The following is a 115,343-nucleotide window of genomic DNA, read 5'->3' as shown; positions in this document are numbered from 1 at the left end:
AACCGGCGCTGTTCACCCCACGCAATGCCAGCGTCAGCAACGGCCACCTGAACATTGTCTTTCGCAAGGAAACCTTGCCGCAGAAGTACGTCGAGCTTGGCTTCAAGGATTACACCTCAGCCATGGTCCGTACCCGTGAACGCGGTTTCTACGGTTACTACGAAGCACGCGCCAAACCGATGAACTCCGCAGCGTCGAGCGCGTTCTGGCTGGCGTGGACGGGCTTCACGGACAACGCCACCGAAATCGATATCTTTGAAATTGGCGGTAAAACCAAAGGCGCAGCCTCGGACCGTTCTTACAATATGAATGCCCACCTATGGGCAACGCCGCAAAGTAAAGAACATATCGCCAACGGCAGCGCCTGGATCAGCCCTTGGCGCCTGGCCAGCGACTTTCATGTCTACGGCTTCGACTGGCAGCCCGACACCCTGCGCTGGTACGTCGATGGCGTGCTGGTCAGGGAATCGAAGAACCGCCACTTCTTCTTCCCGATGCAGATCGTCTTTGACAGTGAGGCCATGTGGAAATGGTTCGGCGTGGTCGATGACGCTGATCTGCCGTCCACCTTCGAGGTCGACTACATCCGCATGTGGCAACGCGGTCCATAACCGTCACACCAAGCCAGGGACAGTCGACGCCCTCCTGCTGCCATAGCTTGCGCCTTGGGTCGAATTTCACTCGGCAGAGTCGTCAGTTCTCGATCAGCGCTAACACCTCCGGAGCGCCCATACATGAACAACCGACGACTGAAGGAGCTGGATTTGCTGCGTTTCCTCGCAGCGCTCGCCGTGGTGATTTTTCACTACGCGTTTCGCGGCTATGCGCGGGGCGACATGTCGGTCATGCCCTATCCGCTGCTGGCCGAGGTGGCCAAGTACGGCTACCTGGGCGTGGAACTGTTTTTCATGATCAGCGGATTTGTCATCCTGATGACCGCTTCGAGCAACAATCTGCAGGTGTTTTTCATCTCCCGCGTGGTGCGCCTGTGCCCGGCGTTCTGGGTGTGCTGCACGCTCACGTTTCTGATCACACTGGCTTTCGGGCAACCCCGATTCAGCGCTGATCTTTATCAATACCTGATCAACATGACGTTCCTTGGCGATCTGATCGGTGTCCCGCCCATCGACGGCGTTTACTGGTCACTGTTTGTAGAGATCAAGTTCTACCTGATGATCTCGATTCTCCTGGCGTTCAAGAAAATAGACAAAATCGAACCCTGTCTCGTGCTCTGGCTGCTGGTGTCGGCCACCGCGGAAGTGCTCGCTTTTGAGAAGCTGCGCTCGATACTGATCACCGATTACGCGGCCTACTTTATCGCCGGTGCCACGTTCTACCTGATCTGGGCAAAGGGTATGACAAAACCCCGCATCGCCCTGGTGGCGGGCGCATTGGCCTTGGCCACCTTCACCGCCATTACCTGGGCCGAGTCGATCGAAAGCAAATATGCAACGCAATACGATCCCTCGATCATCGGCAGCGTGATAATCGTGTTCTTCATGACCTTCCTGTTGATCGCAACCAACAAAACAGCCGCCATCGGGCGATTGAACTGGACAACATTAGGCGCCCTGACTTACCCGCTGTACCTGCTCCATCAAATGATCGGTTTCATCATCTTCAACATGGCCTATCCGGCGGTGAATGCGCACCTGCTGCTGTGGGGCACCGTGGCTTTGATGATCGCGGCGTCCTATGTCATTCACGAAAAGATCGAAACGCCGATGGCCAGACTGATGAAAAGGTCCCTGTCATTTTCTTTCAATCGTCTCCGGGCTAATTAGCCCGTGGCGACGAAAGCTGAAGCGATTTAGCGAACCTTTCCCGCGAAAACAGCGTCCGAGTCAAGGCGTTAACGCTTACCGCTCGCTATGAGGTTTCCGTTTGAAAGCAGCCATCGTCAGAAAATACCGTTTGATCATCAAGACTCTGGGTTATGTCGGCTGGGCGTTGTTCTGGCTGCTGCTCTGGGACATCGCCGTCACCGTCGACTTCATGCTGTTCCTCAACGCCAAGCTGAATCTGCCATTGATGCCCCTGACGTTATTGGGTTCGGCATTGATCGTGCTGATCAGTTTCCGCAACAGCAGCGCTTATAACCGCTGGTGGGAAGCACGGACGCTGTGGGGTTCGATGATCAACAATTCGCGCAGCTTCGCCCGCCAGGTGCTGACGCTGCTGGATGATCCCGATGGCGAGGTCAATCCGGTCAAATCGACCCTGTTACGCCGCCACGTCGCTTATGTGAATTGCCTCGCGGCGCATCTGCAAGGCCAGCCTTGCCCTGAGGAAGTTCGGGCGTTCATTCCGGCTGACGAGTTCGCCCGCAGTGGCACGACCAATAACTTCGCCAATGACATCCTCACCGGTTCTGCGGCACTGCTGGCCCGGGAGTACAAGGCCGGGCGTCTGGACAGCATTCGCCTGGCACGGCTGGAATCGACATTGGTAGACCTCTCCAACAGCCAGGGCGGCATGGAGCGGATTGCCAATACGCCGCTGCCCTACCCTTACGTGTATTTCCCACGACTGTTTATTTCGCTGTTCTGCCTGATTGTGCCGATCGGTCTGGTCGAGTCACTGGGATGGTTCACGCCGCTGGCCTCGACCGTGGTGGGTTTTATGCTGCTGGCCATCGAGCGTATCGGCACTGATCTGCAAAGCCCGTTTCGCCACAGCGAACACCAGATTCAGATGGAAGCGTTGTGCGAAACCATCGAGAAGAACCTGCAGTCAATGCAGCGTGACTCTTTGGGTGACGTGCGCCGGATTGAAGAGAACGCTTGAAGATGTCGGGAGCCGTCAGCATTTCTGCCGGCTCCCGACGGAGTCAGAACGCCGGCACCACGTCGCCGTGATAACGCTCAAGAATGAACTGCTTCACTTGCGGTGAATTGAGCAGCGCGCCGAGTTTCTGTACCGCTGGGGCGTTGGCCTTGTCGCGACGCACGTACAGGTAATTGGCGTACGGCGACTCCGAACTTTCGATAAACAGCGCGTCTTTGTGCGGCACCAGTTTGGCTTCCAGCGCGTAGTTGGCGTTGATCAACGCCATGTCGACCTGATTCAACACCCGCGGCAACATCGCCGCTTCGAGTTCCTGAAACTTCAGATGCTTGGGGTTGCTGACAATATCCAAGCGCGTGGCCATGATGTTGTCAGGATCCTTCAGAGTAATCAGGCCTTGTTTGGCGATCAGCAGCAGCGCACGGCCGGAGTTGGTCGGGTCGTTGGGAATGGCGATCGTCGCGCCATCCTTGAGTTCGCTTATGTTTTTGATCTTCTTCGAATAGGCGCCGAACGGTTCGATGTGCACGGCCACAATCGGCACTTGATCGCTGCTCGGTCGGTCTTTTTTGTAGGCCTCGTAATACGGTTTGCTCTGGAAGTAATTGGCGTCGAGCAAGCCTTCATCAGTCTGCCGGTCGGGCTGGATGTAGTCCGAGAAGACTTTGACATCCAGCGTCACCCCTTCCTTGGCCAGTTCCGGCTTCAAGAACTCCAGAATCTCGGCATGGGGCACAGGCACCACGGCGATTTTCAGGGTTTCGGCATAGGCATTGCCCATGGCGGCGACCAGCAGTGCTACGGAGAGCGCGACGCGTTTCACGATAGTTTTCCTTCGAAGCGTTTCAGGGAGAAAGAGGTCAGATCCAGGTCGCTCGAGCCGCGCATGCACCACTGCGCAAAGGCTTCGCCGAGCGCGGCGGAATGCTTGAAGCCGTGCCCGGAGCAGGCCGAGACGAACAGGGTGTGTTGCAGCGACGGATGCTCGTCGATGATGAAATGGCGATCCGGGGTCACGGTGTAGGCACAGACGGCGGACTTGACGACTTTCGCGGTCACGCCAGCGATGCGGTTGTGCACCTGGTGCTCATACATGTCCTGCGCTTCGGCCGCTGAAACCGTACGGTCGATGGCCTGCGCTGACGTTGAGGTGTGGTACTGCGCGGTGGCGATTTTCATGCTGCTTTCGCCGGGTAACGCGGGGAAACCGTAGTTGATTTTGTCGTCGCCGCGGCCGTGGGTGAAGATGAACGTCGGTGAGTGGCCGACCAGTCCGGCGTTCTCTTCCAGTTCGAACCAGAACAGCTTTTGCCGGTAAACACTCAGCAGGTTCTCATACGGCTCACCGAGCCACTCGCCGTTCCAGTTGCCCGCGCTGATCACCAGTTTGTTGGCAAACAGCGTGCGCCGGTCCGTGGTGACCGTGACACCCTCCTCGTTCGAGCTGATCCCGGTGACGGTCTCGCCTTTGTAGAGCGTCGCACCGTGTTGCTCGGCCAGTTTGAGCTGCACATCGATGCAGCGCTCCGGGCGCACAAAGCCGCCACCCGGTTCGAAATAGCCGATGGCCGAGTCGTGCACGTTGGCGAATTGCGGGAAGCGCTGGCGAATCTGTTCGGCGGACAGGACTTCGTGCTCGATGCCGTAAGTCTGCGCCAGGCCGATGGTGCGCAAGGTGAAGTCGGATGGATCTTCAGGATCGTACTCGGCGCTCGACGTCAGCACCAACAGGCCCGATTGCTCGAACAACGACTCACCGGTGAGCGCCTCAAGTTCACGCCAGATGCGATGAGAATTGCGCACAATGGGCACATATTGCGCGCCCTCGCCGACCGACAGCCGAGTGATGCGCGTGTCGCCATGGCTGGAGCCGAGGTTGTGCGGCGGGTGATGCCGGTCGATGCCGACGACATTCACCCCCGCTTTCGCCAATTGATAAACCGTGGCCGCGCCCATGGCACCCAAGCCCAGAACCACCACCTCACATCGCTCGGACATCAATAGCTTCCTATCAAAAGGCGCCAGTTGAGCGGCAAACCCTTTAGGAATCAAAGACTAAAATTGCATATCCATATGCTCTTTTGCGTCATGACTCAGGGTGATTCTGTCGCGCTGCCGAACTTTCGGGATTATCCCAACGCCGCAAACCCCCGCCGCAAATCCTCGATCAGCGCGGCAACATCCTCCAGCCCGACATGCAACCTCAGCACCGGATTGAGCAAGCGCTCGGCTGCACCAACGCGATCTTGGGTATCCGCCACGGTAATCAGGCTTTCATACCCACCCCACGAAGCCCCTAGTCCGAACACCTGCAACGCATCAATAAAGCGCTCGACGCCGTCCACATCGGCAGCGCGCAACTCAAAGGACAACAAGCCATTACTGCCGCTGAAATCGCGTTTCCACAGTTCATGCCACGGACGTTCAGACAGCGCCGGGTGAAACACGCGCTTCACCTGCGGCTGATCCTGCAGCCAATAGGCAATCTCCAACGCCTGACGCTCGTGCACTTCCAGCCTTGGCGCCAAGGTTCGCGCACCGCGCAGCACCAGATAGGCATCGTCCGGGCTGACGGTGATGCCAAAGGTGTCGCTCATCGACGCCAACGGCTGCCAGACCTCCTGCAGTGTGCAGACGCTGCCCATGACCACATCGCTGTGCCCGCACAGATACTTGGTCAGCGCCATGATCGAGATATCTGCGCCCAGTTTCAGCGGTCGATACAGGTAGCCCGAACCCCAAGTGTTGTCGACGGCCAGCAGGATGCCTCGTGGTTTGCACAGCGCGGCGATGGCTGGCAGGTCGGCGAGTTCATAGAGCAATGAGCCGGGGACTTCGGTGTAGACCATTTTCGTCTGGGGCAGCAGTTGCGCCGCCAGGTCGCTGCCGTCGGGGGCGAAGTAGTTGACCTGGATGCCGAACGGCTCAAGCAGTTCGCGGGCCAGACGTCGCACCGGCGCGTACACCGCATCAGTGATCAGCAGGTGATCGCCGGGGCGCAGGTAGGTCAGAAAGGTTTGGGCGACAGCGGCCAGCCCGGTGCCGAACAGACGGGTGCGGTAACCGCCCTCCAGTTCGGTGACCAGATCTTCCAGAGCGAACGCCGTCGGATTGCCTCGGGCGCCGTAGCTCAGCACGCGTTCTTTGTCTCGGCGAGCACGGGCGTCGCGCATTTGCGCCAGATTGTCGAACAGCACCGTGCTCAAGCGACTGACCGGTACGTTGACACCCCGGGCACCACTGCCCTTTGCGCTTCGCCCAGATTGCACAAGGTGCGTGCGGACTCGCCAATCGGCTTGCACACGCAGGGGTTTGAGACTGGCGATTTCATCCGCGCTCATCTGCGCCAACAAGCCGATTTCCCAAGCCAGATACTGGCGGGCGGCGTCTTTGTTGCCGGAGTGCCGATCGTGGGTGAAAAACAGAAAGTCGATGCATTGCTCATCGGGCGGCGCATTGGCGTCCTCCTGCACGGCGAATCCAGCCGCGCGCCAGGCAGCGAGACCGCCCTCCAACAGGCGCACGTGCTCACGCTGTTCGTCCGTCAGCGCCTGCGCGGCGAAAGCGGCCAGGCGTGAGTCGTCGGCCACCAACACCACAGGTCGCTGCTCGCCAGCGAGGTCATTGGCGAACAGCGAGCGGATTGACCAGCGCGAGCCGGCAATATGGGCCTTGCGATAGCTCATGCTCGGGCGCAGGTCTACCAGCGCTACCGCGTCATCCTTCAGCGCATCATTCAGCGACTGCGCAGTGATGAGGGGCAACGCCGAATGAGCCGGAGTCTCATACACCGGCAACGCCAGACCACTGTTGACCCCGCCTGCCAGCACATAAGCCTCATGGCCCAGTTGTCGCAGCCAACTGGCGACAATCGGCGCGCGCACACCATCGCTATCAAGCAACACCAACCGCGCCTGACGCACGCCGATGTACAGATCCGTCGATTGAATCAACTGCCCACCCGGGGTGTGTTGCGCACCCGGCAGGCTGCCAGCGGCAAATTCCTCGGCAGTGCGCACATCACAGAGAAACAGACTGCGTGCGCCCTCCTTCGCCCATTGCCGAACCTGCGCAGCGACCACCGTTTTCACGCCGGTCTGCTCGGCCAGTCGCGTGGTGGCGAGACGTTGTTGTGGCAAGGTCTGCGCAGACACCGCATCGGCATAGCGCCGAGTGCTGCCATGCTCCAGCTGGAAGTCTTCGAGGTACCAGCCTTGCGTGCCGTTCTCCAGCGCGTAAACCGGGTTCTTGACGCCCAGATTGATCAAGGTCTGGGCGCCGATGATGCTGCGGGTCCGGCCGGCGCAATTGACCACGATCGGCGTGCTGTCGTCCGGCACCAGATCCTGTACGCGATACCCCAGCTCACCATTCGGGCAGCAGACCGAACCGGGAATGGTCATCTTGCGGTATTCGTCGAACGGCCGCCCGTCCAGCACCACCAGCGGCTCACCCCGCGACTGCCATTCAGCCAACTGCGTGGCGGTGACATGCGGCGTATGCGCGGCCTCCTCGACCAATTCGCCGAACGCCTTGGACGGCACATGCACACCGGCAAACAATTGATAACCAGCCGCCTGCCAGCCGTTGGCACCCCCGACGAGCACGTGTACGCGGCTGTAACCCAGCGTTTGCAAAAGCTGAGCGCAACGTGCCGCGACATCCCCGCCATTCTGGTCATAAATCACCAGCCGCACCTGAGGGTTAGGCGCCAGGCGCCCGACCTCCAGTTCCAATCGGCTATAGGGCAGATTGACCCCGAAAAACAAATGAGCTTCGCCATACTGGCCATGCTCGCGCACATCGAACAGGGCGATTTCCTGTCCATCGAACAGCCATTGCTGCAATTGCTCCGGGGTGACGGTCTGGCTCATGGGAGTTCCGCTAAAAAAGAAATTATTGAAGCGCCAGCGAGCGCTGATTGGCCGCGATGTCGATCATGCGTAGGCCTTGATCGACGGCGCCATTTGCGAGGCGTTGTAATTGAGAATGCGCCCGTCGGCTTCGACGCCATAACGGCCGTTCAGCGACTCCAGCGGCAAACCGTAGAGGTGGAAATGCAGGGTGGCCTGCTCGCCTTCGACACGAATGCCATGCAGGTCTTCACCGAGAAACGCGATTGATGTGCCAGGCTGCACGATCACTTCTTCTTGCAAGTGCAACGTGGTGAACCCCGGTTCGCGGCCTTCGTCATCGCGACGGTAAACGTAATTGATTTCCTCGCCTTCGACGGCGCTGATGATCGCCCAGGTTTCGTGGTTGTGGGGGATGGTGCTCTTGCCAGGCAACAACGAGTTCAGATACAGCGTCGGTGTGTCGCCATCGTCATTCAGACGGTAGCGAAACGCCGTGCTGCCCTGCCCCGGCACCGGCGCGGGAAATGCCTCGAAGTTGAACAGATCACGCCGTTCGGCAAGGTCTTCGAGCAGGACAACAATTTCTGCCAGGGCAGCGCGGTCGACGCCACGTTTATTGATCACACGGATTTTCTGCAGAAAATCCTCAACGACGGCGGCACGGTTTTCGTTACTCATGAACAGGCTCCTCGGTGTCAGACGGACAGGCTGTAGCGACCCAGATTGGTCAGCAGATAGGGGTCATTGGCGACGACAGGACGGCGCCCCGGATCGCCCAAGGCATGGCGCAAAAAGGTTTGCGTGCGCTCGCTGTCCGGGTGTTGAAAAATCTTCGCGGCGCTGCCGTGTTCGACGATCACGCCGTTTTCGGTGAAGTAGACGATGTCGCTGATTTCCTCGGCGAAACGCATCTCGTGGGTCACCAGCACGCAGGTCATGCCCTCTTCGGTCAGCTCACGAATCACCGTCAACACTTCACCAACGGTTTCCGGGTCGAGGGCCGAGGTCACTTCATCGAACAGAATCAGTTCCGGGCGCATCGCCAACGCCCGGGCGATCGCCACGCGCTGCTGCTGACCACCGGAAAGTTGCCCGGGAAAGGCATCGGCCTTGTGCTCCATACGTACTTTGGCGAGCAAGGCACGCGCCTCTTTTTCCGCCTCGATCCGGCTGCGGCCGAGGACTTTGCGCGGCGCGATCACCAGGTTCTCCAGCACCGACAAGTGCGGAAACAGGTTGTACTGCTGAAAGACAAACCCGACCCGTTTGCGCAATTCGATGCGCTGGGCCTCCTGAGCCAATGTGTGCACCTCGGTGTTGCCCACGCGGATCGTGCCGCGCTGTGGCTGCAGCAGACCGCTGATGCAGCGCAAAATGGTCGATTTGCCGGAGCCGGACGGGCCGATGATCGACACCGCCTGACCACGATGCACATCCAGGTCGATGCCCTTGAGCACCGGGTTGCTGCCGAACGACAGGTGCAGATTGCGCAGGCTGATCAGAGGCTCGGCGACGGTTTCAATAGAAGGCATAACGTCGCTCCAGGTGTTGGGTAAGACGGGAAATCGGGTAGCAATAGGCGAAGAACAACGCCAGCAGACTCAGGTAAATCACCACGGTAAAACCGGTCATGTTTACCGTGTTGCTGGCGATTTGCGCGGTATCGATCACGTCGTGCACGCCAACCAGTGAGGCCAGCGCGGTACCCATGGTGATGACGGCATACAGGTTCATCCACGGCGGCAACATGCGCTTGAAGCATTGCGGCAAGATGATCGAGCAAAAGATCTGCCCGCGGCTGAAGGCCAGCGAACGCGCGGCTTCCCACTGGGTGCTGGGGATTGAAGCAATCGCGCCGCGGAAGATTTCCGCGACGTTGGCGCTGGCCGGCAAGGCCAGGCCGATGGTCACCTTGACCCAGTCCGGGAACGACACATACGTGCTGCCGATGTGGATCTCGAACGGAAACACGTAAGTGGTGAAGTAGATCAACACCAGCCACGGTGCATTGCGGAAAATCTGCACCCAGATTCGCGCTGGCAGGCGCAGCAAGCGCAATGGCGATAAGGCCAGCGCGCCCACCAGCAACCCCAGCAGCGATCCCAGGCCGATCGCGACCAGACTGATCAGAATGTTCTGCGCAAAGCCTGCGGCCAGCGCCGGCGACCATTGCAGCAGCGCTTTGAGCACCGGACTTTGTGGAGTGAAGCAGACCAGCCAGAGCACAATGCCGGCCGCCAGCAGCAGCTTGCCGAGGTGTCGACGCGGCCAGGTCAGCGGCGCGGCAACGGATGATTCAATGGCCATAGCCGGGCATCCTCAGGCGCGCTTCGAGGTAGCGCCCCACACAATTGACGGTAAAACTCAGCAGGCCGAAAAAGCTCAGGATCAAAATCATCAGCTCCAGCACGTTGTCGCTCTGGGTCCAGATCATGATCGCCGCGTAGGTGATGTCGCCGACGGCAATCGCCGAGGCCACGGCGGTCATCTTCACCAGATCGATCAGGTTGTTGATCAGTGACGGCAAGGCAAAACGCAGAGCCAACGGCAGTTGCACGTTCCACAACAACTGGCGGCTGTTGAACGCCAGAGAGCTGGCAGCCTCCAGCGTCACCGCAGGCACAGCCTCAATGCCGGCGCGCAACGCCTCGGCATGAAAAGCGCCTTTGTGCAGTGAGATCACGATCACCACCCAGGCGAACGGCGTCAGCGGATTCGCCGCGCCGACGGCCTGGGTCAACAACATGTTCAGCACCAGGAATGCGCAATACAGTTGCACCAGCGTCGGTGTGTTGCGGGTGACTTCGACAAATACCCGCGCCGGTCTGGCCAGCCACGGTTTGCCTGAGGTCAGCATTGCCGCCAGGCCGACACCGGCAAGCAAGCTGCCAACGATGGTCAACAGGCACAGCCACACCGTGGTCAATGCGCCCTGTGCCAACGTTCCGCGCTGATAGGCGTCGAGCAGAAAGCTGTAATTGAGACCGAAACCGGCGGTCCAGTGGACGAACATTTCCAGCCAGTGATTCATGCTGCGCCCCGCAATTGTCGGCAGGCATGAGCGATGCGCCGCCCGGCTTCAGCCACGCTGTCGGTCGCGGTGGCGATTGACAGGCGAAACCACGGCGACAAGCCATAAGCACTGCCCGCCACAGCCGCGACACCCTCATCCAGTAAATACGCGACGACATCCGCGTCATTGTTCAGGCGCACTCCGTCCGGGCGATAACGCCCGAGCAGACCGGCGCAGCGGACAAACACAAAGAAGCCGCCCTGTGGCTCAAGCACTTCCAGACCGTCGATATCGCGCAAGGCGTTCACCAGCAAATCCCGCCGCCAGTGATAAGCCGCCAGCTGTTCCGGCAAGAAATCCAGGCCGCCGTCGAACGCTGCCAGTGCGGCGGCTTGCCCCACCGAGGACGCACCGGAAGTCGATTGCGACTGCACGACCGTCATGGCCTCGGTCAGCACTTGCGGGCCGGCGCCGAAACCGATGCGCCAACCGGTCATCGCGTAGGTTTTCGAGACGCCGCCGACCAGCAGACAACGCGCTTGCAGATCGGGCGCCACATTGAGCAGGCTCTGTGCCGGTTGTCCGTCAAAGCGAATGTGCTCGTAGAGTTCATCCAACAGGATCAGCACCTGCGGGTGACGGCGCAGAACGGCGGCGATCGCTTGCAGTTCAGCCACGCTGTACACCGCGCCACTCGGATTGCCGGGGCCGTTGAGGATCAGCCAGCGGGTCCGTTCGCCGATGTGCTGTTGCAGTTGTTCGGCGCTGAGCTTGCAGCCCTGCTCAAGTTCGCATTCGATAAACACCGGCTCGCCGCCGTTGAACCGCACACTGTCCGGAAACGACGGCCAATACGGCGTCGGCACCAGTACTTCATCACCGTCATCCAGGGTCGCGGCAAACGCGTTGAAGATGATCTGCTTGGCGCCGTTGGCAATCACGATGTCGGCCAGCGGATAGTCGAGACGGTTTTCTCGCTGCAGTTTGCGCTGCACCGCCAGGCGCAAGGCTTTCACGCCGGGGGTTGGCGTGTACTTGGTCGCCCCGGCAGCGATGGCCGCACAGGCGGCTTGCTTGATGTGTTCGGGGGTGTCGAAATCCGGCTCGCCGGTGGTCAGGTCGAGAATGTCGCGACCGGCCTCACGCAATTCAGTCGCGCGGGATTTGGCGGCGGCATTGGCCGACAGCGAGACGCGTTGCACACGTCGGGACAGGCGCAGGTTCATGGCGCAATCACCTCCACAACCTTACCGGGATTGAGCAGGTTTTTCGGGTCCAGCGCCTGCTTGATGCGCCGCATCAGGTTCAGCTCAACCGGGCTTTTATAGCGTTCAAGCATGTCCGGTTTGCGCTGGCCGATGCCGTGTTCGGCGCTGATCGAACCGCCGTGGGCATGGGCGCTGTCGTGGACCAGCTCGCTCAATGCGGCGTAGTTGGCCATGTGCGCCTCGACGGTCGAATCCAGCGGATGCGCCACGTTGTAATGCAGGTTGCCGTCGCCCAAATGACCGAAGGTGAAATGACGCACGCCGGGGAAATGTGTTTGCAACAACGCATCGGTGTGCGCGACGAACGCCACGATTTGCGAAATTGGCACCGAAATGTCGTGCTTCATATTGCGTCCGGAGCGCTTCTGCGCCTCGCTCATGTTTTCCCGCAGCAGCCATAGCGCTTCGCTTTGAGCGAGGCTTTCGGCGATCAATGCGTTGGCGAGCAAGCTGTTTTCGAACGCTTCGCCGAGTACCTCTTCAAACGCTTCGCGCGCGTGGCTTTCGCTGTGGTTATCCGACAGTTCGAGCAAGGCGAACCACGGCAGACTGACGCCGAGAAACGGTTGCGGGCCTTCGGGAAACTGCTCGCGCAACAACGCCAGACACTCGGCGCTGAGCAGTTCGAACGCCGTAAGGCTGGCGCCGAAACCAGCGCGTGCATGGGAAAGGAATGCCACCGCTTGAGCGAGAGAGTCGAAGGCCAGCAACGCCGTGGCGTGCGCCTTGGGTAACGGAAACAGCTTCAGCGTCGCCGCGGTGATAATGCCGAGTGTGCCTTCGCTGCCAATAAACAGATCGCGCAGGTCGTAACCGGTATTGTCCTTGCGCAAACCGCGCAGACCGTTCCAGATTTCACCCTCAGCTGTCACCACTTCCAGACCCAGGGTCAGTTCGCGGGTATTGCCGTAGCGCAACACCGCAGTGCCGCCGGCATTGGTGCCCAGATTGCCACCAATCGTGCAACTGCCTTCGGCGCCCAGACTCAGTGGGAACAAGCGTCCGGCCAGACGGGCAACGTCCTGAACGTTTTGCAAAATGCAACCGCTCTCGACGGTCAGGGTGTCGTTATCGGTGTCTACCGAGCGCACCCGATTCAGGCGATCAAGCAGCAACAGAACGGCGTGACCGCTGGCGTCCGGCGTGGCGCCGCCCATCAGACCAGTGTTACCGCCCTGCACCACGATGGGGGTGTCCCGTGCCACGCAGGCACGCACTACCGCCGCGACTTCCTCGGTACTTGCCGGGTGAACCGCGGCAATGACTTGCCCCACATAACGGCCCTGTTTGTCAGTCAGATACGCCGCCGCGTCTTCGCTGCTCTGTACATGGTTGGCGCCGAGCAGTTGCTGCAACGCTTCGAACAATGCCCCGCTCATGGTTGCGCCGCCAACGGCGCCGCATTGCGGTATTGCTCGTGCAAATCACGCAAGGCTTGCGACGGTGCCATGCCGGTGCGCTCGCCGAGCTCGATCAGCCAGCCACTGCGGTGCCAGTCACGGACGATGGCATCGAGTTTTGCCTGGGTATCGTGCTCGCCCTTGCGTAGCCAGATCACTGAGTTGGACGGAATCAGATCGCCCGGCAGCGGCGTTTCATAACCTGACCACTCGGCATCGCTTAATAATGCGTGCATGGTCGGGCTGACATGCACCGCTGCCACACAACCATTGCCGCGCAGCGACAGCAGCGACTCCGACTGACTGCGGAACGCCTTGATCTCGGCACCGTAGGTTTCCTGCAAAGGCTTGATGAAGTTGCTGCCCTGCGACACGCACACCGGTTTGCCCTTGAGATCGGCCCATTGGCTGATGCCCGCGCCCTTTCGAATCAATGCCGCGCCACCGACTTCCTCGTAAGGCGTGGGCACGTAATCGAGAATCTCGGCGCGCTCTTCGGTGAACTGCATGTTGGCAATCAGGATGTCGACCTTGCCCTGCTGCAAGAACTGCACGCGATTGGGTGCCAGCACCGAGACGGTTTTGGCTTCGACGCCCAGCGCCTTGGCAATGCCCTTGGCCAGTTCGACGTTATAGCCCAGGTGCTCGCCGGTTTTCGGCTCGATCGTACCGAACGGCGGGCCGCTGAGAATCACCCCGACGCTGATGGCGTGGCGTTGCTCGATCTTGTCCAGCGTCGCATCGGCCTGGGCGAGGCTGGCGACCATACCAGCACACCCGGCCAGGCACAGGGTGAGCAGATTTCTTGCGGAAAAATGACGGTTCATGCACGACTACCTTGCAAGGCCATCGCGCAGCACGATGGACCGTGGAAAACGTGGGCGATCAGGCGCCGTTGGCTTGAAACTGCTGTTGCAGTTCCACCAGCGCAGGTGATGCGGGGGTGATGTGGTTGCGGGTCTGGGCTTCAATCAGCCAGCCGCTGCGATGCAGGTCTTGAATGATCGGATCGAGCCTGGCCTGAGTGTCGCTTTCGCCGCGACGGGTCCAGATCACCGACGGCGCCGGGTTGAGTTCCGGACTGATCGCTCGATAGCCCTGCCATTCGGCGGAGTCAGCCAGCAGCGGATTGATCAGCGTGGCGTCATGCACCGCCGCGACGCAGTTGTTGCCACGCAGGGCGAGCAACGATTCCGACGAACTCTTGAAGGCTTTGATCTCCACGCCCAAATCGGTCAGCGGCTTGACGTAACTGCTGCCCTGCGAGGTGCAGACTGCCTGGTTTTTCAGATCTTCCCAGCGGGTGATCTTGCTGTCCTTGAGTACAGCGGCGGTGCCACCGACGCGATAGAACGGCGTCGGTACGAAGCCGAGGATCTCGCCGCGCTCGGCGGTCCACTCCATGTTGGCAATCAGCAAATCGACTTTGCCTTGCTGGAGAAACTGCACGCGGTTGGCAGGCAGCACCGGCACCAGTTGCACTTCAGCGCCGAGGCGACGGCCCAACTCCTGCGTGAGTTCAACGTTCAGGCCGCGCGGTTTCTGCGTGGTGGGATCAACCCCGCCGAACGGGCCACCGGACAGCAACACGCCGACCACCAACTGATGACGCTGCTCGATCTTGTCCAGCGTCGCATCGGCATGGGCAGTCGCAGTTCCGGCCAACGCGATCAGAGCGCCCAGTACCACGGGCAACCATTGTTTAACAGGCGTGCGCTTGAGCAACATGAACTTCCCCCAGATGGTTGATCGGCGTACCCCGATCTGTGTGAGGGCATCCTATGTAGCGCGCGGGTGTAACGGAAATTCAAATATCTAATATCGTTATAACTCGGCGTATTGCGATTTTTGGCATAAGCCTTTAAGCCTAGCGTTTACTGGGAATTCGGATCGATCAACTCAAGCCATCGACAGAAACACATCAATATCTGTAATGTTTAGCGTTGCCGTATTGATATAAAACAGCCAACAGGAATGGCCATGTCGACCTCATCTACCCTCGACCTCGAATTGCTGCGCACCTTTATTGCTGTTGTGGATCACCACAGTTTTGCCGAGGCCGGCGCACAACTGGCGCGCACGCAGTCGTCGGTCACCCAGCACATGCAGCGGCTGGAGCAACTGGTCGGCGTGAGTCTGTTCGAGAAGCGCGGGCGGCAAAAACAACTCACCGAGGCCGGATTGCAGTTGTTGCGCAATGCGCGGCAAATGCTTTTGCTCAACGACGAGGCACTCCATGGTCTGCGCGAAAGCACTCTGAGCGGTGTGTTGCGCATCGGCTCGCCTCACGACATCGCCGACACCATCCTGCCGCCGATACTCAGCCACATCGCCCGCTCGGCCCCGCGCCTGCGGCTTGAGATCGACGTCGGTCGCAGTCCGTTTCTGATGGAAGATTTGCACCGCGGCAAGATCGACATGGTCATTTCCACCCGCCAGGACGCCAGCCTCGAAGGCTTCGCCCTGCGCACTTCGCCGGTGTGGTGGATCTGCTCGGCGCAGTACATCCATAACCCCGGCGAACCCCTGCCGTTGATTCTGGTGGATGAACCGAGCATCTATCGACGTTACGCATTGGAAGCGCTGGAACGCGCGAACATCCCATGGCGTCAGGCGTATCTGGCGTCCAATCTGATCGGGATCAAAGCGGCAACACGCGCAGGTCTTGGCGTCACGGCGCGGAGTATGGAAATGCTCGGGCCGGACATGCGCGTACTGGGTGAAACCGACGGGTTGCCACGGTTGCCGGACGTGACCTATCACCTGTGGATCCGCCCCAACACCGTGAACCCGATGGTGCGCCGGGCTTATGAATTGATCAGAAGCCGCCAGGGGGCATGACTGTTCTCCGACGCTGCAAGATTTGTGGGCTAAGCTGCTTTTTAATGCCGTGCGTCGGCTGATCGCTGAGCGCTGACTGAACAAGACACTGTTGTAGAACTGTCATAACCCACATTTTCCCTGACATAAACGCGTCTTTCGCCGACATTCCATAAACCTGCTCGACCCTCTGAGTACGCCAGTTCCGGCTCAGGCGCGTTATTCAACAACGAACAACGCTTTATTACTGAATTTGTGATTTAACTAGGTAGTTACCTAACTATATAATGCGCGCCTCATTTCAACGGGACACTCAACGTGAAGCAGAGTCAACGCCTCTCGGGCATATCAAAATTCATTCTGATCGGGCTGGGCGTCGTCATCGCCCTGCTCGGCTTGGCGCTGGCTGCGGGCGGCGTGAAGTTGGTCAGCCTGGGAGGCTCGTGGTACTTCCTGCTGGGTGGCCTGGTCATGGCCGTTTCCGGTCTGTTGATCGCGCGCTTCAAGCTTGCCGGTGCGTGGTTGTTCGCCGCGTTCCTGGTGGGCACCGCGATCTGGGCAGTGATCGATGCTGGCCTGGTGTTCTGGCCGGTGTTCTCGCGCCTGTTCATGTTCAGCGTGATCGGCCTGGTCGTGGCGCTGGTCTATCCGCTGCTCAAGCGTGCCAACGGTGGCGTTGCCGGTCGCGGCGCTTACGCTGTGGCGGCGGTGCTGGCGGTCGGCGTGGTTGTCGCGGCCGGCAATATGTTCGTCGCGCACCCGACCGTTGCCGCAACCGGCACCGGCCCGGGCCTGACCCCGGTCGAGCCGGACAAGGCGCAAAAAGACTGGGCGCACTACGGTAATACCGAAGGTGGCAGCCGCTTCGCCGCGCTGGACCAGATCAACCGCAACAACGTCGACAAGCTGAAAGTCGCGTGGACCTACCACACCGGTGACGTCGCCGAGAGCGATGGCAACGGCGCCGAAGACCAGCTCACTCCGCTGCAGGTTGGCAACAAGGTGTTCATCTGCACCCCGCACAACAACCTGATCGCCCTCGATGCCGACACCGGCAAAGAGCTGTGGAAGAACGCGATCAACGCGCAGTCGAAAGTCTGGCAGCGCTGCCGTGGCATGGCCTATTTCGACGCCACCAAAGCGATTGCTCAGCCGAGCAACTCGTCGATCATCGAAGCCAAGCCTGCGCCGGCCGCCAATTGCCAGCGTCGTCTGCTGACCAACACCATCGATGCGCGCCTGATCGCGGTCGATGCAGACACCGGCGAGTTCTGCCAGGGTTTCGGCAACAACGGCCAGGTTGATCTGAAGGCCGGTCTGGGTAACGTGCCGGACAGCTACTATCAGCTGTCCTCCGCTCCGTTGATGGCCGGCACCACCGTGGTGGTTGGCGGTCGCGTAGCTGACAACGTGCAGACCGACATGCCCGGCGGCGTGATCCGTGGTTTCGACGTGATCACCGGCGCCATGCGTTGGGCCTTCGACCCGGGCAACCCGCAGGATAAAAACGCACCAGCCGAAGGCAGCACTTATGTGCGCAGCACGCCGAACAGCTGGGCACCGATGTCCTACGACCCGGCCACCAACACGGTTTTCCTGCCGATGGGCAGTTCGTCGACCGACATCTATGGTGTCGAGCGCAGCAAACTCGATCACACCTACGGTGCTTCGATCCTCGCGCTGGACGCCACCAGCGGTGACGAGCGTTGGGTATTCCAGACCGTGCACAACGATCTCTGGGACTTCGACCTGCCGATGCAGCCGAGCCTGATCGACTTCACCAAGGACGGCAAAAGCATTCCGGCGCTGGTCATCGGCACCAAGGCCGGGCAGATCTACGTGCTCGACCGCGCCACCGGCAAACCGCTGACTGACGTTAAAGAAGTCCCGGTGAAAGCGGCGAACATCCCGAACGAACCGTACTCCCCGACTCAGCCGAAATCGGTGGGCATGCCAGAAATCGGTGCTCAGCACCTGACTGAATCGGACATGTGGGGCGCCACCCCGTACGACCAATTGCTCTGCCGCATCGACTTCAAAGGCATGCGCTACGACGGCCTGTACACCGCGCCGGGCATGGACAAATCGCTGAGCTTCCCGGGTTCGCTGGGTGGCATGAACTGGGGCAGCCTCTCCACTGACCCGGTACACGGCTTCATCTTCGTCAACGACATGCGCCTGGGTCTGTGGATTCAGATGATCCCGTCGCAGAACAAAGGCCAGGCCGCTGGCGGAGGCGAAGCGCTGAACACTGGTATGGGCGCCGTTCCGCTGAAAGGCACGCCTTACGCCGTGAACAAAAACCGCTTCCTGTCGGTAGCCGGCATTCCTTGCCAGGCACCACCGTTCGGCACGCTGACGGCGATCGACATGAAGACCCAGAAAATCGCCTGGCAGGTTCCGGTCGGCACCGTTGAAGACACCGGTCCACTGGGTATCCGCATGCACTTGCCGATCAAGATTGGTCTGCCAACCCTCGGCGGCACCCTGTCGACCCAGGGTGGTTTGATCTTCATCGCCGGCACCCAGGACTTCTACCTGCGCGCCTTCAACAGCGGCAACGGTGAAGAAGTCTGGAAAGCACGTCTGCCAGTCGGCAGCCAGGGCGGGCCGATGACCTATGTTTCGCCGAAAACCGGCAAGCAATACATCGTCATCACCGCCGGTGGCGCGCGTCAGTCGACCGATCGCGGCGACTACGTGATGGCTTACGCCTTGCCGTAAACCACTGCGTCCACGTTAAGCGCGGACGCTTGCTTCGAGCGCGGCACCTTCGGGTGCCGCGCTGCTTTCCCCCTTATTGCTCATGTTTTCTGCAGGAAGATTTACATGCTATCGGCTGTTGGTTTTTCCCGTTCCGACCTGTTCAAAGGCCTGTTGCTGGGCGTCGCTTGCACCACCACCCTCCCCGCGCTGGCGGACAACGATGCCGATCTGTTGAGCCGCAGCACCCTGACCGGCGACTGGGGTGGCTTGCGTCACCAGATGGATGAACAAGGCATCAAGTTCACCGGCGATTACAGCGGCGAAACAGCCTACAACGCTGACGGTGGCCTGCATCGCTCGGCGCGCTACTCGCAGAACATCAAGCTCGGCGTGCAGTTCGATCTGAGCAAACTGTATGGCTTCGACAACGCCGGTAAAGTCCAACTGACGATCAATGACCGTCGCGGCAACAGCGCTTCGGAAGACTTGGTCGGCAACCGTTTGCCGATCCAGGAAAACTACGGCGGCTTGTACACGCGCCTGACCGAACTCAGCTACGAGCGCAGCCTGTTCACCCCGGCGCTCAACGTGAAACTCGGTTACATGGCCATGGGCAATGACCTCGGTGGCCTCGACAGCGGCATTCTGTGCAACTTCATGAACGCCGGTTTCTGCGGTCACCCGCTGAACATGTCTGGTGGCAGCGGCTGGACCAACTACCCCAACGCGCACTTGGGTGTGCGGGTGAAATACGATCTGTCGCCGTCGTGGCAATTGCGCGTGGCCGCGTTCAACGTCGATCCGGAAAGCAACGGCAACTCCAGCCGTGCCTGGCACCTGGGCCCGAAACACACCACCGGTACCGTGGTGCCGATCGAGCTGGTGTACAAGCACGCGGGCGAGCTGCCGGGTGAATATAAAGTCGGTTACTACTACGACAGCTCCGACGTGAAACGCATCGGCAGCAGTAAAGAAGTGTCCGGTCGCGGTGGTCATTATCTGTTGGTCGATCAAGCCGTGTGGCGCTCGGAGTCGTCCGAAGGCCGCAGCCTGCATGCCTTCGGCCAATACTCGGCGGCCAGCGAAGCGGCTTCGCCGTTCAGCAAGTGGTACGGCACCGGCGTGGTTTTGTACAAACCGTTCGAAGGTCGCCCGCGTGACACCGTCGCTTTGGGCTACGGTCGCGCCGTGCCGAACCCGCGCAGCCGCGATGTGCAGCAAGACGCCGCGCTGGACAATGGCGCCGCGTTCCCGAACCTGGACAGCGCCGAACAATTGATCGAGCTCGGCTACGGCTATCAAGCCACGCCATGGCTGACCCTGCGTCCGAACATGCAATACATCATCGAGCCGGGCGCGTTCTCCGGGCAGGACATCGACAATGCGTTGGTGTTTGGTCTGCAGGTGAAAGCGTCGCTGTAAACCCTCGGGTTTGCAGGCACAAAAAAACCGGCGCAATGCCGGTTTTTTTGTGTTCGAACATCAGGCCTGATCCAGAACCTCCGCCACGCCTTGATCCTCACCGAGGAACCCGCCGCTCTGATGTTGCCAGAGCCGCGCATACACGCCGTTGCGTTCCAGCAGTTCGCTGTGGGTGCCTTGTTCGATGATGCGCCCTTCGTCCATGACGATCAGGCGGTCCATCGCTGCAATCGTCGACAAGCGGTGAGCAATCGCGATCACGGTCTTGCCCTGCATCATCTCGTCGAGGCTTTCCTGAATCGCCACTTCGACTTCTGAATCCAGCGCGCTGGTGGCTTCGTCGAGCAGCAGGATCGGCGCATTCTTCAGCATCACCCGGGCAATCGCCACACGCTGACGCTGGCCACCGGACAACTTGATCCCGCGCTCACCGACTAGGGTGTCGTAGCCGGTATGGCCCTGGCGGTCGCTGAGTTGGCTGATGAACTCATCGGCCTGAGCGCTGGCTGCCGCGCTGCGAATCTGCGCGTCGGTCGCATCGGGCCGGCCATAAGCAATGTTGTCGCGAATCGAACGGTGCAGCAGCGACGTATCCTGGGTGACCATGCCGATGCAACTGCGCAGGCTGTCCTGGGTTACTTGCGCGATGTTCTGGCCGTCGATGCGAATCTCCCCGCGGTCGACGTCATAGAAGCGCAGCAGCAAGTTGATCAGCGTGGATTTACCGGCACCGGAGCGGCCCACCAGACCGATTTTTTCCCCCGGACGGATGCTCAGGTTCAGGCCATCGAGCACCTGCCGTTCGCCGTTGTAATTGAAGCTGACGTTGTCGAACGTCACCGCGCCGCCGGACGTCTTCAGTACGCCGGCATCCGGCGCGTCCTGCACCTTGGTGCCCTGGGTCAGCGTCTCCATGCCGTCGTGCAGGGTGCCGATGCTTTCGAACAGCGACGTCATCTGCCACATGATCCAGTTCGACATGCCATTGATGCGCAACGCCATGGCCGTGATGGCCGCCACCGCACCGGCGCCGACCTCGCCCTGATGCCAGAGCCACAGCGCATAACCGCCCGCCGACATGATCAACGCCACCACCAGGGCCTGATTGACGATCTCGAACAGGCTGACCAGACGCATCTGGCGAAACCCTGTCAGCTTGAAATCCTCCATCGCCGCCCGCGCAAAATGCGCTTCACGATTGGAGTGCGAGAACAGCTTCACCGTGGTGATGTTGGTGTAGGCATCGGAAATCCGCCCGGTCATCATCGACCGCGCATTGGCCTGCTCCTGCCCGACCTTGCCCAGACGCGGCACGAAGTACCACATCGCCAGCCCGAACAAAATCACCCAGGCCAGAAACGGCAACATCAGCTTCAGCGCAAAGCCGCCGGCCAGCGCAATGATCGCAATGAAATACACACCGATCCCCGGCAGGATCTCGATCAGCGTGAACAACACATCGCGCACTGCCAAAGCGGTCTGCATCACCTTGGTCGTGACCCGACCGGAAAACTCGTCGGAGAAAAACGAAAGGCTTTGCCGCAGCATCAACCGATGGAAATCCCAGCGCAGCCGCAACGGCAAGTTAATCGCCAGAATCTGGTGCTGCACCATGGTGCGCAACGCCACCAGTCCGACACTGAGCACCATGACAATGCCCATGCCCCACAACACCCGCGTCTCCTGCGCCGCCGCTTCCCCGCCGGCCTGCCAGGTCGAGAGCAAATCAACCACCTGCCCGAGGAAGGAAAACAGCCACGCCTCATAAATCGACACCGCGGCACTGAGCAGCGCCAAGGCCAGCACATAACCACGCGCGCCACGGGTACAAGCCCAGAGGAACCGCGCCAGACCGGTGGGCGGTGGCGGCACCTCGTCAGGAGGGAAAGGGTCGAGTCTTCGTTCGAATAGACGAAGCATGTGGGGTCTCCAAACCGATCAAAGGGGGATTTTGCCATTGATTGGTGCATAGGAGGTCTTTGTGAAAAAGTGTGTGTTCAACACGGCCGGTGATTGGCTCGTGTACAACCGTAAGGTATGTGAGCGCTACACAACTGTGCTCACTGACGGTCCGCTGCGGGCGACCAACGCTGACGCTTATGCCAGCCTTGTTGAACGGCTAGGCCCTCGCCGAACTTCCCGAGTTCATCGCCAGTGAATGCCTGGCGGATGGGCGTCTGGTCGCGTTGTTGCCGCGGTGGCGCACGTACGCACCCGGTGAAGCGCTGATCTATAGTCACTTCGCAAGCCATCGGCGTTGTTCAATGTTCTCGCAAGGAGCGCGTATTGATGACTCGACTGCAAACTCTCAAGCTGATCCAGATCGCCCTGGCCCTTCCCGCCTACACCGTGCCGGCCAGCACCACGTTTGTTTTTACGCTGTGGAGTGTCATCGCGTTTCTGATCACCGTGTTCACTTCAGAACCAATAACAGGCGGGTGGTGGGTTCTGTTGGTATTGATTCTCGCCCTGTACTCACAATGGGCCTGCTGGAGCATCTTCGCTGACGCACTGGAAGACGCCCCCACGGTACGGTACCTGCCACTGCTTTTGCTGGGGGTCGTGCTGTCAGTGCTGTTGGGGTTGAGTTCCTGGTTCCTTTTTCACACAGCTCTGATCTGGGTCATGTGCGGGACGCAAGGGATCGCGGCAGGGGTTTTGCTGGTGATCAATTGGGTGCGAAAAAGAGGCATGGGCAGCGACTGAGACAGGCATGCCGGGGCTATACACTCCCAATTAAGCCTTCCGGCGAAGGAAATTCTTCGCATGGCTGCGTCTGGCCGATAACAACCACTCACGATTTCACCCTACCCGTTCTCCCTCCCTCACAAATACCAGCGATACTCCCGCGCCCCAATCTCCTGCATGAACGCCAAATGATCCTGCCGTTTATTCTCGCAATACACATCCACAAACTCCCCACCCAATCCCGCCCGCAACTGCGGCTGATGCTGCATCGCGCGTACGGCTTCGAACATTTCCTTGGGGAAATCAATGCCGCTGTTGCGATCTTCGTTCAGCGGCGCAATCGGTTCCTTGCCCGCCGCCAGCCCATGCTCCAACCCCACCAGGATCGCTGCCAGGACCAAATAAGGGTTGGCATCCGCTCCCGCCAGTCGATATTCAACCCGTAGGTTCTTCTCATCCGACTCGGGAATCCGCAAGCACGCATCGCGATCCTCAAAGCCCCAACTGGCTTTGGTCGCGGTGTTCACCGTGCCGCCGAGGCGGCGCATGGCGTTCTGGTTCGGGGCGAAGATCGGCATGCTGTGTGGCAGCAGTTCCAGGCAGCCGGCGATGGCGTGGCGCAGCGCTTGTTGTTCGTTGGCCGCCAGCAAGTTGTTGCCGTCGGCATCGTACAGACTGACATGCACATGCATGCCGCTGCCGGGGTGCTGCAGATAAGGCTTGGCCATGAAACTGGCGCGGTAGCCGTGTTTCAGCGCAACGCCACGGGTGCTGCGGCAGAATAAGGCGGCCCAGTCCGCTGCGCGCAGGCCGTCGTCGAGGTGGCCGAAGTTGATTTCGAACTGACCCGGGCCAAGTTCGGCGGTGATCACCGTGGCGTCGATGCCTTGGGCGCGTGTGGCTTCGACCATTTCATCGAGCACCGGGGCGAAGCGTGACAGGCGTTCGATGTGCATGTTCGGCTGATCGTCGGCGTCGTCGCTCAGTTCATCGCGGGGGAATTGCGGCAGGCCGTCGCGCAGCTTTTTATCGAACAGGTAGAACTCCAGTTCGAACGCGACCACCGGGTGAATGCCTTTGCGCGCCAGCCGATTGAGCACTTGCGCGAGGACTTCACGGGGTTCGAATTCGATCGGTTTTTCAGTGCCGTCCGAGGTGATCAGCATCTGCCCCAGGGGCTGCGCTTCCCAGGTCACCGGTTTGAGTGTGCCCGGCACCAGACGGCGCACGGCGTCGGGGTCACCGTCGTGGAAGCAGTAATCGCCGATCTCGAACAAACCGCCCTGCACGCCCAGCAATACGCAGTTTTGCGGCAGTTTCAGGGCGCTGCCGGCGGCGACTTTTTCCAGCATGTCGACCGGGTAGCGTTTGCCGTAGAAGTGCCCGGGAATGTCCAGGGAGATCAGGTCGACATAACGCACCTCGGGGTAGCGTTGGCGAAACGCACGTACTTCAGCGAGCAAACCGGCGCAGACAGCGTCCATCGTGTTCATCCTTTTATTATTCTCAGGTGTAGACCCAGAGCACTCGGGTGAGCTGCTCGGTGAGGTTGCCGTAGCGGCAGCGGGTATGGCTGTCGAACTGGAAACTGTCGCCGGCCTTCAGGGTGACCGGGTCTTCGTCGTCGCCCAGCCACAGCGTCAGTTCGCCTTCGAGGACGTAACCGCCCTGCTCCGAGCTGTCGGTCAGATGACGCTCGCCGCTGCTCGCACCGGCTTCCAGATGACTTTCGAGCATGGAGAACGAGGCGCGGATCTGCGGCGACACCAGAATGTCGGTGATGCCGTTGGCGTAATACAGCGTGCGGCGCTCGTCCGGGCGGGTGATCCACGGCAGCTCTTTAGGTTTGGGCAAACTATAGAAATAGGTGGTTGGCACGCCGAAGGTTTCGCTGATCGCGGTCAGATCGGCGACGGTGGGCCGCGACAAGCCGCGCTCGACCTGCGAGAGGAAGCCCACCGAACGACCGATCTTGTCGGCCAGTTCTTTCAGGGTCCACTTCTTGTGCTTGCGCAGGTCGTGGATGAGGATCGCCAGCGCGGCGATTTCTTCTTGCTTGTTCATCGTCGGGTATCCAGAAATGGCCTCTTCAAATGCTGTCACGCAGGCGATACCAGGCTTTGCCGATCGCCTCCAGCGGTGCTGCGAAATGTTTGCCGCCGGGGAAACGACCATTGCTCAGGCCCTGATACAAGGCCAATTCATCTGCGTTGCCGAGAATCGCGTCGGACACTGCACGCGCAGCGGCCAGCGTCGGCAACACGCCATGACCGGAATAACCTTGCAGCCAGTAACGGTTACCCTCGCAACCGACATCTGGCGTGCGTTTAAGAGTCAGATCGATGTGCCCGCCCCAGGCGAATTCCACCTCGACGCCTTTGATCTGCGGGAATACGCGCTGAAGAAACGGCCGGGTTGCCGCGGCGATATCCTTGGGCATGCCGCCCAGATAGGTGCAGCCGCCGCCGAACAACAAGCGGTTGTCCGGTGTGCGGCGGAAGTAATCGAGAACGAATTGGTTGTCGGTGACACAGACGTTGCTCGGCAGCAGCGCGGTGGCCTGCTCCGGCGTCAGTGGCGCCGTGGCGACTTGGTAAGTACCGACTGGCAAGATGCAGCCAGACAGTTGCGGGTCGAGTTCATCGAGGTAAGCGTTGCAGGCCAGCACCAGCACATCGGCACGGACGGAACCGCGTTCAGTGACGACCCGGAAGCCAGCACCCTCCCGCGAATAACTCAAGGCTTTGCTTTGTTCGTAGATGCGCCCGCCGGCCTGTTCGATGGCGGCAGCGAGGCCCAATGCAAGTTTCAGCGGATTGAGGTGCGCACCGTGCGGGTCGTACAACCCGGCCTGATAGCGATCGCTGGCGACCCATTCGGACAATTGTTCGCGGGGGATGAACTGCAAGTCATCGTGGCCCCATTTGTGGCTGGCCTCGCGTTGCCATTCGGTCAGCAGACTGACCCGACGCGGCATCACTGACGTCCACAAGTGCCCTGGCCGATAGTCGCAATCGAAGCCATGCCGACCCGGCAACTCGCGCAGTTCTTCAGACGCCCAGCGCATGCCGTCCCACAAACGCTTGGCGCGTTCATGGCCGAGCGCAGCTTCCAGCGGCGGCATGTCGCACGACCAGCCGAGAATCGCCTGTCCACCGTTACGCCCCGAGGCCGCCCACGCCACACGGCTGGCCTCGAGCACGATCACGCGCTTACCGGCCAGCGCCAGTCGCAGCGCCGTGTGCAGCCCGCTGAAACCGGCGCCGATAATCACCATATCGGCGTTCTGCTCGCCCTCCAGAACCGGCCGATCGCGCAGAATATCGGCGCAACTGTGAGCGTAATAACTGTCGACGTGCTGGCTGGACTGCTGAAACATTCGCGACCTCATGAAATTATCTTTTTATAATTTCATGAAAATCTACAGAAATAATTTCACGCAGGCAACCCGCAGTTGCTCCGGTCAAAAGTCATATCGCGCCGTCATGCCCACTGTGCGCGGGGTGCCCAACACCCCGGTGTAAGCGCCGTTGGGTGAATTCCACAGCGTGGTGTAATAGGTCTTGTCGAAGGCGTTTTTCAACCACAGCGACACGTCCCACTGGCCTTTGCCCCAATCGCCGCGCACCCCGCCGGACAGGTTGACCAGACCATAACCCGGCAACTGCGCCTCGCGGGAATCATCGACGGTGCCGACCGCATGGGAACGCCACGCGTAACTGCCATTGACGTAGGGCTGCAGGCCATTTTGCAGGTTCCATTGATAACTGGCATTGCTGTTGAAGATCCATTTCGACGCACCGACCACCGCGTGCCCACTCAAATCGCAAGCGGCCGGCGCGCCTGGGCGCAAGGCGACTTCCGCCGGGCACGGCGCCTCGTCGTAAGACAGATAGCGCACGTCGTTGAACGAGCCATTGACGTTGATCGTCAGCCCCGAGATTGGCCGCCAACTGCTGTCCAGTTCCAGACCGCGGCTGCGCACGGTGCCGGCGTTGGTCAGGTAACTGGTGAGATTGACGTCGTCATAAGCGTTGGTCTGATAGCCGTGCACCACGGTCCAGAACAGGTTGGCATTGAGCAACAGACGCTGATCGAGCAGCGTGGTTTTTATGCCGAGTTCGGCGTCATTGGCCCGCTCGCTGCCGATCAACAGCGAATCAGCCCCGGCGACTGGCGCGCTCGCCACACTGAGATTGACCCCGCCGGATTTCTCGCCGTGGGACAACGAGGCATACGCCAGCACCTCATCGCTGACATGCCAGGCGAGACTCGCCAGCGCCGAAGGGCTGAAGCTATAAAGGCTCAGATCCCCGGAATCGTAAGTACCGCTCCGCCCTGCCCTGGCAGCCGCTGCTGCGCCGCTGACCCCGGCTCCTCCGACCGGAGCGTTGCGCGTGACCTGCGCCAGTTTGCGTTCATAAGTGCCGCGCACACCGAGGCTGAAATCCAAAACCGGGGTCAGGTGCCAAGTGCCTTGGGCAAACGTGGCGAAACTGTCGGTGTCGACATCGCCGTGGCCGACGCTGGTGACGTTGTTCAGCGCGCCTTGCGGGGTGCCGTTCCAGGTGTCCGCGAGCGGGCCGTAATCGGTGAAGACCTTGTTGCTCATTTCCTGGCGGAAGTAATAAGCGCCGAGCACGTAATCGAAGTGTTCGCCAACCGGCGAGGCCAGCCTGATCTCTTGGGAGTATTGTTTGTCCCGCGCTGATTGCCCGACGTTGTGCATCACATCAACGTTCAACTCATCGTCGTTGCGCGGGGTGAAATCCCACCAGCGATAAGCGCTGATCGAGGTCAGTGTGTAATCGTTGCGCAGATTCCAGTTCGCCTCCAGTGACGTGCCGCCCTGGAACACCGTGACGTTCTGATCGGCGTCCAGATTGACCCGACGCCCGTCTACCAGCGTCGCCCCGACCGCGGCGGCGCGTTGCTCATAACGGTTGAAGCCGTTGATGGTCGGCCCGGTGCTGAACAACGAGCGCGTGCCAGCGCTGGAATCCTCTTCATGATAATCGGCGAGCCAGCGCAGATTGAAATCGTCATTGGGTTGAAACAGCAGTTGGCCGCGCACGCCCTGACGCACGCCGCCACCGAGGGTGTGGCCGTCGAATTCGTTTTTCACGTAGCCGTTTTCGTGGGTTTTGTAGGCGGCGATGCGACCGCTGAGCGTGTCGTTGAGCGGGCCGGAAAAACTTGCCTGATTCTGCGAATAACCGTCCTCGCCCACCGAACTGGCGAAGCTGCCTTGCGGCGTCGATGACGGCCGGCGCGTGGTGATGTTCAGCACGCCTGCCGTGGTGTTCTTGCCAAACAACGTGCCTTGCGGGCCGCGCAGCAGTTCGATCTGCTCGACGTCGAGCAGGTCGAACACCGCCATGCCGGGGCGCCCGAGGTAAACGTTGTCCAGATAAATCCCGGCGCTGCCTTCCAGGCCATCGCTCGCCGGATTGTTACCCCAGCCGCGAATCGACAGGCGCGATTGCCGGGCGTGCATGCACGCGACGTTGACGCCGGGCATCGCCTGCTGCAAATCCTGCAGGCGATACAGGCGTTGTTCCTCGAGGGTTTGCGCGCCAAGCACGCTCATCGCCGTGGGCACTTGCTGCGCGTCTTCGCTGCGGCGCCGGGATTCGACGGTGACGGTTTGCAGCACATCATTGTTGTTGGGCAGATCACTGGCGGGTGCCGGGGGGAAAGGCATTAACGAGCACAAACCCCGGGCGCCAGCGCTAACGGTGCGCGAATAAAGAAGTTTCATCGGTGATTCCTGGAGCGGCCTGAAGCCGCTCTTCGAGAGGAGTCGATACTTCGCTGCGCGTGGCCTGCGTGAGCGTGATCGTTGCGGTGGAGGTTCGGGCGTGCTCAGTCACGCAGCCAAGGCAGGTCGGCGCGCTGATAACGATGGGCACGGAAGATCGCGTTGTTTTCCCCCGGCAGATAACGGCGGGAGGCGGCATCGGGGTAGCTGGCGAAGTGCGGATTGACGTATTCCCAGACAACTTCTCCCGCCGGGCTGACTTCGAACAAGCGGCCAAAGTTGGCCTCGGTCACCAGCGTATTGCCGTTGTGCAAACGCTGCGCGCCGCCCATGAACGGCGTGAAAAACGCGTAGCCGGGCGTATCGGCGTATTGCCATTCGATCTGTTGCGTCGCCGGGTTGATTTCGAGAATGCGCGAGTGCGGCATGCTCACGTGCGGGCGGAAGATGCCGTTGTCGAACACCAGCACGTTGCCGTTTTCCAGTTCACTCGGGCAATGCTGCTGTGCCACCAGATCGTGACCCAAACGCCACAGCACTTCGCCGCTGCCACGTTGGATGGCAATCACCGAAGAGACGCTGCGCAGGCTGAGAATCACCTTGCCGTCGCGGCCCGGCGTCACTGCGTTGGTCATCGGCCAGTGGTGACGTTCGAAGGCCTCGTGCAGCGGATAGTCTTCCGGTTGCAGATGCTCCCAGCTGCGCCATTCCCAAACCACATTGCCCTGACGATCGACTTCCTTGACCACATCGGCATAGATCACCCCGCCCGGCGCCTCACTGCCGGGAATCCCACCGACCACCCGACGGGCCAGTTCAGCACTCAACGGCTCGGCCGTGGTGTAGAGCAGATGGCCGTTGTCCAGCCATTGCGCATCGTGGTGATGCAGCAGATCCGTGTGTTCCCAAACCACTTCGCCGTCCGGCGTCACTTCGCTGAACGCGCCGCCGTGCCACACCGACCAGCCCGGAAACAGGTCGGGTGAATGCGGATGGTTGCCGTTGTAGCCGAGGTTGCCGTTGCGCAGGATCACCGCGTCGCGGCCGGGGCGCTGCGGCAGTTTCCAGCGGTGGACGACTTCGCCATCGAGGTCGATAAGGAACACGTTGCCGTCTGCGGTTTGCGGGGCGAACAGCGTGTAGCCGCCAGCGCTGCGCGCAGGATCGACTGCGATCAGCCCGGTCTTGCGGCGTTTGAGGGTGGTGGTTTCGAGAGCAGGCATCACTTTTCTCCAGGCGTATGAATCCGCGCCGCGAGCAACGCGGCAAGGTGAACTGAATGGGTTATGGGTTTTGCGGCAGTAACGGGTTGAAGCGGTCGTCGAAGATCTGCTCGACTTTCAACGGTCGCGGAATCAGGTGTTCGCTGGCAAACAGGTCGGCCAGATGCTGCTGGGAGGCGATGACCGAAGGTTCGATCGGCACGTAACGCAGCGCCTGTTTGGCGAGCATCTCTTGCACCAGGGCAACCGGGAGTCGAGTGGTTTGCGCGAACACCTCGGCCCAGGCCTGCGGGTTCGCGGTGGCCCACGCTTGGGCTCGGGCCAGTCTGGCGAGCAGATCGCCTAACGATGCTGCCCGTTGCGGATCGTCCAGTGCCTTGAGGCTGGCGACGGTAAAATTCAGCCCGGTTTCCGGCCATGCGCTGCCATCCAGTAAAACCCGCGCCCCACGTGAGGTGGCCTGACCAACGAACGGATACCAGACCGCCCAGCCATCGAGCTTGCCACTGGCAAAGGCATTTTGCGCATCCACCGGGCTGACATAGGCGATGTTCACTTCCCGTGGGGTGAGCCCCGCTTGTTGCAGCGCCGCTAGCAACAAATAATGCCCGCTGCTGCCCTTGGCCACGGCGATGCGCTGGCCTTTCAAGTCGGAAACCTGCTTGGCTGCCGAACCTTCCGGTACCAGCAGTGCATTGTTGTTTTGCGCACCGCTTGCGACGCCAATGATGCGCACATCAAAGCCACCCGCCTGAGCGAACACCGGCGGCGCGTTGCCCACCACACCGGCATCGATAGCACCGGCGCTCAGCGCCTCAAGCATGGTGGTGCCTGCCAGAAACGGGTGCCAGGACAGCGCATAGCCAAGGTTTTGATCTTCGCCGGCGGCGTGGAGCAAGGCTTGAGTCAGGCCGCTTTGGTCGCCGACCTTCAACGGTTCGGCAACGGCGAACGGCGCTTGGCTGAACAACAAGGCAACGCTGCACAGCAGCGCTTTTAGGGGGAGCGCCAGCAGACGCTTGGCAGCAGGAAGTTTTACCGGCATTGTCGGAGGCTCATTTGTGCAGTGATTTCAGTATGTCGAGGCCCGCCGTGTCGCTCCATGCCAAACACCCCTCCTTTGCTGCCACAGCGGACACACGCACCGTGGTGGTTTTGGCCTTTGATGATCTGCTGCTGCTCAATGCCGCCGGGCCGCTGGAAGTGTTCGCCGCCATTGCGCGAGTGTTGGGTGAGCCGTACAGCGCAAGCCCACCGTACCGCTTGCTGATTGCCTCGCCGCGAGGCGGTCAGGTCATGTCGATTTCCGGGATCAGCGTGACCACCTGTTCGCTGGAGCAGATCGATGACATCGTCCCGCTGATCGACACCCTGATCGTCGCCGGTGGACCGGGCATGGCCGCCCTCGAAGCCGACGAAGAGGCCTGCGCGTGGCTGCGGCGCCGCTCCGTTGATATCCGTCGGCTCTGTTCAATCGGTACGGGTGCCTTTGCCTTGGCCGCAGCCGGCCTGCTCGATGGTCGGCAAGTAGTGACGCACTGGAAATTCGCCGCCGAACTGCAAGCGCGTTACCCCGCTGTGCACTGCCACACCGACGCGCTTTATCTGCACGATGGCAACCTCTGGACATGCGGAGGCGCCACGGCAGGCATCGACTTGGCCCTCGGCCTGGTCGAACAGGATCTCGGTGCCCACACGGCACTCGCACTGGCGCGGTATTTCACGGTGTTTATGTGGCGTGATGCCGAACAACCGCAGCTCAGCGCTTCGCTGAATGCTCAATCGAAAGCCCTGCGCACCGATCCGGATGTGCGTCTGGCCCGGCTGCACGGGTGGATTGCGGCGAATCTGAACGGTGATTTGCGCGTCGAACGGCTGGCAGAGCAGTTCGGCATGAGCCCCCGTCACTTCGCCCGCGCCTATGTCGCCGCCACTGGCGAAACCCCGGCGCAAGCGGTGGAGAACCTGCGGCTGGAGACCGCTACACGATTACTCAAAACCACCAGCGAACCGATCAAGCGCATTGCCGAAACAGCGGGTTTTGGCCGCGAGGAGCGCATGCGTCGCGCCTTCCAGAAGCACTTGGGCACCAGCCCGCACGGTTATCGCAATGAAATGAAGGCCGCCGCGTCGGGTGCGGGTCAGCCGTTGGGGATTGCGCTGGCGGGTCTCGCCCAATAACGCGGTTAATGCTGTAGCGCGTAACGCCGGCAGTATTCCAGATAGCCTTTTTCGTGATTGCCAACCAGTTGCACGACACTGGTCCACAGCCAGGACGGCGCATCCAGACGTTTGGTTCGGCAGGTTTGCAGATCCGCCATCCACTCGGATCGAGTAGCCAGATCCATTTGCCGGGCATGCGCGACGCCGACGACCCGCGCCAGATACCCGGCCGCGAGCATCGCATCGCGCTGACTCAACTGATCGAGTTCCAGCTTCATGTCCTGCGGCAACAGTTCGCGGACAAATCGGGCGGCTCGAGGTGCAGCGGCGCCGACGGCTTCCTTGATGTCGAGCAGGCAATATTCCTCATCATCGCCCTTGCCTACGCCGAGAGTTCCGCGCTCAGGGCAATCCTTGCGACAGCTCCTACACTCTCCTCAGGGAAAAAAAGCGCCAAGCACTGAATTATTTCGTGTCCTCATGTATCTGAGCCAAAGAGCACGCGCCATCAAATAGATGGCATCTACGCGGCAAGATGGATCAGCAAAGAGAAAACCCGGATGAAATCACGCAAGAAAACCGTCAAGCCAATCGGTTTGAAAGACATCACCATCGTCGACGACGCCAAGATGCGCAAAGCGATCACCGCCGCCGCGCTGGGCAACGCCATGGAATGGTTCGACTTTGGTGTCTACGGCTTTGTCGCCTATGTGCTCGGCAAAGTGTTCTTCCCTGGCGCCGACCCCGGCACGCAGATGATCGCCGCACTGGCGACATTCTCGGTGCCGTTCCTGATCCGGCCGCTGGGCGGTCTGTTCTTTGGTGCCTTGGGCGACAAGTACGGACGACAGAAAGTCCTCGCTGCGACCATCGTGATCATGTCGTTGAGCACCTTCGCCATCGGCCTGATTCCGTCCTATGCCTCGATTGGCATCTGGGCACCGATCCTGCTGTTGCTGGCAAAGATGGCTCAAGGCTTCTCGGTCGGAGGTGAATACACCGGTGCATCGATCTTCGTCGCCGAATATGCGCCGGACCGCAAACGCGGCTTCCTCGGCAGCTGGCTGGATTTTGGCTCGATTGCCGGTTTCGTCCTCGGTGCCGGCGTGGTGGTGTTGATCTCGACCACGCTGGGCGAGGAGCAATTCGAATCGTGGGGCTGGCGTCTGCCGTTCTTCCTCGCCCTGCCGCTGGGCATGATCGGCCTCTATCTGCGTCACGCCCTCGAAGAAACCCCGGCGTTCCAACAGCACGTCGAGAAACTCGAACAAGGTGACCGCGAAGGCCTCGCCGGCGGCCCGAAAGTCTCGTTCAAGGAAGTCGCGACCAAGCACTGGCGCAGCCTGATGACCTGTATCGGCGTGGTCGCCGTGACCAACGTCACCTACTACATGCTGCTGACGTACATGCCGAGTTACCTGTCGCACAACCTGCATTACAGCGAAAACCGTGGCGTGTTGATCATCATCGCGATCATGGTCGGCATGTTGTTTGTGCAGCCGTTGATTGGTTTTATCAGTGACAAGATTGGCCGTAAGCCCTTCATTGTGGTCGGCAGCATCGGCCTGTTCCTGTTTGCCATTCCGGCGTTCATGTTGATCAACAGCGGCAGTATCGGCCTGATCTTTTCCGGCCTGCTGATCCTCGCCGTGCTGCTCAACTTCTTTATCGGCGTGATGGCCTCGACCCTGCCGGCGATGTTCCCGACGCACATTCGTTACAGCGCACTTGCCAGTGCCTTCAACGTCTCGGTGCTGATCGCCGGTCTGACCCCGACCGCCGTGGCCTGGCTGGTCGAAAGCACCAACGACCTTTACATGCCGGCCTATTACCTGATGGTGATTGCCGTGGTCGGCCTTGTCACCGGTGTAACCATGAAAGAAACCGCCAACAAACCGCTGCGGGGCGCAGCGCCGGCGGCTTCCGACCTGGAGGAAGCCAAGGAATTGCTGCAAGAACACCATGACAACATCGAGCAGAAAATCGAAGACATCGACGCAGAAATCGCCGCACTGGAAGCCAAGCGCAAGGATCTGGTGCAACAGCATCCACGGATCAACTAAGGCGCTGTCAACGTGGCGAGGGAGCAAACTCCCTCGCCATTTTTCATCTTTGCCCTCCCCCTCGCCTGCATCAGCTAGCCTTGAACGCGGATCGCCCGTCATTCAAGGAGCCGTCATGTTCAAGTTCATCAAGACCACCGTCATCGGTGGTCTGTTGTTCATCCTGCCGTTGGTATTGATCGTCGTGCTGCTGGAAAAAGCCATTCACCTGCTGCGCGGGCCGGTGGAAAAGCTGCTGCCGATGTTCAAGGATTACGACGTGGCCGGCGTCACGCTGATCAGTCTGGCGACATTGATCGGCCTGATCGTGCTGTGTTTTCTTGCCGGGTTGCTGGCGCGCACTTCAGTGGCGGCGCGGGCCATGGAAGCCACGGAAAACAAGTTGCTCAGCAACTTGCCGGGCTACCAGTTGTTCAAGGACACCACCGCACGATTCGCCGGGCTGGAAAACGAGGACGGCTCCAAGGTCGGCATCATTGCTGAAGGCGAAGGCTGGCGTCCGTGCCTGATCGTCGAAAGCGTCGATGACTGGTTGACGATCTTCATGCCCGACGGCGGACCTGCCGGCGGCACCTCCGGTGAAGTCCGACTGGTGCCCGCCAGTGAGGTGATTGTCACCGAACTGTCGTGGCTGGCCCTGGCCACCGGGTTGCGCCGAGGCGGTCGCGGCATGCTCGCGCTGATGCAACCCTGGGTACCGAAAGCCTGATCACGGCGCGTTGACCACCACATACGTCACATCGCTGCCCTGGTACTGCGGCTGGTACCAGGTCGAACCGCACTGCATGTAGGCGACGTTGTAGCGAATCACCTGCACGCAACTGCTGGGCATTTGCGCCGGGGTGAAGATCGAGCCCACCACTGCCGCTGTCACCGCTACCGTCGCGGTCACGGCGGCGGCCGTTGCGATCGGATGATAGTGATCGTCGTAGCCATAACGACCATGCCCATCGACATCAATGTCGACGTCGCGATGGTTGTCGATATTGACGTTACGGTTGACGTTGCGATTGCTGTTATTGACGTAGGTGCGGTTGCCGACGTTGTTGCCGGCATTCACCCGATTGCCCGAATTGACCCGATTACCGGCGTTCACATGGTTGGCGCGCTGCGGCGCATTGATGCGCTGTGCCCGTTGCGCATGAGGCGCCGGCGCACGGTTGACGTTGGCGCGGGCATGGCCCTGGGCACGTTGCCCCCGGGCGTCCGCCTCAGCGACCAAACCTGCGGTCAACAACATTGCGGTGGCCAGCGAGATCAACAGACTCCACGTCATTGACTTGTGCATGTCACTGCCCTCCCTGATCGCTGGTTTTTTTCATCGCAATCGCCACATCGCCCTTGCCCGGTTTGAAGGTGAACTGGCTGTCCGGAATCGTCGGTTTGAGGTTCCACTGGTAGACCGCGCTGTACTCGGGATAGGTCTTGTCGTCAGTGGTGGTGATCACCAGTTTGCACGGCAACGGTTTGTCCGAGCGGGTCAGCCACAACTGCCAGTCGATGCCCTCCTGGCGGAACGCCAAGTGGTCGCACAACTGGCCCTTGATGATCGACGGCCCGACGTAAAGCGCGGCTTTCAAGGCATCGATCTGCGCCTGGTCGCTGCCGAACAGAAACAGATCCTCCATCGGCACTTGCACGCCATAGTAGTTCTCGACCATGTGCAGGGTTTGCGCGACGGTCGCCGGTGCGTCCACCGTCGTGTAGTACTTCAGATAGGGCGAATACTGGGTGAGTTTTTTGCCGTTGTAGAAGAACTCGCGGGTGCGCACATCGCCTTCGCTTTTCGCATACAGACGATCATGGCCGACCACTTTCAGAGTGTTGACCGACTCGGTCTTGATCTTCTGCCCCGACTCCAGAACGGTGTCCCGCGAGACTTGGGCGTCGACCTGGAATTTCGCCAGGCTGCGCAGGTAATCGCCCATGTCGATGAGCTTGTCGACCACCTGCGGGTTGACCAGCGGCGTGTCGTCCGCCGCATCGGTTACGGGTGTGGCCGGTGTCGCGGGCGGATCATCGGCACGGACCCCCGGCGCGAGAGCCAGCGTGAACATCAGGCAGACCATAGTGACTGGGGCTTTCATCGGTTCCGCTCCTGTCCCTGCGTTGGGCGTGACGCCCGAATGGGCGACTGACTGTCCAGCCTAGACGCCAGTATCGGGCTGCGCCAATGCGCACAAATCCCCTGCGCATTGATGGCCTAAGGCTGTTATCCCATTGCGCTCCGCTTCCGGTCTAAGCCCCTGAAATAGCGGCCCGTTGCGCTGGAAAACCGTAGGAAACGACCTACGCTGAATTTGTCCGTCGCTTGGCGTCGGCGCTCAATGGAAGGATTCAGCAGGCAGTATGAGGGCCGGTCATGCAAGGTTCACGGAGTGGGTTCGGCGGGGCACATCTGCGTCCGCAGCGTCAGGCATTGGCTTTGGAACCAAGAATTCTGTTCGACGGCGCCGCCGCTTCGGCGACCGTGGAGCAACATCACACCGACCCCGCTGCCCCGCCCGCGGCGGTGGATGCGCAAGTTCCCCACGCCACGCCGACTGAAGGTCGCGCCGCCACCGAGCAGGCGCCATCGGCGGCACGCAGCCTGTTGGTGATCGACAGCCGCATCGAAAACCGCGATCAGTTGCTTGCGCAATTACCGGGCAATGTCACGGCGATTGTGGTGAACGCCGGTGAAGACGGTTTGGCGGCCATCTCCGCCGCCCTGGCGCAATTGGGCAAGGTCGATTCGATCCAGATCATGTCCCATGGCGCCGCCGGGCAATTCACCCTCGGCAGCCGCACGGTCACGTCGGACAACATCGATTCACTGAGCAAAACCCTCGAACAATGGCGCGGCAACCTGAGCCAAGGCGCGGACATTCAGCTATACGGCTGCGACGTCGGCGCGGGTGCCGCCGGGCAGACGTTGGTCAGCGAACTGGCCCGCTGGACCGGTGCCGATGTCGGCGCCTCCAGCAACGACACCGGCAGCAGCAAGGCCGGCGGCGACTGGACGCTGGAAACCAAAGTCGGCGATATCGATAAAAGCATCGCCATCAGCAGCCTCGCCATGGCGCATTTCGACGGTTTGCTCGCCGATGCGGCACCCACCGCGACGGTGTCCACGGGCGGCAGCGATGTTTTGCTGGGTGATCGTTTCACCTTCACCGTGAATTTCAGCAATACCTCGACCCAGGTCGGTTACGCACCGTTCATCAACCTGGCAATGCCCGCCACCGGCAAGGACGGCGACGACGGCGTCAATTTCATCTCGGCCACGTACCTGGGGCAAAACCTGATCAGCCACGTGCTGACGTTCGACGCCAATGGCAACGCCACGCATCCGCTGGCCAAGGACGCCAATGGCAATTTCCTGATCATCAACGCCGCAACTTACGGCATGCGCGCCGGTGACAAACTGGTGGTGATTGAACTGCCGTTCGCCAGCGTGACCAATCAGCAACCGGTGATCGGCGTGCAGGTCACCGCAAGCCTGAGCAATCTGGCCGACACCGCGTTTTCCAACGGCACGCCCGACCTGACCATCCGCGCCAGCGGTGGTTTCGAGTTCGGCAATGATGCACTGGACAACCCGACCAACGATCCGAGCCTGATTCAGGCCGGCACCGCCGCCTTCGTCGTGCACCCGACGGTGATTACCGTCAGCGAAACGATCAATACCCCGGAAGGCGAAACCGCCACCGGCCCCAACTATGTGCGTACGCTGACCCTGTCTGCCACGCCGGCACCGGGGCAGACGCTGACCAATGTCGTCATCACCCAACCGCTACCGGACAATATCCAGGTCAATTCGATTACCCCCGGCCCCGGCGGACGGCTGACCTCAATCACCCTGCACGACGGCACCGTGGTGACCAATCCGGCGGAAATCGCCGTGTTGATTGCGGCCAATGACGTTTACATCAACTCGTTCACCGTCGCGTACGACAACCTGACCGGCAAGACCGACACCGTGGTCGCCTTCTATGTGCCGGAAGTCGATGCCAACGGCCAACCGGTGATCAACCCGGTCACCGGCGATGCCGTCACCATAACCCTCGGCCCGCCGACAGCTTCGGGGCAATGGGTGCCGCTCGACCCGCGCGACCTGACCGCGCCGAACACCACTATCGATTTCAGCGGCACCGGCCAAGGCACGCAGTTCATCGCCAAGTCGATCACGCTGCTGAAAACCGCGACGATGCAGAACGACGTCGGCCACACCGGCATCAGCCCCGGCGACACCCTGCAATACACCCTCAACCTGGCGATTTCCGACTACTTCGCCTTCGGCAAGGACTTCTTCAACGAGGGTCAACTGGTCGTCCGCGATCAACTCAGCGACGGTCAGACCCTCAGCGGCACGCCGACCCTAACGGTGACCATCAACGGCGTGGTGCAGACCATCACCCTGGTCACCAGCGTGGTCAACAATGCTGACGGCAGCACCTCGATGGTGTTCGACATCGCGCAATCGTTGCGCAATGCATTTTCCAATATTCGTGGCTGGCTCAACGGCGATCTGGCCTTCGACGACACGTTGCAAGGCGCGGTGGTCGCGGTATTAAGCTATTCGGCCATCGTCGGCCAGACCTACAAACCGCCTTCAGGCAACCCGCACCCGGACATCAACGAAGGCGATGAACTCGGCAACACCGCCACGGTAGACGGCACGCTGCTGCAGGATCAGTTCAACCTGACCGGCGAAAGTGAAACCGATGGTTCGACCACCACCAGCGTGATTCCCACCAGCAACGTCGACATCAATCTGGTCGAGGTCAACAACGGCGCACCACCGGGCAACGGCGAGTTGCGTCCCGGCGATGAAGTGACCTTCGAGCTGAGTTACGACCTGGTCACCGGCGATTACGAGCAATTCAAACTCACCGCATACCTGCCGTTGCCGCTGTTCGATGTCAACGGGATTACCTGGGGTTCGGGCAGTGATGTCGGTCAATGGCAACTGGGCGCGGGCAACACCAATGCCGGCGGCGTGGTCAGCGTGACCAGTGCCAATGGCAACTCGGTGGTCTTCGACTTCGGCAGCTTTGCGACCAATACCACCACCGGCAGCCGCATCGTCATTCGCTTCACTGTCAAAGTGGGCGATCAGCCGTTTGCCGACCAGCGTTCGCTAGACGTACTCGCACAATCGAGCCAGCAGACCACCCTCACCGACCGCACGCTGATTTCCTCCGATGTGGTGGCGATTGTTTCCGTTGCCGAGCCGGTGCTCAACATCAAACATGGCGTGGTCTCGGGCTCCAACGGTACGGTCACCGGCACCACCGGCAGCTGGAATCCGCCGGGCAGCACCGGCGTGCCGTTCAATGGCAGTGTCACCGACCTGTCGGCGGTCGACGGCAACATCAACAACATCGACGGCGCCGACCGTTTGCGTCTGGTCACCGCGATTGAAAACAGCGGTGGCGGCGGCGCGTTTGACGTCAGCACCAGTATCACCCTGCCCTCCGGGTTGAGTTTTGTCGGCGGCAGTCTGGCGGCGGCCAATCTGCAGATTTATCGCGGCGACGGCACGCTGCTGGTGTTGGGCACCGACTACAGCGTCAGCGGCAACCAGATCAACTTCCTTGATGCGGGTGGCGTGGCCAGTCTGCTGGCCGGGCGCAGCGGCACGGCGGCCGATAGCAGCGGTGCCAATGTGGTGGTGATCAGTTATGACGTGGTGGTCAGCGCCACCATCGAGGCCAGCCGCAACCTGCAGACCACCGCCACTTTGAGCAATTACGCCAGCGTCAATGGCGGCACCGATTTCACCCCGACCGACCTTACCGATCTGGCCACTCAACAAGTGGCTGCGCCAGTGATCGGCAAAGTGTTCGCCGACGGCACCCTCGACAATGGCGACTCAAGCGCGGCCCATACCACCGGCAGCGATCTGGTGATTGGCGAAAGCATGCGCTACGACATTGTCATCACCCTGCCCGAAGGCACCACGCAGAACCTGCGCATCGAAGACCTGATTCCACCGGGCATGCGCCTGGACACCAGTTTCAATAACGGCCTCGGCTACCAGATCATCACCACCCGTGCCGGCAGTGGCGCGCTGGGCGCCGACTTTGCCGGCAGCGTGCTGGTCAGCAGTTTCGCCGGGATTGGCGGCACGTTGGGCGGCGATGGCGTCGACGGGCGCTGGACGTTCAGTGTCTCCAGCGTCTCGGCGGATAACCTGAGCGGCAACAACACCTTCGTGATTCGCCTGCAACTGGTGGCTAATAACGTTATCGCCAACCAGGCCAATGTCTCGCTGCAGAACAATGCGCAACTGGTGTTCAGTGATCCGGATGGCGACAATCCGAATGGCGCGGTGGCCGTGGATCGCACCGTTGCCCTCACGGGTGGCCAGCCCACGGTGACCGTGCGCGAGCCGACCTTGCAGGTCAATCAGGTGATCACTTCAACCTCCGGCCTCGGCGGTTACGATCAGGGCGACACGGTGACCTTCAACATCACCATCAGTAACGGCAACGGCGCCAGCGATTTCAGTGCGTTCGACATCAGTTTCCTCGACACCCTGCCATCCCAGTTGAGCAACGTCACGCTGGTCGGCGTGCTCTATCAGAACGGCGCGACCAACAACGGCGGCGTAGCCTTTGAAATCGTCGGCGGCCAGTTGCGCACCGCCAGCGGCGCCAATATCGACATCGCCAAGGGCGGCAGCATCGTCTTGCAACTCAGTGGCGTGGTCAACGCCAGTGCCGCCGCCTTGTCGAACATTGCCAACGTCGCCAGCGTGCAATGGACCAGTCTTGACGGCGGCAATGCCGGCGAACGCAGCGGCGTCGACGGCGTGCTCAATGGCGGCACCCTCAACGATTACCGCAACCTGTCGACCTTGCTGATTCCGGTGGCTCAGGCCATCGAAATCTCTCGCGTCGGTGGCCTGCCGGACACCGCGACGCCCAACCCGACCACCGCCACCGTCGAGCAAGTCACCGTCGGCGAAGTGATCCGCTACCGCGTGGTGGTGCTGGTGCCCGAGGGCAACAACCCCAACTATCAGATACAGATCACCCTGGCCAACGGCTTGCAGTTCATCTCGCCGGATGCGCTGGTCAATGCCCTGCGCATTGCTTTCATCTCCAACGGCGGGCTGAGCAGTGATGCCAACCTGATCGTTGGCGGCACGCTGAATATCAACGGCAACGAAAACAGCCCTGAAGCCCTGCCGATCACTGCGGATCTGTCCGGACTGGCGCCGCAAGGCATCTTCGATCCGAGCCGCCTGACCGTCATCACCAACCCCGATGGCAGCCAGGTGGTGACGTTCAACCTCGGTAACGTGGTCAACGGCAATGGCGATGACGATGATCTGGAAGGCATCTCGATCGAGTTCAACGTGCGCGTGACCAATATCGCCGCCAACACTGCCGGCGCGCAACTGGCGGTGACCGCGCAGGAAATCGTCAACGGTGCCGGGCGTGCGGTCAGCGACACGGTGTTCGAACGCGTGGTCGAGCCAAGCTTCAGCGGCCTCGACAAGCAGATCATCAACTTCAACCCCAACCCGAGCGGCACTGTAGGCAACGCCACCGTGCAATTGAGTTTCACCCAGAACGGCGGACTGCCGGCGTTCGATGCGCAAGTCAGCGATAACTTTGCCGGCGGCAGCAACTACACCTTGCTCAGCGTCAGCATCAATGGCGTGACGTACGGTCCGGGCAATCTGCCGGCGGGCATCAGCTTCAGCACCAGCGGCGGTTTGAGCGTCAATTTCGATCAATTGGACGTTGGCGCGCAGATTCAGGTGCGCTACTCGGTGGATCTGCCCAACTCGACCATCGTCGCCAGCAGCAACGCGACGCTGACCTGGAGCAGCCTGCCTGAAGATTTCACCAGTTGGGGCGGCAACACGGTCGGCGTCGATGGCACCACCACCGGCGAGCGCGATGGCAGCGCCGTCGGGCCGAATCAGTACATCTTGCGCGACAACGCCGGGCTCGGCGTGATCAGCGGCACATTGTGGAACGACACCCCCAGCCCGACCGCCAGCGCCACGCCGGATGGCGCCGGTCTGGCTGGACAAACCGTGACCCTGACCTGGGCCGGTGCCGACGGACGCCTCGACACCACGGCTGACAACCTGCAATTCACGACGCTTACAGACGCCAACGGCCAGTACCGTTTCGGCGTGTTGCCCCTCGGTGTGTTCCGCATCGACGTGCCCGCCGGGCTGGTCAGTTATCCGCAACCGATCGGGGATTTGCGCGTGCGGGTCGACAGCGATGCCGGCACTCTTGGCCAGATCACCATCACCTTGGGCGATGCCGACACGCAAAGCGCCAACGCCGGTTACGTCGAACAGAACGACGCGCCAGTCAACACCGTGCCGGGCACGCAAAACGGCCAGGAAGACGTCGTGTTGAACATCGGCGGCATCAGCGTTGCCGATGTCGATGCCGACCGCGATCCGAACGTCAACGACCGCTCCATCAGTGTGATTCTCACGGTCACCCACGGCACGCTGTTCCTTGGCGCAACCGTGTCGGGCGTGACAGTCAGCGGGGCCAACACCGCGAGCCTGACCCTGACCGGCAACCTCGCCGATATCAATACCGCGCTGGCCAGCCTGCAATATCTGGGCAACGCCAACTTCAACGGCACCGACACCCTGACCGTGCTCAGCAATGACCGTGGCAACTATGGCGATGCCGATGGCGACGGGATTCCCGGCACCGCAGCCGATGCGCTGACCGACACCGACACCCTGCAAATCATCCTCGCCGCCGTCAACGACAACCCGCTCGGGGTCAACGACAGCGCTACAGCAGTGGAAGCCGGCGGCCTCAACAACGCTTCCGCCGGGGTTGACCCGCGCGGCAACGTGCTGAGCAACGACACTGACGTCGATATCGCCACCAATGCCGATCAACTGCACGTGGTGTCGGTCGGCCCTGGCGCCGGCATCCAGACGCCGGTGTTGGGCGTCACGGTGATCAACGGTTTGTATGGCCAGTTGGTGATTGGCAGTAACGGTTCCTATCAATACGTGGTCGATAACAACAACGCTGCCGTGCAGGCGCTGCGTCTGGCGGGTCAGACCCTGCAGGACGACTTCAATTACGTGCTCGCTGACATTGAAGGAGCGACTTCGACGGCGACGTTGAGCGTAACCATTCAGGGTGCCAACGACACGCCGCAAGGTATCGATGACGACGGTGTGGCCATCGAGGCTGGCGGCGTCAACAACGGCACACCGGGCAGCGATGCCAGGGGCAATGTGCTGAGCAATGACCAGGACGTCGACAGCGCCGCCAATGGCGAAACCCGCACCGTGACCGGCATTCGTCCGGTGGCCGAAGCGGGCGCCGGCAATTTCACGGCAGTCAGCGGCGCGACGGCGATTTCCGGGCTCTACGGCACCTTGACCATCAATCCCGACGGCACCTACAGCTACGTGGTCAACAACAGCAACGCCACGGTCCAGCGCCTGAGCGCCGGTCAGCAACTGATGGAATTCTTCAGCTATCGGCTGACCGACACCGGCGGGCTCGATGATGTCGCGCAACTGCGCATCGTCATTCAGGGCGCCAACGACAATCCGGTGGCCAGCGATGACGCGGCTTCGGCGCAAGCGGCATCAACCAATGGCTCCGCGTCGGAAAGCAATCCAAGCGGCAACGTCATCCAGTTCCCCAGCCGTCCCGGGCCGATCACTCAACCGGGCGGCAATGGCGTCGATCAGGACGTTGATGCCAACGACCAGCCAAGCAGCCAGTTGCTGGTCAACGGAGTGATCAACAAAAGCGAGGCCAGTTATAACCCGGCCGTGGATGTATTGAGCGGTGTTGCCACGGGTACCACGTCGGCCAACGGCACCGTCGTCAACGGGCTCTACGGCACCTTGCGCATTGGTGCCGATGGCTCGTTCTTTTATGACGTCGATAGCAGCAATGCACTGGTTCAAGCGTTGGCTCCCGGCCAGACCCTGACCGAGTTCTTCACCTACCGCGTCACCGACACCACCGGCCTGACCGACACCGCGCAACTGGTGATTACCGTGCATGGCGTCAACGATCCACCGGTTGCGCAAAACGTCATCGCCGTCGCCACCGAAGCCGGCGGGTTCAACAACCTGACGCCGGGCGTCAACCCTTCGGGCGACGTCACCGCCAACGACACCGATCCCGACGGTGACCCACTGACGGTGACGCTGATCAAGTCCGGCGCGACTGCTGATCCAGGCACGCCGATCGCGGTCAATCTCGGCGGCACGGTGATTGCCGGGCTGTACGGCAGGCTGACGATTTTCCCCGACGGCAGCTACGTCTATGAGGTCGACAACAGCAACCCTGACGTTCAAGCCCTGCGGCGCAACGTCGATCTGCTCTCGGAACGCTTCACCTACACCGTCAGCGATGGCGTCGGTGCGACCCCGCAAATCGACACAGCGGAAATCATCGTGCTGATTCGCGGGCAGAACGACAATCCGCTGGCCAGTGATGATTCCGCTGTCGCCATCGAGGCCGGTGGTTTGAACAACAGCCAGCCGGGCCAGGACCCTACCGGCAACGTGCTGGACAACGACAGCGATGTCGATGGCGGCGAAGTCCCCAGCGACCTGCCCAACTACGACTACGGCGAAACCCGCGTGGTGTCCTCGGTGCGCACTGGCAGCGAAGCCGCAACCGGCACGGCCGGCGCCCTTGGCACGGAATTGCGCGGCACGTATGGCTGGCTGACCCTGAATGCCGACGGCAGCTACAGCTATCGCCTCGACAACAGCATGGCGGCGGTGCAGACCTTGCGCGCCGGCAACAGCCTGCTCGATTCCTTCAGTTACGAAGTCATTGATGCGGCCGGAGCCACCGACCGCGCCACGTTGAACATCAGCATTCAAGGGCGCAACGACACGCCAGTCGCGCAGAACGACAGCAACACCGCAATCGAAGCCGGCGGTGCGAACAATGCCTCCCCGGGCACCAATCCCAGCGGCAATGTGCTGAGCAACGACACCGACGTCGATGGCAACGGCGAAGTGCTCAGTGTGATCGGCGTCAATCAAGGTTCCTCGGTCGGGCTGATCGGCGCCGGTTTCAATGGCACTTACGGCGTCCTCACCCTGAACGCCGATGGCAGCTACAGCTATCTGGTCGACAACCTCAACCCGCAGGTCCAGGCCTTGCGCAGCAATGCCGACACGCTGACGGAAACCTTCACCTACCAGATCCGCGACCTCGCCGGCGCCACCAGCAGCGCAACCCTGACCATCACCATTCGCGGGGCCAACGACAACCCGGTCGCCAGTGATGACAGTGCCGTAGCAGTTGAGGCCGGTGGCACGTTCAACGGCACGCCGGGGGTCAATCCGAGCGGCAACGTGCTGACCAATGACACCGATGTCGATGCCAACGACGTGAAAGTCGTCACCGGGATTCGCACTGGCAGCGAAGCGGCGGGCGGCACCTTCACCAACGTCGGTGTCGCGCAGACCTTCAATGGTTTGTACGGCACCCTGACGATCAATGCCGACGGCACTTACAGCTACGTGATCAACAACACGCTGGCGGCTGTGCAGGCATTGAAAATCGGCGATTCGCTGGTGGAAACCTTCACCTATCGTATGCGCGATATCGCCGGCGCCACCGACAACGCGCAATTGAGCATCCGCATCGACGGCGCCTGGGATGCGCCGGTGGCGGCCAACGATACGGCGCTCGCCGTGGCCGATAATGGCAACGGTAATGGCGTCAATCCGAGCGGCAATGTGCTGCCCAACGACACCGACGTTGATCAGGGTGACAGCAAGACCGTCACCGGCATCCGTTTCGGCACCGAAGACGTTGGCGGCAGTCTGTCCGGGGTCACGGCGGGCACCAACAACAGCAACGGCACGCTGATCAACGGCCTCTACGGGCAATTGATCATTGGCGCCGACGGCAGCTACACCTACAACCTCGACTCAAGCAATCCGACCGTTCTGGCGTTGGGGCCGCTGCAATTTCTCAACGAACGCTTCACCTACCAGGTCAGCGACCGTGGCGGGCAGACCGATCTGGCGCAAATCCACATCATCATTCGTGGCCGCAACATTGCACCAGAGGCCAACACCGACACGGCGACAGCGGTCGAGGCCGGGGGCAGTAACAACAGTCAACCGGGGATCAATCCCGGCGGCAATGTCCTGGACAACGACACCGATGCCGAAAGCGACCCGCTGTCGGTGATCGGCATTCACACCGGCACGGTCAGCGACATCGGTACGGTGGGCAGCGTCGGCACCTCGTTGCGCGGACTTTATGGCGACCTGCTGATCAACGCCGACGGTAGCTACACCTACACCGTCGATAACAATCTCGCTGCCGTGCAAGCCTTGCGGCAGAGCGGCCAGACCCTGAATGAAGTGTTCAGCTACACCATCGTCGACCGCTGGGGCGATACCAGCACCGCCGAACTGCGCATCACCGTCGACGGGCGCAACGACACCCCGGTTGCCGTGGATGACAGCGCCACGGCGGTCGAGGCCGGCGGCGTCAATAATGGCACGCCGGGCAGCAACGCCACGGGCAATGTGCTGGACAACGACACCGATGTCGACAGTGTGGCCAATGGCGAAAGCAAACACGTGCAGAGCGTGAGCAATCAGGCCGGTCAGTCCACCGGCGTCGGGCAAGTGTTGATCGGGCTCTATGGGCAACTGACCCTGAACGCCGATGGCAGCTACACCTACGTCATCGACAACAACAATCCCGTGGTGCAGGCCTTGCGCACTGCCGGTGAAACACTTAGCGAAACCTTCACCTATCGCATGGTCGACACCGCCGGCGCGACTTCGGATGCGCGCCTGACCGTGGTGATACAAGGCGCCAACGACGCGCCGGTGGCGCAGAACGACAGCGGTTTCGCCAGCGATCAGGCGCCGGCGCCGCAAACCACCGGCAACGTATTGCCCAACGATGGCGACGTCGACAACAACGACAGTCTGGTGGTGGTCGGGATTCGCACCGGCGCCGAGGCTGACTCAGGGACTGCCGGGGTGATCGGTCAGCCGATCACCGGCCTCTACGGCACGCTGGTGTTGAACGCCGACGGCAGCTATACCTACACCATCGATCAGAACAACCCAGCGGTGCTGGCTGCCGCCGGCCTCGGGCAGATCCTGCGCGACGTGTTCACCTACACCATCAACGATCGCAACGGCGCCAGCGATCAGGCCGAACTGGCGATCACTCTCGACATCGCCACGCCATTCATTCCGGCGCCGGGCGGCAACAACTTCGAGCGCGACCCGAGCACGCTAAACCGCAACTTCCTCATCCCCGATCCGCAACCGGCGGTCTTCGTCACGCCTGTGGTCGAGCGTGCGGCGGAGATCTCCGAGCTGTCGGCCTGGGGCGTCGATGGCAGCAACCTGCGTCTGGCAGCGGTCGGTGAGTTCACCAGTGAGTCGGTGGGCAATGGTCTGGGGCTGGTGCCGGGGCAGTTCGTCCAGCAAGCGGTGCGCACCAGTCGCCTGGAAAGCGAACTGGATCTGCTATGGATTCAGGGGCGTCAGGGCCGTACCGGGTTGAGTGCCGATGGACTGTTGAGCGATCCGTCGTTGTTCACCTTGAACCCGGCGGATCTGACGCACAGCCCGGCACACACTGAAAAACAACAGGAAAAACCACGAGCCAAGGGCTTCAGCGCGCAATTGCGCGATGCAGCGCAGCGGCGAGCACCACGGTAATGCAGTCGAACTGAAAAAATTCCAAGAATGCAAAGGAATGAACATGCGCATAAATGCGACCCGGCTTCTCAGTACCGCCATCGCTTCTGCACTGTTGCTCAGTGCTTGCTCGTCAACGGAGCCCAAACCTTCCACCGATGAAGAAAACCGTCAGCGCATCATCGCGGACCAGTCACGCATGTATTCCGGCCAGGAGCCGGTGCCCGCGCCGATCACCTTTTACGAGGCGGCCGCGCGGGCGCTGAAATACACCCTCGACTACCGCCTCAAGCTGATGGAAAGCGCATTGGCTTCGGACCTGCGCGATGTCTCCAGCCACGAAATGCTCCCGCGTCTGGTCGCCTCGGCGGGCTATGCCGGACGTGACAACGATTCCGGCGGCACCTCGATCGGCATCGAAGACCGTCAGGTCAGCTTGCGCCCATCGACCTCGGAAGAACGCTATCGCGAAGTCTACGGCCTCGGTTTGAGCTGGAGCCTGCTGGATTTCGGCGTGGCTTATTACCGCACGCAACAGAAATCCGACCAGATCCTGATGGCCGAAGAACGCCGGCGTAAAGTCGCGCAAAACGTCCTGCAAGACGTGCGTAACGCCTACTGGCGAGCGCTCGGCGCCCAGCGCTTGATGCCGGAAGTCGACAAGCTGCTGATGCGCACCCACACCGCACTGACCTCGGCCCGCGAAGCCGAAACCCGTGGCCTGCTGCCGCGTCAGGAAATCCTCGCCTATCAACGCGCCCTCCTCGACTCGATCTACCTGCTGACCGTACGCCGCCAGGATCTGGAATTCGCCCAGGCTGAACTGTCGGCGCTGATGTCGCTGCCGCCGGGCTCGAAAATGGTGCTTGCCGATGTGCCCGATCCGGCGCTGCCGGAAGTGCGCCAGAGCATGGCGCGGCTGGAACAGCTGTCGCTGGAGAACCGCCCGGAAATCATGGAAGAGTGGTACCGCAAACGCGTCAATCAAAAGGACTTGGAGATCGCCAAGGCGCAGTTGTGGCCGAACGTCAGCGTCGATTTCGGCTACAAGTACGACTCGAACAAATACCTCTACAACAACGACTGGATGAGCACCGGCCTGCAAGTGTCGATGAACCTCATTCGCCTGCTGCAATTGCCGTCGTTGAACGCCGCAGAAAAATCCCAGAGCGAAACCGACGACACCCGCCGCGTGGCGCTGTCGATGGCGATTCTCACGCAAGTACGCGTCGGCACCCTGCGCTATCAACTGGCCCGGCAGGAAGTCGAGTTCGCCGAAGACAGCCTGCGCGTTGACCGCAGCCTGCTCGATTACGCGCAAGCGGCGAAGACCGGCGCCTTGGGCTCGGAGCTGGAAGTGATCCGCTCCGAGGGCCGTTATCTGCTCTCGCGTTATCAGCGTGAAGCGGCGTTCTCCAGTGCTCAAGCCGCGTGGGGGCGGATGTACAACTCGGTGGGCCTGGACGTGCTGCCCAAAGAAATCTCCCAACACGACATCAAGACGTTGGCCCGGGAGATCCAGCGCACCTTGAATGAACAGGAACAACAACGTCTGCTCGCTGCCACTTCGCAAGGAACGCCGAATGCGCAAAATCGCCCTTGAGTCCCGTTTCGGGGCCCTGTTGTTGGCCAGTCTGATCCTGCCCGTCCACGCCGAAGACAGCCCTTCGGCCCCCGCCCTGGAAAGTGCCAGTGCGATCCGCGTGTTGCTCGCCGCCGAACTGGAAACGACCCTTTCCAGCCAGATGGCCGGCACCTTGGGTGAGTTGAAAGCCGGGTTCGGCGAACAGGTCAGCAAGTCGGAACTGCTCGCGCGCTTCAATTGCAATGAAGCCGAAGCGCGGGCGAAAGTCGCGGCAGCCGAACTGGCCATGGCCAAACAGAACCTGCAAGCGAAACAGCAACTGCGCCAGCTCAATGCAGTTGGCGACATCGAAGTGTCAATGGCCAACACCGAAGTGCAAAAGGCTGACGGGGCACGGGCCATGGGTGCGGCGCAGAGTGGTTATTGTCAGGTGCTCGCGCCGTTTTCCGGACGCGTGGCCAAGGTCTACGTCAAGCCGTATCAGACCGTCACGGCGGGCACGCCGTTGTTCGATCTGGTCAGCGACGGTGCCTTGAAAGTGCGCCTCAATGTGCCGTCCAACCTGCTCAAAGACCTCAAACCGGGCTTGCCGCTGCAGGTCAGCATCCATGAAACCGGCAAGACCTACCCGGCCCATGTCAGCGGCATCAACTCGCGAGTCGATGCGGTAGCGCAAACCGTTGAACTGGAAGCCCGGCTCGACAACAAATACCCCGACCTGATGGCCGGCATGAGCGGCACCGCACAGTTCGATCAAGTCGCACGCCCATGACCATGAACGAGCCGCTGCCGCACCCTCACCTGCTGCTCGAACTCGATGCGCTGCGAGACAAAGCCATGGCCGCCGACTCGCTGAACAGCCTGGCGTTCAGCATGGCCAACGACTTGTACCCGTTACTGCAGTTTCATCAGGCGCTGGTGTTTGCCCAGCGTGAATCCTCATTGGAATTGCTCAACGTCTCGGGGCTGTCACGGCCCAGCGAGGACTCGCCGTATCTGGTCTGGCTGCGCCGTGCCAGTCGCTGGGTCGCGGCGCAGGTGCCAGACGCCGAGCCGGTGTGGATCGCTCAGGACAGTGCCAATCCACCAGCAGACATTGCCGAAGGCTGGAACGAATGGTGGCCGTCGGGGCTGTGGTGCGTGCCGGTGCAGGATCGTGACAATCAACGACTGGGCCTGCTGATCATCTTGCTGGAGCAGGAACCGCCGGCCGTGTTGTGGCAACACCTCAAAGGCCTGGTCGCGACGTGGGCGTATTGCTGGTCGGCGCTGACCCGGCGCAAGCGTTTCAGTCGCTGGCGGCCGAATCGCAAGCAACTGCTGCTGGTGGCGATTGTACTCGCTGCGCTGCTGTTGTTGCCGGTGCGGCAAACAGCATTGGCGCCAACGGAAATCGTCTCGCGACAGGCGCAGATCATCAGCTCGCCGATTGATGGCGTGATCGAAAAGATTCAGGTGCGTCCGAATCAACCCGTCGATACCGGGACACCACTGTTTTCGCTCGATGAAACCACCCTGCGCAGTCGCGCCGAAGTGCTCGGCAAGGAAGTCGCCGTCGCCGATGCCGAGTTGCAAGCGGCCAGCCAACGGGCGTTCGATAACCCGCAAAGCAAAAGTGAATTGACCTTGCTCGCCGGTCGCGCCCAACAACGTAGGGCGGAACTGGCAGCGGTGCAGGCGCAGCTCAAGCGTACGCAAGTGCTGTCGCCACGCGGCGGTGTCGCGGTGTTCAGCGACCCCAACGACTGGCTGGGCAAACCGGTGGTAACCGGCGAGCGCATCATGCAAGTGGCCGATCCGACGCAACCGGCCATGCTGATTCAATTGGCCGTCGCCGATGCGATCGCTCTGGAACCGGGCGCCGAGGTCACCTTGTTTCTCACCGCCTACCCGCTGACGCCGCTCAAGGGCCAGATTCTGGAAACCAGTTATCAGGCGCGGCCCAGCGATGAAGGTGTGGTCGCTTATCGCCTGCTCGCCAGCATCGACGGCGCACCGCAACATGCGCGCCTTGGCCTGCATGGCACGGCGAAAATCTACGGTGGGCGGGTGATGCTCGGTTATTACCTGCTACGCCGACCGCTGGCGACGCTGCGTGCCTGGAGTGGCTGGTAATGCTCGACCCGGCCGATCTGCCCGTGCCGTCCCTGCGCGAAGACTTGCGCCTGAGCGAAGCGGCCCATGGCAGCAATGGCGAACCGGCGTGGGTGATTCAGGACACGGTGATCAACCGCTTCTACCGCATTGGCTGGCTGGAGTTCGAATGCCTGCTGCGCTGGGGCCAGTCACCACGCAAAATCAGCGAGCAGATCGCCGAAGGCACCGCACTGAAACCGGATGTCGAACAGGTGCTCGACTTCCGCCAGTTTCTCGAACAGCACCAGTTGCTGCGCGCCGGCCCCGCTGCCCTTGAGCGCCTCAAAAGTAAAAGCGAAGAAGGCAGTTGGCTGACCTGGCGCTGGTGGCTGCATCACTATCTGTTTTTCCGAATTCCGCTGCTGCGACCGCAACAACCGTTGCAATACCTGGCGCGGGCACTGGGTTGGCTGTTTCATCCATTGACCGGGATTTTGGTACTGAGCCTGAGTTTGCTCGGGATCATCCTGGTGTTGCAGCAGTGGGATGTGTTCACCAGTGCCGTGGTCGAGTCGTTTTCCACCGAAGGTCTGTTCAGTTTTGCCTTGGCGCTGATCGTGGCGAAAACCCTGCATGAACTCGGCCACGCATTGGTCGCCACGCGCCTGGGCTTGCGCGTCGGACACATGGGCATCGCGTTTGTGGTGATGTGGCCGATGCTTTACACCGACACCGGCGAGAGCTGGAAACTCAGTCGCTCGCGGCAACGCCTGGCCATTGCCTCGGCAGGCATCGTCACCGAACTGTCGCTGGCAGGGTTGTCCACGCTGGGCTGGGCGTTGTGCGATCCGGGCGCGTTGCGCAATGCGTTGCTCTATCTGGCGACCACCAGTTGGTTGCTGTCACTGGCGCTGAATGCCAGTCCGTTCATGCGTTTCGACGGTTACTTCATCCTCTCCGACCTGCTGGATTTTCCCAACCTGCACGAACGCGCCTCGGCACTCGCACGGGTGACGCTGCGGCGCAATCTGCTGGGTTTGCAGGAAGACTGGCCAGAAACGTTCCCGACCGGTCAGCGGCGTTTGCTGGTGACCTTCGCGATCATTACCTGGCTGTATCGGCTGGTGCTGTTTCTGGGGATCGCGCTGGCGGTCTATCTGTTTTTCTTCAAGGTCTTGGGGATTTTCCTGTTCATGGTCGAACTGTCGTGGTTTATCGCGATGCCGGTAATGCGCGAACTGGGTCACTGGTGGAAAAACCGCGCGGCGATTCCGAGCCGGCGCAAAGTGGCGTTTTATACCGTGCTGCTGGCGATTCTGGTGGGCTTGGCGATCCCGTGGCGCACGCAGATCGACGCGGTTGGCGTGGCCCGTGCGGAGCACCAGTTGCGGGTGTATGCGCCCTACCCGGCGCGCCTGCAATCGATTCACTCGGAGGGCCCGGTCAAGGCCGGGGAAACCCTGATTACCCTCGATGAACCGGACATCGCTTCGCGCCTGCAAACCAGCGAAGCCAGTGCCCGCAGCTACGAGGCGCGGCTGTCCGGGCTGATCGCCGACCCCGGCGGTTTGGCCGAAGACGCGGTGACCCGCCAGCGCCTCAACGTGCAATTCGAAGAGGCCCGCGCCGCCCGCTCGGAAATCGCCCGGTTGAACCTGCAAACGCCGTTCGCCGGGGTGTGGCTGGACGTCAATCCGGACTGGAAACCCGGGCAATGGGTCGGTCGGCAGGAGTCGCTGGGCATGCTGATCGATCCGCGCAGCTGGCAGGTCGACGCGTATGTTGCGCAGGATCAGGTGCACCGCATGGCCACCGGTGACCACGTACGCTTCTACCCGGACGGCCAGACCACGCCGCGATCCGGTCGTGTCGTGCAGATCGGCAGCACCCGCGCCAATCAGTTGTCGCATCGCATGCTGTCTTCACGCTTCGGCGGCCCGGTGCCGACGACCAATGCCGAACACTCACTGATTCCCAGCAGCGCGCTGTTTCAGGTGTTGATTCAGCTGGATGAACCGCTGCCGAGCCTGCGCGAGACTCGCGGGCATCTGAAGATCGAGGGCGAACGGCGCAGCTTGCTGGGCGACGGTGCGACCCATGTGTTGGCGGTGTTGATGCGCGAAAGTGGCTTCTGATTTGTGCTTTCAGCCAGCGGCGACAAAGACGATGATCGGCCCGCACACCGCCAGCAGCACATTGGAAATCGCGTAGCACACCGTGAAGCCAATCACCGGTGTGTTGCTGCCGGACTGTTCGATGATCTTGTTCATTGAGGCCGCTTCGGTTTGTGCCCCAGCCAGTGCGCCAAACAGAATCATCGGGTGCAGGCGCAGCACGTAGCGCCCGAAATACAGCGCCACCAGCGGCGGCAGAATGGTCACCACTGCGCCAGACACCAACAACGCCAAGCCCTGCTCTTTCATCGCGGCAAACGCCGCCGGCCCGGCGAGCAAGCCCACCACCGCGCCAAACGCGGTCAAGCCGAACTCGGAAAACGCCCATTGCGCCGCTGGCGGCAACGCGCCGATTTCCGGGTGGCGCGAGTTGTACCAACCAATCACTAATGCGGCGACCAGCACCCCGCCGCCGATGCCAAGCTCCACCGGGATCATGCCGATATGGGTCGACAACAATCCCAACAGCGAGCCAAGCACCATGCCGAGGGTGTGCATGGCGATATCGCTTTTGTAGTTGTTCTTGCGGATGCGGCCCAAGCGTTTGGCCATGGCTTCGACACTGGCGGTGCGCCCGGTCAGAGAGATCACATCGCCGCGCCGCAGCACGGTGTTGGGCAGCAACGGCAAGTCGTAGCCCTGACGGCTGATGTTGTTGACGAAGCATCCCAGGCGCCGGTCGCTGGCCAGGCGCGATTTGGCTTGATGGATGGTTTTGCCAGCGAACTCCGCCGAGGTCAGGACGATGTCTACCTGACGGGTCGGAAACGACAGCGCTTCGGGATGATCGATCTCCGGGCCGACCCAGTGACTGAGGTTGCCCACTGCATCGCGCAAGGCGTAGACGCCGATGACGTCGCCCGCCATGAGCACGAACTCTTCATCGCGCTCGATGACTTTGCCGGCGCGCATCACCCGCTCGACGGTCAGCGATTCGTGCGGTTTTTCCAGATCGATGATGCGCAGCCCGGCGGCCTGGCCGTTTTCCGCGACCTGATGCGCGCGCACCACCATGCGCGTATAGGGCACGGTGATCGCCTCTTCTTCCTTGGCGATACCCAGTTCCAGCTCCAGTTCCCGCGCCGATTCGCGCAGGTTCACGCCGAGAAGTTTCGGCGCGATGCTGCCGACGAAGACAATCAAGCCAATCGTGCCGAACAGGTAGGTGATCGCATAGGCAATTGCCATGTGGCTGTTGAGCTGCGCCTTGGCGGCCGCGTCGATCGTCAGTTGATTGATCGCACTGGTCGCGGTGCCCATGATCGCCGTGTCGGTCAACGCTCCGGCGCCGAGGCCAGCGGTGAACCCGGCGTCGAAATCGAACACCGAGTACATCAACAGAATCGCCCCCAACGCCGTGGCGCACAGCACCACCGATAGCAGCACCAGTTTCAGCGTGCCGCGATTGAGGCTGCCGAAAAACTCCGGCCCGCTTTTGAAGCCGACCGCGTAGATGAACATAACGAAAAACACTGACTTCAGGCCCGCCGGCACTTCCAGACCGATCTGACCGATCAGCAAGCCCATCAGCAGTGCACCGGCCACCGAGCCGAGGTGAAAACTGCCGATACGAATCCGGCCAATAAACACGCCGAGGGCAATCGCCAGAAACACGGCGATTTCCGGGTCGGTGCGCAAGGCGTGAAGGATAAATTCGAGCATGGGGCGAACTCCCTTGAGCAGCGATCACTGATCCTTCGGTTCTTGAGCCGGCGCGGTGTACCACTTGTCCCTTGGCACCCACTTGTCTTGTTGCGGGTCGCCCAGATAGTGCGGCGACATGATCTGCACGCCGTACTCGTTGAACACGTCCTGAATATTGGCGTGGAGCATGCTCAGCAACACCGCGCGCGGACGTGGCTGGCTCGGGATGGCCTGCGCGACCAGGCGGTATTCGGGATAGAAATCCGCCAGCGCGGTCTGGAACACCTGCGCCGGTGGATCTTCCAGCACGCCCGGCGTGCGCTTGGCCGCTTCCAGCAGCATCGCCTCGACCTGACGCCACGGTGTGTCGTAGCCGATGGTCACCACCGTATCGACGACATAACCGGGGCCCTGCACGGTGCGAGAATAGTTTTTGGTGACGGTGCCGGTGATCATCGAGTTGGGCAGCGTCAGCACTTCACCCAGCCCCGTGCGGATGCGTGTGGTGAACATGCCCAGTTCGGTGACAGTGCCTTCGTAGTCGCCAATCCTGACGAACTCGCCGGGACGCAAGGTGCGTGTGTAGGTCAGGATCAGACCGGCTGCGGCCTGCCCGACGACACTGGTCGCGCCCAAGGAAATCATCAGACCGATCAACACCGACAGCCCCTTGAAGGCATCGGTGCCGGCGCCGGGCAGATATGGATAAGCCATTGCCAGGGCGAACAGCCAGATTGCCAAAGCCGTCAGGCGCTGAGTCGGTTGCAGGGTTTCGTGGTTGAGCCAACTGAAGGTGCCGGGCATGGCCATGCGCCGCAGGATGCGTCGGGTAAACGCAGTCACGCCACGGGCAATGAAGAAAATCGCCAGCGCCACGCCCAATCCGGGAATCGCATCAACAATACCTTGCAACAAATACCCCGCCAGCTCGAACAGGTAGTTGTTAAGGCTTTCGCCCCATGGCCGGGTATAGGGAAAGCGTGACAGGACGAAACCCAGCCATTCATAGGTCAACAGCAAAATCAGCAGCCAGCGCAGCAGCAAGAGCAAACGGCTGACCAAGGGATAGAGGAAGTTGGAATCGATCAGTTGCACCCGCCCGACTTTCAGCGCCCGGGTGTGGCGATCCATCAGCGCGGGGAGTTTTGCCAGCAGCTTGCGGCGCAGATACGCCAGGCACCACAGCAATGCACCATAAATCAGCGTGCCCACGGCGGCCAGCCCCAGTGAGCGCAGGATCATCTGCAGGTTGCGCGCTTCACGGGTTTCAGTGACCACCTGACGCAGTTTTTCCGCTGCGCCTTCGGCGGCCTGTTGCACCGACGAATAGGCCAGGCTGTCGACATCCTGCGGCGCAACGATAAAGGCCCGCTTGTCACCGATCAGCACCATGTAACTGTTCTGGATCGAGTCGGTGGTGATGTTCAGCGTCGGGTTTTCGTCCAGCGCCTCGCTGATCCCCATCTTCGCCCGTTTGCCCCGCGAGGCCGGTGCTCCCCCCAGAATGGTTGCGCGAAACAACATGATGCTGCGGTTGCCCCCCTCCAGCTCACCCGCCTCGCCGGCCGGTTTGGCCGCGTCATCGACCGCCCAGCCGAGTCCACTCCAGAGCGCCGCAAACACTACTATCCAAACCGTCAGCAGCCTGCTTCGCATGCGCCTGTTTCCTTACGCCCAAGTGTCAGATAGGGATACGTAAGCCAGCGTAGTTGAGCGATGAACGGTTGTCAGATTTCCTCGAATCAATAAGTGTCACGGCAGATTTTCCGTTGGGCTGTCTTCGACAACACGGCTGACATCGGCGGGTTGATACACCCAGCCGATGAACAATTCATAGCCGACCGCCAGAATCACCGGCCCGGTGAACAGGCCAATGATGCCACTGGTGACCATCCCGCCCAACGCGCCGATCAGCACCACCGGCATCGGCACCGCCACGCCGCGCCCGAGCAACATCGGTTTGAGCACGTTGTCGGAAAGCCCGGCAACGATCATCCACACGGTAAAGATGACGGTGCCGGCACTGACGCCGTCGTGGGCAAAGACATAAATCACCACTGGTATGGTGATCAGCAGTACCGGCAGTTGCATGATGCCTAGCAGCAACACCATCAGGGCCAGAATGCCGGCGGCCGGAATGCCCATGATCACCAGCGCCACGCCGATCAACAGCATCTGAATGAAAGCAATACCCACCACCCCTTGTGCCACGGCGCGAATGGTCGAGGTGCACAGTTCGGCGATCTGCGGGCCGCGCACCGGGCCGGAGATCCGCGTGGTGATGGCGACGGCGGTGCGGTGACCGCTTTCGCCGTGGGTCATGATCAGCCCCGCGACAATCATCGCGACGACAAACACCACGATGCCTGCGCCGACACCGGCGGCCTGATGCAGCAGCACTTTGCCCCAACTGCTCAGGTGCGGCGCCAGCTCCTTGAAAGCCCAGCTCAGATCCTGCGAAGCGTGCTGCCAGATGCCGAAGAGCGGCGCACCGATCAGCGGCCAGGTCTCGACGCTGGCCGGTGGTGGCGGAATTTCGAACGAACCCGCCTCCAGCGTGTGCATGCCGACTTTCACCGAGTCAGCCACGGAAGCGCCGAGCAGGCTCAGCGGTACCATCAGAATCAACAGCCCGAGCAGCACCAGCACGATGGCGGCCCAGCCGTAGCGGTTACCGAGCCTGGCGCCGAGCTTCTGATTCAGCGGATACAAGGTGATGGCCAGGATCAGCGCCCACAGCATCACATTGAGGAACGGATGGAAGATGTCGAAACAGAACAGCACCAGCACCAGCACGGTAATCAGACCGGCACGTATGAGCACATCCAGCAGTGCTCTGGAACTCTGGAACGCTATCAGCGGTTTGTCTTCCATTTCGGCTCTCCTGATTGGGCCAGCGTTGAACCGACCTGAGCCTAGTTCACAACGGGCAAATCGTCTCGACTGGTGCTCTGGCCAATTCGCGACTAAACCTGAAGGCTGATCTTCATTGATAAGGACGCCGGGATGAAATCTACGCATTCCCTGATTATTCTCGCGCTGGCGGGCTCATCCGGTCCTGCGTTGGCAGGTGGTATTGATCTTTATGAAGCGGGACAGGAAGGCGCGGGGCTGGCCAATGCCGGATCGGCGGCGCTGGCCACCGATCCCAGCGTGCTGATGAGCAACCCGGCGGGTATCGCCGCACTCAAGGGCACGCAGGTTTCGTTGACCGGTCAGGCCATATTCGGTGGTCTGGGCTTTGATCGCGACGGCGACAACGATTTCTCCGGCAACGAGGGCGGCAATCCGCTGCCGATCCTGCCGGGCACCAGTCTGTTTATCAGCCATGAGCTCAATGACCGCGCCAGTATCGGCTTCGGCATGTATGGCAACTTCGGTCTGAGCGTGAAATACGACGATGACTGGGCCGGCCGCTATTTCAGCCAGGAATCGACGCTGATCGGCATTTCGATGCAGCCGACCTTCGCCTACAAGATCACCGACGACCTGTCGATGGGCATCGGCCCGCGCCTGGTCTATGGCTACTACTACACAAAAATGGCCATCGACAATAACGCCTTCCTGCCCGGTACGCCGTTCCAGGAGGATGGCAAGTTGCAGTACAAAGACACCGACATCGGCACCGGGATCAACCTGGGCCTGCGCTATCAGGTGAACGAGCGCACCACCGTGGGTCTGGCTTACACCAGCAAGGTCAAGCTTGAGTTCAAGGACTCGCCTTCAGTGCATGGCGTGCGCAACCCACTGCTCAATCTGGCGTTATCGAGGCTGGACGTCGACGAACTCGAAATCGACATGAACATTCCGCAGACCGCGACCCTGAGCATCGCCCATCAGTTGAACGAGCAGTGGACGTTGTTGAGCTCGGTGAACTGGCAGGACTGGAGCGAATTTGCCGACATCGGCGTATCGGTGGATAGCGCCGCCGGTGACGTGTCCCGCGCGGTCGACCGCAAATACCAGGACACCTGGCACCTGTCGATCGGAGCGCAAAACCAGATCAGCCCGAAACTGCGCTGGAATATGGGCGTGGGCTACGACAGTTCTGCCGTGAAGGACAAGGATCGCACCGTCGACAACCCGATGAACGAGACCTGGCGGCTGGCGACCGGGCTGAGCTACAAACTGGCCGAAGACACCGACCTTAACCTTAATTACACGCTGGTCTGGCTCGGCGATATGGACGTGCAGCAGACCAAACGCAATGGACAGACGCTGTCGGGCAGCTATCCCAACAGTGCGTTGCACATTGTTGGCGGCGGCGTCACATGGCGGTTTTAAAGATTTTGCCCGTGTTCAACTCACCAGCATGCCGTGACATAACAGGTTAAGGACGCCGCGCATGTGCAACGCATGCGCGGCTCTGTCCGGAGTTTCCTGGGTTGCCAGTCGAATGAACGCCATGTTCGCGTATTGATTGAACAGCGTTGCGACCACATCGAGATCAATCGACTCGCGCACCTTCCCTGCCCGTTGAAAGTGCTCCACCAGCGCTTTCGTCTCTTCAATCACTGCTGCATTCCACGGGCTCAACGCCTCGGCCAATTCGCCGGTGAGCAGAAACGGCGCCAGTTCCCGCCATAGCGAGGCAGGCATGGCTTGCAACTGGTAATCCGTCATCAACTGCTCGAACTTGCACAGTGCTTCAAGCGGATCGCTGTCATCGTCCAGATTTGCCCGCGCCTCGCGCATGGCCTGTTCGTCGGGTTGTTTGAGCAACGCGAGCAAAATTTCCTGCTTGCCGCCGAAATAATTCACCACCGTCGGCGCGGACACCCCGGCCTGCACGGCGATCTGATCCAGCGTCGTCGCGGCAAATCCGTTGGTCTTGAACAGTGCAAGCGCCGCCTCGGCGATCACTTGCCTGCGCTGTTCCTTTTGCCGCTCTCTGAGTCCGCTCATGTTGCCTCTGATGATCCTTGCCAATGCTGCTCAGCCTACGGATATCTTTTTTCATCGACAAATATTTTCTTTACAAAAATATTTTAAAGTGACAAATATTAGCCGTGCTCCGCTGGTATGAACGCACTCACTCGCCCATTTCTGGAGATCAGCCATGTCCGCCGAATTCGATCCGACCCGCAGTACCCGTGATTATCAGGATGCCGACGCCGCCCACCACATCCACGCGTTCGTCGATCAGAAAGCCCTCAACGAGGAAGGCCCGCGGGTGATGGTCAGCGGTGATCGCCTGGCACTGTGGGACAACGACGGCAATCGTTATCTGGATGGCATGTCCGGTCTGTGGTGCACCAATCTCGGATACGGACGCAAGGATCTGGCCGCAGCGGCGACGAAACAACTGGAACAACTGCCCTACTACAACATGTTCTTCCACACCACCCACCCGGCGGTGATCGAGCTGTCGGAGCTGCTCTTCAGTCTGCTGCCCAAGCACTACAGCCACGCGATCTACACCAACTCCGGCTCCGAAGCCAACGAAGTGCTGATCCGCACCGTGCGCAAGTTCTGGCAGGTGATGGGTCAGCCCGAGAAGAAAATCATGATCGGCCGCTGGAACGGCTACCACGGCTCGACCCTCGCCGCGACGGCGCTGGGCGGCATGAAGTTCATGCATGAGATGGGCGGCACCATCCCGGATGTTGCGCACATTGATGAGCCGTATTGGTTTGCCCACGAAGGCGATCTGACACCGGAGCAATTCGGCCTGAAGGCTGCGCAGCAACTGGAGGACAAGATTCTCGAACTGGGTGCCGACAAGGTCGCCGCGTTTGTTGCCGAACCGTTCCAGGGCGCGGGCGGCATGATCATTCCGCCGGCGACTTACTGGCCGGAGATTCAGCGGATCTGCCGCAAATATGATGTGTTGCTGTGCGCGGACGAAGTGATTGGCGGGTTTGGCCGCACCGGCGAATGGTTTGCCCATCAGGCCTTCGGTTTTGAACCGGACACCTTGTCGATCGCCAAGGGCCTGACCTCCGGCTACATCCCCATGGGCGGTTTGATTCTGTCGCGGCGCATGGCTGAAGCGTTGGTCGAGAAAGGTGGCGTGTTTGCTCACGGCCTCACCTACTCCGGCCATCCGGTTGCCGCTGCGGTGGCCATTGCCAACCTCAAGGCGTTGCGCGATGAAGGTGTGGTCACTCAGGTGAAGAACGATACCGGCCCGTATCTGCAAAACTGCCTGCGCGAAGTATTCGGCAACCATCCGTTGGTGGGCGAGATTCAGGGCGTGGGGCTGGTGGCGGCGTTGCAGTTTGCGCAAGACAAGGCGACGCGCAAGCGTTTTGCCAACGAGAACGACATCGCCTGGCGTTGCCGCACGATTGGTTTTGAAGAAGGTTTGATTATTCGCTCGACGCTGGGCCGAATGATCATGGCCCCGGCATTGATCGCCACCCGCGCCGAGCTGGACGAACTGATCGACAAGACCCGCATCGCTGTGGACCGTACCGCCCGGGAGTACGGCGTCCTGTAAACCACCCTCCATCTCCTGTGGGAGCCTGCTGGCGAAAGCGGTGGTTCTGTGACATGGATGTTGAATGACCCACCGCCATCGCTTGCAGGGCAAGCTCCCACAATGATCCGAGTTGCCCCCGGATTCTGTGACCGACACAAAACCCTGTGGGAGCTAGCCCTGCTGGCGATGGCGTCAGTGCAATTCAGCACATCGGCTCAATCTTGTCAGCGGATATCCCTCGATCATTCAGCCAATTCAATTGCTGGCCACTGACCATGATCGACCATGCCCCTTTGCGTCTCAGCCTGCTCACTTTGCTCTGCGGTCTGCAGGCAACCGCCAGTGCCAGCGGTTTTCTCGACGATTCGAAAACCGAAGTGCTCAGCCGCAATTTCTTCCTGAGCAACGACTACCGCTCGCCATCGCCCACCGGCAAAAACTACAAACAGGAATGGGCGCAAGGCTTCATTGGCACCTTCACCTCGGGCTTCACGCCAGGCAGCGTCGGTTTCGGCGTCGATGCTCACGCTTTTCTCGGTCTGAAACTGGATGGCGGCAAAGGACATTCCGGCACCGGCTTGCTACCGGTCGACAGCAGCGGTCGCAGCGAATCGAATTACTCCGACGCAGGCGGCGCGTTCAAATTGAAGGTTTCGCGCACCACCCTCGCCTTTGGCGAAATGACCGTGGAAACGCCCGTTTTCGACACCTCCGACAAACGTTTGCAACCGGAATACGCCACCGGGTTTCTATTAAACAGCCGTGAAATCGACAACGTGAATCTCGTCGCCGGGCACTTCACCACCTTCAAGAACCAGGACAGTTCCTCCGGTCGTGGCGACTTCTATGGCTACGGCGCCAACACCGAAGCCGGCGGGATCAGCTTCCTCGGCGCGGATCTGTTCGGCGACAGCCCCGTCGGCGGTTCGCTGTATGCCTCGGAACTCAGCGACACCTGGCACCAGTACTACGGCAATCTGCATTTCAAGCAGTCCGGAGTTCTGCTGGACGCCAACCTCTACCGCACCCGCGACACCGGTCGAGCCTTGGCCGGCGCCATCGACAACACGGCGTTCAGCCTCTCCGGCAAATACACCTACGGCGCCCACGGCGTGATGCTCGGCTGGCAACGAATCGATGGCGATACACCATTCGATTTCGTCGGCGGCGACTCGATCTACCTCGCCAACTCGATCAAATACGCCGACTTCAACGGCGCCGGCGAACGCTCCTGGCAAGCGCGCTACGACCTCGACCTCGGCGCCTTCGGCATCCCCGGCCTGACTTTCATGACCCGCTACGTCACCGGCAGCCACATCGACGGCACCCACGCGCCACAGGGCGGCGCCTACAACCCGTTCGATGCCGACAGCGGCGAATATCAGCCACAGCAAGGTGATGGCGGCAAGCATTGGGAGCGGGATATTGATCTGAAATACATCGTGCAATCGGGCGCGGCGAAGGATTTGTCGGTGCAGCTATCGCACGTTTCGCATAGGGCCAATGAGGCGCAGGCTGGGGATGACATCGACCGGATCTACGTGGTGATCCAGTATCCACTGGGCTTCTAACCCACCGCCCACCCTGATTGAAACGCTATCCCCTGTAGGAGTGAGCCTGCTCGCGATAGCGTCTTTTCAGCAACACTCATGCTGACTGAAGCGTAGGGAGAGACCACGTTTGCCCCCGGATTTTCGCCTGTCTTTCGCCTTTTAAACTGGAGTGTTTAAAAGACACCTTCAGACACGCCTTCTAGGCTACAAATTCTTGCGCCATTGCCTACAGCTACGCGAGAATCCGCCGGCTTGTGCGCCTTGGGGTCGGGTTCTATTGTGGTGCGGTCGCTGACGAATCAGCGATCGGGTTTAGCAGCTCGGCAACTTTCAAGGCACGCGAGTATCGCCATTACGTTATGGGGGCTTTGCGTGGGGCACTTCGGTGCGCCGGGATCCTTGAGCCTGGTCTGCTAACCCGCGTACAAGCCGCCACCCTATCCGTTTAGCAGCGATGGATGACGGCTCCACATCTCAAGGAGCTTTACCATGATCAAACCAACGCCAAACCCACCCGAAACCAACACAACTTCCCCCTACGAATCCCTCGATTCAAAAAAACTCCACGAAGCTGCCGACCGCGCCCTCGATCACTACCTCTGCCCGCCCGGCTCCACCCCACCGCCCCGTAAAACCCGCAGAATGTACGCCGTCACCGCCGACTTCAAAAATGAAGAACTGCTGGCCGATGCTTGCGAAACCCTCGCCTCAGCTAGAACCATCGCCAATGACTTCGCCCACCTCATACCCGCGTCACAGCGACGGACGCTGTTGGGGATCGCGCAACTGATCATGCTCGGCGAGTTGGCGGTAAGTCGGGTGATGGATAATCTGGAATTGCCGGGCTGATCTGTACCCGGCAATCCTGTGGCGAGGGAGCAAGCGCTCTCGCCACAGGGCTAAACAGGGCCAGAACACGTTCCCTGCTTGTTGCTTTCGCGCATATTCGACCATCCTCCGGAGGCCCGCTCATGGTAACCGTACGAAAAACCATCACCTTGACTGAGCAGCAAGGCCACTGGATCAGAGCCCAGACCGAAGCCGGTAATTACAACAACGACAGCGAATACATCCGCGATCTGATCTGCCGTGAACAGAAGCCAAACACCGAACTGGAAACCATCCGAGCAGCTATTTCGGAAGGTGAGTCCAGTGGAACACCTCGCCCCTTCGATCCCGAGGCGTTCAAGAAGAGAATGTTGAGCGTGCAGGGCTGAATACCGCCTACCCTCCGCCGCTGAGGGCGACCTCGAGGCGATCTGGGTTATACGACGCAGCAAAGGGTCTGGATCAGGCCAATCTCTACATCGACATTCTTACTTCATCTTTCGATGTCTTTAGCCGAACGCCGCGAAACTGCACTGGTTTGCGACGCAAAACGCTGTAGGTATCGACGCGCCAGCACATCATCTAATTTCAAATCAAGGCAAAAAAAACAACCACATGTATTGCACAATCGGGAGCAAACACACTGCAGCATCAACTGAACTACTCTAACTAAAAAATCCTAGTAAAATTTTTACCCTCAGAAAAGCAACGTTTATCGGCAAAACAAGACGACCACATCAACGTTTAATAAGTCGCTTCATGGAAACTATCACTTGCCATATCAGCACGCCAAACGCAATAGAAAAAACCAGACTTACAAACTCCATGCCCGGCCTTAAAAATTGCTTAAATGGTAAAAACCCTGATGCCCAACCATTGAAAAAGTCAGATATTTTCGATATCAATGGATTGTATTCTGGGTAGATTTTATAGAGGCAATTGTGTGTCTGCGCGATAGTCAGGAGATAAAAAACCATCGACAAAACCGAAATCCATGAAACGGCACAGATATAACACTGGCCAAAATTGGAAAAAAATTTGCTGGCACTGTAAACCAAGCGATCTGGCCATCGCCCGACCATCTCTTTTTTGTACTTTTTCATTTCAAGCGCAAAAAAACTATTTGCCTCTATATGTCCACCATGATTATCAAGCGCATGCTTTATCGCACGAAAGGTCTCTCTATTACTCCCTTCAAAATCCAGCTCAACATTATGAAAATTTGGAGTTTCCATGGTATTTATTTTTTCAACATCCAACCCTCCCTTAAACTTCGCCCCTCTAAAGCTCGCGAACTCCAAAAACGTAACAAACCGCAGAGTTACTGTCTTACCTGTCGGCTTTTCCGTAGACACAAACTGACCAAAAGCATCTTTGCTGCCAAGCAGTCCAAAAATACAGTTTTCAAATCCTGCAAATTTGCTAAAAATACTTTTGGTCAAAGTCATCTCAAATATATTACCCCCATAGAAATCCGCCATTTTTTCGAAGTTACAATTATCTACTAACAACTCCCTTGCGACATTGTTCTTAAACTCGAATTTCCCCTTAAACACACAAGAGACAAATTCCGCCAGCCCCATCGAATCCATATCATTTAAATAAGTAGCATCGTGAAATACGCAATCATTCGCTATTATTTTCTCGACGACTGTAGGGTATCGTGTATCCCCATCAAACAAGTAGCCATTTAACTCTAGGCCTTTTAGCTTGATCCCCTCAGAAAAAATGCAACCTGAGAAAAGAGGATTGCTAATAATCTTTCTTTCTTTTTGATCCTCCCCCACACAAACCACCTCCCTCTCAAAGGTACATTTTTGATAGAGACAGTCATCATAAGAAAACTCTTTTCGCAACTTCATCTCAACCACTTCGTACTCGGATACAAACCGACAATCAAAAAAAGAAACCCTCGGAAAGGATAAAGGTATTTTTTTTACTGAAAAAATACATTGAGTAAAGCGAATAGTTCGAAAACACTCCAACGAGCTTATTATTTTCTCGCCTTTAGCACCGCCAGGAAAATGAATATGATGCAAGTGAAGTTCTTTTTGATTTATTTTAGCCAAGGTTTCCGGAAGCATTTTAAACTTCCCGCCCTTACCCACACTAATTGCCCTAAACGGCCTTCCTGTTTCAGTGCTTATAAAGTAAGCAAGTGCTTCACGAAACCCATCAAAATCAGTGAAGTCTTTGTTCTTTTCTTTAATTAGCATAGTGCGGGGATTTACATAGCTATCCATGGCAGACCTTCAAAATTTCGGAAGGTTTGCATGTTAACCGGAATTATTGGCGGAAGGCAGCCGGAGTCGAACCTGCCCGGGAACGGATGCCGTCCCCAACCGGGTTTGAAGCCCGGCCGCGCCACCGGGCGCGATTGCCTTCCTTGAACTCAGTGTGCGCAGGCGTTAGCCAGCGCGTTGTCGGGGCGGATCTGGCGGGATTCGCCGAGGCGTCGGGTCAGACCGAGGCGGTCGAAGTATTCGAGGTACTGAATACAGCGTTTGCGTCCCAAGCCTAGCGCATCGCGGAAGGTTGTCACCTGGATCGACGGATTTTCCTTGGTCAGTTTCAACAAGACGGCGGCCATCTGCCGCAACACCGTGTCGCTGACAAACAGGTCGCGCACAACCTGGTGCATCAATCCCAGCCGCGCCAATTTGCGCAACAGCAGGCGCACCACGGCATCGTCCTGACCGAGCATTTTCGCCACATCGCGTACCCACGGCGGATCGAATCCTGCGTTTTCAAACAACGGCTGCATCTGTAGCCACAGGCTTTCGTCTTCGGTATTCAGGCGCACCTGATGATCGGGCAGATGCAGCCACGGGCCAGTGCTGGTGATCACACCCGCTTCGCGTAGTTCATCGAGCAGACTGGCAAATGTCGACCGCTCCAGCGCCAGTGCGCTGAAGCGCCGCAGTCGATCACGATCCGGGCCCATCTGGTCGGGCTCCAGTTCATGAAACTTCGCCAGTTGCTCCAGCAAGTTGAATTTCAGCTGGCCCCAGCGCTGCAGGTTGAACAGCACCGGGCCCTGTCGGCTTTCGATCAACCTTACGTTTTCCGGCAGTGACCAGCTCGAGCGCGGGCGATTGAATTGGCGTTCCAGCCGCAGCGGGTCGAGGCCGCCGGCGCTGTGATTTAACAGCACGGGCAAGGCTTGCTCGAGGCTGTCGCTGCTCAGTAACGCATGCAGTTGCGCCAGACGCTCGGGGCTGCGGCGTTGGCGCGCCGGGGCGAAGGGATCGAGTACGCGCCCGCCGCCGAGAGTACGTTGGGCGCTGGAGTCTCGCAGGATCAGGCGATCGCCCTTCACCGCGTGCACCGGCGCGTTGATCAGCAATTGCGCGAACATGCGTTCACCGGCGCTCAATCGTGGGCCTTCGAGCAACGCGACGCGGGCAATCACATCCTGTGTGCCAAGGTGCACATGCACCGGGTGAAAGTGTTCGAAGGTGCGTTCGCCGGGCAACAGTCGGAATTCAATGTCGACGCGCTGGGTCGGTGCATTTAGCCATTCCGCCAGCAACCACTGGCCACGATGAATCTGCGCCAGTTCAAGGCGTTCACCGCTGATATTCAACGCCACTCGTTGTCCAGCGAAGGCCTGTTCCGTGGGCTGATTTTGCGCGTGCAAGCCGCGAACCCGGACCGACTTTCCGGAAGGCCCGAGGGTGAGTTTGTCGCCAACAGAAACCACCCCGGACAACGCCGTTCCGGTGACCACAATGCCCGCGCCGGAAACGCTGAAGGCCCGATCAATCGCCAAACGAAAACCGCCGTCGCGGTTGCGTTCCAGCACTTCACGTTGCGTCTGCAGCAGCACCTCGCGTAACCCATCAATGCCCTGCCCGCTCAGACTCGACACGGTCAGGATCGGCGCCTCGGCAAACGGCCCCGGGGCGAGCAGGTCGAGCACTTGTCGCTGCACCTCTTCCACCCTGCCCGCTTCGGCGCGGTCGCACTTGGTGATCGCCACCACGGCGCGCGGAATGCCAAGCAATTCGACAATCGCCAGATGCTCCCGCGTCTGCGGCATCACGCCGTCATCCGCTGCGACTACCAGCAACACCAGATCGATGCCTTGCGCTCCGGCAAGCATGTTGTGAGTGAATTTCTCGTGGCCCGGCACATCGATAAATCCGCTCAGTCCGGCGCCCGGCTCAAGTTCGGCATAAAGATAACCGAGGTCGATGGTCATCCCGCGCTCGCGTTCCTGCGGGCGACGGTCGCCGGTTTGCCCGGTCAGGGCTTGCAGCAGCGACGTCTTGCCATGGTCGATGTGCCCCGCCGTGCCGATGATCACGGGGCGACCTGCAGGTGCGGCAATTGCGCGAGCCACGCCGGCTCATCATCGAGTTGGCGCAAATCGAGCCACAGCGCGTCGTCGTCAATACGACCGAGCACAGGGATCGGCAACCCGCGCAACGCCGCTTCGAGATTCAACAGACAACGCCCGCGCAGTCGCTTTGACACTTGCGGGCGACAGCACAACGCCGCACTCGGCAGTCGCGCCACCGGTTGGCTGCCGCTGCCGATCATGCCCAAGGCGTGCACGGCGCTGACCGTCCAGGTTTCCCCTAGCACGTCAGCCAGCGCTGGTTGCAAGCGTGAGGCCTGCGCGAAGATGTCAGCTTGCGGGCGCGTCAGCAGGCGCAAACTCGGCAAGCGCTCAGCGAGACGATCCGGGTCACGATACAAACCGAGCACCGCTTCCAGCGCCGCCAAGGTCAGTTTGTCCACGCGCAGTGCACGTTTCAGTGGATTTTTCTTGATCTTCGCGATCAGCTCTTTGCGTCCGACGATCAACCCGGCCTGCGGGCCACCGAGCAATTTGTCGCCGCTGAAGGTGACGATGTCCGCGCCATCGAACAGCGCCTGACGCACCGTCGGTTCTGCCGGCAAGCCCCAACGAGTCAGGTCGAGCAGACTGCCGCTGCCCAGATCCTCCAGCAACGGCAAACCATGTCGATGGGCCAACTCGGCCAGTTCCGCAGTCGGTACGCGGGCGGTGAAGCCTTCGATGCTGTAGTTGCTCGCATGCACACGCATGATCAAACCGCTGCGCGGGTTGATCGCCGCTTCATAGTCGCGGGCGTGGGTGCGATTGGTGGTGCCGACTTCATGCAGACGCACGCCAGCGCGGGCCATGATGTCGGGGATGCGGAAGGCGCCGCCGATCTCGATGAGTTCGCCCCGGGAAATGATGCCTTCCTTGCGCGCGCCCAGACTGTTGAGCGTCAGCAGCACGGCGGCGGCATTGTTGTTGACCACGGTAACGGCTTCGGCGCCGGTCAGTTCGCGGATCAGGCCTTCGATCAGATCGTCGCGATCACCGCGTTTGCCGCTGGCCAGATCGAATTCCAGGTTAAGCGGATAACGCGCGGCCATTTGCACGGCGTCGATGGCTTCATCGGGCAACAAAGCGCGGCCGAGATTGGTGTGCAGCACGGTGCCGGTGAGATTGAACACCCGCCGAACGTTGCTGCGTTGTTGCTGTGCCAAGCGTTCGCCGACGCGCCCGGCCAACACTTCGGGACTGATTTCTATCGCAGACAAGTGCCCGTTCACCACGCCGGGCCGCAATTCATCGAGCAACCACCGCAAACTCGCCAGCAGCGACTCACGCCCGTGACGTTCGAGCAAAGGCGCACACGCCGGATGACGCAACAGACCATCAATGGAAGGTAACCGCAGGGACATCAGTCACTCCTGGAGACAACCGCTATCGCCCAAGAGTGTAGACGCTGCCGGTCATTCGTCTCCCGGAGCCAGCAACAGATTCGGTGCCAGCCGCTGAAAACCATCCTGAGCCAAACGCATATCGAGCAGCAAACTGCTCAGATCCGCTGACAATGCCTCGGCGTCGGCATCGTTTTCCAGATACACCAGTTTCAGATAACTGTTGCAGCCGGGACAAACCTCCGCGCGCAACGGCGCCTGATTCGCCGCGTGACGATCGTCCTCGACACTCAGATAATCCAGACCTTTGCTCGACTCGCAATACACACACTTGACCCGCACCACATGCCATTCGCAAGCACACAGCGAACACACCAGATAACGCAAACCGTTGTGCTTGCCGCGATGGCGGATCACCCCGGCCATCGCCGGTGAACCGCAGGCCGGGCATTGGCTGAGGCTGTCGCCGGGTCTGAGTTTCAGATCCGGCGCACTGAGCAGCCAATGGCTCCACGCCGTTTGCAATGCCGCGCCGAGAAACGGCACCAGTTGCGCCGGCACCATCGAATATTGACCGCTGACCAACGCCACCGCCCATGCGCGTAACTGGCCGGAACTGGCGGCGCGCAGCGTGTCCACCGCTGCAACGACAGCGGGTTGACCCAAAGGCGGGTAACGCTGCAGAACAGCGCCGAGATAAGCTTGCCAGCCCTCTTCGCGCACCAACGTATCCGCCGCGAACGGCGGCAAACCATGCTGCTGACACGCTTCGATCCGTTGCTGATCGAACGGCGCCACCAGCGGTGGATCATCGAACACCTGCTGCTGCACCCGGCACAATCCGGCGATCAAGCGCAGATACTCGGCCAGCGCATGCCCCTCGGCCAGTTGCTCCAGCCGTTGCGCGCGCAAGGTAAACAGGTTAAGCGGCGGCAGATGCAGAAACGGCGGCGAACTCGCCGCCGCTTCGATTTCCCCGGGTTCCAGAATGGTTGGCAAAAGTCAGCCCTTTTTGGTGATCGGTCGCTCCGGCACGTCCGGATGGCGTTCATCGCGGGTGATCTCGCGATACCAGAGTTCATGGTGTTTCTTCGCCCAGGCGCGGCTGACCCAGCCATGCAGCATCGCATCCACCGAACCCTTGATCCACAGCCCCGCGTAGATGTGAATGATGATGCTCAGCACCAGAATGAACCCGGCCAGCGCATGCAGGAGCATCGCCCAGCGAATCACGGTGATGCCGAAATACGCACTGAACCAGGCGCGCCAGATCACCAGCCCGGTGAACAACAAACCGAGCATGCACAGCAGTAAAGTCCAGAACAACAGCTTTTGCCCGGCGTTGTATTTGCCCACGGGCGGCACGCTTTCTTCGTCGTTGACCAGCACCCGATCAATGCGCCGCAGCCATTTACCGTCGTTGCTGATGAAGAAGTTGGCGCGCCAGAAACTCAGCACCAGACCGAGGAAAAACACGAACATCGCTATTCCCATGTACGGATGCAGAATCCGCGTCCACGGCCCGCCGCCAAACAGGTTGCTCAGCCAGAACAGCGACGGATGAAACAACGCCAGCCCGGACAACCCGGCCATGAAAAACAGGATCGCCACCAGCCAGTGATTGGTACGCTGGTTGGCGGTATAACGCAGGATCGTCTTGTTGCTCATGGCCGGTCCTCCCCGCGTGGATCGAAGGTGTGTACCGCCGGATCAACGACGTGCACCGAGGTGTCGGCTGGCGTTGGATGCTCATCTTCTTCGACCCGGTTCGGGCCGATGCGCACGTAATGGAAGAACCCGGCCAACACCGCCGCGCCCATGGCCAACAGGCCCAGAGGTTTGCTGATGCCTTTCCACAACCCCACCAACGGACTGATCGCCGGATCCTGCGGCAGATTGGCGTAAATGGTCGGCGTGTCAGCGTGGTGCAACACGTACATCACGTGCGTGCCGCCAACACCTGCGGGGTCATACAGACCGGCGTTTTCGAAGCCACGGCTTTTCAGGTCGACGATGCGTTCGGCGGCGTGTTCCTTCATGTCTTCCTTGGTGCCGAAGACGATTGCACCGGTCGGGCAGGTTTTCACGCAGGCCGGCTCAAGCCCCACAGCCACGCGATCCGAACACAAGGTGCATTTGTAGGCCTTGTGATCTTTCTGCGAAATGCGCGGAATGTTGAACGGGCAACCGGTGATGCAATATCCACAACCGATGCAGTGATCCTGATCGAAATCGACGATGCCGTTGGCGTGTTTGATGATCGCGCCGGGGCTCGGGCACGCCGCCAGACAACCGGGCTCGGCGCAGTGCATGCAGCCGTCCTTGCGGATCAGCCACTCGAGGTTGCCGGCGTCGGTTTCGTGCTCGGTGAAGCGCATCAACGTCCAGGTTTCCGCGCTGAGGTCTTGCGGATTGTCATAGGTGCCGTGGTTGTGGCCGACCTCGTCGCGCAACTCGTTCCATTCCGAGCAGGCAACCTGGCAGGCCTTGCAACCGATGCATTTGGTGGTGTCGATCAGCTTGGCCACCGCTTCCTGATTCCTCACCGATGGCGGCACCGTGGTGGTGGCCGAGCGGGCAATGATGTCTTGGCTGGCCATTTACAGTTTCTCCACGTTGACCAGGAATGACTTGGATTCCGGGGTCTGTGTATTGCCATCGCCGAGGAACGGCACCAGGGTGTTGGTCAGGTAACCGTGACGCGTCAGTCCGGTAAAACCCCAGTGCAGCGGGATACCGATCTGATGCACGACCTGGCCGTTGACCTGCAGCGGCCGGATCCTTTTTGTCACCACCGCCACCGCCTCGATAAACCCGCGCTTGCAACTGACGCGCACCCGATCTCCGGCAGCAATGCCCTTCTCTTTCGCCAGCACTTCGCCGATTTCGACGAACTGCTCGGGTTGGGCAATTGCGTTCAACTTGCAATGCTTGCTCCAGAAGTGGAAATGCTCGGTGAGCCGGTAACTGGTGCCGGCGTACGGGAAGTCCTTGGCCTCGCCGAGGGTTTCCCAGACCGAATCGAAGATCCGCGCCGCCGGGTTGCTGGTGGCTTTCTTGTTTTGCGGGTGCAGCGGGTTGATGCCGATCGGTGTTTCGAACGGCTCGTAGTGCTCGGGGAATGGCCCTTCATTCATCTTGTCGACGGCGAAGAACCGCGCCACGCCTTCGGGGTTCATGATGAACGGGTTCATCCCGGCTTCCGGCGGCACGTCGGCTTTGTAGTCCGGTACGTCGGTGCCGGTCCAGGCCTTGCCGTTCCACCACACCAGGCGTTTTTTCGGGTCCCAAGGTTTGCCGGACACGTCCGCCGAAGCGCGGTTATAGAGAATCCGCCGATTGGCCGGCCAGGCCCACGCCCAGCCCAAGTGCTGGTGCATGCCGAACGGATCGCTGTTGTCACGCCGCGCCATCTGGTTGCCGGCCTCGGTCCAACTGCCGGCGAAGATCCAGCAGCCGGACGCGGTGCTGCCGTCATCCTTGAGCAAGCCGAACCCGGCCAGTTGCGAGCCGGCCTTCACCGCGACACCGGTGGCATCGGTGAAATCAGCCACGGCGCTGCCATTGATTTCCTTGGCCAGCTCCTCCGGCGAAGGTTCGTCGGCGATCTTGTACGGCCACGTCAGTTTCAGCAGCGGATCGGGGAATTTGCCGCCCTCGGCCTGATAACGCTTGCGCAGGCGCAGGAACAATTCACTCATGATGCGGATGTCGGTCTGCGCTTCGCCCGGACCGTCGGCGCCTTTCCAGTGCCATTGCAGCCAGCGGCTGCTGTTGACCAGTGAGCCGTCCTCTTCGGCAAAACAAGTGGTCGGCAGGCGAATGACTTCGGTCTGGATTTCGTCGGTTTTCACATCGTTGTACGGGCCGACGTTGTGCCAGAACTCCGAGGTTTCGGTGGCCAGCGGGTCCATGACCACCAGCCATTTCAGCTTGGCCAGTGCGCCCATTACGCGGTTTTTGTCCGGCAGCGCAGCGATCGGGTTGAAGCCTTGGCAGAAGTAGCCGTTGACCTTGCCCTGGCTCATCAGGTCGAACATCTTCAGGACGTCGTAGTTGGGGATGTCGAGTTTCGGCAAATGGTCGTAGCACCAATTGTTCTCGACCGTGGCGTTAGCGCCGTACCACGACTTCATCAGGCTGACGTGGAATTTGCTGTAGTTCTGCCAGTACGACAGTTGTCCCGGACGCAGCGGCACTTGCGTACGTTTGTGGATGAAGGCGTTGTAGTCCTGCTCGCTGTCCTGACCCAAGGTCAGATAGCCCGGCAGTGCGTTGGAGAGCAAGCCTAGGTCGGTCAGCCCCTGAATATTGGAGTGACCGCGCAAGGCGTTGACCCCGCCGCCGGGCATGCCGACGTTGCCCAGCAACAGTTGCACCATCGCCGCGCTGCGGATGATCTGCGCGCCGATCGAGTGCTGGGTCCAGCCGAGGGCGTAGAGAATCGTCATGGTCTTGCCCGGAATCGAACAAGTGGCGATTTCTTCCCAGATTTTCTGCATGGCATCGACCGGCATGCCACAGATCTGGCTGGCGAGGTCGATGTTGTAGCGGCTGTAATGCTGCTTCATCAATTGATAGACGCAGCGCGGGTCTTGCAGCGTCGGGTCGACTTTGACAAAGCCGTCGTCGCCCATCTCGTAACCCCAGCCGGACTTGTCGGTATAGCTGCGTTTCTCTGCGTCGTAGCCACTGAAAATGCCGTCTTCGAAGCCGTAGCCTGCTCTGACGATGAACGACATATCGGTGTAATTGCGCACGTACTCGTGCTGGATCTTGTCCTCGGTCAGCAGGTAATTGATCAGGCCGCCCATGAAGGCGATGTCGGTGCCGGTGCGGATCGGCGCGTAGTAGTCGGCCACCGAAGCGGTCCGGGTAAAACGCGGATCGACGACGATCAGCCGCGCAGCGTTGTGCGCCTTGGCCTCGGTCACCCATTTGAAGCCGCACGGATGCGCTTCTGCGGCGTTGCCACCCATCACCAGGATCAGATTCGCGTTGGCGATATCGGTCCAGGTATTGGTCATGGCTCCACGGCCGTACGTCGGGGCAAGACTTGCCACCGTCGGGCCGTGTCAGACACGCGCCTGGTTATCGAACCCCAGCATGCCGAGACTGCGAATCACCTTCTGGGTGATGTAACCGGCTTCGTTGGACGCTGCCGACGCGGCGAGGAACCCGGTGCTCAGCCAGCGATTCACCGTCTGCCCGTTGGCATTTTTCTCGATGAAGTTGGCGTCGCGGTCGGTTTTCATCAGGTCGGCGATGCGATCGAGCGCTTCGTCCCAACTGATCCGCGTCCATTCACTGCTGCCCGGCTTGCGCGTTTGCGGGTAGAGCAAACGGCCGGGGCTGTGAATGAAGTCGAGCAGGCCTGCGCCTTTCGGGCAGAGGGTGCCGCGGTTGACCGGGTGGTCGGCGTCGCCCTCGATGTGAATGATGCTTTGCGCGACGTTCTTCGCAGTATCGCCCTGGCTGTACATGATCAACCCGCAGCCGACCGAGCAATACGGGCAGGTGTTGCGGGTTTCATGGGTGTGGGCAAGCTTGAAGTGGCGCACCTGCTCGGCGAAGGCTGGCGTCGGGGCCATGCCCAACGCGCCCAGGCTCGAGCCTGCAAGGCCGATACCGGCGACCTTGAAGAACTGACGACGGCTGAGATCCATCGTGCACTCCTGATCAGGTGGAACCCGGTACTGGTGCCGGGTTTTATCTGGACAATCACGGTTGCGGCAAACGCGTGCCGACCTTTTCACTGTAGACAATGACCACACGATCTGTGTGAAAACCGACCGTCGGCGACAATCGGTCATGCACTGGAAAACCTGTGGGAGCGAGCCTGCTCGCGAAGAGGCCCTGTCAGTTGAGACAAATATTGACTGACAGACCGCTTTCGCGAGCAGGCTCGCTCCCACAGGTTTTGTGTGCTCCTGCACGGCCATGGGCTTATCATGCCCGCAGGACCAATCCCGCCTTCACGAGACCGCGCATGACTTTCGATTTTGATCAGCTATTCGACCGCCACAACACTGGCAGCACCAAGTGGAGCCGCTATTCGGCCGACGTCTTGCCGATGTGGGTCGCTGATATGGATTTCGCCGCGCCGCCGGTCATCATCGAGGCTTTGCAACAGCGCCTGCTGCATCCGCTGGTGGGCTACAGCGTGGCGCAGGACAACCTGCGTGAAGCCATCGTCGCTGACCTCTGGGCCAAGTTCGCCTGGAAGGTAAAACCGCAAGAGCTGATCTTCCTGCCGGGCGTCGAGTCCGGTTTCAACATGGCTCTGAAAGCGCTGGTACAGCCGCAGCAGAATGTCGTGGTGCAAGTGCCGAACTACCCGCCACTGCGCCACGCGCCGGGCCACTGGGGTTTGAACAAGGTTGAGCTGGAGTTCCTCGCGCAAGCTGACGGCACTTACCTGACGCCGCTGGACGTGCTGCGTGAATCGCTGAACGGTGGCGGCGCGCTGTTGCTGAGCAACCCGCACAATCCGCTGGGCAAAGTGTTTGGCCGTGAAGAGTTGCAAGCGGTGGCGTATATCTGTGCGGCGCAGGACGCCTGGATCATCTCCGACGAAATCCACGCCGAACTGTGCTTCGACGGTCGCGTGCACATTCCGACCGCCTCGTTGAGCCCGGAGATTGCCAAGCGCACGATCACTCTGATGTCGGCGAGCAAGGCCTACAACATCGCCGGCCTGAAGACCTCGTTCATGATCATTCAAGATGCGGCCTTGCGTGAGCGCGTCAACCACGCCCGCTGCGGCATGGTCGACAGCGTCAACCCGCTGGGCATGGAAGCCACCCGCGTGGCTTATAGCGAAGGCGCGCCGTGGCTGGCCGAGTTGAAAACCTATCTGCAGGCCAACCGCGACTGGCTGGTGGAAGCGGTGCGCAGCCGCTTGCCGGGCGTGACCATCAATGTGCCACAGGGCACGTATCTGGCGTGGCTGGATTGCTCGGCGCTGGATCTGGCCGATCCGCAGCAGTTCTTCCTTGAGCAGGGCAAGGTTGGCCTCAGCGCCGGTCTGGACTTCGGCGATCAACACCAGCAGTTCGTGCGCCTGAACTTCGGCTGCCCACGCTCGTTGCTCGAAGAAGGCATCGCCCGCATGGAGCGCGCCCTGACACAACGCAACACCTGAAACCACCACCAAACCCTGTGGGAGCTGGCTTGCCAGCGATAGCGGTCTGACATTCAACATTAATGTCGACTGACACATTGCTATCGCTGGCAAGCCAGCTCCCACAGGTTCTGTATCGAGTCTGAAGACCGGCGTAAATCCGATCGAACTCACGGCAAACACACCGGGTCAACCGCCCATACCAGCCCTGAGACCTCGGAGACCCGCGATGACCGACTATCCAAAACCACCCTTCCCCGCACAGGCCCAGACCGTTCCCGGTTCGCAACGCAAAATGGAACCCTATCCCGATTGCGGCGAGCAAAGCTATGTCGGTTCCGGGCGACTGGCCGGCAAGATCGCCCTGATCACCGGCGCCGACAGCGGCATCGGCCGCGCCGTGGCCATTGCTTTCGCCCGTGAAGGCGCCGACGTGGCGGTCGCCTATTTGAACGAACACGAAGACGCCAAGGAAACCGCGCGCTGGGTCGAACAGGCCGGGCGTCAATGCCTGCTGCTGCCGGGCGATATTGCGCAAAAGGCCCAGTGTCAGGCCTTGGTCGACAAAACCGTCGAACGCTTCGGCCGCATCGACGTGCTGGTCAATAACGCCGCGTTTCAGATGACCCACGAAACCTTCGAAGAAATCCCCGACGAAGAATGGGTGATGACCTTCGACGTCAACATCACCGCGATCTTCCGGCTGTGTCAGGCAGCGATCAAACACATGCGTGCCGGGGCGTCGATCATCAACACCAGTTCGATCAACTCCGATTTGCCCAAACCTACCCTGCTTGCCTATGCCACCACCAAAGGCGCGATTGCCAATTTCACTGGTGGTCTGGCACAGATGCTCGGTCCGAAGGAAATTCGCGTGAATTGCGTGGCGCCGGGGCCGATCTGGACGCCGCTGATCGTCTCGACCATGCCCGATGAAGAAGTACAGAACTTTGGTGGCAACACCCCGCTCGGCCGCCCCGGTCAACCCGTGGAAGTCGCGCCGATCTACGTGCTGCTGGCCTCGGACGAAGCGAGTTACATCACCGGCCAGCGCTATGGCGTGACCGGTGGCAAGCCGATGCTTTGAGTAAATGCACTGCGGGGGTTTGCGCAGGCGGCGGTCTGTTGATTCTGATTTTTAAAACAAGATCAAAAGATCGCAGCTTGCGGCAACGCCTACAGGGGCGGCGTCAGGAGCGAAAGGGTCTCTGCAGGCGGCCGTCATTAATCACTGAAGGCGGCAAATCATGAGTTTTACTGTGTGGGTTGCCGTACTCGGTGCCGTGCTGCTGACGTTGGCACTGACTTCTTCGTATCTGCGCTGGATGCCGGTGACGACTTCGGCAGTGTGTCTGTTGCTGGGGATCGGCATCGGCCCCAGTGGCCTCGATCTGCTGAAACTGTCGTTGGAAAACGCTTCGCTGTGGATGGAGCACCTGACGGAAGTCGCGGTGCTGTTTTCCCTGTTTGTCTGCGGTTTGAAGTTACGTTTGCCTTTGCGCGACAAGCGTTGGCGGATTGCTTTTGGCCTGGCCGGGCCAGTCATGTTGCTGACCATCATCGGTGTTTGTCTGCTGCTGCATTTTGGCTTGCGCTTGCCGTGGGGGCCGGCACTGTTGATCGGCGCGATTCTGGCACCGACCGACCCGGTACTGGCGGCACTTGTCCAGGTCAACGATGCGCGGGATGTCGACAGCGTGCGTTTCGGGCTCTCGGGCGAAGCAGGATTGAATGACGGCATCGCCTTCCCCTTCGTGATTCTCGGCCTGTTGTTGCTGCACGGTGATGGCAGCGCCAGCGAATGGCAGGGCTGGGTCTTGCGCAGTGTGTTGTGGGCGGTGCCGGCCGGGTTACTCACCGGTTACTGGATGGGCCGAGGTATCGGGCGCGTGACGCTTTCGCTACGAATCCGCAATGACGACAGCACCCTCAGCCCCAATGATTATCTGGCGTTGTCGTTGATTGCCCTGGCCTATGTGGTTGCCGAGGCGATTGGCGGTTATGGCTTCCTGTCGGTGTTCGCCGCCGGGCTGGGTTTGCGTCAGGTGGAAGTGCAATCCACCGGCGCCGGCCAGCCGCCTGCCGAGCATCTGGTGCAACCGGTGGTAGGCCATCAGAACGTCGAACCGCAACACGCGGTGCATGGCGACACCGAACGGCTGGAAAGCAGCCAGGTTGCCGCGGGGATCATGATGGGTGACATGTTGTCATTTGGCAGTCTGGTCGAGCGCGCCATGGAAGTGTTTCTGGTGACCTTGCTCGGCGTCGTGCTGGTGGCGCATTGGGATTGGCGGGCGTTGCTGGTGGGCGGTGTGTTGTTCTGCCTGATCCGCCCGGCCTGCGTCGCGCTGATGCCATGGGGCGCGCTGCTGGAGGGACGGCAACGGCTGTTGATCGGCTGGTTTGGCATTCGCGGGATCGGCAGCCTGTTTTATCTGTTTTATGCCTTGAATCACGGGCTGACCGACACGGTGGCCACGCAATGCACCGACCTGACCTTGTCGGTGGTCGCGCTGAGCATCCTGCTTCACGGGATCAGCACCCAACCGATCCTCGCTCGCTATGAACAGCGCAAGAAACAAAAAACGTGATTTTTAATCGCGGATTTTATCGACGGATTAATCGAATTTTTTTCTGTAAAAAAATGGATCCTTGCTTAATCGCCGACAGTCACAAGCATAACCCCCCGCCAGATGTGTCCGGCGGGGCCCGGCAGGTTCGGTTCCCCTGCGGCGATACGCCTATGAAACGGAATCCTTGAAGAATAAGGTCACGAACATGAAAGAATGCTCGACTCCTGCACAAATCAAGGCTTGCAGAGCACTGGCTCTGGAACGCAATCGTCAATTGTTCGATAACGCCCACACGCTCAACCGAGCGGCCAATGCGCTGCTTGACGTCAAGGATCTGGACATCGAACAGTTCGAGCGCTACCGCGCGCTGCGCAAGAAAGCCGATTCGATGTTTGAAGATGCCATCGATCATTTGTGCGTCTTGAATGAAGATTTCCCGCCAATCCCGATGTCTTCGCAGAACTCGGTGGCGTTGCGTCGAGAGCTTGAGACCGTGGAGTGAAGCGGAAAAGCCCCTCACCCTAGCCCTCTCCCTGAGGGAGAAGGAACTGACCGGGGTGAATGGTTGAAATACGCCGACTTGAGATACCGCGTTGAACGCAGATTTTGACCACGACACTGAGATACCGAGTCGAACGCAGATTTTGACTGCAGCGAAGATCTGCTCCCTTCCCCCTCGCCCCCTTGGGGGAGAGGGCTGGGGTGAGGGGGATCGATCTGAATGGCAACACAAAATCCAAGCGAATGAAAAAGCCCGGCCACATAAGCCGGGCTTTTCTATACCTGCCCATCACCCTCCAGGATTGGTCACCTGAATAAACACCGCATAACTCCCCAGCAACACCCAGAACGTCGCAAAGATCCAAGGCGTGCGCACCGAGAACAGCAGCGACTTGCGATAACCCTTGTGGCTCGATTCCATCTCGCTGAACAACGGCGATTCGTCATACGCCAGGCCCATCAGCGGCTCGCTGTGGAGCAAGTGGCTCTGCTTGAAATGCCAGTGATCGATGATGTCGTACGCTGCGCGAATCCCCGGCCAGGCGTTCAAGGAACTGAGCAGCCCGAGCAGCGCCAGAAACGGTGGCACCACCAGCGTGAACAACTTGCCCCACTCCGGATTGAGGTTGGCCATGCAGGAGGCGAAGGCGATCACCAGGAACGACTGCGCCGCCAGATAGGCATCGGTGCGGTTGGCAAGAATGCTGGTTTCGTACTGGATCTCCCGCCGATAGAAATCCAGCCGTTCCTTGGGTGAGCCGAACATCTTGGCGTCATGTTCGGTCAGGGTTTCTTCAGCGGTGGGCTCAGTCAGTATGCGAGACAAAAGATGCACGCTCCGGGGTTGGGAAAACGTTTAGAAGTCCCCGTTTGCGCGCAAGTTCAGCCGGATTGACCGGCGCCTCACTTCATCGATTGCGCAATGATCGCCACCAGATTCATCTGCGTGAACGGCTTGGGCAACCGCGGCAGTTGCGCGGCAAAACCCTCCAGGCGCTCGGCGTAGCCGGTGGCAAGAATGATCGGCAGATCCGGTTTGAGCACCCGCACCGCGTGGGCCAGTTGCGCACCGCTCATATGGGGCATGGCCATGTCGGTGATCAACAGGTCGATGACCTCACCCTGATCGAACAGCGTCAGTGCCTGCGAACCCGACGTGGCGCTGATCACTCGATGCCCCAGGTCTTCGAGCAGCAGGCTGGTGCTGGTCAACACCAGCGAATCGTCATCCACCACCAACACGCTGAGCCTGGGCACCGTGATCGGCTCTGCCGGCGGATACAGCGGCTTGCTGGAGACACCCTCGTCAGCCACCGGAATCCACAGTTCAGCCGTGGTGCCCTGGGCTTTTGCACTTTTGAGGACGAAGCGGCCACCGAGTTGTTCCATATACCCGTGCACCATCGACAGCCCCAGCCCTGTGCCTTTGCCCAAGCCTTTTGTGGTGAAAAACGGGTCTCTGGCCGAGGCCAGCGTCTGCGCATCCATGCCCTCCCCGCTGTCGATCAGACTGAGACAGACATAACGCCCGGCCGGCAGATCCGCATGACCGAGTTCGAGCACCACTTGTGCTTCAGCGCTGATGATCACCGTGCCGCCGTCGGGCATGGCGTCACGGGCGTTGGTCGCCAGATTGAGCAAGGCCAGTTCCAGTTGATTGCTGTCCGCCAGCACCGGTTGCAGATCCTCGGGAAACCGCGCATCGACGCGGATGCCCGGCCCCAGGGAACTGCGCAACAGTCCGGTAATGCCTTGCACCAATTGGGGGATGTCGACGGACTCGGTCTTGAGCTCCTGACGGCGGGCAAAAGCCAGCATGCGCTGGGTCAGCGACACGCCACGTAATGCGCCTTGGGTGGCATTTTCCAGCAAACGGCTGATTTTCGCGTCGTCACCGATGCGCTTTTGCACGATTTCCAGATTGCCGAGAATCACTGTCAGCAGATTATTGAAGTCATGGGCGATGCCGCCGCTGAGCTGACCGATGGCCTGCATCTTCTGCGCCTGAAACAGGGCTTCGCGGGTTTTCTCGAGCGCCTGCTGGGCCTGATGCGCTTCGGTGATGTCGCGGGTGATCTTGGCAAACCCGAGCAAAGTGCCGGTATCGCCGCGAATCGCATCGACCACCACATGGGCGAGAAACCGCGTGCCGTCCTTGCGCATGCGCCAGCTCTTGTTCTCAAAGCGGCCTTCACGAGTGGCTATTTCCAGCGCCCGCTGCGGCTCGCCGAGTTCGCGGTCTTCGGGGGTATAGAAAATCGAGAAGTGCTGACCGATGATTTCTTCCGGCAGATAACCCTTGATGCGCTGGGCGCCCTGGTTCCAGTTGCTGACCCGGCCCTCGGGGCTGAGCATGTAGATGGCATAGTCGGTGACACCCTGCACCAGCAGGCGGAACTGCTGTTCGCTTTGCTTGAGGGTTTCTTCGGCCATCTTGCGATCGGTGAGATCGCGGGTGATCTTGGCGAAACCGAGCAACTTGCCGTCGGGATCAATGATCGGGTCGATCACCACGTGCGACCAGAAGTTGGTGCCGTCCTTGCGCACCCGCCAGCCTTCGCCCTCGAAACGCCCCTCGCGGATCGCGGTATCGAGCGCACGTCGCGGCAGACCGGCAGCGCGATCATCGGCAGTATAGAAGCGCGAAAAATGCTCGCCGAGGATTTCCGCCTCTTCGTAACCCTTGAAGCGTTTGGCGCCCGAGTTCCAGCTGGTGATGATGCCATCCGGGTCGATCATGTAGATCGCATAGTCGACGACCGCATCGATCAACAGCCTGAAACGCATCTCCTCGATCGCCGCGGTCTTGTTCTTTTCAATCATCACATTCACCGCACACAGTTATGTGCTGGAGTATGCGTTAATCCGGCGAATTGAAAAGCGTCCGCCTCGTTTTTGATTGACCACCAGCGCGGCAGCAACTGCTGGATCCGCGGCTCGGCAAAGCGGTCGTCAATCAACATGAGCACACCACGATCTTCGCGTGTGCGGATCACCCGGCCGGCGGCCTGCACCACTTTCTGCACTCCGGGATACAGGTAGGTGTAGTCATACCCGGCGCCGAAGATTGCCGCCATGCGGCGTTTCAACTGTTCATTGACCGGATTGAGTTGCGCCAGACCGAGCGTGGCGATGAACGCGCCGATCAGGCGTGCGCCAGGCAAATCGATACCTTCGCCGAATGCCCCGCCCAATACGGCAAAACCTACGCCCTGACTTCGCACGGTGAACTGGTCGAGAAACGCCTGCCGCTGCCCTTCGAGCATGCCGCGCGACTGCTGCCACACCGTGATGTGCGGATGCCGCTCGGCCAGTAACGTTGCGACCTGCTGCAGATAGTCGAAGCTGCTGAAAAACGCCAGGTAATTGCCCGGACGCTCGCCGAACTGCCTGGCGATCAGCTCGACAATCGGCTCCAGCGACGCCTGGCGGTGATTGAAGCGCGTTGAAATCCGGCTGACCACCTGCACCTGCAACTGCGCCGGGCTGAACGGCGATTCGACGTCGACCCACACCGTATCGTCCGGTGTGCCAAGCAAATCGGCGTAATAGTTGCGCGGGCTCAGCGTGGCGGAAAACAGTACGCTGCTGCGCGCCGCTTTCAGACGCGGGCCAATAAACGCCGCGGGGACCACGTTGCGCAGGCACAGTTGCGACAACGGGCGCTTGCGCTCGAGGTCGCGCTTGCTGATATCGAACAGGTAATGCTCATCGAACAACTCCGCGACCCGGGCAAACTGCAGCAGCTCGAAATAGAAGCTTTGCAATGCGCTGTCGAGTCCCTGTGGATGGTCATTCTGGTAATCGCCGATGGCCGCGCAACACAGGGAGATCGCTTGCAGCAGTTTTTCCGGCGCCTTGTCGTAGGCCTGATACGCGGCCAGTTGCGGAGCATGCAGCGTGTTCCATTCACGGTTGAGCCGTTGCAGGGATTTTTTTAGCGGTTCAGGGGCGGTTTTACGCACGGCGCCAAGGACGAACTGATCGAGACTGGCGCTGTACATCTGACGTCCGCGCTCAACGAGGTTGTGCGCCTCATCGGCCAGCACGGCGACTTTCCACTGATTGAGCTGGGCCAGACCGAACAGGAGTGCACTGAAATCGAAGTAATAGTTGTAGTCGGCGACCACCACGTCAGCCCAGCGGGCCATTTCCTGGCTCAAGTAATACGGGCACACCGCATGCTGCGCGGCAACGGCGCGCATGGCGGGCTGATCGAGCAGACTGATGCGGCTGGCGGCCTCACGCGCGGCCGGCAAGCGATCGTAGAAACCTTGTGCCAACGGGCAGGATTCGCCATGGCAAGCTTTGTCCGGGTGTTCGCAGGCCTTGTCCCGAGCGACCATTTCCAGAACCCGCAAGGGCAGGTTCGGCGACTGTTCGAACAGCACCTGGCTGGCATCGAGCGCCAGTTTGCGTCCCGGCGTCTTGGCGGTCAGGAAGAACACTTTGTCCAGTTGCTGCGGCGCCAGCGCCTTGAGCATCGGAAACAACGTGCCAAGGGTTTTGCCGATGCCGGTCGGTGCCTGGGCCATCAGGCAGCGCCCGGTGCTGATCGCCTTGAACACCGATTCAGCCAGATGCCGCTGCCCCGAACGAAACTCGGCGTGAGGAAAGCTCAGTTGCTGCGCCGCCAGGTTGCGCACCTCGCGATGGGCCATTTCCTGTTCGGCCCAGAGCAGGAACACGCCACACTGTTGCTCGAAAAACACTTGCAGGGCCTCAGCGCTGAATGCCTCGACCAGACAGGTTTCCTTTTCGCTGACGATGTCGAAATACACCAGCGCCAGATTGATCCGCTGCAGATCGAGTTTGCGGCACATCAGCCAGCCGTAGATTTTCGCTTGCGCCCAGTGCAACCGGCGGTGATTGGCCGGTTGTTTGCTCAGGTCGCCCCGGTAGGTTTTGACTTCTTCCAGGCAGTTTTGCCCCGGATCGTAGCCGTCCGCCCTGCCCTTGACCTTCAACTGGCGAAACTCGCCTTCCAGGGCCACTTCGCTTTGGTATTTCTCGTTGCGCCGCGAGGCCACGGTACGGTGGCCGGCAATGCCTTCGAGTGCCGTCGGCGACGGGGTGAAACGCAGGTCGAGGTCGCCGGTCTTGGCGGTGAACTCACACAGCGCCCGCACCGCAATGCTGTAGCTCAAGCGCTCTGCTCCGCCCATTGCACGTAGCACACGGCCACCGGCATCTGGTGTTCGTGGCAGAACTCCAGCCAGCGCAATTGGTTGTCCTGCAAGCGGTCACCGGGGCCTTTGACTTCAATCATCCGGTAGGTTTTGTGTTGCGGCCAGAACTGGATCAGATCGGGCATGCCGGCGCGGTTGGCCTTGATGTCGAGCAACAGCCGATTGAACCAGTGCTTGAGGTGTTCAGCCGGCAGGCAGGCCAACGCCTGTTCGAGCAGCTGCTCATTGAGTGCGCCCCAAAACACGAACGGCGACTGAATACCCCATTTGGCGACGAATCGCTGGCGAATGGTCGAGGCGTAGCGACCATCGTCGAGCTCGTCGAGACAGGCCTGGAACAGCTCGGCGCGGCGCGGCTGGAAGTCTTCATTGAGCAGATCGACCGGCCCGCGCTGGAAGGTGAAAGAATGCACCGGGCAACGGCGCGAAGATCGCCGGCCAGCACAACAAACCGAACAACGAGTTGATCAGGCTGTTTTCCACGTAGTGCACCGGGCCGTCGTCATCATGCAGGTGCGCCTGCACGTAAAACTCCACCGACAACCCAGGATCGCTGCGCAGCAACTGCAAATCGAGGCGTTCGACCGGTTTCGCCGCTGTACGCTTGAGTGGCGGCCCGCCGAGTTTGCGCCGCAATCGCGGCATTATTCGCTGCAGGCCTTGCTGTTCGGCAGCGCTTTGCGGCGTCTGTTCCGCCAGCGTGCCGAGTTCCAGGCCAAGGGCGTATTCGCCGCAGCGTTCCAGCACGCGGATCATGCGCAATCGCGCGCCGGGATAGGCGCAGTCGCGGTAGATGCTCAAGGCCAGCGCAAACTCGCTGATGCGCTCGCAATACTGGCCGATCTGGAACAACACCTTGCCTCGTCGACGTTGCAACCAGGGGTTGTCGAAGTGCAAGGCGCCGACTTGCTCGACAATGGCTTGCAGCGGTTCACCGGCCTCGAAGCGCAACTGGCAGTTATGCAGGAACAGGCAGGCGTCGACATCCTGGCGGCTGCGCAGGCCGCGCGAATCAGCGCAGAATTCGACTTTTTCGTAGGTAAAGATCCCCAGATCAGCGAGGACGAATTCCGACCAGTCCTGATAAAGATTGCCAAAGAACATCAGACGCAGGCGATCGCACAGGTCCATGATGGTCAGGCTGAACAGGCGCTCTGCCAGTAACGGCGCCCAATCGCGCAGGCTACGGGCATCGGCGAACTGTTCGGTGAGCAACGGCAGCCAATCGTCCTTGCGCCCCTTGGGTTGCTCGATGAACGCGCCAAATGCCTGGAGAACCTCGGCCTTGAGCAGCACATCGAACAGTTCGGCCATCGTCAGCGCTGCGAATTCGTCGAGCCAGCCATGATTCAGCAGCGGTTGCGCGGCGTGCGCGATGTCACCGATTTCAGGGTAATTGAGTTTACCGACACGAAAGTGCACGCCCTTGCGCATCACCATGCGCACCAGCAGGCCCTGCGAGGCCTTGGGCAATGCCTTGAAATCGCGGATGAAGCCGTGCTCGGTTTCGCTCATCACGTCGGCATAGCGCAGCTCAAGCCAATCAAGCACTTGCCGGAAGTTGTTGAGGTAATAGAACGGGTCGTCGAGGGGATTGGCAGTCACGGGAATTCAGGGCCATGGCGAACGAGTACTGGTTATGCGTACAGATACCAGCTCTGCCCTGCCCGGTGCAAATGGAAAAGGATCAATGGCATTTTTTAACCGGGCAATCGAACTTTTTCCGGCGCAGTGGCACCAACCGCGTTACAGGACCGACAATGCTCGGGTTCACATCGCATGAGGAAGTAGAGGTGGGTATGAAAATCAACAGGCTGGGCATTCCCTTGGCAGTCGTCGCGCTGCTCGTGCTGGGCGGTTGCTCGACCCAGACAGTGGTGACCTTGCAGAACGGCACCCAGTATTTGACCAAGGACATGCCGAAGACCAAAACCAAGGATGGCTTCTATGAGTTCGAGGATATTTCCGGGGCCAAGGTGAAAGTCCGCGCCGATGAAGTCGCGACGGTCCGCGAAGAGGACTGAAACCCCCGCAATCTCTGTAGGAGCTGCCGCAGGCTGCGATCTTTCGCTCGTGATTTACAAGATCCGGATCAAAAGATCGCAGCCTGCGGCAGCTCCTACAGGGGAAGTTTGTGTTATTCGAAGGTTGGCATGCCCGGAATGCTGCCATCGCAAGGCATGTACGTGCCGCCCCGCTTGACCACTTCACCTTGCAAACGCCGGCAGCGTTCCAGATCCTGCTGCGCCATGCGATCAATGCTCAGATTGCCGGTGGTCTGCGGCTGCTTGCCGTCACCCAAACGCAGAGTCACGAACGGTTGTTCAGGCTGAATCTGAAAGCGGCTTTTCTCTTCGACCGGTTCGACTGCTTCGGTTTTCGGCGCGCTCGGCAGTTGGTCGGTGGTGATGCCGTAGCGGCTCAGAATCGAGCTTTGAGGCAGATCGGCGCAGACATTGGCCGAACACAGCGCCAGTGCGACGAAGCCGATATACCCCTTGAAACCTTTCACGTTTGAATCTCCTGTACTCAATGGCGGCTAGCTATAGAACGTGTGTGCACGTGCTGGCTTTAGGCCGCATTTCCTGTTTGGCAGGGATTTGAGTCAGGGAGTGGCTGTTGAGTCACTTTTAAACCGCGTTATCGTTCTTCGCGAGCAGGCTCTCTCCCACAGGGTTCTGTAAACGACACAGATCCAGTGTGGCAGCGAGCTTGCTCGCGAAAGGGCCCTTGCCGGCACCCCATCAACATCAGGCGATCACGACACCGTCAGCACTCAGGCTATTGAGCGACACGCCCACCAGTGTCACCGAGTCGTTGCCAAACGTCAGCACCGTATCCTGTCCAACGGTCGCGGCATGGGCACGGAAATCCTCAGTCGGCAGAACACCCTGTACGCCGAGGAAGACCAGTTTGTCGTTCGTTGTGTAACCGACCACCCGATCCTGGCCGAACGCGCCGTTGAACAGGAACGTATCCGCCCCGCCCCCCGATTCCATCAGGTCATTGCCGGCACCGCCGACAAACACGTCATTACCCGTGCTGCCGATCAAGTGATCGTTACCGTCGAGGCCAAACAGCCAATCGCCACCGGCATGCGCCTTCAGCGTGTCGGCGCCAGCGCTACCTTTGACGCTGGACTCGTACGCCGTGACATTGCTGCCGACCTTCAGGCCGCTGGCGGTGACGCTGTGAGTGACGTCATCCTTGAACAGCCCCCAGAGAAACCCCGGTTCCTTGGTGACAATACTGCCGATGTCGCGGGTGATACTGATCCCGCCGTTGGCATCGCGGATGTACAGATTGCCGGCGCCGTCGTTGGCGAAGTCGAACTTGCCCACCGCTTGCTGCAAGTCCAGGGTATTGCTGCCCTGCCCGCCAAGGATGATGTTGTAGCCGCCACTGTCACGGAAGGTGTCGTTGCCGGCACGGCCTTCCAGATAGTCGTTGGCGCTGCCGCCCTGGATCAGATCGTTGCCGTCGCTACCGATGATGAACGTGCTGCCCTTGTGGGTTTCGGCGTTGCGATTGAGATCCTGCACCCAGGTGTTGGCTCGCGCCGGATCGGACAGGTTGGCAACGATGATTGTCGAGTCGCGGCTGGTCAGGTCGTAGAACTTCGAATCCAGTACACGGGTCATGCCGTCGCCGTAACCGGTGGGCAGGTGTGAAATCCACGTTGGAATGTTGAGGATCGAGTACGGCAGCAGATTCCACGCGGTCGAGGCGTAGTGATCGTTGAAGCTGACGATGTTGTCAGTGGTCGAGGCATGCGGCGCGTCGTGCACGCCTACCGAGGCGCCGGTGAAGGTCGAGCCGTCGAGAGCTCGAAACACCGGATCGTTTTCATAGCCGACGTTAAGCACTTTGTCGGTGCTGCTTTGCGTTGGCGAGGCATAGGCGATGTAGTTGGAGTCGGCAAAGAATCCGCCCCACTTGCCGCCGCTCAAGTCGGCCATGCTGTTGACGGCCAGGCCGCCGAGACTGTGGCCGCTGACCAATATGTCCTTGCCGGTGAGGCCGTTGGCCTTGGCGAAGGCCATCACGTCATTGAGCAGATTGCCGAACGCTTCGCCAACGTAGTTTTTCGCGTAGTCGTTGGGGCCGAAGGCCGCGAGCAGGTCGTTGATCACGTCGCCGATCGAGTCGCCAATGAGGATTTCTCGCGGGCCACTGGTGCCACGAAAGGCAATGCCAAGCTCGGTGAGATGGCCTTGGGCGTCGTACTTGCCGAGGATCTCGACCTGAGCGCTGGTGTAGCCGGCCTTCTCGCCGAAAAAGGTTCCTCGCGCATCGGTCTTGCCTTCGTAGCCCAGTTGCGAGGCGGTGATCGGCGTCCAGCCGGCCGCTTTAACCGCATCGAGGGCGAGTTTTTCCGAGTCGGGATTCCATGGAATGCCCGGGATGACACCTTGCGAGTCGGTACCGCCAATCAACGCGGTGACCAGTGTGGCTGGCAGGCCGATGCCGAAACCGTTGTGCTGATAACCGCTGGCAAAACCGTTATCGAGGTTGTGGTAGGAGTACAGAGTGATTGCCATGGCATCGCTGAACAACGCCTTGGAATCGTCCGTGCCGAAATTCTTGTAGTCATACACACCCATTGCTATTGCCTCTCTCTTTGTTGGAATTGTTCAGAGATAGCTCACAGCCAGTGCGCCCCTCACGGAGCGCTCCGGAGCATTTCAACACCCCATGTAAACCCCCAGTAGGAGTTGTCGAGTGCAACGAGGCTGCGATCTTTTGATCTTTAAAAACACAATCAAAAGATCGCAGCCTGCGGCAGCTCCTACCGGGGCGTTGGTCAGGCGAACACGAACGCCGAGTCCGACAGGTTAGTCACGCCTACCCCTATCAGGGTCACGGCAAAGTCGCCAATCTTCAGCACCGTATCGCCACCGGTCTGCGCCACATGTTGCTTGTAGTCGTAGCCCTGCCCCGCGCCTTCGACGCCCATGAACACCAGTTTGTCGCCGCCCTGATAACCATTGATGGCATCGAAGCCGAACGCGCCGCTGAACAGGAAGGTGTTGCCGCCGCCAACCGCCGTCATCACATCGTTACCGGCGCCGCCAACAAAGGTCACGTGGCCTTTGTCGCTGATCAGTCTGTCGTCGCCACCGAGACCGAACAGCCAGTCGCCATCGGCCGTCGCATGCAACGCGTTGCCGTAGCCATCACCGCTGAGCGAATGGTTGTACTGCGTCAGCTCATTGCCATTGGTCAGCCCTTTGGCCGTCACACCCCAGGTGATTTCCTTGCTGCCCCACCACGAACCCGACTCCTTGCTCACCAGCGCACCAATGTCGCGGGTCATGCTGATGCCGCCGTAGGCGTCGCGCACATACAGCGTGCCGTCGCCGTCATTGGCGAAGCTGAAGTTCTGCAATGGCTTCTGCAGCTCGAAGGTGTTGTAGCCCTGACCACCGAGCAGGATGTTGAAACCGCCGTCATCGCGGAAACGGTCATCGCCCGCGCGACCTTCAAGGAAGTCGTTGCCCGCGCCCCCCTTGAGCCAGTCATTGCTGTCGGTGCCGATGATGAATGTGCTGCCGGTGTGCGGCTCGCCACTGCGGCCGAGATCCTCGACCCAGGTCTTGCCTCGGGACGACGCTTCCAGGTTGGAGACGATGATCGTCGAGTCCTTGCCGGTGAGGTTGTAGAACTTCGAATCGATCACTCGATTCAGGCCATCGGCATAGCCCAGCGAGCTGTGCGCCGACCAGCTCAGCGGATTGACGATGCTGAACGGCACCAGGTTTTGCGCGGTGGAGGCGTAATTGTCGTTGAAGTTGACGATGTTGTCGGTGGTCGAATCATGCGGTTTGTCGTGCTTGCCCATCGACGCGGTGCTGAACGTAGTGCCATCGAGCACGCGAAATACCGGATCGTTCTCGTAACCGATGTTCAGCACGTTATTACCGGTGCTGCTCTGGGTTGGCGAGGCGAACGCAATATAATTGGCGTCCTTGAAGAAACCTCCCCAGTTGCTCGCGCTCAATTCGGCCACGCTGTTGACCCCGAGCCCGCCAAGGCTGTGGCCGCTGATCAACACGTCCTTGGCGGCGATGCCGTTGGCAATGGCAAACGCGGCGACAGCCTTGAGCAGATTGTCGAAAGCGTTTTTTGCGTAGTTGCTGGCGTAATCCGATGGTCCGATCGCTGCCAGCAAGTTGTTTTTCATGTCGCCAAAGGTATCGCTATAACCCAGCCCGCCAGTGCCACGAAAGGCAACGCCGATGCCAACCAACTTGCCGGCGGCGTCGTATTTGCCAAGTACTTCGGCTTCGGCGCTGGTGAAGCCGTCCTTCTCACCGAAGAACGTACCCTGCGCCCCGACCTTGCCTTGATAACCCAGCGCGGTCGCGGCAACGGGTGCCCATCCCGTCGCCGGCAATGGCTGGCCGGTCGGCGTGTAGGCATACAGCGTGAGTGCGATGGCGTCGCTGTACAACGCTTTGCCATCGGCACTCTTGTAATCGAACAATCCCATGTTGTGCCCTCTCTTCCTTTAAAAAACCCGGCAGTTTCGTCTGGAACTGCCGGCGCTGCCTAGAACTGCCAGTCGAGCGTCAGGCCCACCCCGTGGTCCTTCTCGTTCGCGCCGATCAGCCCGTTGTAATCCAGGTTCACCCGCACATCGCGGTTGAGCGCCAGCCCCGCCCGCACGCCGACTACGGCGGCGTCGCGATCCATCGACACACTCTGCACGGTGAACGCGCTGTTGCCATTGGCAAACGCCAGATGGCTGTCAGCGTCGACGCTGCTCAGGTTGTGCTGCCAGCCCAGGCTCGCCCCCAGTTCCAGTTGATGCTGGTCCGACAGAGCAAAACTGCGCTTGGCGCGTACGCCGAGCGTCGACAACAGCACATCGCGGTTGTCTTCGCCACCTTTGAGCGCGGCGGCATCGCCTTTTTCGGTAAAGCTGTCGGTGTTCAGGTGCACGTAAGACAGGTTGGCGAACGGCTCAAGGTTCATCGGTTGCAAGCCCAGATCGTAAGCGGCTTCAGTGAACAATTGCGCCGTGCTCGCGTCGCGTTTGGTCTTCTGCTTGCCGCTGACGTCAGCGAACTGCAGATCACGTTTCGCGTCGATGCGATGCCAGCTGTAGGCGCCGCCAACGGTCAGGCGCAGTGCATCGATTTGATGCCCCAGATATGCACCGAGGTGGTAGCTGTCAACCGAGGCTGACGAATGCGTGCCGCTGCCCATGCTCAATGAACTGTCGCTGTAACCAGTAACGAAGCCCAGGCGGGTATCTTCAGCAATCAAGCCATCGACACCGGCCAGCAGACCACCGATGGAACTGGTGGAGTCCGCGTTTTTATTGCCGCCATCGCTGGTGCCCCACGAACCCAGCACCTTGACCCAGGCATTGCTGCGATCATCAGTCGGTGCATCGGCGTTAAACAGATCACGCTCGCGCAGGCGCTCGCCGACTGCCTCGCGCAGGTAACGGCTGTCGTTGATCAACAGCGTGCCGATCGCCGGATGAATCTCACCGGATAACTGCTGGAACGCTTGTTGCGCCACGGCCGCATTGGGCGACAGCAGCAGGGTTTCGAACAGCGCATTGCCTGCGCCCAGCCGCTCGGCAGCCGCACCGACCGCTCGCTGGTTTGGCGTCAGACCGACACTGGCGAACGACGCGCCATTGCGCCCAACCTCCAACTGAACGCCACTGGCCGAATACGCCAGGGTGCCGCCGAGAAAGGCGTAGTCGGGCAGCACCTGGCCAAATTGCCCTTCGATACCGCCCGCCGCTTGCAGGATATTGAACTGCGTACCGAGCAGGCTTTTCACCTCAGTGGTGGTCAGCAGCGTCGGGCTGTTTTCCAGTGACAGACTGACCGTGGCCCCCTCGATCACTGCCTTGCCATCGGCGACAATCCTGTCGCTGGCGGTCGGCGAGACTTCCACGGCATAGGTCGAACCCGGCTCGAAGGTCACGTCACCCGCAACATTCAGGGTGCCGATGGAGTTGCCCGGCGCCACCGTACCGCCGTTTTTCACCGACAGTGCGCCGATGCGGCCGTTACCGCCAAGGATGCCGCTGTCATTCACGGTGACCGCCGAGGCCAGCGAACCGTTGATGGCCAGTCGGCCCTGATTGACCAGCGTCGGGCCGGTGTAGCTGTTGTTGCCGGTCATCACCAGCGTACCGATGCCCTGCTTGGTCAAGCCGCCGTGGCCGGAAATGTCGTTGCGCCAGGTGTCGAGGCCGCAGGTGATGTCGCTGCACAGACGCTCGGTCGGTTTGCCTTGATCGATGATCGCGCCGATGCCAGGCAAATCCGCGACAAACTGGCCGGAGCCATAGGCTCCCTGAATGCGGAACTCCTCAGGAATGTCTGTCTCGGTGACGAACATGGCCGGGCCATCAATTCCTTTGCGCAGGTTGATCATGCCCCAGCCATACAAGGCGTCGATGCCCGGTGCGCCGAGGTCGGTCGCGGTGGTACGCAATACCGTGGCGACCTGATCGCCGCTCATGTACGGGAAGCGTTCCATCAGCACGGCCATGGAGCCGGCCACGTGCGGCGCGGCCATCGAGGTGCCGTTGTAATTTTTGTAGCCGGTGGTCAGGTTGTCGGCGTTGGTGCCTTCGATGATTGCGCTGTAGATTTTCGTGCCCGGCGCCGAGACGCATAAGCTCGCGGTGTAGCCGCAACGCGAGGAAAACGTACTCATGATGTACGGATTGGCGCTGGCCAGATCAGGGTTCTTCTGCAATGCGGCGACGGTGATCCAGTTCGGCGCAATCTCCGGGACAAAATAGCCGAGGCCGGCAATGGCATCCGGATTGTTGAGGTTGTAGTCATTGCCGGCGGCGAAGATTGTCACGATACCGCTGCGTGCGGCGGCGATGGCACCGTCATACGCGCCACCGGCTTTGGTTCCGAGCAACGTGCGGATTTCGTTGAACTGCAACTGCGCGTCATTGACGGTGAAGTGCGGGTACGCCGGATCCTTGCCGCCGAGGTCGAAGCGGTCGGTGATGCCGATGCCCCAGCTGTTGTTGATGATCCGCGCGCCGCTGGCGATCAGAGCATCCCAACCGGCCTTGTACACCGCGCCGTCGTTGCCGCGCACAATGCCGTCTTCCGGGCCCGGGTCGCCGTTGTCGGCGCTGATGATTTGCGCCCCGAATGCCACGCCGTGCATCGGCCCGCCGTCACGACTGCCGGCGGCGATGCCACCAACGTGAGTACCGTGGGCGCCGAGTTTGCCATCGGAGCCGACCGAGGGCGAACCGTCATAGCGGAACGCGTCGCCCGCTTTCACCGGAATGTACGGGTCGGTGTATTCGCGGATCCCGCTGGTGACCAGGGTGATGACTTTATTGCTGCCGGAAAACTCCGGGTGCGCGGCGTAGACCGGTTGATCGAAGATGCCCAGTTTCACGCCTTTGCCGGTGTAGCCAGCGGCGTAGGCGTAATCGGCACCGATGGCGCTCAGGCCCCAATCGGCCTGAAACTCGTTGCTGCGCCAACTTGAAGGATCACCGCTGCGTCCGGTTTCCACGTAAGGCGCGGCCTGCGCCGTGCCGATAGCGCACAACACCGCGAATGTCAGGGTTTTCATGGCAAAACGGCCACCCGTTTGCGCGGGGGTATTGTTGTTATTCATCCAGCGACCTTCCTTAGTGATGTTGCGAAAAATCCTGATCGTTCCCACGCAGAGCAATGATCGTTCCCACGCGCAGCAAAGGAATGCAGCCCTTGACGCTCCGCGTCACTGGACGCAGAGCGTCCCTAGAGGCATTCCCACGCAGAGCGTGGGAACGATCATTGCCGGGATATCTTGCTTAGAACTGCCAGTTCAGGCTCAGGCCAACGCCATGAAGCTTCTCGCGACTGGCCAGTTGTCCGTTGTAATCAAGGTTCATGCGTACGTCGCGGCTCAGCGCCAGACTGGCTTGCACGCCGACCAGCGCGGCGTCGCGCACCAGCGCCGAACTCTCGACACGGTAAGGCGTGCCGCCGCTGGCGAAGCGCAGGTGTTGCTCGGCATCGATGTCGCTGAGGCTGTGTTGCCAGCCGAGATGGCCGCTGACATCGAGCGATTGCGCCGGCGACAGATTGAAGGTCTTGATCGCTCGTACGCCGAGGGTGCTGAGCACCGCGTCACGCTGATCGCCCGAGCTTTTCAGCGCGGCGGCATCGCCCTTCTCGGTAAACCCTTCCGTGTCGACGTGCACATAGGCGAGGTTGGCGAACGGCTCCAGCGCCAACGGTTGCAGGTGAAGTTGATACGCCGCTTCGCCGAACACTTGCGTGGTGCTCGCATCGACCTTGGCCTTCTGTTTGGCGCTGACCTCGCCGTACTGCAGATCACGTTTGACGTCGCCGCGATGCCAGCTGTACGCCGCGCCAGTGCTCAGTCGCCACGCGCCGATGTCGTGGCCCGCGTAGGCGCCGAGGTGATAGCTGTCGACCTTGGCCGAAGAATGCGTGCCCGAGCCCATGCTCAACGAACTGTCGCTGTAACCCGTCACCAGACCAATGCGTGTCTGCTCATCCAGCGCGCCGTCGACACCAGCCAGCAAGCCGCCAATCGAAGTGCTGTAACCCGCCGTGTCGTGGCTTGAATCGGTGCTGCCCCAGGCGCCGAGTGCTTTGATCCAGCCATTGCTTTGCGCCGCCGTCGCGTTGTGCAAACGCTCGTCCACGGCATCGCGCAATTGACGACTGTCGTTGATCAGCATCGAACCGAGCGCCGGGTAGATTTCGCCGCTCAATTGTTGAAACGCCTGTTGCGCGGATGCCGCGGATGACGACAGCAGCAGGCTTTCGAACACCGGGTTAGCGGCGCCCAGCCCTTCGATCGCAGCGGCCACCGAGCGTTGGTTCGGGGTTTGGCCAACACTGGCGAAGGATGTGGCATTACGTTCGATGTTGAGTTGAATGCCGCTGGCGGCGTAATCGAGGCTGCCGCCGATGAACAGGTAGTTGGGCAACACCGCGCCGAACTGGCCCTGAATGCCGCCGGCCGCTTGCAGAATGTTGTACTGATGGCCGAGCAGACTTTGCACTTGGGCAGTACTCAGCAGCGTCGGGCTGTTTTCCAGTGACAGGCTGACGGTAGCGCCGCTGATGGTCGCGCTGCCGCCGGCGACGATGCGGTCACTGGCGGTGGGCGACAGTTCCACCGCGTAGGTCGAACCCGCTGCGAAAGTCACATCGCCAGCCACGTTCAAGGTGCCGATGGAATTGCCCGGCGCCACGCGACCGCCGCTGTTGGCGAGCAATGCGCCGATGCTCCCGGAACCGCCGAGGGTGCCGCTGGCGTTGACCGTCACCGCCGAGGTCAGCGAGCCGTTGACCGTGAGCAAACCGCCGTTGACCGTGGTCGGGCCGCGATAGGTGTTGTCGCCGCTGAGGAGCAGTTGCCCACCGCCGGACTTGATCAGGCTGCCTTGATACACCCGCGTCGCTGCCGCTGCATCACGGGCCATGCCGACCGCGTAATCGGTCTGATCCTGCTGACTGGCGCCGCTGGGGATGCCGTTTTGCCAACCTTTGGCCTGCAGGGTCTGCTGCCAGGCACTGTGTTCGGCGAGGTCTTCGCGCTGACGCTGGATCAGTGCGTTATCCGAGATGTCGTTGCTCCAGACATCGCGCTGTCCGGCAGGCAGATTCGCGTCAAACGCGCCAAGTAATTGCCCCGGGCCGCGCATCGCCCGCTGCAGGTTGGCCACGCCCCAACCGACTCGTTCTGTCGGTGCGTCGGTCACCGAACCGTCCAGTTGCGTGGCAGTGGTCAGCAGCACTTGCAGCGCCTGCTGATTGTTCATGTACGGGTAGCGCTCCATCACCAGCGCCAGAGCGCCGGTGGCGTGCGGCGCCGACATTGAGGTGCCGGACTTGATCGCGTAACCGCCGCCGGGAATGGTGCTGTCGATCTTCGCCCCCGGTGTGGTAATGCACCAATACTTGGCGATGCCGCACTGGTTGTACTTCTGCTGATTGCTCTGATCGAGCCCGGACACCGCCAGCCAATGACCTTCCAGATCCGGCTGAAAGTACGGTAGCGCCGAGCGCACGCTGGCATTCGGGTAGCCGCTGTTGCCGGCGCTGAACACGTTGATCACGCCACGCCGCGAGACATCGGCAGCGGCGTCGAGCCAGGTACCTTGGTTCCAGTGCTGCGCGTAGGCGGCGTGAAGATCCGCGAGGGTGCGGTAGCTGACATCCGGCGGCTGGCTGCCCCAACTGTTATTGATCGCCCGCACGCCAGCATCGGCCAAGGCGTCGTACACCGCTTTGAAATAACGTGGATCGGGATTCGGGCCGAACAGGAAGCTGTCGTTCTTGTTGGTGTTGCCGACGTAGATCTGCGCGTTGTACGCCACGCCGTGCATGCCGCCGCCATCGCGCGAGGCGCCCATGGTGCCGACCACGTGAGTGCCGTGGGAGTCGTTGTTGGGATTGAGGGTGCCATCGACGTTGAACAGCGTGCCGTCAACGTAGCTTCCGCTCGCCAGTACCGGGTGATAACGATCCGTGGCGAACTCCGGGTGGTCGGCAGCGAAACCGGAATCGAGCGCGCCGATTTTCACGCCTTTGCCAGTGATGCCGGCGGCGTAGGCCTGGTCGGCCTGCATGCGCTCCAGACCCCAGTCACGGAGGAATTCGGCACTGCGCCAACTGGCGGCGTCGCCGGGTTTACCGGTTTCCAGGTATTGCGCCTGAACCTGGTTTGCAGAAATCACAAGCAGCAGGGTGCCGACCGAAATCGGCTTGATGCGTACGTCCATGTTCACCACTCACTTTTATTGTTTTATGCAGGTTCTTTTGCGGTGTTGCCTGTCCCCCTCACCCCAGCCCTCTCCCCGAGGGAGAGGGAGCTGACCGAGGTGTCTTGCGTCTTACATCGACCTGAAACACCGCGTCGATTATGGATTCGGTAGAGCATTTCCCTCACCCCAACCCTCTCCCCGAGGGAGAGGGAGCTGACCTAGGTGTCTTACGTCGTGCATCGACCTGAAACACCGCGTCGATTATGGATTCGGTAGAGCATTTCCCTCACCCCAGCCCTCTCCCCGAGGGAGAAGGAGCTGACCGAGGTGTCTTGCGTCTTACATCGACCTGAAACACCGCGTCGATTATGGATTCGGTAGAGCATTTCCCTCACCCCAGCCCTCTCCCGAGGGAGAGGGAGCTGACCGAGGTGTCTTACGTCGTGCATCGACCTTAAACACCGCGTCGATTATGGATTCGGTAGAGCATTTCCCTCACCCCAGCCCTCTCCCCGAGGGAGAAGGAGCTGACCGAGATGTCTTGCGTCGTGCATCGACCTGAAACACCGCGTCGGTGTTGGATTCGGGTGACGCTCGTTCAGGTCGGTGTACGTCTGCAATATCCCCCGATCAGTCCCCTCTCCCTCTGGGAGAGGGTTAGGGTGAGGGCTGTTGAGCGACCACAAAAGCCTCATCCACCCGCGCCAGATCCTGCTCGTTCAAGGTCCCGGCGTAGTAATGCAACTTGGTCCAGGCCATCAAGTAGTCGTACCGCGCCTGCGCCAGATCACGGCGCGTGGTGAACAGCTGCTGCTCGGCGTTCAGTGCGTCGAGGTTGGTCCGCTCACCACCGAGAATGCTCTGCTTGGTGGACACCACCAGCGCTTCAGCCGAGCTCAGCGCTTTCTGATAAGCACGCAATTTGCTCACTCCGGACAGGCAGGCGCTGAACTGCCGACGCAGTTCGATCAACGTCTCGCGCGTCTTGCCATCAAGCTCGTACTCCGCCTGTTCCATGCTGCGGCTGGCCTGACGCGTGGACGCCGACACACCGCCACCGGCATACAACGGCACGCTGACTTCAAAACCGATGGTGTTGGTTTCGTAGCGCTGGTTATAGGTGTTGCCGCTTTCCGACTCGTTCTGGCGCATCGAGGCATAGGCATTGATTTTCGGCAGATGCCCGGCACGATTACGCTCCACTTCGTAGCGCGCAACTTCCACGGCTTGACGTTGCGAAGCCAGATTCGGGTTGTTGCTGACCGCCATCTCGTGCCAGGTATCGTAATTGGCCGGTTGCAGGGCGAAGGTCTGGAAGTTCTGATCCAGTGGCGCCAGATCGCCGATATCCACCGCCGGTGCGCCGACCAGTGCGCCCAATTCACGCAGCGCGGCATCCTGCTCGTTACGCGCCTCGATCTCTTCGGCAGTGGCCAGCTCATAGCGCGACTCGGCTTCGAGAATGTCGGTACGGGTGCCCTCGCCCTGCTTGAACATGTGTTCGTTCTGCTGGAACTGCTGCTCGTACGCTTTCTTCTTCGCCTGAGCGATGTCGATCTGATCCTGTGCGAACAGCGCCTTGGTGTAGTTATCCAGCACGCGCACCAGCAATTCCTGGCTTTTGCCACGGAAGTTTTCGTCGGCAAACAGCGACTGCGCGACACCTTTGCGGTACGCGGCATAAGCCTCGTAATCAAGCAGCGGTTGTTGCAGGGTCAAGGCCGAGCCGTAACTGCTGTAGTTGCGGTCGTCGGTGCGGTTGCGCGCGCGGTCATCCAGGGAAGTGGCTTTCGACGAGTTGCGCCCCTTGTTATAGGTGTAACCGAGGCGCGGCAGCAGGCCGGCACGGCCAATGGCGCGGTTCTCCAGACCCGCATCACGCTCCTTGATCGCCCCGAGGAACACCGGGTCATTGCGCAGCGCCTGTTCGTAAATCTCAAACGGCCCCATGGCCGCTACCGCTGAGTGACTCGCGAGCAGCATCATTGCCGCTCCGAGCATGGAAAGCTTATTCATACAGCCGAACATCCTTATTCTTCGGTCAACGCGGAGCCGGCCCGGTCGAGCAGCGGTTTGAACAAATAGTTGAGGAGTGAACGTTCGCCGGTGCGCACGAACATTTCTGCCGGCATGCCGGGCTTGATCACCAGCCCGTTGAGTTTTTCCATGGCCTGATCACTGACGCTGCTGCGCAGCACGTAATAAGGCACGCCGGTTTTCTCATCGACCATCTGGTCGGCGGAAATAAGGCTGACTTCGCCGGGTACACGCGGGGTTTTGCTCTGGTTGAACGCGGTAAACAGGATGTCCACCGGCAAATGCGTGCCGACCTTGTCGATGAGGTTGATCGGCAGGTGCCCTTCCACTTCCAGCGTGGTGCCTTGCGGGACGATCTCCAGCAGGGTTTCACCCTGCCGCACCACGGCGCCTTCGGTGTGCACGCCAAGATTGACGGCGACGCCATCGGCGGTAGCGATGATTTCGCTGTGTTGCAGGTCGAAACCGGCGGAAGTCAGTTGCTCCGACAGGGTGACGCTTTTCAGTTGCGCCTCGGCCAGTTGCGTGCGGACTTCCTTCTGGTATTCCTCGCCGTGCTGTTGCAGTTTCAGGCGCGATTCGAGGATACCCTGCTCGACGCGGCCGCTTTCGCCGGTGTTTTCCGCCAGTTGTTGCTGCACTTGCGACAGTTGACGCTGGTATTCCATCAAACGGTTGCGCGGAATGTAACCGTTGTCGGCCAGCGGTTGCAGGTTGCTCAACTGTTGTTGCAACGAGTCGGCCTGGGCATTCAGATCGGTGCGGGCGCGGCGCATGCCGGCCAGTTGCGCGGTGGCGCCTTCGATGCTCGCGCGCAATGCCGCTTGCTCACGATAGAACGCCTCGCGACGGCTGCTGAACAGTTGCCGCTGCCCTTCCAGAACCAGTGCCAGGCGCGGGTCCGGGTCGTTGCTCAACTCTGCCGGAAAGGTCACTTGCTTGAGGTTGTCGCGCTCGGCCTGCCAACGCGCGAGGCTGGCCCAGGCCATGCGGTACTGCGCTTGCAGCGACTGCACGTCGGCGGCGACTTGCGTTTGATCGAGGCGGAACAACGGCTGGCCCTGCTTCACGATTTCGCCTTCGCGCACCAGAATCCGGCTGACCACGCCGCTGCTCATTGACTGCACGGCTTTGCGCTTGCCCGAGACCACCACGGTGCCTTGCACCGGAATGCCTTGATCCAGCGGCGCCAATGCCGCCCAGGTGAAGAAACTACCGGCACCGACGATCGCCAGAATCCAGCCCATGCGCGCGAAGAATTTAGCGTCGCGCTCGGGACGTTCGGTGATGTACGCGTGCTCCATGCTCGCTTCGTTTTCAGTGTTCATGCTTGTGCTGCTCATACACCCGAATTCCTTGTCGAGGGCTGATACTGTCGGCTCATGCTGAGCCCGCCCGGTGCCTGTGCAGCTTTTTCCCGTTGTTGTTCTTGCTGGCCGGAGAGTGCCTTGAGCACGTCCTGACTTGGGCCAAACGCCTGCAAGCGACCGTCGTTGAGCACCAGCAATTTATCAGCCTGGGCCAGCACCGAAGAGCGATGCGTCACCAGCACCACCGTGGTGCCTTGGGCTTTGAGCGCGGCAATGGCGCTGGCCAGCGCTGCTTCGCCGACGGTGTCGAGGTTAGAGTTCGGTTCATCCAGCACTACCAGGCTCGGCGTGCCGTACATTGAACGCGCCAGGGCCACGCGCTGCTTCTGGCCGCCGGACAAGCCACTGCCGTCCTCGCCCAGTTGCGTGTCATAGCCTTGCGGCAGGCGCAGGATCATTTCGTGCACGCCGGCCTGTTGCGCGGCGGCAACGACCTTCTGTGGATCGGCCTCGCTGAAACGGCCGATGTTCTCGGCGATGCTGCCGCTGAACAGCTCGATGTCTTGCGGCAGGTAGCCGATGTACGGGCCGAGCTGGTCGCGGTTCCAGCGATGAATATCAGCGCCATCCAGACGCACAGTGCCACCCAGCGTCGGCCAGACACCAACCAGCACCCGCGCCAGGGTTGATTTGCCCGAGCCGGAGGCGCCGAGCACGCCGAGCACTTCGCCGGCATTCAGATTGAAATTGACCATTTGCAGGGTCGCCGCACGTTGCCCCGGTGGGCCGGCGCTGACCTGTTCGAAGGTGATCTGGCCTTTCGGCGGCGGCAGCGCCATGGCGTCGTCGCTGGGCGGAAACGCTTGCAGCAGTGCATCGAGACGGCGGTAAGCCAGCTTCGCCCCGCTCCACTGTTTCCACACGGCTATCAACTGGTCGATCGGGCTCAGTACACGACCCATCAGAATCGAACCGGCGATCATCATCCCGGCGGTCATGTCACCCTTGATCACCAGCAATGCGCCCAGCCCCAACACCAGCGATTGCAGGCACAGACGCAGGGTTTTGCTGAGAGAGCTGATCACCGCACCGGTGTCACTGGCCTGATTTTGCAGGCCGAGGAAGCGCGAGTGCACCTGGAACCAGCGTTTACGCAGGGAACCGAGCATGCCCATCGCCTGAATGGTTTCGGCGTTGTGCAAATGGCTGGTGGCCAACTGGCTGGACTTCTGCGAATAACCGGCGGCTTCGCCCAGCGGCTTTTTGGTCATGTATTCGTTCAGGCACGCCAGCCCTATCAGCAACAGTGCGCCCGCGGTAGCGAGCACGCCGAGCCAGACGTTGAACAGGTAGATCACAAACAGATAGACCGGGAACCACGGTGCATCGAAGAACGCGAACAGCGCCGGCCCAGTGACGAATTGGCGAATGTGCGTCAGGTCGCCCAGGGATTGCCCGGCGTTGCCCTCGCCCTTGAACAGATTGCGTTCAAACGCCGCTTGGTAAACACGCAGGTTGAAGCGGCGCTCCAACTGGCTGCCGATGCGGATCACGATAAAGCTGCGGATCACTTCCAGCATGCCGATGAAGGCAAAGAAGCCGACGACCATCAACGACAGCATCGCCAGGGTCGTTTCGTTCTGCGACGACAGCACCCGGTCATAGACCTGAAGCATATAGATGGAGGGCACCAGCATCAGCACGTTAATCAGCGCGGTAAAGCAGCCGACGCTGATCAGGATGCTTTTATAGTCACCCAAAGCCTTGAATAACGGAGCGGTGGCTGGGGCCTTCGCCATCTTCATTGATTCTTCCTGAAATGTTCGGTCTCGCCACACTTGGACGAAGCCTAAATTAATGTTCCGCTTACCTGCGAAAGATGACTTGCAAGTACCCGCTTACACTTTCATAACAACTTGCGTAATTAACAGCGGTGCAGTTGTCATTCGACGTCTCTTATAACCAGCTTGTGGCGCTTTATATTAAAACTTTGTCGCGGATTCGATAATCAAGGCTGTTTCACTGTGTGCGTTAACGTGATCACCAGACCCGACTTCAAAGTGGTCAAGTAAAGCCCGTCACGTTGTCGGCTGAAGAACTGGATTCTTGAACCTTCCTTGCCGGTGATCGACAGGCCGTCAGGATCGGGAAACCAGCCGATCGGTGCTTCATCAAGCCATGCGCCCAGGCAGTCAGCGCCTTGACCCAAAGTCTTGTTTGCGAGCAATTCGACGAGGCAAGTATTCGAAGGCTTGTCCTGCTGCTGTTGCGTTTGCGGGTCTTCATCCCGGGTAGACAACGTTGCCTGCCACTGGCCGGCCAACACCGAGGGTTCTTCGAGTCTGAGGCTGCTTGCCATGCTGGTTTCTCCTGAAATCGTGATCAGCGCCGCCACGAGCCACGCCATTGCCTTGTAGGGAAAAGCTTTGTAGATCATGGGAATATTCGCTCCGGCGTGTAGCCTTGCTTACAGAGCAACACGATGCAAGGAGAGAAAGCGGCGCATCACGCGCCGCTTTCCTGCTTCACATCACGCTACGATGTCGCTGAATGCCGCCTGGCCTACGGTGCTGACCTGGAAATCAGCCGAGCCATGCCCGGAGAAGTCCACCGACAGCAGGCTGTTGCCGCCCGACGAAGTCAGCACTGCATCGCCCGCCGCACCGGTGAAGGCATTGACGAAGTGCAGGCCGGCGCCTTTGGTGATTCCGGTCAGATCGATTTTGTCCAGACCACTGACGAAATCGAGGATCTGATCGATCGCACCTGGCTTGGAGTCCGAGCTGGCTGCGAACACAAACGTGTCCGAACCCGCACCGCCCCACAGTTTGTCAGCACCACCGCCACCCCAGAGGATGTCGTTGCCGGCACCGCCCTTGAGCTCGTTGGCCACGCTGTTGCCGATCAGCAGATCGTTGCCCGAACCACCGATGGCGTTCTCGATGATCGCGCCCTTGGCGATGGACACGTTGCCTACCATGCCACCAACGTCGGAGAACGAGGCGTCATTGAGGTTGATCTTCTGGTTCTGGGTGAAGCCCGAGAAGTCCAGAGTATCCTTGCCGCCCGCGTCCCACACCGAGAACACCACTTTGTCACTCGACGACGAAGCGCTGAGGAAATCACGACCAGTGTTGGAGTTGAAGCCGTAGGTGGTGTCACCGGTTCGGGTGGTGGTGTTGGCACCGTAGAGCTTCTGGATCGCAGCAATATCGTCCATCAGCGGGCCGGAGGAATACGCTTCTACGCCGCCCTTGCTGAAGTTCTGGTTGGTGTTGCTCTCGCTCCAGTAACTCATGATGCTGTAACCGCGGGTGTCCTGGCCGTAGGACGCATCGTTGTAAGTCGGGTTGCCATTGCCGGCGTTGTAGTCGCCAGGGTGGGCAAGGCCCAATGAGTGACCGATTTCGTGAGTCAGGGTCTGACGACCGTAGTTGTTCAGATCCGGGTTCTTGTTCTGCGTGTAGCCACTGTTGATCAGGTACCACGAGGTGCCGTCATAACCAGCACCGGTGCCTGGCAGATAGGCGAACGCTGCAGCGCCATCCTGGCCACCGCTGTAGTTACCGAAGGTCATGTGGCCGTCACCACCTGAGGCTTTCTCGGTGAAGGTCACGTTGGCCACGTCTGCCCAGGATTGCATGGCGAGCTTGGCTTGGGCTTGTTGTTGTGCACTGAATTGACTGAACCCGCTGATCCCGTGTTTGTACATCGTGCTGGACGATGCCGAAGTCAGGAACGTGTAGGTGAGTTCGATCTTGCCGCTGCCATCCTTGTCCTGGTAGGCAGCGCCGTCGCGCAGCAACTGGGTTGCGGCCTGGTCGACGGAGAAGGAGGGTTTGCCATTGACCGTGAGGTTGCCGCCACGATCGTATTGGTGGCTGAAGCTATCGATCTGGTTAAATGCCGAGCTGGCTGCGGCCAGAGGTTGCGGCGCCGCAGACAGCAAAAAAGCCTGTTCGGCGGTATCAATAGCATTAGCTTTAACTTTCGACATAAACACACTTCCTTGTTTAGCAATGGAACAGTTTTTGTCCGATAGCGACAATCTCTGGCGAGATAGTCCTATCACTCGCCCAATGAAGGCATCAGAAACCTGACACAATTTGAAATCTGACGTAAAGGATTTTTTTGAGATCAAACCGGAGTGTTTCGGGAAACTGCCGTAAACAAAGCGTGTGGCGATGAAAGAATGTTTTAGTTGTGCGGCTCTTGCCTAATTGTCTGACGATTTTCTATTTAAATATTAAATATGGGTAAGTTGTTTTTTGTTAGGCGCGTCTCACTTTTCTGCACTTTATTAGTGCGATGCCAGTGTATTGATATCAACCAAACGGCTCACCCAAACTGTAGGAGCTGACGAGTGAAACGAGGCTGCGATCTTTTGACTTTGCCTTTCAAAAGCAAGATCAAAAGATCGCAGCCTGCGGCAGCTCCTACAGGGGAAAAGCGAGTCAGCTACCCGTACGGATCTTGTTCCAAACCCGCGTGCGGATGCGGTCGATGTTTAGCGGCATTGCTTCCAGCGCGAACAATTTGCCCATCATCTCCGGACTCGGATAAACCTTGGTGTCATTCTTGATTGCCGGGTCGATCAGGCTGTCGGCTTGCTCGTTACCATTGGCGTAGTGCACGTAGTTGCTGATGCTGGCCATGACGTCCGGGCGCAGGAGGTAATTCATGAACGCATAACCGGCCTTCTCGTCCGGGGCATCGGCGGGCATGGCGACCATGTCGAACCAGATTGCCGCGCCTTCCTTGGGAATGTTGTAGCCGATGTCGACACCGTTCTTGGCTTCCTTGGCGCGGTTTTCCGCTTGCAGGATGTCGCCGGAGAAGCCGACGGCCACGCAGATATCGCCGTTGGCCAGGTCGCTGGTGTACTTCGAGGAATGGAAATAGCTGACGTACGGCCGCACTTTCATCAATAAGGCTTCGGCCTTCTTATAGTCCTCGGGATTTTTGCTGTGGGGCGGCAAGCCCAGATAGTTGAGCGCTGCCGGGAGCAATTCCGGGCCGTTGTCGAGAATCGCCACGCCGCACTTCTGCAACTTCTCCATGTATTCGGGCTTGAAGATCAAGTCCCAGGAATCCACCGGAGCGTTGTCGCCCAGCACCGCTTTGACTTTCGCGATGTTGTAGCCAATGCCGGTGCTGCCCCATAGATACGGGAAGCCATGCTCGTTGTTCGGATCGTTGACCTGCAAGGCCTTGAGCAGCACTGGATTGAGATTCTTCCAGTTCGGCAACTGGCTCTTGTCGAGTTTCTTCAGCGCTCCCCCTTGAATCTGCCGGGCCATGAAATGGTTGGACGGAAAGACCACGTCGTAGCCGGATTTGCCGGTCATCAACTTGCCGTCGAGGGTTTCGTTGCTGTCGTAGACGTCATACGTGACGCCGACGCCGGTTTCCTTCTGAAAATTCTTCGTGGTGTCTGGCGCGATGTAGTCGGACCAGTTGTACACCTTGACCGTTTCCGCCGCCTGAGCGAGGGAAACGGCAAGCATCAGCGGTGCCAGAGCAAGGGTCTTTCGGATCATGGGGCGATTCCTGTGTAGGTTTTTTTGTTGGCAGGCAATCAAAGGGATCAAGCGATCAGAAAATCAGCACGTAGGTTTTGCGCACGGTCTCCTGGATATCCCAGATGCCGAGCGAGTTGGCCGGCAACATCAGTGCGTCGCCACCTTGTATGTGCAGGGTTTCACCCCCGCCGTCCGGGGTGAACGTGCAGCGCCCGGAAATGAAATGGCAGAATTCCTGTGCGGTGATCTGCCGGCGCCAGCGTCCGGGGGTGCATTCCCAGACGCCGGTTTCGACGCCGTCGTCGCGCTCGACGCTGGTGGTCGAGGCAATCGCGACCGGCTCGCCCAGCGGCACCGCCACCGGATTGGATTCGTCGAGTGGCAATGTCGCGGTGTTCTTGAATTGCGTAATACTCATGGTCTGACCTGTCTGTTCGATAAACGACGTTTAGTGCATGAAACCTTCCATGAAACCCGCCACCTGACTGGCAAGCTTGCGCCGCCATGGCGCGGTCGCCGGGTTGGCCAGGGTCTGGTCTTCGTGGACAAAACTTTTGATGATTGCGTTGTAACCGAGCCAGCGGCATGGCTCCGGCTCCCACGCGCGCAACGCATGAATCGCGCCGTCGGGCAGCACCCATGGCTGTTGAGTCAGTTCGCTGTCGCGCTCCAGAATCAGATCCGCCAAGGTACGGCCGCCGAGATTGCTGGCGCCAACGCCCTCGCCGCCATAACCGCCGGACAATGCAATACCGTTGGCGCGGTCGCAGAGCATGTGCGGTTTGAAGTGTCGGGACATGCCGAGGTTGCCGCCCCAGGCGTGGGTGATCTGCACGTTTTTCAGTTGCGGGAACAGCTCGCCGAACAGATAACGGCGCAGTTCGACTTCATCGCGGGTCAGGTCAAAGTTGTGCCGCAGCTTGCCGGCAAACTGGTAGCCGCCACGGGCGCCGAAGATCAGGCGATTGTCGGCGCTGCGCTGGCCATACGTGACCTGGCGGCTGAACTCGCTGAACGCTTGCCCGCGATTGAGCCCGATTTCATCCCAAGTGGCGGCAGACAACGGCTCGGTGGCGACGATCAGGCTCTGCACCGGTAACTGATAGCGACCCAACGGCGGCAAGGTCACCGAATAACCTTCGACTGCCGGCACGATCCAGTGACTGCGCACGCTGGCCTTCGCAGTACGGAGGCTGCCCGACTGCCAATGCGTGACCGGGCTGTTTTCGTAGATTTTCACACCCATGTTCTGCACGGCCCGCGCCAGACCGCGCACCAGTTTGGCCGGATGGATGGTCGCCACGTGCGGCGCATAAATGCCGCCATAAGGCTTGGCCACGCGGATCTGCTGCGCCAGTTGCTCGGGGCTGAGCCAGCGGTAATCGTTGTCGGTCAAGCCTTGGGCGTGCAGTTTGCTCAAGTAGTCGCGCAGGGTGGCTTCCTGTTCCGGATAGCGCGCAGCACAGTAAAGAACGCCGCCCTTGCGGTAATCGCAGGCGATGCCTTCACGCTCAAGGACAACCTCGACTTCATCGGGAATGCTGTGCAGCAGGTCGAACGAGGCTCGGCGCTGCTCTGGCGACAAACCAGCCAGCAGCCGATCCTCGCCGAGCAGATTCCCCATCAGCCAGCCGCCATTGCGGCCGGAAGCACCGAAGCCGGCGGTTTGCGCCTCGACGATGGCAATGTTCAGGCCGGGGGCCAGTTTCTTCAGGTAATACGCAGTCCACAATCCGGTGTAGCCGGCGCCGATGATCGCCACGTCGACGTCCAGGTCCCGCTCAAGCTCAGGCCGCGCAATCAGCGGCTCATCGAGTTGATCCATCCACAAACTGATAGTGCGCCACGCCGGCATGCAAGACTCCGCCACTGAAAACCTTCGATGGCGTCGATCCTAGTGCGTGAGCTCAGCCGATGTCTTGCGCGCGTGTCCGCAAAGAAATTTGTTTGGCGTAAGCCTTCGGTGACTGCCCGGTGTGCTGGCGGAAGCAGCTGTAGAACGCCGATAACGAATTGAACCCGGCGGCGAACGCCAGCTCATCGATGCGCACGGGTGGCGCGGCATTGTCCAGCGAACGCAGCAAATGTTGCAGGCGCGCCTGATTGACGTAACGGTAGAAACTTTGCCCCAACACCTGATTGAGCAGGTAGGAAATCTGATTGCGACTGTACCCGCACTCCTTCGCTACCCGCTGCAGGTCGAGTTCGGGATCGAGATAGGCTTGTTGTCTTTCGAAGTATTGCTGCAAGTCTTCAGCCATGAAACTCAGTTGGCGTGGCGACAAACCCAGGCGACTGACTGCCGGCCGCTGGCTCGCCGCGGTGCTGCCATTGCTTTGTGTGCGCACCAGAGAAGCATATTCGTTGACGCGCCAGATCAGCCCGTCCCTGACCGTGATCGCTTCGCTGGAACGAAATGACACCAGCCCCTCACCGCCACGCAGAGTCACTTCGTATTGAATGAACGCGGTGTTGCCATCCACGCGAATTCGATCGCAATGCTCGAGCAGTTCGTCGGATTCTCGCGGCATGCTGACGCGCACGTACTCGCGTAACTCTTCAAGGCCGAGAACACGGTTCTGAAAAAAATCGTTGTATTGAATATCCGCGTGATACAGCGCCATCACGCTGTCCAGATCCCGATGCTTCCAGCTCAAGTGGTAGCGCATGACCGTGGCGGACGTGGCTTCGCTCTGGTCGGGGCCGTCGTCTTCGGCGTGCATAAAATGCTCATCGCAAAAGAGTCGAGCTTGCCCAAATTCGACACTGGCAGCAATGGCCCATAGATAGTGGCCATTTGACCATGACGCTCAACGAGCGTGACATACATCAAAAAAATCAAAGCAATCGCCAAATGAACTGAAAACTCTCACAGGAATTTCACATCGAGATGCTACTTTTAATGTCAGTCACCGGTTGAGCCAATGAAGGCTCTTCCCACCTAACATGAGCAAACGGAAGCGCTCGATGAAGAAGGCGGGCAACACATGAATAAAGGGTCAAGCAAAGTCACGTTCCCCAACGCTTGCCAGCTGATGCGCTGGCATTTTCATCCCATGGGTTTCGAGGCAACAATGGATGCGCCGGGCAGCATGATTGCCCGTTTGTTCGATCGAGTCAGTGGTGAAACGATGATCGCCATCGCCGGCATACCGTGCGCTACGGTGATGAATGCCGCTGATGTCGAGCGAATTATTGAAGCGGTGGAGGATGAGTTGGAAGCCTTTGTACCTCCAGAGTCCCTCAGGAGCTACGCATAAGCATCTGATTAAAAACGAAAAGCCCGCATTCTTGCGGGCTTTTTTTTGGTCAGGCGATAGACTTTTCCAGTCGGTGATCGGCGAAGAACGCTTTGCCTTTGCTTACCCGGTCGGAAGCCCGTGGCATGTTAACGGCCTGAGTGTCCTGCGGCTCGACATACCAATAACAATGACTGACAGCGCGGGTAATACCGACATAAGCCAGGCGCAGGATTTCGTCCTTTTGCGCCGTGTCATACGGTTCGCTGTCGCCATTTTTGCCCATCCCGGCCATGCGGTAGACCTGATTCTTGTAAGGCGAACTGGTCAGATGCTGGCAATCACCTAGCAGAAACACTGCATCGGCTTGCAGACCCTTGGCACTGTGATAAGTCAATTGCTTCAGCCTGCGAGCGTCGTACGGTAAACTCGAATCAACATTAACTACTGCTTGAATATGCTCTTCAATCAATGACTTATCGCTGCTTTTTCGATACAACATCAAGATTGAATGACCTTGGCGGTAGTGTTCGGCAAGGCGCCGCCCCAAGTCCTGATCATCACGTTGCAGAACGTTGACCGGCTGCAAATGCTTCGGCTCGCCGCTGGCCTTGGCCTTCTTGCCGGGAATCGCCGGCGCTGCCCGGACAATGTGCTCGGCCGCGTCGATAATGTGTTGATGACTGCGATAATTCTCACTGAGCATCACCCGCGTGGTACTCGGCGACGGGAATTCCTTGTTGAACTCCATGAAATAACTCGGCGAACTGCCCCGCCATCCGTAGATGGACTGCCAGTCGTCCCCCACGCATAACAACGACGAGCGCTGCGCTCCCCGACCAACGTGCATCGCCGGTCCACGACTGCGGATTTCAGTCAGGCTGGCGCGGATCCACGAGACGATCTGTGGCGACACATCCTGAAATTCATCGACCATCAGGTGCGACATCGGCCGCAGCAGCTCATCACTCAACAGCTTGAGATTCTCTGGCGAATGCTCGCTGAACAGCGCAAACATGCGGTTGTACGTCATCACCGGCGGTTTCTGGTCCAGCAAATGATCTTCAAACGCCCGCCAGAACAGGCTCAGGGCTTCAAAGAAAAACCGGTCCGGGTCGTCCTTGGCAAAACTCATGCGCCCGACAGCGTCCGGAACATCCAGCCCTAGATTCTCGATAAAGCCTGCGGCGGCGACAAAACAATCGAGCAAAGGCGCCGATGCCAACTCGCCTTTGACCTTGTAGTCGAACCCGGGCCCCGCGCTGGCATCGCCTGCCAGGGTCGCTAAAACACGCTTTGATGATTCGTAACTATCTATCCAGATCAATGTCTTACGACAGAAAGCTTGAAACAGGGTGCGCTTTACTGCCCACTCCGCCCGAACTGACAGCTTGGCGTTGGGGCGGCAAGCCTGAGGATTCTCCCGGGGATCGAAGCCAAGCACTACCCAAGCATCGAGTGTCGGAATATACCCGTGGCAATGGAACGTCGACCCATTGATATCAAAGGTCTGCCGGTTCGGCTCAATGCCTTTGATCGGCCAGGCGCCGGCGCGCAACCACAGATCCTCGATGGCATCGCACAGTTCCTCGTCGCGCTTGGCTGCCAATTCGGTCACCGCCATGCGTTTCTGTACGTCAGGATGATCGCGCTCCAGCTCCTTGAGCTGCAATCCTGCGCGCGACAGCGGTTGAATCAACTGGCGGAAACGCTCGTCCTCGTTGAATAAACGGTGATAGCAGGTGTTCAATTGTTGGCGTTGCGCATCGTTGATGCGCAGGTCGAACGGATTGCTATCAACCTCCTCGTCGCCGCCCTGTGGCCGCAGGCTAAGGTTCTCGAATGCCTGCAAGCGCTCGAATCCGGGCAGGCTGCGAATCATCGGCAAGATCCGCGAGTGAAAGGTTCGCACCAGCTCGCGCGCCTGTTTCAGTGTGAGTGCCTGACCCCAGAGTGCGAACAGTTCGATCAACTTATTGACGAAATCCTTACGCGACTCACGAGTGAAGGTCACCACCGTCATCGAGTCCAGCTCGAAGCCGAGGTAATGGGTCAACAGCAGGATGCGCAACACCAGCGTGGTGGATTTGCCGGCACCGGCGCCAGCCACCACCGAGGTCGACGGCGTATCGCTGAATATCATTTTCCATTGCGCAACGCTCGGTTGCGCATGCTCAGGCAACAAACGCGCGACATCGGCCTTCATGCGCTTTTTCAGCTCGGCCGTCAGCGGCAGCCGCCAATCGTCGAACAGATGATTGTCGACACTCGGCGGACGATGCTCGGTGCTTCGGCTGTCGCGGATCAGCAGGACTTGCCGACCCTCTTCCAGACCTTCGAGCTTGCCTTCTCTAAAACCATATTCGACGCCAGCGGTGTGCCCGCTGCGAAAGCCATCTGCCTGGCCATGCAACCATGAAGCACGATGCTGGGCGCGCAATCGCGTCAATCCGTGGCCAAAAAAGCGCGCGGCCAAGCGTTTGAACCATGGCATCTCGGCCAAAGGGCGAAGCTCGGAGGGAAGATCGGGAGTGTGTTGCGCCACGCTGACGGGCTCCAGTGTGTGAGGCTGTTGCGTCTATGGTGTCTGTATTTGCCGTTGAGTTCTAGCGAAATGCTTACAGGTCATTGGTTTAGGCGATCAATTGAAGGTGAGACCAGACGATTTCGAGTGGCGTTCTCATCAATAAATTAGATAATAATGCCGCACTTTTTACGCTTTTTATCGATGGTTAACTGATAGATGATCGCCGTCATAAACCAAGGTCTCGCGTCGGGTGCATCCATCGCGCCCCATGACGAACCTTTTGAGGAGACGATCATGCTTGAACTCAGACCTTTCAGCTCGTTGGGCGGCGCCCATCACGGCTGGCTGGATGCTCATCACCATTTTTCGTTCGCAGAGTATTACGACCCGCAGCGCATGAGCTGGGGCAATCTGCGCGTGTGGAACGACGACATCATCGCCGCAGGTACCGGTTTTCCGCAGCATCCGCACCGCGACATGGAAATCATCACTTACGTCCGTGAAGGTGCGATTACTCACCAGGACAATCTTGGCAACAAAGGCCGTACTGAAGCGGGCGACGTGCAGGTAATGAGTGCCGGTACCGGCATTGCGCACAGCGAGTACAACCTGGAAGCGCATGACACCAAGATCTTCCAGATCTGGATTCTGCCCACCGAAACCGGCGCGCCGCCTTCGTGGGGTGCAAAACCGTTTCCAAAGGGCGAGCGTGAAGGCTTCGTGACATTGGCCAGCGGCAAGGACGGCGATGACCAGAGCCTGCGCATTCGGGCCGATGCACGTTTGGTGGCTGCGAATATCAAGGCTGGGGAAACCGCAGAGTATCGACTGGATGAAGGACGCCGCGCCTATCTGGTGCCAGCAACCGGCGTGATTGAAGTCAACGGCTTGCGTGCGCAAGCTCGAGACGGTGTCGCGGTTGCGCATGAGCAGGTGCTGACCGTCACGGCGATTGAAGACAGTGAAATCGTTTTGGTGGATCTGGCTTGATCGTTTGAACGCGAGCCACAAAAAAGGGGCAACCATGACGGTTGCCCCTTTTTTATCTTCGCTTTGCAAACTCCGTATTTTGGGGAGATTTATCCCCTCTCTACTGGGTTATCTGCAGGCTCGGATCATTTGGTCGAAATAGCGCCATCCACCAACGTCTGCGCTTCGGCCACCAGTTGCTTGAGGTGGTCGTCGCTGACGAAGCTTTCGGCGTAGATCTTGTAGATGTCTTCGGTGCCGGATGGACGCGCTGCGAACCAGCCGTTTTCGGTCATCACTTTCAAGCCACCAATCGCCTGATCGTTACCCGGTGCGTGGCTGAGGATGCTCTGGATCTTCTCGCCTGCCAGTTCAGTGGAAGTGACCTGTGCCGGCGACAGTTTGCTCAGCAAGGCTTTTTGTTCAGGATTAGCCTTGGCATCGACACGCACCGAGAACGGCTCGCCCAGTTCATCGGTCAGCGCGCGATAAGCCTGGCTTGGATCGCGCCCCGTGCGGGCAGTCATTTCAGCCGCGAGCAAGGCCGGAATCAGACCGTCCTTGTCAGTGCTCCAGACACCACCGTCCTTGCGCAGGAACGACGCGCCGGCGCTCTCTTCCCCGCCAAAACCCAGCGAGCCGTCGAACAAACCCTCGGCAAACCATTTGAAACCGACCGGCACTTCATACAAGCGACGTCCCAGACGTTTGGCAACGCGATCGATCAGACCGCTGCTGACCACGGTTTTACCGACGGCAGCGTCGGCACGCCATTGCGGGCGATTCTGGAACAGGTAATCAATCGACACGGCCAGATAGTTGTTCGGCGCCAGCAAACCACCGGACGGCGTGACGATACCGTGGCGGTCGTGATCCGGGTCGCAGGCGAACGCCACGTCGAAACGCTCTTTCAAGCCGATCAAGCCCTGCATGGCGTGGCTGGACGATGGGTCCATGCGAATCTGGCCGTCCCAGTCGACGGTCATGAAACGGAAAGTCGAATCGACTTCCTTGTTGACCACGTCCAGGTCTAGACGATAGTGCTCGGCAATGGCCGACCAGTAGCGCACCCCTGCTCCGCCCAGCGGATCAACGCCCAGACGCAATTTGGCGTCACGGATGGCATCGAAATCGATGACGTTGATCAGGTCGGCAACGTAGGTATTCAGGTAATCGTGGCGATGGGTCGTGCCAGCCTTGAGCGCCTGCTCGTAGCTGATGCGCTTGACCCCGGCCAGCTTGTTGGCCAGCAGTTCGTTGGCCTTGGCTTCGATCCACTTGGTGATGTGAGTATCGGCCGGACCACCGTTGGTTGGGTTGTATTTGTAGCCACCGCTTTGCGGCGGGTTGTGCGACGGCGTAATGACGATGCCGTCAGCCAGGCCCGAGGTACGGCCACGGTTGTAGCAAAGAATTGCGTGCGAGATAGCGGGCGTCGGGGTGTATTCGTCACCCTCGGCGATCATCACGGTCACACCGTTGGCTGCCAGAACTTCCAGCGCACTGGCGCCGGCCGGGGTCGACAAGGCGTGGGTATCGATGCCGACGAACAACGGGCCGGTAATGCCCTGGGCTTCGCGGTACAGGCAGATGGCCTGGCTGATCGCCAGAACGTGCCATTCATTAAAACTCAAATCGAAGGAACTGCCGCGGTGTCCGGAAGTACCGAACGCCACTCGCTGAGTGGAAACCGATGCATCAGGTTGGCCCGTGTAGTAGGCCGTTACCAGTCGCGGGATATCGACCAACAATTCTGCCGGTGCCGGTTTGCCCGCAAAAGGACTGAGTGTCATGCAAAACCTCTGAGATCGAGTG

At 60.1% G+C, this 115,343-nt stretch carries 77 protein-coding genes, 1 tRNA gene and 2 pseudogenes (1 of these 80 only partly in view); 27 read left to right on the top strand and 53 right to left on the bottom strand.

From position 1 onward, the window contains the following. From AK821_RS12710 to AK821_RS12700, 3 genes are all read left to right on the top strand, one after another. On the top strand, positions 1 to 611 hold the end of the coding sequence (locus tag AK821_RS12710) for a family 16 glycosylhydrolase (protein ID WP_064389961.1). Its footprint begins 856 nt before the window's first position; only the last 611 of its 1,467 coding nucleotides appear in the window; its start codon lies off the left edge, out of view; the stop codon is at positions 609 to 611. Positions 612 to 734: 123 nt separating this feature from the next. Continuing rightward, on the top strand, positions 735 to 1,784 hold the full coding sequence (locus AK821_RS12705) for an acyltransferase family protein (protein WP_064389960.1): 1,050 nt from the start codon (positions 735 to 737) through the stop codon (positions 1,782 to 1,784). A 100-nt stretch (positions 1,785 to 1,884) separates the two neighbouring features. After that, the gene (locus AK821_RS12700) at positions 1,885 to 2,787 is read left to right on the top strand and encodes a bestrophin family protein (protein WP_064389959.1); all 903 of its coding nucleotides are present in this window, start codon (positions 1,885 to 1,887) and stop codon (positions 2,785 to 2,787) included. A gap of 43 nt (positions 2,788 to 2,830) precedes the next feature. On the opposite strand, the gene AK821_RS12695 is transcribed toward AK821_RS12700, so the two are convergent. From AK821_RS12695 to AK821_RS12645, 11 genes are all read right to left on the bottom strand, one after another. Next, the gene (locus AK821_RS12695; protein ID WP_095112128.1) at positions 2,831 to 3,610 is read right to left on the bottom strand and encodes a MetQ/NlpA family ABC transporter substrate-binding protein; all 780 of its coding nucleotides are present in this window, start codon (positions 3,608 to 3,610) and stop codon (positions 2,831 to 2,833) included. Continuing rightward, a complete protein-coding gene (solA, locus tag AK821_RS12690; RefSeq protein WP_064389958.1) occupies positions 3,607 to 4,785 on the bottom strand; it encodes an N-methyl-L-tryptophan oxidase in 1,179 nt (392 codons plus the stop codon). Before solA ends, AK821_RS12695 begins: the two co-directional genes overlap by 4 nt. A gap of 131 nt (positions 4,786 to 4,916) precedes the next feature. Beyond that, complete coding sequence (metC, locus tag AK821_RS12685) at positions 4,917 to 7,661, bottom strand: cystathionine beta-lyase (protein ID WP_064389957.1); 2,745 nt, start codon at positions 7,659 to 7,661, stop codon at positions 4,917 to 4,919. A gap of 63 nt (positions 7,662 to 7,724) precedes the next feature. Further along, the gene (locus AK821_RS12680) at positions 7,725 to 8,321 is read right to left on the bottom strand and encodes a cysteine dioxygenase (protein WP_064389956.1); all 597 of its coding nucleotides are present in this window, start codon (positions 8,319 to 8,321) and stop codon (positions 7,725 to 7,727) included. 17 nt (positions 8,322 to 8,338) lie between these two features. Beyond that, positions 8,339 to 9,175: an amino acid ABC transporter ATP-binding protein gene (locus AK821_RS12675; RefSeq protein ID WP_064389955.1), complete on the bottom strand. Its 837-nt coding sequence runs from the start codon at positions 9,173 to 9,175 to the stop codon at positions 8,339 to 8,341. Beyond that, positions 9,162 to 9,950 carry an amino acid ABC transporter permease gene (locus AK821_RS12670; protein WP_064389954.1) on the bottom strand — a complete coding sequence of 263 codons (789 nt, stop codon included), beginning with the start codon at positions 9,948 to 9,950 and terminating at the stop codon, positions 9,162 to 9,164. The genes AK821_RS12675 and AK821_RS12670 overlap by 14 nt, the downstream gene beginning before the upstream one ends. Continuing rightward, on the bottom strand, positions 9,940 to 10,674 hold the full coding sequence (locus AK821_RS12665) for an amino acid ABC transporter permease (protein ID WP_064389953.1): 735 nt from the start codon (positions 10,672 to 10,674) through the stop codon (positions 9,940 to 9,942). Before AK821_RS12665 ends, AK821_RS12670 begins: the two co-directional genes overlap by 11 nt. Next, a complete protein-coding gene (locus AK821_RS12660) occupies positions 10,671 to 11,882 on the bottom strand; it encodes an aminotransferase class I/II-fold pyridoxal phosphate-dependent enzyme (protein ID WP_064389952.1) in 1,212 nt (403 codons plus the stop codon). Before AK821_RS12660 ends, AK821_RS12665 begins: the two co-directional genes overlap by 4 nt. Further along, on the bottom strand, positions 11,879 to 13,303 hold the full coding sequence (locus AK821_RS12655) for an FAD-binding oxidoreductase (protein ID WP_064389951.1): 1,425 nt from the start codon (positions 13,301 to 13,303) through the stop codon (positions 11,879 to 11,881). Before AK821_RS12655 ends, AK821_RS12660 begins: the two co-directional genes overlap by 4 nt. Further along, positions 13,300 to 14,151, bottom strand: coding sequence for a transporter substrate-binding domain-containing protein (locus AK821_RS12650; RefSeq protein WP_064389950.1), 852 nt, complete (start codon positions 14,149 to 14,151; stop codon positions 13,300 to 13,302). The genes AK821_RS12655 and AK821_RS12650 overlap by 4 nt, the downstream gene beginning before the upstream one ends. Before the next feature lie 58 nt (positions 14,152 to 14,209). Continuing rightward, positions 14,210 to 15,052 carry a transporter substrate-binding domain-containing protein gene (locus AK821_RS12645; RefSeq protein ID WP_064389949.1) on the bottom strand — a complete coding sequence of 281 codons (843 nt, stop codon included), beginning with the start codon at positions 15,050 to 15,052 and terminating at the stop codon, positions 14,210 to 14,212. Between the two features lie 252 nt (positions 15,053 to 15,304). Between AK821_RS12645 and AK821_RS12640 the strand changes: the two genes are divergently transcribed. From AK821_RS12640 to AK821_RS12630, 3 genes are all read left to right on the top strand, one after another. Then, positions 15,305 to 16,165 (top strand): LysR substrate-binding domain-containing protein, encoded by an 861-nt coding sequence (locus AK821_RS12640; protein ID WP_064389948.1) that lies wholly within the window; start codon positions 15,305 to 15,307, stop codon positions 16,163 to 16,165. A gap of 297 nt (positions 16,166 to 16,462) precedes the next feature. Next, positions 16,463 to 18,868 carry a glucose/quinate/shikimate family membrane-bound PQQ-dependent dehydrogenase gene (locus AK821_RS12635; RefSeq protein ID WP_064389947.1) on the top strand — a complete coding sequence of 802 codons (2,406 nt, stop codon included), beginning with the start codon at positions 16,463 to 16,465 and terminating at the stop codon, positions 18,866 to 18,868. A 105-nt stretch (positions 18,869 to 18,973) separates the two neighbouring features. Further along, positions 18,974 to 20,272 carry a carbohydrate porin gene (locus AK821_RS12630; protein WP_064389946.1) on the top strand — a complete coding sequence of 433 codons (1,299 nt, stop codon included), beginning with the start codon at positions 18,974 to 18,976 and terminating at the stop codon, positions 20,270 to 20,272. Positions 20,273 to 20,332: 60 nt separating this feature from the next. Here AK821_RS12630 and AK821_RS12625 read toward each other — a convergent pair whose 3' ends face one another. Then, the gene (locus AK821_RS12625) at positions 20,333 to 22,192 is read right to left on the bottom strand and encodes an ABC transporter ATP-binding protein (RefSeq protein ID WP_064389945.1); all 1,860 of its coding nucleotides are present in this window, start codon (positions 22,190 to 22,192) and stop codon (positions 20,333 to 20,335) included. A gap of 369 nt (positions 22,193 to 22,561) precedes the next feature. Between AK821_RS12625 and AK821_RS12615 the strand changes: the two genes are divergently transcribed. Further along, positions 22,562 to 22,978 (top strand): hypothetical protein, encoded by a 417-nt coding sequence (locus AK821_RS12615; protein WP_064389943.1) that lies wholly within the window; start codon positions 22,562 to 22,564, stop codon positions 22,976 to 22,978. Between the two features lie 119 nt (positions 22,979 to 23,097). Here AK821_RS12615 and AK821_RS12610 read toward each other — a convergent pair whose 3' ends face one another. From AK821_RS12610 to AK821_RS12585, 6 genes are all read right to left on the bottom strand, one after another. Continuing rightward, positions 23,098 to 24,444: a glutamine synthetase family protein gene (locus AK821_RS12610; protein WP_064389942.1), complete on the bottom strand. Its 1,347-nt coding sequence runs from the start codon at positions 24,442 to 24,444 to the stop codon at positions 23,098 to 23,100. Between the two features lie 22 nt (positions 24,445 to 24,466). Beyond that, the gene (locus tag AK821_RS12605; RefSeq protein ID WP_064389941.1) at positions 24,467 to 25,024 is read right to left on the bottom strand and encodes a helix-turn-helix domain-containing protein; all 558 of its coding nucleotides are present in this window, start codon (positions 25,022 to 25,024) and stop codon (positions 24,467 to 24,469) included. Between the two features lie 25 nt (positions 25,025 to 25,049). Then, complete coding sequence (locus AK821_RS12600) at positions 25,050 to 26,339, bottom strand: NAD(P)/FAD-dependent oxidoreductase (RefSeq protein ID WP_064389940.1); 1,290 nt, start codon at positions 26,337 to 26,339, stop codon at positions 25,050 to 25,052. An 84-nt stretch (positions 26,340 to 26,423) separates the two neighbouring features. Next, a complete protein-coding gene (locus AK821_RS12595; protein ID WP_064389939.1) occupies positions 26,424 to 28,721 on the bottom strand; it encodes a TonB-dependent receptor in 2,298 nt (765 codons plus the stop codon). A 104-nt stretch (positions 28,722 to 28,825) separates the two neighbouring features. Beyond that, positions 28,826 to 29,944, bottom strand: coding sequence for an aryl-sulfate sulfotransferase (locus tag AK821_RS12590; RefSeq protein ID WP_064389938.1), 1,119 nt, complete (start codon positions 29,942 to 29,944; stop codon positions 28,826 to 28,828). A 61-nt stretch (positions 29,945 to 30,005) separates the two neighbouring features. Then, on the bottom strand, positions 30,006 to 30,989 hold the full coding sequence (locus AK821_RS12585) for an ABC transporter substrate-binding protein (protein ID WP_064389937.1): 984 nt from the start codon (positions 30,987 to 30,989) through the stop codon (positions 30,006 to 30,008). Positions 30,990 to 31,090: 101 nt separating this feature from the next. Here AK821_RS12585 and AK821_RS12580 point away from each other — a divergent pair, with 101 nt between their 5' ends. Further along, complete coding sequence (locus AK821_RS12580) at positions 31,091 to 32,125, top strand: GlxA family transcriptional regulator (RefSeq protein ID WP_236708308.1); 1,035 nt, start codon at positions 31,091 to 31,093, stop codon at positions 32,123 to 32,125. 5 nt (positions 32,126 to 32,130) lie between these two features. Here AK821_RS12580 and AK821_RS29475 read toward each other — a convergent pair. Beyond that, a pseudogene (locus AK821_RS29475) lies at positions 32,131 to 32,499 on the bottom strand (DUF2252 family protein); the annotation flags it as partial. Between the two features lie 168 nt (positions 32,500 to 32,667). Between AK821_RS29475 and proP the strand changes: the two are divergent. Together proP and AK821_RS12565 are read left to right on the top strand one after the other, a co-directional pair. Continuing rightward, positions 32,668 to 34,170, top strand: a complete 1,503-nt coding sequence (proP, locus tag AK821_RS12570) for a glycine betaine/L-proline transporter ProP (protein WP_064389934.1) — start codon at positions 32,668 to 32,670, stop codon at positions 34,168 to 34,170. A gap of 115 nt (positions 34,171 to 34,285) precedes the next feature. After that, positions 34,286 to 34,879 carry a hypothetical protein gene (locus AK821_RS12565; RefSeq protein ID WP_064389933.1) on the top strand — a complete coding sequence of 198 codons (594 nt, stop codon included), beginning with the start codon at positions 34,286 to 34,288 and terminating at the stop codon, positions 34,877 to 34,879. On the opposite strand, the gene AK821_RS12560 is transcribed toward AK821_RS12565, so the two are convergent. Both AK821_RS12560 and AK821_RS12555 read right to left on the bottom strand, forming a co-directional pair. Continuing rightward, positions 34,880 to 35,458, bottom strand: coding sequence for a hypothetical protein (locus tag AK821_RS12560; protein WP_064389932.1), 579 nt, complete (start codon positions 35,456 to 35,458; stop codon positions 34,880 to 34,882). It lies immediately after the preceding gene. 1 nt (position 35,459) lies between these two features. Beyond that, the gene (locus AK821_RS12555) at positions 35,460 to 36,257 is read right to left on the bottom strand and encodes a DUF2092 domain-containing protein (RefSeq protein WP_064389931.1); all 798 of its coding nucleotides are present in this window, start codon (positions 36,255 to 36,257) and stop codon (positions 35,460 to 35,462) included. A gap of 275 nt (positions 36,258 to 36,532) precedes the next feature. Between AK821_RS12555 and AK821_RS12550 the strand changes: the two genes are divergently transcribed. The 5 genes from AK821_RS12550 to AK821_RS12530 are packed head-to-tail and all read left to right on the top strand — an operon-like array spanning position 36,533 to position 53,623. After that, positions 36,533 to 47,848 carry a VCBS domain-containing protein gene (locus AK821_RS12550; protein WP_064389930.1) on the top strand — a complete coding sequence of 3,772 codons (11,316 nt, stop codon included), beginning with the start codon at positions 36,533 to 36,535 and terminating at the stop codon, positions 47,846 to 47,848. A gap of 43 nt (positions 47,849 to 47,891) precedes the next feature. Further along, complete coding sequence (locus AK821_RS12545; protein WP_064390703.1) at positions 47,892 to 49,430, top strand: TolC family protein; 1,539 nt, start codon at positions 47,892 to 47,894, stop codon at positions 49,428 to 49,430. Further along, the gene (locus tag AK821_RS12540; RefSeq protein WP_064389929.1) at positions 49,411 to 50,184 is read left to right on the top strand and encodes an efflux RND transporter periplasmic adaptor subunit; all 774 of its coding nucleotides are present in this window, start codon (positions 49,411 to 49,413) and stop codon (positions 50,182 to 50,184) included. Before AK821_RS12545 ends, AK821_RS12540 begins: the two co-directional genes overlap by 20 nt. Then, on the top strand, positions 50,181 to 51,527 hold the full coding sequence (locus AK821_RS12535) for an efflux RND transporter periplasmic adaptor subunit (protein ID WP_177330949.1): 1,347 nt from the start codon (positions 50,181 to 50,183) through the stop codon (positions 51,525 to 51,527). Before AK821_RS12540 ends, AK821_RS12535 begins: the two co-directional genes overlap by 4 nt. Continuing rightward, positions 51,527 to 53,623: an HlyD family efflux transporter periplasmic adaptor subunit gene (locus tag AK821_RS12530; RefSeq protein ID WP_064389928.1), complete on the top strand. Its 2,097-nt coding sequence runs from the start codon at positions 51,527 to 51,529 to the stop codon at positions 53,621 to 53,623. The genes AK821_RS12535 and AK821_RS12530 overlap by 1 nt, the downstream gene beginning before the upstream one ends. Positions 53,624 to 53,632: 9 nt before the next feature. Here AK821_RS12530 and aspT read toward each other — a convergent pair whose 3' ends face one another. The 3 genes from aspT to AK821_RS12515 form a co-directional block, all read right to left on the bottom strand. Next, entirely contained in the window at positions 53,633 to 55,324 is a 1,692-nt protein-coding gene (gene aspT, locus AK821_RS12525; RefSeq protein ID WP_064389927.1) for an aspartate-alanine antiporter, read from the bottom strand. Between the two features lie 24 nt (positions 55,325 to 55,348). After that, the gene (locus AK821_RS12520; protein WP_064389926.1) at positions 55,349 to 56,962 is read right to left on the bottom strand and encodes a mechanosensitive ion channel family protein; all 1,614 of its coding nucleotides are present in this window, start codon (positions 56,960 to 56,962) and stop codon (positions 55,349 to 55,351) included. Between the two features lie 96 nt (positions 56,963 to 57,058). Then, positions 57,059 to 58,180, bottom strand: a complete 1,122-nt coding sequence (locus AK821_RS12515) for an AI-2E family transporter (protein WP_064389925.1) — start codon at positions 58,178 to 58,180, stop codon at positions 57,059 to 57,061. A 132-nt stretch (positions 58,181 to 58,312) separates the two neighbouring features. On the opposite strand from AK821_RS12515, the gene AK821_RS12510 reads away from it, so the two are divergent. After that, positions 58,313 to 59,590, top strand: coding sequence for an OmpP1/FadL family transporter (locus AK821_RS12510; RefSeq protein WP_064389924.1), 1,278 nt, complete (start codon positions 58,313 to 58,315; stop codon positions 59,588 to 59,590). 15 nt (positions 59,591 to 59,605) lie between these two features. Here the strand turns inward: AK821_RS12510 and AK821_RS12505 are convergent, their stop codons facing one another. Continuing rightward, complete coding sequence (locus AK821_RS12505) at positions 59,606 to 60,211, bottom strand: TetR/AcrR family transcriptional regulator (RefSeq protein ID WP_064389923.1); 606 nt, start codon at positions 60,209 to 60,211, stop codon at positions 59,606 to 59,608. A 154-nt stretch (positions 60,212 to 60,365) separates the two neighbouring features. Here AK821_RS12505 and AK821_RS12500 point away from each other — a divergent pair, with 154 nt between their 5' ends. From AK821_RS12500 to AK821_RS12485, 4 genes are all read left to right on the top strand, one after another. Then, positions 60,366 to 61,748, top strand: a complete 1,383-nt coding sequence (locus AK821_RS12500) for an aspartate aminotransferase family protein (RefSeq protein ID WP_064389922.1) — start codon at positions 60,366 to 60,368, stop codon at positions 61,746 to 61,748. Positions 61,749 to 62,005: 257 nt separating this feature from the next. Then, entirely contained in the window at positions 62,006 to 63,301 is a 1,296-nt protein-coding gene (locus AK821_RS12495) for an OprD family porin (protein ID WP_064389921.1), read from the top strand. 471 nt (positions 63,302 to 63,772) lie between these two features. Next, positions 63,773 to 64,132 carry a DUF6124 family protein gene (locus AK821_RS12490; RefSeq protein WP_064389920.1) on the top strand — a complete coding sequence of 120 codons (360 nt, stop codon included), beginning with the start codon at positions 63,773 to 63,775 and terminating at the stop codon, positions 64,130 to 64,132. A 122-nt stretch (positions 64,133 to 64,254) separates the two neighbouring features. Then, positions 64,255 to 64,500, top strand: coding sequence for a type II toxin-antitoxin system ParD family antitoxin (locus AK821_RS12485; protein WP_064389919.1), 246 nt, complete (start codon positions 64,255 to 64,257; stop codon positions 64,498 to 64,500). A 348-nt stretch (positions 64,501 to 64,848) separates the two neighbouring features. On the opposite strand, the gene AK821_RS12480 is transcribed toward AK821_RS12485, so the two are convergent. From AK821_RS12480 to fdnG, 8 genes are all read right to left on the bottom strand, one after another. Then, positions 64,849 to 66,354 carry a hypothetical protein gene (locus AK821_RS12480; RefSeq protein ID WP_152974160.1) on the bottom strand — a complete coding sequence of 502 codons (1,506 nt, stop codon included), beginning with the start codon at positions 66,352 to 66,354 and terminating at the stop codon, positions 64,849 to 64,851. A gap of 47 nt (positions 66,355 to 66,401) precedes the next feature. Next, positions 66,402 to 66,497: transfer RNA gene (locus tag AK821_RS12475), tRNA-Sec, on the bottom strand. A 6-nt stretch (positions 66,498 to 66,503) separates the two neighbouring features. After that, the gene (gene selB / locus AK821_RS12470; RefSeq protein ID WP_064389917.1) at positions 66,504 to 68,420 is read right to left on the bottom strand and encodes a selenocysteine-specific translation elongation factor; all 1,917 of its coding nucleotides are present in this window, start codon (positions 68,418 to 68,420) and stop codon (positions 66,504 to 66,506) included. Next, positions 68,417 to 69,820: an L-seryl-tRNA(Sec) selenium transferase gene (selA, locus tag AK821_RS12465; protein WP_161806655.1), complete on the bottom strand. Its 1,404-nt coding sequence runs from the start codon at positions 69,818 to 69,820 to the stop codon at positions 68,417 to 68,419. The genes selB and selA overlap by 4 nt, the downstream gene beginning before the upstream one ends. Positions 69,821 to 69,868: 48 nt before the next feature. Then, on the bottom strand, positions 69,869 to 70,795 hold the full coding sequence (gene fdhE / locus AK821_RS12460; RefSeq protein ID WP_064389915.1) for a formate dehydrogenase accessory protein FdhE: 927 nt from the start codon (positions 70,793 to 70,795) through the stop codon (positions 69,869 to 69,871). 3 nt (positions 70,796 to 70,798) lie between these two features. Next, complete coding sequence (locus AK821_RS12455) at positions 70,799 to 71,464, bottom strand: formate dehydrogenase subunit gamma (protein WP_064389914.1); 666 nt, start codon at positions 71,462 to 71,464, stop codon at positions 70,799 to 70,801. Next, the gene (fdxH, locus tag AK821_RS12450; RefSeq protein WP_064389913.1) at positions 71,461 to 72,396 is read right to left on the bottom strand and encodes a formate dehydrogenase subunit beta; all 936 of its coding nucleotides are present in this window, start codon (positions 72,394 to 72,396) and stop codon (positions 71,461 to 71,463) included. The genes AK821_RS12455 and fdxH overlap by 4 nt, the downstream gene beginning before the upstream one ends. After that, complete coding sequence (fdnG, locus tag AK821_RS12445; protein ID WP_152974159.1) at positions 72,397 to 75,462, bottom strand: formate dehydrogenase-N subunit alpha; 3,066 nt, start codon at positions 75,460 to 75,462, stop codon at positions 72,397 to 72,399. A gap of 323 nt (positions 75,463 to 75,785) precedes the next feature. Here fdnG and AK821_RS12435 point away from each other — a divergent pair, with 323 nt between their 5' ends. The 4 genes from AK821_RS12435 to AK821_RS12420 all read left to right on the top strand — a co-directional run bounded on the left by AK821_RS12435 (position 75,786) and on the right by AK821_RS12420 (position 79,994). Further along, positions 75,786 to 76,940, top strand: a complete 1,155-nt coding sequence (locus tag AK821_RS12435; RefSeq protein WP_064389910.1) for a MalY/PatB family protein — start codon at positions 75,786 to 75,788, stop codon at positions 76,938 to 76,940. A gap of 208 nt (positions 76,941 to 77,148) precedes the next feature. Beyond that, the gene (locus tag AK821_RS12430; RefSeq protein WP_064389909.1) at positions 77,149 to 78,006 is read left to right on the top strand and encodes a glucose 1-dehydrogenase; all 858 of its coding nucleotides are present in this window, start codon (positions 77,149 to 77,151) and stop codon (positions 78,004 to 78,006) included. Between the two features lie 160 nt (positions 78,007 to 78,166). After that, positions 78,167 to 79,510 (top strand): cation:proton antiporter, encoded by a 1,344-nt coding sequence (locus AK821_RS12425; protein WP_064389908.1) that lies wholly within the window; start codon positions 78,167 to 78,169, stop codon positions 79,508 to 79,510. A 187-nt stretch (positions 79,511 to 79,697) separates the two neighbouring features. Next, positions 79,698 to 79,994 carry a hypothetical protein gene (locus AK821_RS12420; protein WP_064389907.1) on the top strand — a complete coding sequence of 99 codons (297 nt, stop codon included), beginning with the start codon at positions 79,698 to 79,700 and terminating at the stop codon, positions 79,992 to 79,994. A 288-nt stretch (positions 79,995 to 80,282) separates the two neighbouring features. On the opposite strand, the gene AK821_RS12415 is transcribed toward AK821_RS12420, so the two are convergent. The 4 genes and pseudogenes from AK821_RS12415 to AK821_RS12400 all read right to left on the bottom strand — a co-directional run bounded on the left by AK821_RS12415 (position 80,283) and on the right by AK821_RS12400 (position 86,787). Further along, positions 80,283 to 80,819, bottom strand: coding sequence for a hypothetical protein (locus AK821_RS12415; protein ID WP_016983364.1), 537 nt, complete (start codon positions 80,817 to 80,819; stop codon positions 80,283 to 80,285). Between the two features lie 77 nt (positions 80,820 to 80,896). Then, positions 80,897 to 82,816 carry a hybrid sensor histidine kinase/response regulator gene (locus AK821_RS12410; RefSeq protein WP_064390701.1) on the bottom strand — a complete coding sequence of 640 codons (1,920 nt, stop codon included), beginning with the start codon at positions 82,814 to 82,816 and terminating at the stop codon, positions 80,897 to 80,899. Positions 82,817 to 82,821: 5 nt separating this feature from the next. Beyond that, positions 82,822 to 85,140 (bottom strand): ATP-dependent DNA helicase, encoded by a 2,319-nt coding sequence (locus tag AK821_RS12405; protein ID WP_064389906.1) that lies wholly within the window; start codon positions 85,138 to 85,140, stop codon positions 82,822 to 82,824. Next, positions 85,137 to 86,787 (bottom strand): annotated as a pseudogene (locus AK821_RS12400) (VRR-NUC domain-containing protein). Before AK821_RS12400 ends, AK821_RS12405 begins: the two are co-directional and overlap by 4 nt. 194 nt (positions 86,788 to 86,981) lie before the next feature. Here AK821_RS12400 and AK821_RS12395 point away from each other — a divergent pair. Next, a complete protein-coding gene (locus tag AK821_RS12395; protein WP_064390700.1) occupies positions 86,982 to 87,206 on the top strand; it encodes a YgdI/YgdR family lipoprotein in 225 nt (74 codons plus the stop codon). A 113-nt stretch (positions 87,207 to 87,319) separates the two neighbouring features. Here the strand turns inward: AK821_RS12395 and AK821_RS12390 are convergent, their stop codons facing one another. From AK821_RS12390 to AK821_RS12325, 14 genes are all read right to left on the bottom strand, one after another. Next, entirely contained in the window at positions 87,320 to 87,694 is a 375-nt protein-coding gene (locus tag AK821_RS12390; protein ID WP_064389905.1) for a hypothetical protein, read from the bottom strand. Between the two features lie 238 nt (positions 87,695 to 87,932). Continuing rightward, a complete protein-coding gene (locus tag AK821_RS12385) occupies positions 87,933 to 89,786 on the bottom strand; it encodes a polyurethane esterase (RefSeq protein ID WP_064389904.1) in 1,854 nt (617 codons plus the stop codon). A gap of 200 nt (positions 89,787 to 89,986) precedes the next feature. Next, the gene (locus tag AK821_RS12380) at positions 89,987 to 91,675 is read right to left on the bottom strand and encodes a polyurethane esterase (RefSeq protein WP_064389903.1); all 1,689 of its coding nucleotides are present in this window, start codon (positions 91,673 to 91,675) and stop codon (positions 89,987 to 89,989) included. Positions 91,676 to 91,734: 59 nt separating this feature from the next. Beyond that, a complete protein-coding gene (locus AK821_RS12375; protein WP_064390699.1) occupies positions 91,735 to 94,767 on the bottom strand; it encodes an autotransporter serine protease in 3,033 nt (1,010 codons plus the stop codon). A 223-nt stretch (positions 94,768 to 94,990) separates the two neighbouring features. Further along, a complete protein-coding gene (gene eprS, locus AK821_RS12370) occupies positions 94,991 to 97,942 on the bottom strand; it encodes an autotransporter serine peptidase EprS (protein ID WP_064389902.1) in 2,952 nt (983 codons plus the stop codon). 639 nt (positions 97,943 to 98,581) lie between these two features. Next, entirely contained in the window at positions 98,582 to 99,952 is a 1,371-nt protein-coding gene (locus AK821_RS12365) for a TolC family outer membrane protein (RefSeq protein WP_064389901.1), read from the bottom strand. A gap of 2 nt (positions 99,953 to 99,954) precedes the next feature. Further along, positions 99,955 to 101,304 (bottom strand): HlyD family type I secretion periplasmic adaptor subunit, encoded by a 1,350-nt coding sequence (locus AK821_RS12360; protein WP_064389900.1) that lies wholly within the window; start codon positions 101,302 to 101,304, stop codon positions 99,955 to 99,957. Further along, the gene (locus AK821_RS12355) at positions 101,301 to 103,076 is read right to left on the bottom strand and encodes a type I secretion system permease/ATPase (protein WP_064389899.1); all 1,776 of its coding nucleotides are present in this window, start codon (positions 103,074 to 103,076) and stop codon (positions 101,301 to 101,303) included. Before AK821_RS12355 ends, AK821_RS12360 begins: the two co-directional genes overlap by 4 nt. 203 nt (positions 103,077 to 103,279) lie before the next feature. Beyond that, complete coding sequence (locus AK821_RS12350) at positions 103,280 to 103,708, bottom strand: AprI/Inh family metalloprotease inhibitor (protein ID WP_152974158.1); 429 nt, start codon at positions 103,706 to 103,708, stop codon at positions 103,280 to 103,282. 93 nt (positions 103,709 to 103,801) lie between these two features. Further along, complete coding sequence (locus AK821_RS12345) at positions 103,802 to 105,268, bottom strand: serralysin family metalloprotease (protein WP_064389898.1); 1,467 nt, start codon at positions 105,266 to 105,268, stop codon at positions 103,802 to 103,804. A gap of 457 nt (positions 105,269 to 105,725) precedes the next feature. After that, entirely contained in the window at positions 105,726 to 106,811 is a 1,086-nt protein-coding gene (locus tag AK821_RS12340; protein ID WP_064389897.1) for a polyamine ABC transporter substrate-binding protein, read from the bottom strand. Positions 106,812 to 106,866: 55 nt separating this feature from the next. Then, positions 106,867 to 107,211 (bottom strand): cupin domain-containing protein, encoded by a 345-nt coding sequence (locus tag AK821_RS12335; RefSeq protein ID WP_064389896.1) that lies wholly within the window; start codon positions 107,209 to 107,211, stop codon positions 106,867 to 106,869. A gap of 30 nt (positions 107,212 to 107,241) precedes the next feature. Continuing rightward, the gene (locus AK821_RS12330; protein WP_064389895.1) at positions 107,242 to 108,648 is read right to left on the bottom strand and encodes an NAD(P)/FAD-dependent oxidoreductase; all 1,407 of its coding nucleotides are present in this window, start codon (positions 108,646 to 108,648) and stop codon (positions 107,242 to 107,244) included. Positions 108,649 to 108,700: 52 nt separating this feature from the next. Then, positions 108,701 to 109,516: a helix-turn-helix domain-containing protein gene (locus AK821_RS12325; RefSeq protein WP_064389894.1), complete on the bottom strand. Its 816-nt coding sequence runs from the start codon at positions 109,514 to 109,516 to the stop codon at positions 108,701 to 108,703. A gap of 264 nt (positions 109,517 to 109,780) precedes the next feature. Between AK821_RS12325 and AK821_RS12320 the strand changes: the two genes are divergently transcribed. Continuing rightward, entirely contained in the window at positions 109,781 to 110,053 is a 273-nt protein-coding gene (locus AK821_RS12320) for a DUF1652 domain-containing protein (RefSeq protein ID WP_064389893.1), read from the top strand. Positions 110,054 to 110,102: 49 nt separating this feature from the next. Here the strand turns inward: AK821_RS12320 and AK821_RS12315 are convergent, their stop codons facing one another. Continuing rightward, on the bottom strand, positions 110,103 to 112,577 hold the full coding sequence (locus AK821_RS12315; protein ID WP_064389892.1) for a UvrD-helicase domain-containing protein: 2,475 nt from the start codon (positions 112,575 to 112,577) through the stop codon (positions 110,103 to 110,105). A gap of 276 nt (positions 112,578 to 112,853) precedes the next feature. Here AK821_RS12315 and AK821_RS12310 point away from each other — a divergent pair, with 276 nt between their 5' ends. Next, a complete protein-coding gene (locus AK821_RS12310; RefSeq protein WP_064389891.1) occupies positions 112,854 to 113,549 on the top strand; it encodes a pirin family protein in 696 nt (231 codons plus the stop codon). 125 nt (positions 113,550 to 113,674) lie between these two features. Here the strand turns inward: AK821_RS12310 and pgm are convergent, their stop codons facing one another. After that, positions 113,675 to 115,321 (bottom strand): phosphoglucomutase (alpha-D-glucose-1,6-bisphosphate-dependent), encoded by a 1,647-nt coding sequence (gene pgm / locus AK821_RS12305; protein ID WP_064389890.1) that lies wholly within the window; start codon positions 115,319 to 115,321, stop codon positions 113,675 to 113,677. Between the last annotated feature and the right edge of the window lie 22 nt (positions 115,322 to 115,343).

It is taken from the genome of Pseudomonas sp. RIT-PI-r, from assembly GCF_001297015.1.
GTDB lineage: Bacteria > Pseudomonadota > Gammaproteobacteria > Pseudomonadales > Pseudomonadaceae > Aquipseudomonas.
This window is presented reverse-complemented; position numbering and strand designations above follow the sequence as displayed.

Coding starts and splice junctions, on each gene's coding strand:
- AK821_RS12705 (WP_064389960.1), top strand. CDS start 735: ATGAACAACCGACGACTGAAGGAGCTGGATTTGCTGCGTTTCCTCGCA.
- solA (WP_064389958.1), bottom strand. CDS start 4,785: ATGTCCGAGCGATGTGAGGTGGTGGTTCTGGGCTTGGGTGCCATGGGC.
- metC (WP_064389957.1), bottom strand. CDS start 7,661: ATGAGCCAGACCGTCACCCCGGAGCAATTGCAGCAATGGCTGTTCGAT.
- AK821_RS12680 (WP_064389956.1), bottom strand. CDS start 8,321: ATGAGTAACGAAAACCGTGCCGCCGTCGTTGAGGATTTTCTGCAGAAA.
- AK821_RS12675 (WP_064389955.1), bottom strand. CDS start 9,175: ATGCCTTCTATTGAAACCGTCGCCGAGCCTCTGATCAGCCTGCGCAAT.
- AK821_RS12670 (WP_064389954.1), bottom strand. CDS start 9,950: ATGGCCATTGAATCATCCGTTGCCGCGCCGCTGACCTGGCCGCGTCGA.
- AK821_RS12665 (WP_064389953.1), bottom strand. CDS start 10,674: ATGAATCACTGGCTGGAAATGTTCGTCCACTGGACCGCCGGTTTCGGT.
- AK821_RS12660 (WP_064389952.1), bottom strand. CDS start 11,882: ATGAACCTGCGCCTGTCCCGACGTGTGCAACGCGTCTCGCTGTCGGCC.
- AK821_RS12655 (WP_064389951.1), bottom strand. CDS start 13,303: ATGAGCGGGGCATTGTTCGAAGCGTTGCAGCAACTGCTCGGCGCCAAC.
- AK821_RS12650 (WP_064389950.1), bottom strand. CDS start 14,151: ATGAACCGTCATTTTTCCGCAAGAAATCTGCTCACCCTGTGCCTGGCC.
- AK821_RS12645 (WP_064389949.1), bottom strand. CDS start 15,052: ATGTTGCTCAAGCGCACGCCTGTTAAACAATGGTTGCCCGTGGTACTG.
- AK821_RS12640 (WP_064389948.1), top strand. CDS start 15,305: ATGTCGACCTCATCTACCCTCGACCTCGAATTGCTGCGCACCTTTATT.
- AK821_RS12630 (WP_064389946.1), top strand. CDS start 18,974: ATGCTATCGGCTGTTGGTTTTTCCCGTTCCGACCTGTTCAAAGGCCTG.
- AK821_RS12625 (WP_064389945.1), bottom strand. CDS start 22,192: ATGCTTCGTCTATTCGAACGAAGACTCGACCCTTTCCCTCCTGACGAG.
- AK821_RS12615 (WP_064389943.1), top strand. CDS start 22,562: ATGACTCGACTGCAAACTCTCAAGCTGATCCAGATCGCCCTGGCCCTT.
- AK821_RS12610 (WP_064389942.1), bottom strand. CDS start 24,444: ATGGACGCTGTCTGCGCCGGTTTGCTCGCTGAAGTACGTGCGTTTCGC.
- AK821_RS12605 (WP_064389941.1), bottom strand. CDS start 25,024: ATGAACAAGCAAGAAGAAATCGCCGCGCTGGCGATCCTCATCCACGAC.
- AK821_RS12600 (WP_064389940.1), bottom strand. CDS start 26,339: ATGTTTCAGCAGTCCAGCCAGCACGTCGACAGTTATTACGCTCACAGT.
- AK821_RS12595 (WP_064389939.1), bottom strand. CDS start 28,721: ATGAAACTTCTTTATTCGCGCACCGTTAGCGCTGGCGCCCGGGGTTTG.
- AK821_RS12590 (WP_064389938.1), bottom strand. CDS start 29,944: ATGCCTGCTCTCGAAACCACCACCCTCAAACGCCGCAAGACCGGGCTG.
- AK821_RS12585 (WP_064389937.1), bottom strand. CDS start 30,989: ATGCCGGTAAAACTTCCTGCTGCCAAGCGTCTGCTGGCGCTCCCCCTA.
- proP (WP_064389934.1), top strand. CDS start 32,668: ATGAAATCACGCAAGAAAACCGTCAAGCCAATCGGTTTGAAAGACATC.
- AK821_RS12565 (WP_064389933.1), top strand. CDS start 34,286: ATGTTCAAGTTCATCAAGACCACCGTCATCGGTGGTCTGTTGTTCATC.
- AK821_RS12560 (WP_064389932.1), bottom strand. CDS start 35,458: ATGCACAAGTCAATGACGTGGAGTCTGTTGATCTCGCTGGCCACCGCA.
- AK821_RS12555 (WP_064389931.1), bottom strand. CDS start 36,257: ATGAAAGCCCCAGTCACTATGGTCTGCCTGATGTTCACGCTGGCTCTC.
- AK821_RS12550 (WP_064389930.1), top strand. CDS start 36,533: ATGCAAGGTTCACGGAGTGGGTTCGGCGGGGCACATCTGCGTCCGCAG.
- AK821_RS12545 (WP_064390703.1), top strand. CDS start 47,892: ATGCGCATAAATGCGACCCGGCTTCTCAGTACCGCCATCGCTTCTGCA.
- AK821_RS12540 (WP_064389929.1), top strand. CDS start 49,411: ATGCGCAAAATCGCCCTTGAGTCCCGTTTCGGGGCCCTGTTGTTGGCC.
- AK821_RS12535 (WP_177330949.1), top strand. CDS start 50,181: ATGACCATGAACGAGCCGCTGCCGCACCCTCACCTGCTGCTCGAACTC.
- AK821_RS12530 (WP_064389928.1), top strand. CDS start 51,527: ATGCTCGACCCGGCCGATCTGCCCGTGCCGTCCCTGCGCGAAGACTTG.
- aspT (WP_064389927.1), bottom strand. CDS start 55,324: ATGCTCGAATTTATCCTTCACGCCTTGCGCACCGACCCGGAAATCGCC.
- AK821_RS12520 (WP_064389926.1), bottom strand. CDS start 56,962: ATGCGAAGCAGGCTGCTGACGGTTTGGATAGTAGTGTTTGCGGCGCTC.
- AK821_RS12515 (WP_064389925.1), bottom strand. CDS start 58,180: ATGGAAGACAAACCGCTGATAGCGTTCCAGAGTTCCAGAGCACTGCTG.
- AK821_RS12510 (WP_064389924.1), top strand. CDS start 58,313: ATGAAATCTACGCATTCCCTGATTATTCTCGCGCTGGCGGGCTCATCC.
- AK821_RS12505 (WP_064389923.1), bottom strand. CDS start 60,211: ATGAGCGGACTCAGAGAGCGGCAAAAGGAACAGCGCAGGCAAGTGATC.
- AK821_RS12500 (WP_064389922.1), top strand. CDS start 60,366: ATGTCCGCCGAATTCGATCCGACCCGCAGTACCCGTGATTATCAGGAT.
- AK821_RS12495 (WP_064389921.1), top strand. CDS start 62,006: ATGATCGACCATGCCCCTTTGCGTCTCAGCCTGCTCACTTTGCTCTGC.
- AK821_RS12490 (WP_064389920.1), top strand. CDS start 63,773: ATGATCAAACCAACGCCAAACCCACCCGAAACCAACACAACTTCCCCC.
- AK821_RS12485 (WP_064389919.1), top strand. CDS start 64,255: ATGGTAACCGTACGAAAAACCATCACCTTGACTGAGCAGCAAGGCCAC.
- AK821_RS12480 (WP_152974160.1), bottom strand. CDS start 66,354: ATGGATAGCTATGTAAATCCCCGCACTATGCTAATTAAAGAAAAGAAC.
- AK821_RS12455 (WP_064389914.1), bottom strand. CDS start 71,464: ATGAGCAACAAGACGATCCTGCGTTATACCGCCAACCAGCGTACCAAT.
- fdxH (WP_064389913.1), bottom strand. CDS start 72,396: ATGGCCAGCCAAGACATCATTGCCCGCTCGGCCACCACCACGGTGCCG.
- AK821_RS12435 (WP_064389910.1), top strand. CDS start 75,786: ATGACTTTCGATTTTGATCAGCTATTCGACCGCCACAACACTGGCAGC.
- AK821_RS12430 (WP_064389909.1), top strand. CDS start 77,149: ATGACCGACTATCCAAAACCACCCTTCCCCGCACAGGCCCAGACCGTT.
- AK821_RS12425 (WP_064389908.1), top strand. CDS start 78,167: ATGAGTTTTACTGTGTGGGTTGCCGTACTCGGTGCCGTGCTGCTGACG.
- AK821_RS12420 (WP_064389907.1), top strand. CDS start 79,698: ATGAAAGAATGCTCGACTCCTGCACAAATCAAGGCTTGCAGAGCACTG.
- AK821_RS12410 (WP_064390701.1), bottom strand. CDS start 82,816: ATGATTGAAAAGAACAAGACCGCGGCGATCGAGGAGATGCGTTTCAGG.
- AK821_RS12395 (WP_064390700.1), top strand. CDS start 86,982: ATGAAAATCAACAGGCTGGGCATTCCCTTGGCAGTCGTCGCGCTGCTC.
- AK821_RS12385 (WP_064389904.1), bottom strand. CDS start 89,786: ATGGGTGTGTATGACTACAAGAATTTCGGCACGGACGATTCCAAGGCG.
- AK821_RS12380 (WP_064389903.1), bottom strand. CDS start 91,675: ATGGGATTGTTCGATTACAAGAGTGCCGATGGCAAAGCGTTGTACAGC.
- AK821_RS12375 (WP_064390699.1), bottom strand. CDS start 94,767: ATGAAAACCCTGACATTCGCGGTGTTGTGCGCTATCGGCACGGCGCAG.
- eprS (WP_064389902.1), bottom strand. CDS start 97,942: ATGGACGTACGCATCAAGCCGATTTCGGTCGGCACCCTGCTGCTTGTG.
- AK821_RS12365 (WP_064389901.1), bottom strand. CDS start 99,952: ATGTTCGGCTGTATGAATAAGCTTTCCATGCTCGGAGCGGCAATGATG.
- AK821_RS12360 (WP_064389900.1), bottom strand. CDS start 101,304: ATGAGCAGCACAAGCATGAACACTGAAAACGAAGCGAGCATGGAGCAC.
- AK821_RS12355 (WP_064389899.1), bottom strand. CDS start 103,076: ATGAAGATGGCGAAGGCCCCAGCCACCGCTCCGTTATTCAAGGCTTTG.
- AK821_RS12350 (WP_152974158.1), bottom strand. CDS start 103,708: ATGATCTACAAAGCTTTTCCCTACAAGGCAATGGCGTGGCTCGTGGCG.
- AK821_RS12345 (WP_064389898.1), bottom strand. CDS start 105,268: ATGTCGAAAGTTAAAGCTAATGCTATTGATACCGCCGAACAGGCTTTT.
- AK821_RS12340 (WP_064389897.1), bottom strand. CDS start 106,811: ATGATCCGAAAGACCCTTGCTCTGGCACCGCTGATGCTTGCCGTTTCC.
- AK821_RS12335 (WP_064389896.1), bottom strand. CDS start 107,211: ATGAGTATTACGCAATTCAAGAACACCGCGACATTGCCACTCGACGAA.
- AK821_RS12330 (WP_064389895.1), bottom strand. CDS start 108,648: ATGCCGGCGTGGCGCACTATCAGTTTGTGGATGGATCAACTCGATGAG.
- AK821_RS12325 (WP_064389894.1), bottom strand. CDS start 109,516: ATGCACGCCGAAGACGACGGCCCCGACCAGAGCGAAGCCACGTCCGCC.
- AK821_RS12320 (WP_064389893.1), top strand. CDS start 109,781: ATGAATAAAGGGTCAAGCAAAGTCACGTTCCCCAACGCTTGCCAGCTG.
- AK821_RS12310 (WP_064389891.1), top strand. CDS start 112,854: ATGCTTGAACTCAGACCTTTCAGCTCGTTGGGCGGCGCCCATCACGGC.
- pgm (WP_064389890.1), bottom strand. CDS start 115,321: ATGACACTCAGTCCTTTTGCGGGCAAACCGGCACCGGCAGAATTGTTG.